The organism is Streptomyces coacervatus (assembly GCF_029223485.1).
GTDB classification, from domain to species: domain Bacteria; phylum Actinomycetota; class Actinomycetes; order Streptomycetales; family Streptomycetaceae; genus Streptomyces; species Streptomyces coacervatus.
Map to the genome: position 1 here is coordinate 172151 of NZ_JARHTP010000020.1, position 82800 is coordinate 254950.

The 82800-nt window shown below is 70.4% G+C and carries 73 protein-coding genes; 37 read left to right on the forward strand and 36 right to left on the reverse strand.

Features of this window, described 5'->3' with window-relative positions; genetic code table 11:
* The first annotated feature begins 80 nt into the window (after window positions 1-80).
* The 3 genes from pdhA to P2Q00_RS39400 are packed head-to-tail and all read left to right on the forward strand — an operon-like array spanning window position 81 to window position 3665.
* Entirely contained in the window at window positions 81-1268 is a 1188-nt protein-coding gene (pdhA, locus tag P2Q00_RS39390) for a pyruvate dehydrogenase (acetyl-transferring) E1 component subunit alpha (protein ID WP_275779177.1), read from the forward strand.
* A 2-nt stretch (window positions 1269-1270) separates the two neighbouring features.
* Window positions 1271-2251: an alpha-ketoacid dehydrogenase subunit beta gene (locus P2Q00_RS39395; RefSeq protein ID WP_275779179.1), complete on the forward strand. Its 981-nt coding sequence runs from the start codon at window positions 1271-1273 to the stop codon at window positions 2249-2251.
* 10 nt (window positions 2252-2261) lie between these two features.
* Window positions 2262-3665, forward strand: coding sequence for a dihydrolipoamide acetyltransferase family protein (locus P2Q00_RS39400; RefSeq protein ID WP_275779181.1), 1404 nt, complete (start codon window positions 2262-2264; stop codon window positions 3663-3665).
* A gap of 137 nt (window positions 3666-3802) precedes the next feature.
* Here the strand turns inward: P2Q00_RS39400 and P2Q00_RS39405 are convergent, their stop codons facing one another.
* Complete coding sequence (locus P2Q00_RS39405; protein WP_275779182.1) at window positions 3803-4471, reverse strand: class I SAM-dependent DNA methyltransferase; 669 nt, start codon at window positions 4469-4471, stop codon at window positions 3803-3805.
* A gap of 86 nt (window positions 4472-4557) precedes the next feature.
* The gene (locus tag P2Q00_RS39410) at window positions 4558-5460 is read right to left on the reverse strand and encodes a D-alanyl-D-alanine carboxypeptidase family protein (protein ID WP_275779183.1); all 903 of its coding nucleotides are present in this window, start codon (window positions 5458-5460) and stop codon (window positions 4558-4560) included.
* 209 nt (window positions 5461-5669) lie between these two features.
* Here P2Q00_RS39410 and P2Q00_RS39415 point away from each other — a divergent pair, with 209 nt between their 5' ends.
* The 3 genes from P2Q00_RS39415 (at window position 5670) to P2Q00_RS39425 (ending at window position 8279) form a co-directional block, all read left to right on the forward strand.
* The gene (locus tag P2Q00_RS39415) at window positions 5670-6344 is read left to right on the forward strand and encodes a GntR family transcriptional regulator (protein ID WP_275779186.1); all 675 of its coding nucleotides are present in this window, start codon (window positions 5670-5672) and stop codon (window positions 6342-6344) included.
* Window positions 6345-6358: 14 nt separating this feature from the next.
* Window positions 6359-7648: an MFS transporter gene (locus tag P2Q00_RS39420; protein WP_275779188.1), complete on the forward strand. Its 1290-nt coding sequence runs from the start codon at window positions 6359-6361 to the stop codon at window positions 7646-7648.
* Window positions 7649-7826: 178 nt separating this feature from the next.
* Window positions 7827-8279 (forward strand): hypothetical protein, encoded by a 453-nt coding sequence (locus tag P2Q00_RS39425; protein WP_275779190.1) that lies wholly within the window; start codon window positions 7827-7829, stop codon window positions 8277-8279.
* Between the two features lie 59 nt (window positions 8280-8338).
* Here P2Q00_RS39425 and P2Q00_RS39430 read toward each other — a convergent pair whose 3' ends face one another.
* Window positions 8339-9163 carry a maleylpyruvate isomerase family mycothiol-dependent enzyme gene (locus P2Q00_RS39430; protein ID WP_275779192.1) on the reverse strand — a complete coding sequence of 275 codons (825 nt, stop codon included), beginning with the start codon at window positions 9161-9163 and terminating at the stop codon, window positions 8339-8341.
* A gap of 182 nt (window positions 9164-9345) precedes the next feature.
* Here P2Q00_RS39430 and P2Q00_RS39435 point away from each other — a divergent pair, with 182 nt between their 5' ends.
* Complete coding sequence (locus P2Q00_RS39435; RefSeq protein WP_275779194.1) at window positions 9346-10164, forward strand: carbon-nitrogen family hydrolase; 819 nt, start codon at window positions 9346-9348, stop codon at window positions 10162-10164.
* Here the strand turns inward: P2Q00_RS39435 and P2Q00_RS39440 are convergent.
* Window positions 10161-10655 carry an LURP-one-related/scramblase family protein gene (locus P2Q00_RS39440; protein ID WP_275779195.1) on the reverse strand — a complete coding sequence of 165 codons (495 nt, stop codon included), beginning with the start codon at window positions 10653-10655 and terminating at the stop codon, window positions 10161-10163. The genes P2Q00_RS39435 and P2Q00_RS39440 overlap by 4 nt on opposite strands.
* Window positions 10652-11668, reverse strand: a complete 1017-nt coding sequence (locus P2Q00_RS39445) for a helix-turn-helix domain-containing protein (RefSeq protein ID WP_275779197.1) — start codon at window positions 11666-11668, stop codon at window positions 10652-10654. The genes P2Q00_RS39440 and P2Q00_RS39445 overlap by 4 nt, the downstream gene beginning before the upstream one ends.
* A 52-nt stretch (window positions 11669-11720) precedes the next feature.
* On the opposite strand from P2Q00_RS39445, the gene P2Q00_RS39450 reads away from it, so the two are divergent.
* The 3 genes from P2Q00_RS39450 to P2Q00_RS39460 all read left to right on the forward strand — a co-directional run bounded on the left by P2Q00_RS39450 (window position 11721) and on the right by P2Q00_RS39460 (window position 15037).
* Window positions 11721-12113, forward strand: a complete 393-nt coding sequence (locus tag P2Q00_RS39450; RefSeq protein ID WP_275779198.1) for a cupin domain-containing protein — start codon at window positions 11721-11723, stop codon at window positions 12111-12113.
* Window positions 12114-12260: 147 nt separating this feature from the next.
* Window positions 12261-13121: a calcium-binding protein gene (locus tag P2Q00_RS39455; protein WP_275779199.1), complete on the forward strand. Its 861-nt coding sequence runs from the start codon at window positions 12261-12263 to the stop codon at window positions 13119-13121.
* A 92-nt stretch (window positions 13122-13213) separates the two neighbouring features.
* Window positions 13214-15037 carry an NHL domain-containing thioredoxin family protein gene (locus P2Q00_RS39460; protein ID WP_275779200.1) on the forward strand — a complete coding sequence of 608 codons (1824 nt, stop codon included), beginning with the start codon at window positions 13214-13216 and terminating at the stop codon, window positions 15035-15037.
* Window positions 15038-15093: 56 nt separating this feature from the next.
* Here P2Q00_RS39460 and P2Q00_RS39465 read toward each other — a convergent pair whose 3' ends face one another.
* From P2Q00_RS39465 to P2Q00_RS39475, 3 genes are all read right to left on the reverse strand, one after another.
* A complete protein-coding gene (locus P2Q00_RS39465) occupies window positions 15094-16728 on the reverse strand; it encodes a hypothetical protein (protein ID WP_275779201.1) in 1635 nt (544 codons plus the stop codon).
* Between the two features lie 75 nt (window positions 16729-16803).
* Window positions 16804-18096: a M18 family aminopeptidase gene (locus P2Q00_RS39470; RefSeq protein WP_275779202.1), complete on the reverse strand. Its 1293-nt coding sequence runs from the start codon at window positions 18094-18096 to the stop codon at window positions 16804-16806.
* Between the two features lie 120 nt (window positions 18097-18216).
* Window positions 18217-20043 (reverse strand): acyl-CoA dehydrogenase, encoded by a 1827-nt coding sequence (locus P2Q00_RS39475; RefSeq protein ID WP_275779203.1) that lies wholly within the window; start codon window positions 20041-20043, stop codon window positions 18217-18219.
* A 144-nt stretch (window positions 20044-20187) separates the two neighbouring features.
* Between P2Q00_RS39475 and P2Q00_RS39480 the strand changes: the two genes are divergently transcribed.
* The 4 genes from P2Q00_RS39480 to P2Q00_RS39495 all read left to right on the forward strand — a co-directional run bounded on the left by P2Q00_RS39480 (window position 20188) and on the right by P2Q00_RS39495 (window position 23794).
* Window positions 20188-20655 (forward strand): SseB family protein, encoded by a 468-nt coding sequence (locus tag P2Q00_RS39480; RefSeq protein WP_275779204.1) that lies wholly within the window; start codon window positions 20188-20190, stop codon window positions 20653-20655.
* Between the two features lie 105 nt (window positions 20656-20760).
* Window positions 20761-21732, forward strand: coding sequence for a pirin family protein (locus P2Q00_RS39485; protein WP_275779205.1), 972 nt, complete (start codon window positions 20761-20763; stop codon window positions 21730-21732).
* Window positions 21733-21824: 92 nt separating this feature from the next.
* A complete protein-coding gene (locus P2Q00_RS39490) occupies window positions 21825-22541 on the forward strand; it encodes a hypothetical protein (protein ID WP_275779206.1) in 717 nt (238 codons plus the stop codon).
* A gap of 200 nt (window positions 22542-22741) precedes the next feature.
* Entirely contained in the window at window positions 22742-23794 is a 1053-nt protein-coding gene (locus tag P2Q00_RS39495) for an AI-2E family transporter (protein ID WP_275779207.1), read from the forward strand.
* Here P2Q00_RS39495 and P2Q00_RS39500 read toward each other — a convergent pair.
* On the reverse strand, window positions 23758-25911 hold the full coding sequence (locus tag P2Q00_RS39500; protein WP_275779208.1) for a SpoIIE family protein phosphatase: 2154 nt from the start codon (window positions 25909-25911) through the stop codon (window positions 23758-23760). The genes P2Q00_RS39495 and P2Q00_RS39500 overlap by 37 nt on opposite strands.
* 156 nt (window positions 25912-26067) lie before the next feature.
* Here P2Q00_RS39500 and aspS point away from each other — a divergent pair, with 156 nt between their 5' ends.
* The 5 genes from aspS to P2Q00_RS39525 all read left to right on the forward strand — a co-directional run bounded on the left by aspS (window position 26068) and on the right by P2Q00_RS39525 (window position 31960).
* Window positions 26068-27831, forward strand: coding sequence for an aspartate--tRNA ligase (gene aspS, locus P2Q00_RS39505; RefSeq protein WP_275779209.1), 1764 nt, complete (start codon window positions 26068-26070; stop codon window positions 27829-27831).
* A 121-nt stretch (window positions 27832-27952) separates the two neighbouring features.
* A complete protein-coding gene (locus P2Q00_RS39510; protein ID WP_275779210.1) occupies window positions 27953-28828 on the forward strand; it encodes an intradiol ring-cleavage dioxygenase in 876 nt (291 codons plus the stop codon).
* A gap of 150 nt (window positions 28829-28978) precedes the next feature.
* Complete coding sequence (locus tag P2Q00_RS39515) at window positions 28979-29422, forward strand: hypothetical protein (RefSeq protein WP_275779211.1); 444 nt, start codon at window positions 28979-28981, stop codon at window positions 29420-29422.
* Between the two features lie 65 nt (window positions 29423-29487).
* Entirely contained in the window at window positions 29488-30450 is a 963-nt protein-coding gene (locus P2Q00_RS39520; protein ID WP_275779212.1) for a dioxygenase family protein, read from the forward strand.
* 160 nt (window positions 30451-30610) lie between these two features.
* Complete coding sequence (locus P2Q00_RS39525; protein ID WP_275779213.1) at window positions 30611-31960, forward strand: pectate lyase family protein; 1350 nt, start codon at window positions 30611-30613, stop codon at window positions 31958-31960.
* 3 nt (window positions 31961-31963) lie between these two features.
* Here the strand turns inward: P2Q00_RS39525 and P2Q00_RS39530 are convergent, their stop codons facing one another.
* The 4 genes from P2Q00_RS39530 to P2Q00_RS39545 all read right to left on the reverse strand — a co-directional run bounded on the left by P2Q00_RS39530 (window position 31964) and on the right by P2Q00_RS39545 (window position 36943).
* The gene (locus tag P2Q00_RS39530) at window positions 31964-32440 is read right to left on the reverse strand and encodes a hypothetical protein (RefSeq protein ID WP_275779214.1); all 477 of its coding nucleotides are present in this window, start codon (window positions 32438-32440) and stop codon (window positions 31964-31966) included.
* Between the two features lie 73 nt (window positions 32441-32513).
* Window positions 32514-34229 (reverse strand): methionine--tRNA ligase, encoded by a 1716-nt coding sequence (gene metG / locus P2Q00_RS39535; RefSeq protein ID WP_275779215.1) that lies wholly within the window; start codon window positions 34227-34229, stop codon window positions 32514-32516.
* A 133-nt stretch (window positions 34230-34362) separates the two neighbouring features.
* Window positions 34363-35886, reverse strand: coding sequence for a VWA domain-containing protein (locus P2Q00_RS39540; protein ID WP_275779216.1), 1524 nt, complete (start codon window positions 35884-35886; stop codon window positions 34363-34365).
* Window positions 35887-36004: 118 nt separating this feature from the next.
* On the reverse strand, window positions 36005-36943 hold the full coding sequence (locus tag P2Q00_RS39545) for a LysR family transcriptional regulator (RefSeq protein WP_275779217.1): 939 nt from the start codon (window positions 36941-36943) through the stop codon (window positions 36005-36007).
* Between the two features lie 197 nt (window positions 36944-37140).
* Between P2Q00_RS39545 and snpA the strand changes: the two genes are divergently transcribed.
* The gene (gene snpA, locus P2Q00_RS39550) at window positions 37141-37842 is read left to right on the forward strand and encodes a snapalysin (protein WP_425579539.1); all 702 of its coding nucleotides are present in this window, start codon (window positions 37141-37143) and stop codon (window positions 37840-37842) included.
* A gap of 106 nt (window positions 37843-37948) precedes the next feature.
* Here the strand turns inward: snpA and P2Q00_RS39555 are convergent, their stop codons facing one another.
* Window positions 37949-38836 (reverse strand): endonuclease/exonuclease/phosphatase family protein, encoded by an 888-nt coding sequence (locus P2Q00_RS39555; protein WP_275779288.1) that lies wholly within the window; start codon window positions 38834-38836, stop codon window positions 37949-37951.
* Between the two features lie 169 nt (window positions 38837-39005).
* On the reverse strand, window positions 39006-39761 hold the full coding sequence (locus tag P2Q00_RS39560) for an alpha/beta fold hydrolase (protein WP_275779219.1): 756 nt from the start codon (window positions 39759-39761) through the stop codon (window positions 39006-39008).
* A gap of 99 nt (window positions 39762-39860) precedes the next feature.
* Here P2Q00_RS39560 and P2Q00_RS39565 point away from each other — a divergent pair, with 99 nt between their 5' ends.
* On the forward strand, window positions 39861-41198 hold the full coding sequence (locus tag P2Q00_RS39565) for an aminotransferase-like domain-containing protein (RefSeq protein ID WP_275779220.1): 1338 nt from the start codon (window positions 39861-39863) through the stop codon (window positions 41196-41198).
* Here P2Q00_RS39565 and P2Q00_RS39570 read toward each other — a convergent pair.
* The gene (locus tag P2Q00_RS39570; RefSeq protein ID WP_275779222.1) at window positions 41181-42149 is read right to left on the reverse strand and encodes a hypothetical protein; all 969 of its coding nucleotides are present in this window, start codon (window positions 42147-42149) and stop codon (window positions 41181-41183) included. The two genes, P2Q00_RS39565 and P2Q00_RS39570, sit on opposite strands and share 18 nt — an antisense overlap.
* A 78-nt stretch (window positions 42150-42227) precedes the next feature.
* The gene (locus P2Q00_RS39575) at window positions 42228-42695 is read right to left on the reverse strand and encodes a hypothetical protein (protein ID WP_275779223.1); all 468 of its coding nucleotides are present in this window, start codon (window positions 42693-42695) and stop codon (window positions 42228-42230) included.
* A 270-nt stretch (window positions 42696-42965) separates the two neighbouring features.
* Between P2Q00_RS39575 and P2Q00_RS39580 the strand changes: the two genes are divergently transcribed.
* The 4 genes from P2Q00_RS39580 to P2Q00_RS39595 all read left to right on the forward strand — a co-directional run bounded on the left by P2Q00_RS39580 (window position 42966) and on the right by P2Q00_RS39595 (window position 46083).
* Entirely contained in the window at window positions 42966-43292 is a 327-nt protein-coding gene (locus P2Q00_RS39580) for a hypothetical protein (RefSeq protein WP_275779225.1), read from the forward strand.
* On the forward strand, window positions 43289-44245 hold the full coding sequence (locus P2Q00_RS39585) for a WXG100 family type VII secretion target (protein ID WP_275779226.1): 957 nt from the start codon (window positions 43289-43291) through the stop codon (window positions 44243-44245). Before P2Q00_RS39580 ends, P2Q00_RS39585 begins: the two co-directional genes overlap by 4 nt.
* Complete coding sequence (locus P2Q00_RS39590) at window positions 44245-44835, forward strand: hypothetical protein (protein WP_275779227.1); 591 nt, start codon at window positions 44245-44247, stop codon at window positions 44833-44835. Before P2Q00_RS39585 ends, P2Q00_RS39590 begins: the two co-directional genes overlap by 1 nt.
* Window positions 44836-44904: 69 nt before the next feature.
* Entirely contained in the window at window positions 44905-46083 is a 1179-nt protein-coding gene (locus tag P2Q00_RS39595; protein ID WP_275779229.1) for a hypothetical protein, read from the forward strand.
* Between the two features lie 10 nt (window positions 46084-46093).
* Here the strand turns inward: P2Q00_RS39595 and P2Q00_RS39600 are convergent, their stop codons facing one another.
* From P2Q00_RS39600 to P2Q00_RS39615, 4 genes are all read right to left on the reverse strand, one after another.
* Window positions 46094-47329, reverse strand: a complete 1236-nt coding sequence (locus P2Q00_RS39600) for an amidohydrolase (protein ID WP_275779230.1) — start codon at window positions 47327-47329, stop codon at window positions 46094-46096.
* 64 nt (window positions 47330-47393) lie between these two features.
* Window positions 47394-48293, reverse strand: a complete 900-nt coding sequence (locus P2Q00_RS39605; protein ID WP_275779232.1) for a ribosome-inactivating family protein — start codon at window positions 48291-48293, stop codon at window positions 47394-47396.
* Between the two features lie 269 nt (window positions 48294-48562).
* On the reverse strand, window positions 48563-49339 hold the full coding sequence (locus P2Q00_RS39610; RefSeq protein ID WP_275779234.1) for an NPP1 family protein: 777 nt from the start codon (window positions 49337-49339) through the stop codon (window positions 48563-48565).
* Between the two features lie 87 nt (window positions 49340-49426).
* Window positions 49427-49657 carry a hypothetical protein gene (locus P2Q00_RS39615; RefSeq protein WP_275779235.1) on the reverse strand — a complete coding sequence of 77 codons (231 nt, stop codon included), beginning with the start codon at window positions 49655-49657 and terminating at the stop codon, window positions 49427-49429.
* A gap of 221 nt (window positions 49658-49878) precedes the next feature.
* Between P2Q00_RS39615 and P2Q00_RS39620 the strand changes: the two genes are divergently transcribed.
* The 7 genes from P2Q00_RS39620 (at window position 49879) to P2Q00_RS39650 (ending at window position 59094) form a co-directional block, all read left to right on the forward strand.
* Entirely contained in the window at window positions 49879-53670 is a 3792-nt protein-coding gene (locus P2Q00_RS39620) for an nSTAND1 domain-containing NTPase (RefSeq protein WP_275779237.1), read from the forward strand.
* Window positions 53671-53767: 97 nt separating this feature from the next.
* Window positions 53768-54430 carry a hypothetical protein gene (locus tag P2Q00_RS39625; protein ID WP_275779239.1) on the forward strand — a complete coding sequence of 221 codons (663 nt, stop codon included), beginning with the start codon at window positions 53768-53770 and terminating at the stop codon, window positions 54428-54430.
* Between the two features lie 270 nt (window positions 54431-54700).
* A complete protein-coding gene (locus tag P2Q00_RS39630; protein WP_275779241.1) occupies window positions 54701-56044 on the forward strand; it encodes a helix-turn-helix domain-containing protein in 1344 nt (447 codons plus the stop codon).
* A gap of 181 nt (window positions 56045-56225) precedes the next feature.
* The gene (locus tag P2Q00_RS39635) at window positions 56226-57209 is read left to right on the forward strand and encodes a permease (RefSeq protein WP_275779242.1); all 984 of its coding nucleotides are present in this window, start codon (window positions 56226-56228) and stop codon (window positions 57207-57209) included.
* A complete protein-coding gene (locus P2Q00_RS39640; protein WP_275779243.1) occupies window positions 57206-57931 on the forward strand; it encodes a TIGR03943 family putative permease subunit in 726 nt (241 codons plus the stop codon). Before P2Q00_RS39635 ends, P2Q00_RS39640 begins: the two co-directional genes overlap by 4 nt.
* 117 nt (window positions 57932-58048) lie before the next feature.
* A complete protein-coding gene (locus P2Q00_RS39645; RefSeq protein ID WP_275779245.1) occupies window positions 58049-58753 on the forward strand; it encodes a GAF and ANTAR domain-containing protein in 705 nt (234 codons plus the stop codon).
* Window positions 58754-58806: 53 nt separating this feature from the next.
* Window positions 58807-59094, forward strand: a complete 288-nt coding sequence (locus P2Q00_RS39650) for a ribosomal protein L7/L12 (RefSeq protein ID WP_275779247.1) — start codon at window positions 58807-58809, stop codon at window positions 59092-59094.
* Between the two features lie 16 nt (window positions 59095-59110).
* On the opposite strand, the gene P2Q00_RS39655 is transcribed toward P2Q00_RS39650, so the two are convergent.
* The 3 genes from P2Q00_RS39655 to P2Q00_RS39665 all read right to left on the reverse strand — a co-directional run bounded on the left by P2Q00_RS39655 (window position 59111) and on the right by P2Q00_RS39665 (window position 61375).
* Window positions 59111-59914 carry a hypothetical protein gene (locus tag P2Q00_RS39655; RefSeq protein ID WP_275779248.1) on the reverse strand — a complete coding sequence of 268 codons (804 nt, stop codon included), beginning with the start codon at window positions 59912-59914 and terminating at the stop codon, window positions 59111-59113.
* 87 nt (window positions 59915-60001) lie between these two features.
* Complete coding sequence (locus P2Q00_RS39660; protein WP_275779250.1) at window positions 60002-60826, reverse strand: M23 family metallopeptidase; 825 nt, start codon at window positions 60824-60826, stop codon at window positions 60002-60004.
* A gap of 30 nt (window positions 60827-60856) precedes the next feature.
* Complete coding sequence (locus P2Q00_RS39665) at window positions 60857-61375, reverse strand: ArsR/SmtB family transcription factor (protein WP_275779251.1); 519 nt, start codon at window positions 61373-61375, stop codon at window positions 60857-60859.
* Between the two features lie 267 nt (window positions 61376-61642).
* Here P2Q00_RS39665 and thrS point away from each other — a divergent pair, with 267 nt between their 5' ends.
* On the forward strand, window positions 61643-62863 hold the full coding sequence (gene thrS, locus P2Q00_RS39670; protein WP_275779290.1) for a threonine--tRNA ligase: 1221 nt from the start codon (window positions 61643-61645) through the stop codon (window positions 62861-62863).
* 108 nt (window positions 62864-62971) lie between these two features.
* A complete protein-coding gene (locus P2Q00_RS39675; RefSeq protein ID WP_275779253.1) occupies window positions 62972-63934 on the forward strand; it encodes a nucleoside hydrolase in 963 nt (320 codons plus the stop codon).
* Window positions 63935-63973: 39 nt separating this feature from the next.
* On the opposite strand, the gene P2Q00_RS39680 is transcribed toward P2Q00_RS39675, so the two are convergent.
* Window positions 63974-64708 (reverse strand): DUF4142 domain-containing protein, encoded by a 735-nt coding sequence (locus tag P2Q00_RS39680; protein WP_275779292.1) that lies wholly within the window; start codon window positions 64706-64708, stop codon window positions 63974-63976.
* 245 nt (window positions 64709-64953) lie between these two features.
* On the opposite strand from P2Q00_RS39680, the gene P2Q00_RS39685 reads away from it, so the two are divergent.
* The gene (locus P2Q00_RS39685) at window positions 64954-65658 is read left to right on the forward strand and encodes a DUF6445 family protein (RefSeq protein ID WP_275779255.1); all 705 of its coding nucleotides are present in this window, start codon (window positions 64954-64956) and stop codon (window positions 65656-65658) included.
* A gap of 34 nt (window positions 65659-65692) precedes the next feature.
* Here P2Q00_RS39685 and P2Q00_RS39690 read toward each other — a convergent pair whose 3' ends face one another.
* From P2Q00_RS39690 to pstC, 8 genes are all read right to left on the reverse strand, one after another.
* The gene (locus P2Q00_RS39690; protein WP_275779256.1) at window positions 65693-66061 is read right to left on the reverse strand and encodes a DUF6479 family protein; all 369 of its coding nucleotides are present in this window, start codon (window positions 66059-66061) and stop codon (window positions 65693-65695) included.
* A gap of 87 nt (window positions 66062-66148) precedes the next feature.
* On the reverse strand, window positions 66149-66937 hold the full coding sequence (gene pstB / locus P2Q00_RS39695) for a phosphate ABC transporter ATP-binding protein PstB (RefSeq protein ID WP_275779294.1): 789 nt from the start codon (window positions 66935-66937) through the stop codon (window positions 66149-66151).
* A 68-nt stretch (window positions 66938-67005) separates the two neighbouring features.
* Window positions 67006-67896 (reverse strand): sortase, encoded by an 891-nt coding sequence (locus tag P2Q00_RS39700; protein ID WP_275779258.1) that lies wholly within the window; start codon window positions 67894-67896, stop codon window positions 67006-67008.
* Between the two features lie 69 nt (window positions 67897-67965).
* Window positions 67966-69960, reverse strand: coding sequence for an Ig-like domain repeat protein (locus P2Q00_RS39705; RefSeq protein ID WP_275779260.1), 1995 nt, complete (start codon window positions 69958-69960; stop codon window positions 67966-67968).
* 116 nt (window positions 69961-70076) lie between these two features.
* Window positions 70077-72683, reverse strand: coding sequence for a hypothetical protein (locus P2Q00_RS39710; RefSeq protein ID WP_275779262.1), 2607 nt, complete (start codon window positions 72681-72683; stop codon window positions 70077-70079).
* Entirely contained in the window at window positions 72680-74350 is a 1671-nt protein-coding gene (locus P2Q00_RS39715) for a substrate-binding domain-containing protein (protein ID WP_275779263.1), read from the reverse strand. Before P2Q00_RS39715 ends, P2Q00_RS39710 begins: the two co-directional genes overlap by 4 nt.
* The gene (pstA, locus tag P2Q00_RS39720) at window positions 74350-75570 is read right to left on the reverse strand and encodes a phosphate ABC transporter permease PstA (protein ID WP_275779264.1); all 1221 of its coding nucleotides are present in this window, start codon (window positions 75568-75570) and stop codon (window positions 74350-74352) included. The genes P2Q00_RS39715 and pstA overlap by 1 nt, the downstream gene beginning before the upstream one ends.
* Before the next feature lies 1 nt (window position 75571).
* On the reverse strand, window positions 75572-76543 hold the full coding sequence (gene pstC, locus P2Q00_RS39725) for a phosphate ABC transporter permease subunit PstC (RefSeq protein ID WP_275779265.1): 972 nt from the start codon (window positions 76541-76543) through the stop codon (window positions 75572-75574).
* Window positions 76544-76839: 296 nt separating this feature from the next.
* Between pstC and P2Q00_RS39730 the strand changes: the two genes are divergently transcribed.
* Both P2Q00_RS39730 and P2Q00_RS39735 read left to right on the forward strand, forming a co-directional pair.
* Window positions 76840-77244 (forward strand): luciferase domain-containing protein, encoded by a 405-nt coding sequence (locus P2Q00_RS39730; RefSeq protein ID WP_275779266.1) that lies wholly within the window; start codon window positions 76840-76842, stop codon window positions 77242-77244.
* A gap of 187 nt (window positions 77245-77431) precedes the next feature.
* Window positions 77432-79411 (forward strand): YncE family protein, encoded by a 1980-nt coding sequence (locus P2Q00_RS39735; RefSeq protein WP_275779267.1) that lies wholly within the window; start codon window positions 77432-77434, stop codon window positions 79409-79411.
* Window positions 79412-79538: 127 nt separating this feature from the next.
* Here the strand turns inward: P2Q00_RS39735 and P2Q00_RS39740 are convergent, their stop codons facing one another.
* From P2Q00_RS39740 to P2Q00_RS39750, 3 genes are all read right to left on the reverse strand, one after another.
* Entirely contained in the window at window positions 79539-80711 is a 1173-nt protein-coding gene (locus P2Q00_RS39740; protein ID WP_275779269.1) for a N(5)-(carboxyethyl)ornithine synthase, read from the reverse strand.
* A gap of 263 nt (window positions 80712-80974) precedes the next feature.
* The gene (locus P2Q00_RS39745) at window positions 80975-82120 is read right to left on the reverse strand and encodes an acyltransferase family protein (RefSeq protein ID WP_275779271.1); all 1146 of its coding nucleotides are present in this window, start codon (window positions 82118-82120) and stop codon (window positions 80975-80977) included.
* A gap of 106 nt (window positions 82121-82226) precedes the next feature.
* On the reverse strand, window positions 82227-82658 hold the full coding sequence (locus P2Q00_RS39750) for a hypothetical protein (RefSeq protein ID WP_275779273.1): 432 nt from the start codon (window positions 82656-82658) through the stop codon (window positions 82227-82229).
* Between the last annotated feature and the right edge of the window lie 142 nt (window positions 82659-82800).

Below are 82800 nucleotides of genomic sequence, written 5' to 3' on the forward strand. Positions count from 1 at the left end.
CCCTGTGCGTCCGTAGGGCTGCAGGTGAGCCGCACTGGCGCCCGGCGAACCCGGGTAGCCGGACCGACGGAGGAGCACACGTGACCGTGGAGAGCACTGCCCCGCGCAAGCCGCGACGCAGCGCCGGAACCAAGAGCACGGCCGGCAAGCGCACGACCGCAAGGAACACGCCGGGCGCCGAGCCCGAGCTGGTACAGCTGCTGACGCCCGAGGGCGAGCGCGTGAAGAACGCAGAGAACGCCGTGTACGACAAGTACGTCGCCGGCATCACCCCCGAAGAGCTCCGCGGCCTGTACCGCGACATGGTGCTCACCCGCCGCTTCGACGCCGAGGCCACCTCTCTGCAGCGCCAGGGCGAGCTGGGCCTGTGGGCCTCGCTGCTCGGCCAGGAGGCCGCCCAGATCGGCTCCGGGCGGGCCACCCGTGAGGACGACTACGTCTTCCCGACCTACCGCGAGCACGGCGTCGCCTGGTGCCGCGGGGTCGATCCGACCAATCTGCTGGGCATGTTCCGCGGCGTGAACAACGGCGGCTGGGACCCCAACAGCAACAACTTCCACCTGTACACCATCGTCATCGGCTCCCAGACGCTGCACGCCACGGGCTATGCGATGGGCGTGGCCAAGGACGGCGCGGACAGCGCGGTGATCGCCTACTTCGGCGACGGCGCGTCCAGTCAGGGCGACGTCGCGGAGTCCTTCACCTTCTCCGCGGTCTACAACGCTCCCGTGGTGTTCTTCTGCCAGAACAACCAATGGGCGATCTCCGAGCCGACCGAGAAGCAGACCCGCGTGCCGCTCTACCAGCGCGCACAGGGCTACGGCTTCCCGGGCGTCCGCGTCGACGGCAACGACGTGCTGGCCGTCCTGGCCGTCACCAAGTGGGCGCTGGAGCGGGCCCGCAACGGCGAGGGCCCCACCCTCGTCGAGGCGTACACCTACCGCATGGGCGCCCACACCACCTCCGACGACCCGAGCAAGTACCGGGCCGACGAGGAGCGCGAGGCCTGGGAGGCGAAGGACCCGATCCTGCGGCTTCGCCGGTACCTGGAGGCTTCAAACCACGCGGACGAGGGATTCTTCGCGGAACTCGAGGCCGAGAGCGAGGCGTTGGGCAAACGAGTGCGTGAGGCGGTCCGCGCCATGCCGGACCCGGACCACTTCGCCATCTTCGAGCACGCCTACGCGGACGGGCATGCGCTCGTCGACGAGGAGCGAGCCCAGTTCGCCGCCTACCAGGCATCGTTCGCAGAGGAAGAGGGGGTCTGATCATGGCAACCGAAAAGCTGGCCCTGGCCAAGGCGATCAACGAATCGCTGCGCCGTGCCCTGGACTCCGACCCCAAGGTCCTCATCATGGGCGAGGACGTGGGCAAGCTCGGTGGCGTGTTCCGCGTGACGGACGGCCTCCAGAAGGACTTCGGCGAGAGCCGCGTCATCGACACCCCCCTCGCCGAGTCGGGCATCGTCGGCACCGCGATCGGTCTGGCCCTGCGCGGCTACCGCCCGGTCGTGGAGATCCAGTTCGACGGCTTCGTCTTCCCCGCCTACGACCAGATCGTCACGCAGCTCGCGAAGATGCACGCCCGCTCGCTGGGCAAGGTCAAGCTCCCGGTCGTCGTGCGCATCCCCTACGGCGGCGGCATCGGCGCGGTCGAGCACCACTCCGAGTCCCCCGAGGCCCTCTTCGCGCACGTGGCGGGCCTGAAGATCGTCAGCCCCTCCAACGCGTCGGACGCGTACTGGATGATGCAGCAGGCCATCCAGAGCGACGACCCGGTGATCTTCTTCGAGCCCAAGCGGCGCTACTGGGACAAGGGCGAGGTCAACACCGAGGCGATCCCCGGCCCGCTGCACAGGGCGCAGGTGGTCCGCGAGGGCACCGACCTCACGCTCGTCGCCTACGGCCCGATGGTGAAGCTCTGCCAGGAGGTCGCCGACGCGGCCGCCGAGGAGGGCAAGAACCTGGAGGTCCTCGATCTGCGCTCGGTGTCCCCGCTGGACTTCGACGCCATCCAGACGTCGGTGGAGAAGACCCGCCGCCTGGTGGTGGTCCACGAGGCCCCGGTGTTCTTCGGCTCGGGCGCGGAGATCGCCGCCCGCATCACGGAGCGCTGCTTCTACCACCTGGAGGCACCGGTCCTCAGGGTCGGCGGCTACCACGCCCCGTACCCGCCGGCCCGCCTGGAGGAGGAGTACCTGCCGGGCCTGGACCGGGTGCTCGACGCCGTCGACCGCGCCCTGGCGTACTGAGGAGAGGGTCGTGACGACGATGACGGAAGCGTCCGTACGCGAGTTCAAGATGCCGGACGTCGGCGAGGGCCTCACCGAGGCCGAGATCCTCAAGTGGTACGTCCAGCCCGGCGACAAGGTCACCGACGGCCAGGTGGTGTGCGAGGTCGAGACCGCGAAGGCGGCGGTGGAACTGCCCATCCCGTACGACGGGGTGGTCCGCGACCTGCACTTCCCCGAGGGCACCACGGTGGACGTGGGCACGTCGATCATCGCGGTGGACGTGTCGGGCGGCGCTGCCGCTCCCGTGGAGGCGCCGGCTCAGGCCGCTGCTCCCGCAGAGGAGAAGAAGCCCGAGGGCTCCGGCCGCCAGCCGGTGCTGGTCGGCTACGGCGTCGCCGCGTCCTCCACCAAGCGCCGCCCGCGCAAGGGCCCCGAGGTCACGGTCCCCCAGGCGTCGACGGCGATCCAGAAGGAGCTCAACGGCCACGGACCGGCTCCGGCCGCACCTGCACCGGCCGAGAAGCCCCGCCCGCTCGCCAAGCCGCCGGTGCGCAAGCTGGCCAAGGACCTGGGCGTCGATCTTGCCACGGTGGTTCCGTCCGGCCCGGACGGCATCATCACGCGCGAGGACGTGCACGCGGCGGTAGCGCCGCCGGCCGCGGAGCCGGTGACGGCTGTGACGGCTCCGGCTGTTTCCGTGCCCCCGGCCCCGGTCGCGACGTACGACACGGCCCGTGAGACCCGTATCCCGGTCAAGGGTGTCCGCAAGGCCACGGCGGCGGCGATGATCGGCTCGGCGTTCACGGCGCCGCACGTCACGGAGTTCGTGACGATCGACGTGACCCGCACGATGAAGTTGGTCGAGGAGCTCAAGCAGGACAAGGAGTTCGCGGGACTGCGCGTGAACCCCTTGCTGCTGATCACCAAGGCGCTGCTGGTCGCCATCAAGCGAAACCCGGACATCAACGCGTCCTGGGACGAGGCCAACCAGGAGATCGTGCTCAAGCACTACGTCAACCTGGGCATCGCCGCGGCCACCCCGCGCGGTCTGATCGTCCCGAACATCAAGGACGCGCACGCCAAGACGCTTCCCCAACTGGCCGAATCCCTGGGCGAGTTGGTGTCGACGGCTCGGGAGGGAAAGACGTCCCCGGCGGCCATGCAGGGCGGCACTGTGACCATCACCAACGTCGGCGTCTTCGGCGTCGACACGGGCACGCCGATCCTCAACCCCGGCGAGTCCGCGATCCTCGCCATCGGCGCGATCAAGCTCCAGCCGTGGGTCCACAAGGGCAAGGTGAAGCCCCGCCAGGTGACGACGCTGGCGCTGAGCTTCGATCACCGGCTGGTGGACGGGGAGTTGGGGTCGAAGGTGCTGGCGGATGTGGCGGCGATTCTGGAGCAGCCGAAGAGGTTGATCAGCTGGGCGTGAGGCCTTCTGATGCAGAGATGGCGAGACAGTGACTTCCAGTCACTGTCTCGCCATGGGATCAGCTCTGGTTGAGCACGTACACCGGCGCTCCGCCCGTCCGTGCCCGCACTGCCAATTCGTCATCGCGCCTTACCACTTCAGACCGCCTTCCGCGCCATCAGCGTCGCGAACCTCCGCTTTCTCCCCTCCTCCGGCTCCTGCACCACCCTCGCCGTCACTACCAGCCCTGCCTGCTCCAGCAGTTCCACAAGCCGTTCCACCGGCAGCAGATGGGACTCGTACGACACCGGATGCCCGCCGTACGCCTGCGTCGGCCGGAGATGCTCGCCGTCGCCCACATGGCCGGCCAGCATCAGCCGGCCGCCGGGCCCCAGCGTCCGGTGGAACTCGGCGAACACCACCGGCAGTACCTCCGGCGGCGTGTGGTGGACGGAGTAGAAGGCGAGGATGCCGCCGAGCGTCCCGTCGGCGATCTCCAGTCCGGTCATCGACCCCACGGTGAAGGTCAGCCCGGGATGGGTCCGTCGGGCGATCTCGACCATCCTCGGTGAGATGTCCACACCGAAGGCGGGCACGCCCAGATCCGCCAGGTGCGCGGTCACGAACCCCGGGCCGCACCCCAGGTCCGCGACCGGCCGCCCCTCCTCGTCCTCCCGCACGGCCTCCGCGAACGCGGCCAGCAACGCGCGTGACAACGGGTCCAGTTCCGCAGGCCTCTTGACCTGCTCGGCATAGTCGGCGGCGACGGTGTCGTACGACTCCCGGATCGCAGTGAGAATCGCAGTGAGATACGAGGGCTCGGTCACCCCGTGACTCTAAACACCGAGGGGCCCACCGCCCACAGGCGGCAGACCCCTCCAGTCAGGTGCTCACGCACTCACCTACGCCGGCGTCAGCCGAGCTGCGCGAACCCGTAGTTCAGGAGCTTCTTCGCGTCCGCCTCGCGCTGGGCGATGGAGGTGGAGGCGAGGACGGTGCCGTAGACCGTCTTGCCGTTGCGGGTGGCGGCGAAGACGAGGCAGTACTGGGCCTCGGGGCCGGAGCCCGTCTTCACGCCGATCGTGCCGCTGTAGCTGCTGAGCAGACCGTTCGTGTTGACCCACGGCTGCATCGTGCGGGTGCTGCCCGTCTTGGTGATGGTCTTCGCGGTGTACGACTTCGTCTTCACGACCGTGCGGAACGTGGAGTTCTTCATCGCACTGCTGGCGATCTTCGTCAGGTCGCGCGGCGTCGAGTAGTTGTTGCCACTCCCTATGCCGTCGAACGAGTCGAAGTGCGTGTTCGTCAGCCCCAGGCTCTTCGCGGCGGTGTTCATCTTGCCGATGAACGACTTCACGCGAGCGGCCCGCGTCGAGCCCGCACCGAACTTGTCGGCGAGCGCGTAGGCGGCGTCGCAGCCCGACGGCAGCATCAGGCCGTAGAGCAGCTGGCGGACGGTCACCTTGTCGCCGACGATCAGGTGGGCCTGGGAGGCGTTGTTGGCGACGACGTAGTCGCTATACGCCTTCTGGATCGTGACCTTGGCGTCGAGGTTCAGGTTCGCCGACGCGAGCACGACCTTCGCGGTCATGATCTTGGTGGTGGAGCCGGTGGAGCGCCTGGTGTCCGCTGCCTTCGTGTACAGCGTCTTGCCGTTCGCGTTGTTCATCACGTAGCCGCCCTTGGCGACGATCGTGGGCGCGGTGACGGCCTGCGCGGGCGCAGCGGTGAGGGCACCGGTCGCGAGCATGGCGCCCGCCGTCACGGCGACGGCGGTGGCTCTGCGGACACGGCTGCCCGGAATGCCGGTAATCAAGTGATTTACCCCGATGTATGTCGAATGCCCCTGGCGTGCGGCCGAGTTGAGCGTCCAGAGAAGATGGGGCCGCACGTGTGTGACACGTAACTAGCACAGATGGTTGTGTTGCTGCTGAGGCGGGGTCCTCTGGACAGCAACCGGACAGCATGTATTCCGCATGCTGGACGGGCATCCTCATGCGCACATGTTGTATCTATGCTGTTCGCATGAGCAGCCCGGGGACCCTGACCGACAAGCAGACCACCAAGCAACCACCCGCCGCCGAACGCGTCTACGCCCACGTCAAGCAGGGTGTCCTGGAGCGCCGCTACGAGGGCGGGATCCTCCTCACCGAGGGCGAGCTCGCCGAGGCCGTCGGGGTCTCCCGCACCCCCGTTCGTGAAGCGCTGCTGCGCCTTGAGGTGGAAGGGCTGATCAAGCTCTACCCGAAGAAGGGAGCCCTGGTCCTGCCCGTGTCCGCGCAGGAGATCGCGGACGTGGTGGAGACCAGACTGCTGGTCGAGGAGCATGCGGCCCGCAAGGCCGTGCCCGCACCCGCCGGGCTCGTCGAGCGGCTCGAGGAACTCCTCGCCAAGCAGAAGGAACAGGCCGCCGCCGGCGACCTCGCCTCAGCCGCCGTCACCGACCGCTGCTTCCACGCCGAGATCGTCCGCAGCGGGGGCAACGAGATCCTCTCCCGGCTCTACGACCAACTCCGCGACCGCCAGCTGCGGATGGGCGTCGCCGTACTGCACTCCCACCCCGACCGGATCGCCAAGACCCTTGCCGAGCACGAGGAGATCCTTGAGGCGCTGCGCTCCGGGGACGCGGAGGAGGCAGTGGGGGTGGTCCACCGGCATGTCAGCTGGTTCTCGCATCTGGCGCGGGGTGAGGTCCGATGAGGTCGTCGTCCGCCATGACCACTCTGCCGGGTGACCCGCCGGGCGGTCGTCGCGCGATGGCCGTCTGGGGCATCGGCGTCTCCGTCTACTTCGTCGCCGTCATCTTCCGTACCTCCCTCGGGGTCGCCGGCCTCGACGCCGCCGACCGATTCCATGTGAACGCCTCGGCGCTGTCGACCTTCTCGATCCTGCAACTCCTCGTCTACGCAGGGATGCAGATACCCGTCGGCCTGCTGGTGGACCGGCTCGGCACCAAGAAGGTGCTGACCATCGGGGTCGTTCTCTTCACGGCCGGGCAGCTCGGGTTCGCCTTCTCGCCCTCGTACGGCACGGCCCTCGCCTCCCGTGCGCTGCTCGGGTGCGGTGACGCGATGACGTTCATCAGCGTGCTGCGACTGGGCACCCGCTGGTTCCCGGCGCGGCGCGGGCCGCTGGTCGCGCAGCTCGCGGGGCTCGTCGGCATGGCCGGCAACCTGGTCTCCACGCTGGTGCTGGCCCGGCTGCTGCACGGCGTCGGCTGGACCGCGGCGTTCGGGGGCAGTGCGCTCGCGGGTGTCGTGGTCCTCGTCCTGATGCTGCTGTTCCTCAAGGACCACCCGGAGGGCCACGAGCCCGAGCCCTTCCCGCACCAGGGTGCCGCCTATGTCCGGCGGCAGATCGCGGCCTCCTGGCGGGAGCCGGGGACGCGGCTCGGGCTGTGGGTGCACTTCACGACCCAGTTCCCGGCGATGGTGTTCCTGCTGCTGTGGGGGCTGCCGTTCCTGGTCCAGGCGCAGGGGCTGTCCCGTGCCACGGCCGGTGAACTCCTCACCCTGGTCGTCCTGTCGAACATGGTCGTGGGCCTCGTCTACGGCCAGATCATCGCCCGGCACCACGCGGCGCGGCTGCCGCTGGCGCTCGGAACCGTGGGCGCGACGGCGGTGGTGTGGGCGGCGACGCTGGCCTACCCGGCCGACCGGGCGCCGATGTGGCTGCTGATCGTGCTGTGCACGGTGCTCGGTTCATGCGGGCCTGCCTCGATGATCGGGTTCGACTTCGCCCGTCCGGCCAACCCCGCGGAGCGGCAGGGGACGGCTTCCGGGATCACCAACATGGGCGGGTTCGTCGCGTCGATGACCACCCTGTTCGCCATCGGGGTGCTGCTGGACGCCACGGGCGACAACTACACCGTCGCGTTCTCCGTGGTGTTCGTGCTCCAGGCGCTCGGGGTCAGCCAGATTCTGCGGCTGCGGGGGCGGGTTGCCCGGCGGGAGCGGGAGCGGCTGGTGGCCAGCCGGGTGGAGACGGTGCACGTGCCCGCGTGAGGCGGGCCGCTGGTTTGAACGGGCTTCCACGGATGATGTGTTGCTTCTGTCATGGGCCTGTGACGGCGGTGTCGTGAAGCGAGGACGGGCGTGACATGACGGTCCGGTGGGACCTCATAGTCGTCGAGCGCAACGAATGTGCTCGCACGCAGTCCTCGCTCCCCGAAGGGAACCCCTGGTGAACCGCCAGCTCCGCAAGGCCACCCTCGTCACCGCCGCGATCACGGCAGGCCTGCTGATGACGGCTTGTCAGCACGGCTCGACGAGCCATTCCAAGAGTCATGGCTCCCGGCACAAGTCGGTGTACAAGACCTCGGGGACGTCCCACGGCTCCCGGTCGTCCCGTACGTCCGCCGGAAAGACGTCGAGCGGGACGATCGCCGGCGGCACGGTCACCTACCTCGCCCCGGGCAAGTACCTCGTCTCCAAGACGGGCCGGGCCGACCAGGCCTTCTTCGTCGCCGACGACACCCGGGTCTACGGCGCCGGCAGGATCTGCGGCGCCACGGGCTCCAAGGCCCTCACCCACTGCACGCTCGACCAGCTGGAGACGGCCACCAAGAAGGCGGCCGTCCCTGCCGACGTCGTCCTCAGGAAGGGCGTCGCCGGCACGATCACCGAGGTCCGCTGAACCGACGGACGTACCGAACGGACGGAAGGACGGACGGACGTACCGAACCGACTCAGGCGCTACGACGTCACCGTGAAGTTCCGCAGGATCGCGCCCGTCAGCTCCGGGTCCCCCTCCGCCTTCACCCTGTCCGCCACGGCCTCCGGCGTCACCCGGCCGCAGGCCAGGCGTACATAGGTCTCCCAGTCGAGGGTGAGGGTGGCGGCGGGGCCGAGGGCGGGGGCGGTTTCGAGGGTGCCGCGGCCCTGGATGTCGACGCGGATGGTGCGCAGGAACTCGACCGGGCCGTGCACGTCGAAGACGACCGCCGAACTGCGCGGCGCGTCCGCCTTTTCGGCCACGACTGCGGGCAGCTCGGCGAGGAGCACGTCACGGGCGATGTGCGCGCCGGGGGAGTCGAGGTTGCCGGGGCGGCCGAGGGCTGCACGGAGGTCCTGTTCGTGCACCCACACGTTGAACGCATGGGCGCGCATGGACGCTTCGAGGGTGAGCTCGGTGCTGAGGGGGCCGCGGACCTTGGTGCCCGGGTCGCGCGACTCGTTCCGCAGCTGGCGGTTCCGCCGGATGATGACGTACTCCAGCTCGGAGGTCATCTCCGGCGCCGTGTGGTGGCGGCGGACGTCGACCTGCATCTCCATGTAGCGCTGGCTGTCGTTGGTGACGTGGTAGAGGTCGCGCGGCAGTGTGTGGATGGGGCGCGGGTCGCCCAACATCTCGCAGTCCAGTCCGATGACATGGGAGACCACGTCACGGACCGACCAGCCCGGGCACGGCGTCCGCCGGTTCCACTCTCCCTCCACAAGCGGCCCCACCAGCTCGGATATCGCTTCGATCGAATGGGTCCAGGCGTCGGCGTAGGGCTGGAGGGTGGGATGCAGACTCACGGAACGGGACCCCTCGGCGGTCGGTACACGGGCGGTTGGTGGCAGCGTTGCCAGCGGGAGGTGGCTGCACTCGGCGGGTGTCTTGAGACGCTAAGTTACGCTGCTGTGAGGCACCCCGGCAGTGCTTTCGTGTGACGATCGTAGGCCCGTATGGACGGCTCGAATGCCAGGACGGTGGTAGTGTGCGCGCCTCTCTCATCCAGATCGCCGTAGACGAGGGCGAATCGGTCGAATCGCGTCGGCGGCGGGTGGCCTCGCTGGTACGGGAGCAGGCGGGAGCTGATCTCGTCGTCCTCCCCGAGCTGTGGACCACGGGCGCTTTCGCGTACGAGGAGTTCGGCAGCGAGGCCGAGCCGCTCGAGGGGCCGACGTACGAGGCGATGGCGAAGGCCGCGAGCGACGCGGGCGTGTGGCTGCATGCCGGCTCCATTCCCGAACGTACGACATCCGACAGCGGCTCCGCCGCGGGTGCCGGCGCCCTGTACAACACCTCCCTCGTCTTCTCTCCCACCGGTGATCTGGCCGCCTCCTACCGCAAGATCCACCGCTTCGGCTTCGACAAGGGCGAGGCCGTGCTGATGGGCGCGGGGCGGGAACTGGTGACGGTCCCTCTGCCCGACACCACCCTCGGTGTGGCCACCTGCTACGACCTCCGATTCCCCGAACTCTTCCGCGGTCTCGTCGACGCCGGTGCAGAGACCCTGGTCATTCCGGCGGGCTGGCCGGAGCGCCGCCGGGCGCACTGGACGCTGCTGGCCCAGGCGCGGGCGGTCGAGAACCAGGCGTTCGTGCTTGCCTGTGGAACAGCCGGGACCCATGCGGGAGTTCCGCAGGCGGGTCACTCGATCGTGGTGGATCCATGGGGCGAGGTGCTGGCGGAGGCGGGCGCGGACGAGGAGATCCTCACCGTGGAGTTCGATCCGGCGAAGGTCGCCACGACGCGTGAGGTGTTCCCGGCGCTGAAGGACCGCGTACTGGGACTGCAGCCACCCCGAAGCTAATCGTCCTCCCGCTCCTTCTCCGCCAGGTGGATCACGCACACCGCCACCGCGATCAGCAGCGCCGGGTCCGCGTCATCGCGGACGACGTCGACGCCGTAGGTCTCCCGGATGTGCAGCCAGCGGCGGGAGATGACGGCGAGCAGTTCGCCGTCGTACTCGACGGCGAACTCGCGGTCGAGGATCTTGCCGCTGACGTCGAGGTCGGTGCCGTCGACCAGGGAGACCCGGTAGTGGTTGCGCAGCAGGGACAGGCGTTTGCGCCTGATGCGGGCGAGGGTGTCGCCGTCCCGTTCGATCACCATCGTGTCGCGCAGCGCGAACATCTTCTGGTGGATGTCGATCAGGACGCGCCCGTGCGTGTCCTTCAGCTCGAAGGTGTCCCGCAGGCGCATGGCCTTGCCGTCGACGAGGAACACCTTGTTGCCGTGCTCGTCCTCGATCCAGTAGTCGTCACCGATGCCGAGGATCCGGTCGCGTACGAGGAATCTCATGCCGTTACCGGTTCCCCGGCGGCCGGTCCGAAACGCCGCCGGTAGGCCGTCGGGCTGAGTCCGGTCTCGCGCCGCACGCGCGCGCGTAGGTTGGCCGCGGTCCCCAGGCCGCTCCTCGCCGCCACCACGTCAAGCCGCTCCTCCCCCCGCTCGATCAGCCGGCAGGCGAGCGCCACCCGCTCCCCCGTCAGCCAGGCCAGCGGAGTCGTGCCGAGCTGCGCCCGGAAGCGCCGGTGGAGCGTGGCGGGGGAGACGGCCGCTCGGGCGGCCAGGTCGGCCACCGTCAGGGACTCCCCCAGCCGTTCCTGCGCCCACGCCAGCAAGGGCCCGAGCGACTCGTCCGGCACCTCGGGCACCGGCCGCTCCACGAACTGCCGCTGCCCGCCGTCCCGGTGGGAGGCGAAGACCAGCCGCCGGGAGACGGCGTTCGCGCGCTCCGCCCCGTGGTCCCGGCGCCAGATGTGCAGCCCGAGGTCGAGCGCCGCGGCGCTGCCCGACGCCGTGAGCAGATCGCCCTCGTCGACGAACAGCACGTCCGGCTCCAGCAGGACCTTGGGGTGCAGCCTGCGGAAGAGATCGGCCCAGCGCCAGTGCGTGGTGGCCCGCCGCCCGTCGAGCAGCCCGGCCTCGGCGAGCGCGAAGCTGCCGGTGCAGAAGCTCAGTACGCGGGCGCCACGCGCGTGCGTGCGGCGGATCGCGTCCAGTACGGCGGCAGCGCGCGGGACGACGTTGTCGGGACGACCCGGAACGACGAGAGTGTCCGCGTCGTCCACGGCGTCCAGGCCCGGCACCCCGGTCAGCGTGAAGAAGCCGTGGTTCATGCGCACCTCGGGGGTGGGCGCGCACAGCGTCACCTCGTACAGCGGCCCGGGCAGGCCGAGTTCCGGCCGCGGCAGCCCGAACAGCTCCGTCGCCACCCCGACCTCGAAGGGGTTCGTGCCTTCGTCGACGATCACGGCGACCTGGTGCGGGTGGTGGCGATGCGGGCGGTACTGAGAGGATCCTTGCGGCATATGCGATTCCTAGCACTCGTACGGCGTACTCGGCACCCCGCACGATGAAGTCATGCCGAACGAACCCATCGCCCTCGCCCAGGCCCTCGCCTCCTTCACCGACCACTGGAGCCCCCGCATCGTCACGACCGTCAACGACTACGACGTACGCGTGGCGAAGGTCGAGGGCGAGCACGTGTGGCACGTCCACGACCACACCGACGAGTTCTTCCTGGTCCTGGACGGCGAGCTGCACATCGCCCTGCGCGAGGCGGACGGCGAACGCACGGTCGTCCTCCCCAAGGGCTCGGTTTTCACCGTCCCGCGCGGCACCGAACACAGGCCCCACGCGCCCGTGCCCGCCCAGATCCTGCTGCTCGAACCCACCGGCACTCTCACGGTCGGCGACCGGCACGACCAGGTGCCCGAGCACGTGGACGCGACGACCGGGCACGCCCTTGCCTGACCGGTCCCCGGAATTCACCGGGCCGTGAGGTGTCCCAGAGGTGAACTTCGCGCGCGTGCAGCGAAGTTGACCAACCAAACGGACGGCCTCCGAGTCGGATCATGCACAGGGCGCACAGCGCCGCACATTCCTCTCGGAGGTCCCACCATGCTCTCTCGTCCCGTCCGCCGCCGGGTGATACGCACCGTCTCGGCGGCGACGCTGGTCCTCGGTACCGCCCTGACCGCCCCGCTCACCCTGGCCGGCACCGCCGGCGCGGCGACTCCGTCGGCCAGTGCCGCGGTCAATGCGAACGACTGGCAGCTCACCTACAAGGCCGCCGCCGGCCAGACCAACAAGGCCACCGTCACCGTGTCGTACACCGCCGACAGGACGGGCTTCACCTACCTGATCGACGACGTCGTCCCGATCACCGCGGGCCACGACTGCACCTACCCCGTGAGCTCGGACCACACGAAGGTCTCCTGCACGGTCACCTCCGTGGACAGCCAGGACCCGTACCCCGGCCTGGTCATGGACCTCGGCGACCTCGACGACACCCTCGCGTACGCCAACAACACCGACCAGATCTACACCTACGCCGAGATCTCCCTGGGCGCCGGCAACGACAGGTCCACCGACTCGGGCCGCCTCGACGGCGCCTATGTCTCGGGCGGTGCGGGCAACGACACCATCACCGTGGGCGCGGAGGGCCTGGCCTGGGGCGGTGACGGCAGCGACACGATCACCGCGAGCGGCGGCGACAACATCGTCCAGGGCGGCGCGGGCAACGACACGCTGCACGGCGGCTCCGGCGCCCAGTACCTGTCCGGCGACGACGGCAACGACACGATCACCGGCGGGACGAACGACGACACCCTGTACGGCGGCAAGGGCAACGATGTCCTGTACGGGAACAGCGGCAACGACAAGCTGTACGGCAACAGCGGGAACGACAAGCTGTACGGCGGCCCGGGCACCGACACCCTCTCCGGCGGCCCCGGCACCGACGTGATCCGCCAGGGCTGAGACCCAGGGCCGAACAGGGCTGAGACCCGGGCCGAAACGGCCTGGTGGCGGGCGCCGGGCCGGTTGTCAGTGGCGGGTGGCACTCTTGATCCATGACCGACTCCACTCCCCGACGCGTCCGCGTCCGCGCTCCCGAACTGGTCGGCAAGGGCGGCTGGCTGAACACGGGCGACCAGCAGTACACCCTCGCCGACCTGCGGGGACGCATCGTCGTGCTCGATTTCTGGACGTTCTGCTGTGTGAACTGTCTGCATGTCCTGGACGAGCTGCGGGAGCTGGAGAGAAAGCACTCGGACACCGTCGTGGTCATCGGCGTGCACTCGCCCAAGTTCGTGCACGAGGCGGAGCACACGGCGGTGGTCGACGCCGTCGAGCGGTACGGGGTGGAGCACCCGGTCCTCGACGACCCGGAGCTCGCCACCTGGAAGCAGTACGCCGTGCGCGCGTGGCCGACGCTCGTCGTGATCGACCCCGAGGGTTACGTCGTCGCCCAGCACGCCGGTGAGGGGCATGTGCACGCGATCGAGCGCCTGGTGACGGAGCTGGAGGCCGAGCACGAGGCGAAGGGGACGCTGCGGCGCGGGGACGGCCCGTATGTGGCTCCGGAGCCGGAGCCGACGACCTTGCGTTTCCCGGGCAAGGCTCTTCTGCTGCCGTCCGGGCACTTCCTGGTCAGCGACACCACCCGGCATCAGCTCGTGGAGCTGGCGGCGGACGGGGAGAGCGTCGTGCGGCGGATCGGGTCCGGTGCGCGCGGGCTCGAGGACGGTTCGGCGGACACGGCCGGCTTCAGCGAGCCGCAGGGGCTGGCCCTGCTCGACGAGGGCTCGGTCGTCGTGGCCGACACCGTGAACCACGCCCTGCGGCGGCTCGACCTAGCAACCGGTGAGGTCACCACCCTGGCGGGCACGGGCAGACAGTGGTGGCAGGGCTCGCCCACCGCCGGGCCCGCCCGCGAGATCGACCTGTCCTCCCCGTGGGACGTGGCACTCTTCGGCGGCAAGGTCTGGATCGCCATGGCGGGCGTTCATCAGCTTTGGGCTTACGACCCCGCGGACAAAACGGTCGCCGTCACCGCCGGCACCACCAACGAGGGGCTCGTCGACGGCCCCGGCGCCGAGGCCTGGTTCGCGCAGCCCTCCGGGCTCGCTGCCACCGCCGACCGGCTCTGGCTCGCCGACTCCGAGACATCCGCCCTGCGCTGGGTCGACCTCGACGGCGTCGTCCGCACCGCCGTAGGGACCGGACTCTTCGACTTCGGCCACCGCGACGGAGCCGCCGAACAGGCCCTGTTCCAGCACCCGTTGGGCGTCACCGCCCTCCCGGACGGCTCGGTGGCCGTCAGCGACACCTACAACCACGCCCTGCGCCGGTACGACCCGGCGACCGGCGAAATCACCACCCTGGCCACGGACTTGCGCGAGCCGAGCGATGCCGTCCTCGTCGGCGAGGACATCGTCGTCGTCGAGTCGGCCCGGCACCGCCTGACCCGGCTGCGCCTGCCGGAAGAGGCCGTGAAGGTGGACTCGGTCGCCCATCGCACCCAGCGCGCCGCCACCGAAGTCGCCCCCGGGAAGCTGCAGTTGGACGTGATCTTCCAGGCCCCGGCCGGTCAGAAGCTCGACACCCGGTACGGCCCCTCGACCCGTCTCCTGGTCTCCTCCACCCCGCCCGAGCTGCTGCTCGCCGGAGAGGGCGCGGACACGGACCTGTCCCGCACGCTGGAGCTCAACTCCGAGATCGAGGAAGGCGTCCTGCACGTATCGGCGATGGCCGCCTCCTGCGACGACGATCCGGCCAACGAGTACCCGGCCTGTCACGTACATCAACAGGACTGGGGAGTCCCGGTCCGCCTCATACAGGCAGGAGTGGACCGACTCCCACTGGTTCTCGCCGGCATGGACCAGCCCACCTGAGGGGCGCGGGGAACTGCGCGACCAGCCCCCACACGCTCACGTCGCAGCGACCCCCGTCACGTCACGTCGACGTAGTCCTCCCGGCCGGAACTCACCAGGTGGGTGCCGGCCGGGTAGAGCAGCACCGCGACCCAAGTGCCGTCCTTCGAGGCCGTGAAACCCTTGCTGAAGGTGCCGTCGGAGTGCGTGTAGGTGTTGCCCATGTCGTACCAGCTGCTGGAGCCCTTGGGGCGGAAGAGGATCTTCACCTTCTGGCCGCCGTAGGCCTTCCAGGCGCCCGAGGTGTAGTGCTGCAGCTTGCCCTTGTAGGTGATCGTGCGGCCCTTGCGGACGGGCTCCGGCGAGGCGTTGCCGTCGATGATGCGGGTCGGCGTGCGCTGGGCGTGGACGACGGAGCTGTAGGACTCCTGGAAGTTGCTGTTGCCCTTGAAGTGTGCCCGGTAGTAGCCCTTGTAGGGCGCGTCGAACGTGCCCTTGAAGGGCATGCCGGTGTCGGTCTCGCCGCCGCTCGGAGTGACCGTCTTCATCGTCTGCCAGCCGGTCCTGCCGTCGGCCGAGTACTGGAGTTCGACCTTGTTGACCGCGTCCGAGGGCAGCTGCCTGCCGGTGATCAGCAGGCCCTTGGCGGTGAGTTCGGAGTATTTGTTCAAGGTCGCCGTGAAGGAGGTGAGGGACGTCTTGTTCGCGACGTAGACGTTGACCGTCTGATACCCGCTGTACTTCAGGTACGTCCCGGTGCGGACCTGCACATCGACCCGTCCGGTCCTCGGCACGGTCATGCTTCCGGTGAAGCGGCCGTCGGCGCCCGTGACGGGCCGTGCGGCGACGCCCGGGCCTCCGTCGCCGTCGTCCCACACCTCGTCGACGACGGCTCCGGCCAGCGGCTTCCATGCCCCGCCGACGTACACCTCGGCCGTGCCGGAGACGGCGGCCGGCTGACCGGCCTTCACATACACGTCGGTGGAGTCCAGGGTCACGCGCGTCTGCGACTGCACGGCCCGGACCTCGACGCTCTCGTTGGCCCTGGACTGGTACCAGGGCTCGGCCGGCCGCAGCCAGGCGTTGACGGTGTCGCTGTACGGGTCGTCCACGGTGTAGACGGCGGTGAAACGGCCGTCGGTGCCGGTCGTGGTCGTCCGGTCGTGGTTGGGGATCTCCAGGTCCACCTCGGTGCCCGCGGCCGGCGTCGTCCCGCCGGTGCGCGGGTCGGTGACCGTGAAGCCGCCGGAGACGGTGACGTCCTGGTGCTCGTAGTCCGGGTTCTGCGGCGTGGCCTGTAGATCCGTCAGATTCGCCTCGAGCTCGTACTGGTACGTGCCCTCGGCCGTGGTGGTGTCCCCGTCGGCGTCGGTGAGGTCGACCTTGACGCGATAGGTGCCGAGGTCGGCCAGGCGCAGCGGGGCGGTGGTGCGCCACGTGTTCGCGAAGCCGGTGCTGGAGTCCGGCGTGAAGTCGCTGACCTCGGTGACCTCCTGGGCGTCGGCGGCGGAGCCCGGCGCGTAGAGGTGCGCGGTGATCGAGGTGAGGGCGGTGTCGGAGGAGGCGGACACCCACACCAGGCCCTCGCCCGGGTGGTCACCGCTGCCGACTCCGTACAGCACCGGCGCCACCGCCGCATGCGCCGCCGGGACCGGGCCGAGCAGCAGGCCGGCCGCGACAGAAGCGCAGGCCAGCACCGACTTTCTTCGCATGTGTAGTCCCCCCACGAGACTGAAGATCGTTCAAGAGTGAGCGAATCCTACGCAGGGGGACCGGCGCCCGGGGAGCTACCCCTCCAGGAACGCCACCAGGGCGTTCGCCAGCAGATACGGGTCGTCCGTGCCGCACAGCTCCCGGGCGCTGTGCATCGACAGGATCGCGACGCCGATGTCGACCGTCTTGATGCCGTGCCGGGCCGCGGTGATCGGCCCGATCGTCGTGCCGCACGGCATGGAGTTGTTGGAGACGAAGGACTGGAAGGGGACGTTCGCCTTCTCGCAGGCGGCGGCGAAGACCGCGCGGCCCGAACCGTCCGTCGCATAGCGGTTGTTGACGTTGACCTTGAGGATCGGGCCGCCGTTGACGCGCGGGTGGTGCGTCGGGTCGTGGCGCTCCGCGTAGTTGGGGTGGACCGCGTGGCCCGTGTCCGAGGACAGGCAGACCGTCCCCGCGAACGCTCTCGCCCGGTCCTCGAAGGAGCCCCCGCGCGCGAACACCGAACGCTCCAGCACACTGCCGAGCAGCGGCCCGTCCGCACCCGTGTCCGACTGCGAGCCGTTCTCCTCGTGGTCGAAGGCGGCCAGTACGGGGATGTAGGGCGGCTTGCCCACGGCCACCGCCGTCAGCGCGGCCACGCCCGCGTGCACGGACAACAGGTTGTCCATGCGCGGTCCGGCGAGCAGCTCCTTGTCGCGGCCCAGGTACGCCGGCGGCTCCACCGAGTGCGTCATCAGGTCCCAGCCGGTGACCTCACCGGTCGGCAGTCCCGCGCTCTCCTCCAGGAAGGCGATCAGGTCGCCGTCCCGCACATCGTTGCCCAGACCCCAAATGGGCGTCAGATGGCGCTGCTTGTCGAGCTTGAGACCCTCCGCCGACACCGAACGGTCCAGATGGATGGCGAGCTGCGGGACGCGCAGCAGCGGCCGGTCCACGTTCACCAGGCGTGTCGAACCGTCCCTCAGGGTCAGCCGGCCGGCCAGGCCCAGGTCCCGGTCGAGCCAGGAGTTGAGCAGCGGCCCGCCGTAGATCTCCACCGCCACCTGGCGCCAGCCGTGCGCCCCGGTGTCGGGCAGCGGCTTCACCCGGAGGTTCGGGGAGTCGGTGTGCGCGCCGACGATGCGGAACGGCGTGTGGGGCGCCGCGCCCTCGGGGACGTACCAGGCCACGATCGCGCCGCCGCGCAGCACATACCTGCCGCCGGTCGTCCCGTCCCAGGCGTCCGTCTCCGCGACCTGCCTGAACCCTGCCTTCTCCAGCCGCTCGGCGGCGCTCGCCACCGCGTGGTACGGCGACGGGCTCGCCGCCAGGAAGGACATGAGGTCGTCGGTGTGGCCGCGGTCGAAGCGGGGGGGTTCGCTCATGGGTTCACCTTAACGACGTACGAGGGCCCACTCCTCGTGATGGGGAGCGGGCCCTCGTGAGGGCGATGTGGAGTTTTGGCTACCCAGAACCAAGGGGCCTGGAACCCGGAACCGGGGCGGCTAGAAGGCCGCCTCGTCCAGCTCCATCAGGTCCAGCTCGACGTTCTCGGCGAGCTTGCGGGCGCCGGTGACGCCCGGCAGGACGTTGGCCGCGAAGAACTTCGCCGCCGCGATCTTGCCCGTGTAGAACGCCTTGTCCTTCGCGGACGCCGTCTCCAGCTTGTCGGCGGCCACCGCCGCGCCCTTGAGCAGCAGGTATCCGACGACCACGTCACCGGAGGCGAGCAGCAGCCGGGAGGTGTTCAGGCCCACCTTGTAGATGTTCTTGACGTCCTGCTCGGTGGCCGCGAGGTCGGTCAGCATCAGGCCGACGATGGCCTCCAGCTCGACGGCGGCCTTCGAGAGGTGCTCGCGGGCGCCGGCCAGCTCCGCGCCGCCCTCGCCGAGCGCCAGGAACTTCTTGATGTCCTCGGCGAGCGAGTTCAGGGCCGCGCCCTGGTTGCGGACGATCTTCCGGAAGAAGTAGTCCTGGCCCTGGATCGCGGTGGTGCCCTCGTACAGGGTGTCGATCTTGGCGTCGCGGATGTACTGCTCGATCGGGTACTCCTGCAGGAAGCCGGAGCCGCCGAAGGTCTGCAGCGACTGCGCGAGCTGCTCGTAGCCCTTCTCGGAGCCGTAGCCCTTGACGATCGGCAGGAGCAGGTCGTTCAGCGCCTCCAGCGCCTTGACGTCCTCGCCCGCGGCCTCCTTGACCTGGATCTCGTCCTGGATGGAGGCCGTGTACAGCACCAGGGCGCGCATGCCCTCCGCGTACGCCTTCTGCGTCATCAGCGAGCGGCGCACGTCCGGGTGGTGCGTGATGGTGACCTTGGGCGCGGACTTGTCCATGAAGTTGGCGAGGTCGGGGCCCTGGACGCGCTCCTTGGCGTACTCCAGCGCGTTCAGGTAGCCCGTCGACAGCGTGGAGATCGCCTTCGTGCCGACCATCATGCGGGCGAACTCGATGATGCGGAACATCTGGCGGATGCCGTCGTGCTTGTCGCCGATCAGCCAGCCCTTGGCGGGGTGCTGGTCACCGAAGGTCATCTCGCAGGTGTTGGAGGCCTTCAGGCCCATCTTGTGCTCGACGTTCGTCGCGTACACGCCGTTGCGCTCGCCCAGCTCGCCGGTCTCGAAGTCGAAGAGGTACTTCGGGACGAGGAAGAGGGACAGGCCCTTGGTGCCGGGGCCGTGGCCCTCGGGGCGGGCGAGGACGTAGTGGAGGATGTTCTCCTCCATGTCGTGCTCACCGGACGTGATGAAGCGCTTCACGCCCTCGATGTGCCAGGAGCCGTCCTCCTGCTGGATCGCCTTGGTACGGCCTGCGCCGACGTCCGAACCCGCGTCGGGCTCGGTGAGCACCATGGTGGAGCCCCAGGTCTTCTCCACGGCGATCTTCGCTATGTGCTTCTGGACATCGTTGCCCTCGTCGAAGAGGATGCCGGCGAACGCCGGGCCGGAGGCGTACATCCACACGGCCGGGTTCGAGCCGAGCAGCAGCTCCGCGTAGGCCCAGATCAGGGAGCGCGGGGAGGTGGTGCCGCCGATCTCCTCGGGCAGGCCCAGGCGCCAGTACTCCGAGTCCATGAAGGCCTTGTAGCTCTTCTTGAAGGACGCCGGGACCGGGGCGGTGTTCGTCTCCGGGTCGAAGACCGGCGGGTTGCGGTCGGCGTCCGCGAAGGACTCCGCAAGCTCGTTCTCCGCGAGGCGGCTCAGCTCCTCGAGGATGCTCTTGGCGGTCTCGGCGTCCATCTCCTCGAACGGGCCGGTGCCGTACAGCTTGTCGCGCCCGAGTACTTCGAAGAGGTTGAACTCGATGTCGCGGAGATTCGACTTGTAGTGCCCCATGGCGACTGCTCCGTTTAGAGAGATCGGCGAGGCACTGGATCCTCGCGCTAGTTCACGTACCAACAAGTAGCTACGATGATGCTACCCGCCGGTAATAAGAAGCAACCCCGAATGGGTCATCTGTGACTCAGTACTCTTGCGCTCATGTACGGCTACGACCAGAACGTGGGTGCGGGTGCTCAGCAGCAGTACGCCCAGCCGCAGCAGGGCCCCGGCGGTTACGGGCAGCAGCCACCGCTGTATCCCGAGCCGTCCCCGCCGTCCCTCGCGGACGCGGTACGGGCCTTCACCACCGGCCAGCTGTCCGCGGAGGACTTCCAGCAGGTCTTCGCGACCTCGAAGGTCTACTGCCCGCGCGGCGACAACCCCGGTTTCCTCGCCCTGCACAACACCCAGCAGCCGGTGATCCCGATGTTCACCTCGCTCAAGGAACTGCGCCGGTACGCGGGCAAGGAGTCCAAGTACTTCGTGATCACGGGCGCCGAGGTCATCGATCTGCTGCCCACCGGCTACGGCTTCGTCCTCGACATGGAGGGCGAGCACCGCATGGTCTTCGACGCGAAGGCCGTGGAGCAGATGGTCGAGTTCGCGATGCGCCGGATGTACGGCTGACACCTGCCTACGAGAGCCCGGAGGGAATGCCCTCCGGGCTTTCTCTGTTACGGGTGGCAGAAAGTTCAATGCTCAACTAAACTGGCCGCACAAGGAGGTACCGACATGCCTGCAGTGACCGTCGAGAACCCGCTGACCCTGCCCCGCGTGGCCGCACCGGCCGACGCCGTGGCGCGTCCCGTGCTCGCTGTCACAACCGCGCCGAGCGGTTTCGAGGGCGAGGGCTTCCCGGTGCGCCGGGCGTTCGCCGGGATCAACTACAAGTACCTCGACCCGTTCATCATGATGGACCAGATGGGCGAGGTGGAGTACGCGCCGGGCGAGCCCAAGGGCACCCCCTGGCACCCGCACCGTGGCTTCGAGACCGTGACGTACATCATCGACGGGATCTTCGACCACCAGGACTCCAACGGCGGTGGCGGCACCATCACCAACGGCGACACCCAGTGGATGACCGCGGGCTCGGGCCTGCTGCACATCGAGGCCCCGCCGGAGTCCCTCGTCATGTCCGGCGGCCTCTTCCACGGCCTGCAGCTGTGGGTGAACCTGCCGGCCAGGGACAAGATGATGGCCCCGCGCTACCAGGACATCCGCGGCGGCAATGTGCAGCTGCTGACGACCCCGGACGGCGGCGCGCTGCTGCGTGTCATCGCCGGTGAGCTCGACGGCCACCAGGGCCCCGGCATCACGCACACGCCGATCACGATGATCCACGCCACGCTGGCGCCGGGTGCGGAGATCACCCTGCCGTGGCGCGAGGACTTCAACGGCCTCGCGTACGTCCTCGCCGGCCGGGGCGCGGTCGGTGCCGAGCGCCGTCCGATCGAGCTGGGCCAGACCGCCGTGTTCGGTGCGGGCTCCGCGCTGACCGTCCGCGCGGACGAGAAGCAGGACTCCCACACGCCGGACCTGGAGGTCGTGCTCCTGGGCGGGCAGCCCATCCGTGAGCCCATGGCCCACTACGGCCCCTTCGTCATGAACACCCGCGAGGAGCTCCAGCAGGCCTTCGAGGACTTCCAGAAGGGACGGCTGGGGACCATTCCCGCCGTGCACGGGATGACCGAGGGCGGGCTCTGAGCCCGGAATGTAAACAGGGGATAAGAGGGGCAGAATAGGAAAAGAGTCCTGAATCGGGACCCTCGCGGGAGGTTCGTCGCGAGGAGGCCGAGATGACGAAGCGAATGTACTGGCCCGCTGCCGCCGGGGTGGGGTCCGGGGTGATGATGCTCACCGGAGTGATCATCCTGAACAGCAACATCCCGGACGACAGCGGTTCGAGGGGCCTGGCGAAGACCCTCACCTTCTACCTCAAGAGCAGCAACCTCGACCTGCTCGAGGCCACCACCCTGCTGCTGCTCGCCTCGTCCATGCTGTTCCTGTTCTTCCTGGGCGCCCTCACCGGCATCGCAGGGAAGCGGTCGCAGCTGGTCCTCGCGGGCGGCATCGCCTTCGCCGTGCTCATGATGGCCGCGGCGCTGATCTCCGGGATCTTCGCGATCTCGGCCAAGTACGACGACACGTTCCTGGTGGTCGCGGGGACGGCGCTGCTGGCCATGCTGCTGATCGACCTGGCCTACGGCGCGTTCATCGGCGCCATGGCCGCGGCGGCCGTCCTGCTGTTCGCGATGTGGCGGGTGTCCCGGACGACCGACGCCCTGCCGCAGTGGCTGGGCTGGCCGGCGCTCGTCATCGCGCTGGGGTCCCTGGCGGGCCCGTTCACCGCCTGGATCACCACATTGCTCATGGGGGTGTGGATCCTGGCGGCGGGCGTGCTGCTGACACTGCGCCCACCGGCCGCAGCGGCGGAGCGGCCGACCACGGCCCCCGCCGAGCCGTCGGTGGCACCGACCGAGCCGCCGAAGGTGCCCTCGGGGCCGCTCACATGAGACGGGAGCCTGGTCACTCAGGTTTGCCTCGCGGTGTCCGCGCCGGTCACGCCGGCCGGCCTGCTTTTCTGCTGGGGGTCCGGGGGCCCGCGGCGAAGCCGCTGATGTCACAGCCCCCGGGAAAATGCAGCCTGACGTTCCGTCACCCGGGCGGCCCGTCCGCGCAGGACAGGCGTGGCCGCCCGTGATCGCCTTGAGCCGTGCAGCTCCTCCCCGACGCCGTCCGCCGCCTGGCCGGCTGGTGCGCCGTCGTCCTGCTGGTTGCCGGGGTCGTCTACGTCGGGGTCCGGCTGTGCTCGGAGTTCCGGACCGCCGTGACACCGGTGCTGCTCGCCCTGCTCGGCACCGCGCTGCTCGGGCCCCTGCACCGGCGGCTCGTCAGGGCGAAGGTCAACCGGTCGATCGCCGCCGGGCTGACGTGTGTTGCGGTGGTCGCCGTCGTCGGCGGGGCCGTGTACATCGTCGTCGCCGCGCTCATCGACACCGGGGACCAGATCGTCGCCTCGCTGAAGGACGCGGCTCAGGGCGTCGCCGACCACTTCGGGGCCGCGGGGACCTCCTTGGACGACCTCGCCACGAACGCGAAGGACCTGCTCACCAAGTTCGGCGGGACGGCCGCGTCCAACGTCATCAGCGGGGTGAGCATCGTCGGCGAGAGCATCGCCATGGCCGTGCTGGCGCTGTTCCTCGTATTCTTCTTCCTGCGGGACTCGCACAAGGCCGCCGACCTGATCCGGGGCCTCGCTCCCGGGGAGAGCGGCGAAACGCTCGAAGCCATGGCCCGGCGGGCCTTCGAGGCCGTCGAGGGGTTCATGCGCGGAACCACCCTCATCGCGCTCATCGACGCCGTCTGCATCACCGTGGGGCTGCTGGTGCTGGATGTGCCCGGTGCCGTCGGGCTCGGCGCGCTCGTCTTCGTCGGCGCCTACGTCCCCTACCTCGGCGCCTTCCTCTCCGGCGCCGTCGCCGTGCTGGTCGCGCTCGCCGACCGGGGGTTCGTGATCGCGCTGTGGGTGCTCGGGGTGGTGCTGGCGGTCCAGGTGCTGGAGGGGCATGTGCTGCAGCCCATGATCCAGAGCCGTACCGTGCAGATGCATCCGGCGGTGGTGATGGTCGCGATCACGGCGGGGGCGTCCGTCGCCGGGGTTCTCGGCATGCTGCTGGCGGTGCCGCTGACCGCGGCCGCCTTCGGGGTCGTACACGAGCTGCGGACGCGCTACCCGGAGCCGGAGGCCGAGCCGTCGGACTCGTAGAGCTCGAACCAGATGCTCTTGCCCTCGCCCTGCGGGTCGACGCCCCATGCGTCCGCGAGCAGCTCGATGAGCATCAACCCGCGCCCGGAGGAGGCCAGTTCACCGGGGCGGCGCTTGTGCGGCAGGGCGTCGCTGTTGTCGGTGACGCCGATACGCATCCGGCGGCCGCCCAGCTCGCCCTGCACCTCGGCCAGCAGCAGGGCGTCGGCGTCGGTGTGCACGAGGACGTTGGTGAGCATCTCGGACACCAGCAGCACCGCCGAGTCGACCTGGTCCGTCGAGGGCCAGTCGTGCAGCAGCTCCCGCAGCTGCTGGCGGGCCACCGCCACCCGCTCCGGCTCGGCCTGGGCGACGGACAGCATGGTGCGGCGCACCGGCGGCGGCACGAACAGCGCTTCGCCGTGACCCTCCCCCGGCCGGGACAGCAGCAGTACGGCTATGTCGTCCTCGCGCCGGTCGGCGAGCGGGCCGGTGGTGTGGTGGGAGGAGGGGCCGTGCACGCCCTGCACCAGGGCGTCGGCCAGCTCCTCCAGGTCGTCGCCCTTGTGGTCCTCCAGGATCGTGCGGATCCGCTGCCAGCCGCTCTCCAGATCGTGGCCGCCGGTCTCGATCAGACCGTCGGTGCAGATCAGCATGGTCTCGCCGGGTTCGAGGGTGATCCGGGTGGTCGGGTAGTCGGCGTCCGGATCGATGCCGAGCGGCAGACCCCCTGCGGTCGGCCGGGCCAGCACCGTCCCGTCCGCCATCCGGATCGCCGGGTCGGGATGCCCGGCGCGGGCGATGTCGAGGGTCCCCGTCGCCGGGTCGGCCTCGACGTACAGACAGGTGGCGAAGCGCAGGTCCAAGGCGCCGTCCTCGTCCGGGGCGCCGTCCGACATGCCGTGCAGGAAGCGGGAGGCGCGGGAGAGCACCGCGTCGGGACGGTGGCCCTCGGAGGCGTATGCGCGCAGGGCGATACGGAGCTGGCCCATCAGGCCGGCCGCCCGCACGTCATGGCCCTGCACGTCACCGATGACCAGGGCGATCCGTCCTCCCCCAGAGGGGGTGCCCCCAGGCAGCGGGATCATGTCGTACCAGTCGCCGCCGACCTGGAGGCCGCCGCCGGTGGGGACGTAGCGGGCGGCGACGCTCATGCCCGGTATCTGCGGGCCGAGGGTCGGCAGCATCGAGCGCTGCAGGCCGTCGGTCAGCGCACGCTCGGTCTCGGCGGTCCCGGCCCGGGACAGCGCCTGGGCGAGCATGCGGGCCACCGTCGTCAGCACGGACCGCTCGTCGGGATTGAACGTGACGGGGTAGGCGAAGGCCGCCATCCAGGCGCCCATCGTGCGACCGGCCACGGTCAGCGGCAGAAACGCCCAGGAACTGCGGCCGAAGGACGAGGCGAGCGGCCAGGTGACCGGGTAGCGGGACTTGTACTGCTGGGGCGTGGAGAGATAGACGGCACGGCCCGTGCGGACCACCTCGGCGGCCGGGTAGTCGGTCTCCAGCGACATATGGGAGAAGGGGCCGTCGCTGGGCTGGTGGCCGTGGTGGCCGATGATGGTCAGCCGGTCGCCCTGCACGCTGAACACGGCCAGCCCGTCCGGCGAGAACCCCGGCATCGACAGGCCCGCCGCGACCCGCAGCACCTCCTCCGTGGACCGCGCCTCGGCCAGCGCCCGGCCCGCGTCCAGCAGGAACGCCTCCCGCGAGCGCCGCCAGTCGCCGGTGACGGCGCTGCGTCCGGCCGGTGTGCCCGGGGTCGGCTCGGTGACCTCCTGGAGCGTGCCGATCAGCTGGAAGGACTTCTTCTCGGGGTCGAACGAGGGCTTGGAGCGGGAGCGGACGACACGGATGATCCGGCCGTGCTCATCCATGATCCGGATCCGCACCTCGGCCAGCGTGCCCTCGGCGACGGCCAGCCCGACGACGGCGATGATCTCGTTCCAGTCGACCGGATGGAGCCGGGCCCGGGCCTTGGCCTCCGTGAGCGTGGTCTGCTCGGCGGGCAGTCCGAGCAGCCGAGCCGCTTCGGCGTCGACCGTGACGAGTTCGGTGGCGGTGTCCCAGTGCCACAGGCCGGTCGCGAGGGCGGCGAGAACCTCCCCCACGGCGGGCAGAGGCTCACCAGTGCGCATTGCCCCACTTTATGGAGAGGTGATCGGGGAGTGCCACCGATTGGCCACTCTTAATGGTGGGGAGCCGATCTTGGGGTGCCCGGTACCCTGGGGGTGTTTCACGTGAAACACCCTGAGTGACACAGACCCCGATCCGCGAAGACTGGATGAACGACGATGCATCGGTACAGGTCCCACACCTGCGGCGAGCTCCGCTCCTCTGACGTCGGCACCGACGTCCGGCTGAGTGGCTGGCTGCACAATCGGCGCGACCTGGGCGGCATCCTCTTCATCGATCTGCGCGACCACTACGGCATCACGCAGCTCGTCGCCCGTCCGGGCACCCCGGCGTACGAGGCCCTCGACAAGCTGACCAAGGAGTCGACGGTCCGCGTCGACGGCAAGGTCGTCTCCCGGGGCACCGAGAACGTCAACCCGGACCTGCCGACCGGCGAGATCGAGGTCGAGGTCGGCGAGGTCGAGCTGCTCGGCGCTGCCGCCCCGCTCCCCTTCACGATCAACGCCGAGGACGGGGTGAACGAGGAGCGGCGCCTGGAGTACCGCTTCCTGGACCTGCGCCGCGAGCGCATGCACCGCAACATCCTGCTGCGTACGTCGGTCATCTCGGCCATCCGGCACAAGATGACGGCGCTGGGCTTCAACGAGATGGCGACGCCGATCCTGTCCGCCACCTCCCCCGAGGGCGCCCGCGACTTCGTGGTGCCGTCCCGTCTGAACCCGGGCAAGTTCTACGCGCTGCCGCAGGCCCCGCAGCAGTTCAAGCAGCTGCTGATGATCTCCGGCTTCGACCGCTACTTCCAGATCGCGCCCTGCTTCCGTGACGAGGACGCGCGCGCGGACCGTTCGCCGGGCGAGTTCTACCAGCTCGACGTCGAGATGAGCTTTGTCGAGCAGGAGGACGTCTTCCGGCCGATCGAGCAGCTGATGACCGAGCTCTTCGAGGAGTTCGGCGGCGGCCGCCATGTCACCTCCCCCTTCCCGCGGATCCCGTTCCGCGAGGCGATGCTGAAGTACGGCTCCGACAAGCCGGACCTGCGCGCCCAGCTGGAGCTCGTCGACATCACCGACATCTTCGAGGGCTCGGAGTTCAAGGCCTTCGCGGGCAAGCACGTGCGTGCGCTGCCGGTGCCGGACGTCTCCGCGCAGCCCCGGAAGTTCTTCGACCAGCTCGGCGACTTCGCGGTCTCGCAGGGCGCCAAGGGCCTGGCCTGGGTGCGCGTGGCCGAGGACGGTTCGCTGTCCGGCCCGATCGCGAAGTTCCTCACCGAGGAGAACGTCGCCGAGCTGACCAAGCGGCTCCAACTGGCCGCCGGTCACGCCGTGTTCTTCGGCGCGGGCGAGTTCGACGAGGTCTCGAAGATCATGGGCGCGGTCCGCGTCGAGGCCGCCAAGCGCGCCGGGCACTTCGAGGAGGGCGTCTTCCGGTTCTGCTGGATCGTCGACTTCCCGATGTACGAGAAGGACGAGGACACCGGCGCGATCGACTTCTCGCACAACCCCTTCTCCATGCCGCAGGGCGGCCTGGAGGCCCTTCAGACGCAGGACCCGCTGGACATCCTGGGCTGGCAGTACGACATCGTCTGCAACGGCGTCGAGCTGTCCTCCGGCGCGATCCGGAACCACGAGCCGGAGATCATGCTCAAGGCCTTCGAGATCGCGGGCTACGACCGTGAGACCGTCGAGGACAAGTTCGCCGGCATGCTGCGCGCCTTCCGCTTCGGCGCCCCGCCGCACGGCGGCATCGCCCCCGGCGTCGACCGCATCGTGATGCTGCTGGCCGACGAGCCGAACATCCGCGAGACCATCGCCTTCCCGCTCAACGGCAACGCCCAGGACCTGATGATGGGCGCGCCGACGGAGCTGGAGGAGGCGCGGCTGAGGGAGCTGCACCTGTCGGTGCGCAAGCCGCAGCCGAAGTAACCGCAAGCGGTCGTGAAGGGCTCGAAACCGGCGTCGGTTTCGAGCCCTTTCGCTTGCGCCCCCTGATTCACAGGTTCTTCCGATGTTCCTGCCAGGTTCCCCACGCCTAGCGTCCATCGCCATGACAGACACTCAAACACCCGAAGAAAGACGGGAGTTGGCCCGCCGTACGGTCCTCGCGGCCGGTGGTGTGGCCGTGACCGCGGTGGGAGTCGGCGGTGCCTTCGCGGCCAGTGCGCAGGCCTCCGATCAGGAGGACGCCTGCTACACGCTGACCTCCGAGCTGGTCGAGGGCCCGTACTACATCGACGCCGACAAGATCCGCCAGGACATCACGGAGGACCAGCAGGGCATCCCGCTCCACCTCCGCCTCAAGGTGATCGACGCGGAGACCTGCCGGCCGGTCCGGAACGCGGCCGTGGACATCTGGCACTGCAATGCGAGCGGTGTGTACTCCGGGTACGAGGCGATGGGCAGCGGCGGCGGTGGCCCCGCCCCGACCGGCGCACCGCCGTCGGGCACCCCGACCGACACGCCCACCGGAACCCCGACCGGCGGCCCTCCCCCGGGCGGTGGCGGCGGCCACCAGGATCCGACCGACGACAAGCGGTACCTGCGCGGCACCTGGCGTACGGACCGGCACGGCTACGTCACCTTCCGGACCGTCTTCCCCGGCTGGTACCGGGGCCGCTGCGTGCACATCCACGTGAAGGTCCATGTGGACGGCACCTGGACGGACGCCGGTTACGAGGGCGGCCACAGCTGCCACACGGGCCAGCTGTTCTTCGACGAGAAGTCGGTGCTGCGGACGTACGAGGTGGAGCCGTACGCCAGTAACACCACGACCCGCACCACGCTCGACGAGGACACCATCTACCCGGACAACGGCCACGAGGGCGGCCTGCTGTACCTCAAGTACGACCGCAGGCACATCGCCAGGGGCGTCCAGGGCCATCTGACGCTCGGCGTCGCGCCGGACGAGACGCACGACGGCTGACAGGTCGCCGCCTCCCGCACCCTCCAGGGGCTTGGAAACCTCACCGGAGGCACACAGGAATCCCGAGGGAGCAGCACAGAAGCCTGTCGTGTCATAGGGGGAGACATCGCAGGTGCGGGCCTTCCGGGCCGCCGGGCCGAGGAGGAAGCCATGGGGTACGCGATCGCGCTCTCGGCGCTGTTGATCGCCGGGACGGTGGGCGCGGTCGTCGCACTGCGGCGGACGCAGGCGGCGCCGGGCGCGACCGAGCTGGACGCGGAGGCCGAGGCCAACCGCTGGCTGATACGGCTGGGCGGCAGCCTGATGCCGCCCGGTGCCAGTGGCTGGGCGAGCAACGGCAAGGCGGCCGGGCGGGCGCTGACCGACGCCGCGGAGTGCCATCGCGCCGCCCGGTCCCTGCTGGCCGAGGCCCGTACGGCGGCGGAGTACGAGCGGGTGACGCTGACGGCGCAGCAAGGGCTGCGGCACGTCGACGCGGCACGTGAGGCGCTGGGGCTGGCGGCGGACCCGGCGGCGGCCGCCGCCACCGAACCGGCACCGCAGGCACCGCAGGCAAGGCAGACGCTTCAAGAACCGATTCCGGCCCGGATTTAAGGATTCATGGGTTCCACAGTGCTTTCCCACGCTCCTGACAGGCGGCCCTCCTAGCTTCGCGGACCATGACGGGAAAGCAGACGGCCGAAGAGCCGAAACACAAGAAGGACCTGACGCGCCGCAAGGTGGTCGTCGTGGGCGCGGGCGCCGTGGCCGCTGTCGGCGTGGGCGGCGGCCTGGCCATGACCGCCTCCGCGGACCAGTCGGCCACGGGAGCGTCGGCGAGCGCGTCGAGCACGGCGGACACGTGCTACACGCTCACCTCGGAGACCACCGAGGGGCCGTACTACATCGACGCCGACAAGATCCGCCAGGACATCACCGAGGACCAGGACGGCATCCCCCTGACCCTCACCCTCAAGGTGATCGACGCCGAGACCTGCAAGCCGGTGAAGAACGCGGCCGTCGACATCTGGCACTGCACCGCGCTGGGCGTCTACTCCGGTTACGAGGCGATGGGCAGCGGAGGCGCGGGCGGCACCCCGTCCGGCACGCCCACCGACACACCCTCCGGTACGCCTTCCGGCACCCCGACGGGCGAGCCTCCGTCCGGCGCCCCCTCCAGCGGCACCGGCGGCGGCCACTCCGAGCCGACCGACGACGAGCGCTATCTGCGCGGCACCTGGAAGACGGACAAGCACGGTTACGTCACCTTCAAGACCGTCTTCCCGGGCTGGTACCAGGGCCGCTGCGTCCACATCCACGTCAAGGTGCACGTGGACGGCACCTGGACGGACGCCGGTTACGAGGGCGGCCACACCTGTCACACGGGCCAGCTGTTCTTCGACGAGAAGTCGGTGCTGGCCTCGGCGAAGGTCGCCCCGTACGCCACGAACACCACGACCCGCACCACCCTCGACGAGGACACGATCTACCCGGACAACGGGCACGAGGGCGGCCTGCTCTACCTCAAATACGACAAGAAGCACATCGCCAAGGGCGTACGCGCCCACCTGACCATGGGCGTCGCGCCCGACGAGACGCACGACAGCACGGACACCCAGCCGAGCGCGTCGGCATCGTCGTAGCGCTCAGGGAGTCGTAGTCCTCACGCGGTGCGGGGCGGTCGGAGAAATTTCCGGCCGCCCCGCGGCAACTCCCTTGAATCCGGCGGCCACTTAGGGACGGAAGCTCCTTCACCGGGGCTTCACGAGCAGCACATGTCCCACAACCGCGTAAGGAATCCCCGTGGCTTCTGCCTCTCACCGCCGCTCCCTCCGCCGTCGCCGCACCCTCGTCGTCTCCGCCGCCGTCGTGGCCGCCGGTGTCGGTGCCGGTGTTCTCGTGATGAACGCGAACGCCGGGACGACGACCGTCGACCTGTACCACCGGACGCTCGCCGCCAAGGACGGCTGGGCGTCCTCCGGTTCCGGCACGACCGGTGGTGCGAAGGCCGACTCCGCACACACCTTCACCGTCTCCACGCGCGCGCAGCTGGTGAAGGCGCTCGGGTCGGTGTCGGACACCACCCCGCGGATCATCAGGATCAAGGGCACCATCGACGCCAACACCGACGACAGCGGCAAGAAGCTGACCTGCGCGAACTACGCGTCGGGCACGGGCTACTCGCTCTCCTCGTACCTCAAGGCGTACGACCCCGCCACCTACGGCCGCTCCAAGCTGCCGTCGGGCAGCCAGGAGACGGCGCGGGCCGCCGCGCAGAAGAAGCAGGCGGCGAACATCGTCTTCAAGGTGCCGGCCAACACCAGCATCGTGGGCGTACCCGGCACCAAGGCGGGCATCACCGGCGGCATGCTGCAGATCCAGAAGGTGGACAACGTCATCGTCCGCAATCTGACCTTCTCCGCGACCCAGGACTGCTTCCCGCAGTGGGACCCGACCGACGGCGACAAGGGCAACTGGAACTCGCAGTACGACGCGGTCACCCTGCGCGGGGCGACCCATGTCTGGGCCGACCACAACACGTTCACGGACGCGCCGGGCCTCGACACCGCCGACCCGACGTACTACGGGCGCCAGTTCCAGATCCACGACGGCGAACTCGACATCACCAAGGGCTCGGACCTGGTCACCGTCGAGCGCAACCAGTTCACCAACCACGACAAGACCATGCTGATCGGCAGCAGCGACACCGACAGCACCGGCAAGCTGCGCGTCTCCATCCACCACAACGTGTGGAAGGGCATTGTGCAGCGCGCACCGCTGGCCCGGCTCGGCCAGATCCACATCTACAACAACTTCTACGACGTCACGGCCCTCAACGGCTACGACCTGCAGTACAGCATCAACTCCCGCGCCAAGGCCCAGGTCGTGGCCCAGAACAACTTCTGGAAGACCTCCGCCTCCCAGAAGCTCTCCAAGCTGTTCAGCGGCGACGGCACGGGGTCGATCGCCGACAGCGGCAACCTCGTCAACGGGACGGCCACCGACCTCGACGCCGCGTGCAACGCCGCCTCGTCGAAGAAGATCAGGACGACGGTGAACTGGACGCCGACGCTGACGGCGGGTCTGGAGACATCGGCGAAGAACCTGCCGACCGAGTTGGCGTCGACGACCGGTGCCGGGGTTCTCTCCTGACCCCTAGGTGTCGTACGAACCGTCCCAGGGCGAGGTGAAGAACAGGCGGTCCGGGTAGAGCTCAGCCCAGCTGCCCTCCTCGTCCTGGCCGGTCACCAGGCCGAACAGCACACCGTCGACCGTGACTTGGAACGGTCGTATCGCGATGTCCGTGTACGAGCGGCGGGGCAGGCTGCGCAGGAGTTTCGCCAGGTGGATGCGGGCGCGCTGCAGGACCGAGCCGTCACCGTCAGGGTTGCGCAGCTGTTCGGCCCAGGTGCCGGCACACCAGATCTCCGAGTCGCGGTAGTTCCCCTCGGAGTCGAAGGTGTGCAGCACGGTGTAGAGACGTTTGTGCTCTTCCCAGCCGTGGTCGAGGTGGAATCCCTCGGGGAAGGCATACGTGATCGATGCCAGGAACTGGCCTTCGGCGTACCGGCCGATGGACTCGGTCCGGTTCCGGGGCACATAGGCGATCGGGACGACTTCGGGCACTGCCATGGCCGAAATATACGGGGCTCGGAAAGCCGTTCGGCTTTCCGAGCCCCGTCCCTCACGGTTCCTACGCGTGTTTCTACTCCGGAGCGCCGCCGAAGCGCTCCTTGTAGGTCTCCAGGTCCTCGTCCGTGAGCTTGGCGAACAGGACCGGCGGGACGGTGAAGGGGGTGCCGGCGGGGACGGAGGTGAGGGCGCGGGCTTCGTCGGCCGTGACCCACTTCGCCGTGTCGGCGGTGAGCGTGAAGGCCTGGCGCATGGCGGCCGACGTCGTCGGGATGAACGGTTCCGAGACCACCGAGTAGAGGTGGATCAGGTTCATTGCCGTGCGCAGGGTCAGGGCCGCGCCGTCCTTGTCGGTCTTGATCTCCAGCCAGGGGGCCTTCTCCTCCAGGTAGGAGTTGCCCGCGGACCACAGGGCGCGGAGTGCTGCCGCGGCCTTGCGGAACTGGAGGGTCTCCATGTGGCCCTCGTACTCGGCGAGGAGCTCGGCGATCTGCTCGCCCAGCCTGGTCTCCGCCTCGCCCGGCTCGCCGCCCGCGGGGACGTCGTCGCCGAAGCGCTTCCTGGAGAAGGACAGGACGCGGTTGACGAAGTTGCCGAGGGTGTCGGCGAGGTCCTTGTTCACCGTCGCCGTGAAGTGCTCCCAGGTGAAGGACGAGTCGTCCGACTCGGGGGCGTTGGCGATCAGGAAGTAGCGCCAGTAGTCCGCCGGGAGGATGTCCAGGGCCTGGTCGGTGAAGACGCCCCGCTTCTGGGACGTGGAGAACTTACCGCCGTAGTACGTCAGCCAGTTGAAGGCCTTGACGAAGTCGACCTTCTTCCACGGCTCACGGACGCCGAGCTCGGTGGCCGGGAACATCACGGTGTGGAAGGGGACGTTGTCCTTCGCCATGAACTCCGTGTAGCGGACGTCGGTGTCGACGTCGTACCACCACGACTTCCAGTCCCGGTTCTCCGGGTCCAGGTCCGACCACTCCTTCGTCGCGCCGATGTACTCGATCGGGGCGTCGAACCAGACGTAGAAGACCTTGCCCTCGGCCGCCAGCTCCGGCCAGGTGTCGGCCGGGACGGGGACGCCCCAGTCCAGGTCGCGGGTGATGGCGCGGTCGTGCAGGCCCTCGGTCAGCCACTTGTGGGCGATGGAGGACGCCAGCTGCGGCCAGTCCTTGTCGTGCCGGGCGACCCACTCGCGGACCTCGCTCTCCAGCTTCGACTGGAGGAGGAAGAGGTGCTTCGTCTCACGGACCTCCAGGTCCGTGGAGCCGGAGATCGCCGAGCGCGGGTTGATCAGGTCGGTCGGGTCCAGTACGCGGGTGCAGTTCTCGCACTGGTCGCCGCGGGCCTTGTCGTAGCCGCAGTGCGGGCAGGTGCCCTCGACATAGCGGTCCGGGAGGAAACGGCCGTCGGTGGGGCTGTACACCTGGCGGATCGCCCGCTCCTCGATGAAGCCGTTCTCGTGCAGCTTGCGGGCGAAGTGCTGGGTGATCTCGCGGTTCTGTGGGGAGGAGCTGCGGCCGAAGTAGTCGAAGGCGAGCGCGAAGCCGTCGTAGACCGCCTTCTGCGCGTCGTGTGCCTGGGCACAGAACTCGTCCACGGGGAGGCCCTGCTCCTTCGCCGCCAGCTCGGCGGGGGTGCCGTGCTCGTCCGTCGCGCAGATGTACAGGACGTCGTGGCCGCGCTGGCGGAGGTAGCGGGAGTACACGTCCGCCGGGAGCATGGACCCCACCATGTTGCCCAGGTGCTTGATTCCGTTGATGTACGGAAGGGCGCTGGTGATGAGGTGTCGAGCCATCGGGGGCTGCTCCCAGGTCGGTGGTTCTTGCTGCTTTGCGAACCTTGAAATCGTAGCCGACATGGGTGGGCCGCCCGCTTCCCGTTTTACGGGGTGGGAAGGGGGCGGCCTCGGTGATCTACAGGGGTGAGAGTCAGGGGCGCCAGTCGATCAGTACGCCGTCGTAGAGCTCCGCGTCCGTGAGCTCCAGGGGGGTCGGGCCCGCGTGGAAGAAGGCCGTGTTGTCGGTCTTCAGTTTGCGGAGGTAGTCGAAGGCCTTGTTGTCGTGGTCGCCGAACGCGACGAACGAGAAGAACACCGAGGGGTGGGACTTCGCGGCCTCGGTGAGGGACTGGGTGGCCGGGGTCTTGGCGTCCGGGGCGCCGTCGGTCTGGAAGACGACGAGGGCGGGGGCGTCGGGGGCGGCGGCCGTCTTGTCGTAGTGGGCGAGGACGGCTTCCACGGCGGCGTGGTAGCTGGTACGGCCCATCCGGCCGAGGCCGGCGTGCGCGTCGTCGATGGCGGTCTCGGGGGAGGCCGGGGTGAGGTCGGTGGTGCCGTCGACCTCGGTGGAGAAGAAGACGACGTGCACGGAGGCGTTCTCGCTGCCGTCGGGGTCCAGGTGCTCGGCGAGGGCGAGGGTCTGGTCGGCGAGGGCCTGGGCGGAGCCGTCCTTGTAGTACGGGCGCATGCTCGCGGAGCGGTCGAGGACCAGGTAGACCTTGGCGCGGGCGGTGGTTAGGCCGGCTTTTGCGAGGGCGGTGGCCGGGGCGTCCGGCTCCGCCTCGGCCGCGGGTTCCGCCTCCGCCTCGGCTTCGCCTTCGGCGGGATTGTTCCCACCCGCACCACCCGTACCACTTTCGTCGTCGGCTGCGGGTGGCCCCTGCGGGGCTTCCTCGCCGTCGGCGGCTGCGGGCTCGTGCGCCTCGGGCGCGGCGGCCACGGGCTCGGGGGTCTGCTGCGGCTCCTCGGCCTCTGCGACCGGCTCGGGCTCAGCCTCCGCGATCGGCGTGGGCTCTTGCTCGGAGGTGGTCTCGATCACGGGCTCGGGGGCAGCCTCTGCCTCCGGCTCGGGGGTGGCCTCCGGCTCCGCTTCCGCGATCGGCTCCGCGGTCTCCTCCGGTGCCGTGGTGGGCTCCGGTTCCTCGGCGGCCACCGGCTCAGGGCCCTGCTCCGGCTCCTCAGGCTCGGGCTCGGCCTCCGCGACCGGTGTGGGCTCCGGCTCGGGGGTGGTCTCGATCACGGACTCGGGCTCCGGCTTGGGCTCCGGCTCGGGGGCGACCTCCGCCTCCGGCGCAGCCTCCGCGATCGGTTCCGCGGCAGCCTCCGGCTCCGGGGCGGCCTCAGTGGCCGGTTCCGGCTGCTTCGCCGGTTCCGGCTCGGCCTTCGCCGACGGCTCCTCGGTCTCTGTGGTCACCTGGTCCACCGGCTCCGACGGCCTCGGCACCGTGACGTTGTCGAAGGCTGCCGATACGAGGTCGTGCTCGTCCTGATCCGGCGTGGACGACGAGCGCGGCTCCGGGACCTGCGCAGATGCCGTCGGCTGCGGCTCGGCGGACGGTGCGGGGACCGTCGGTTCCGGAGCGTGCGAAGAGGTGAGGTCCGCACCCTCTGCATCGGCGGCACGCCCCTTGCGTGACCTGCCGAACGCGTTCCGCAGGAGAGTGAGAATGCCCATGTGCGCAACCCTTCGCGTGAGTTGATCCCCGTCAATCCCTGGCCAGGACGGACACGTAAGGTTAGCGGCCCCAGATGGTGATCTTGGGCAGGGGCAAGGGACAGTACGGCCACTTGTGTCAACCACGCGTCAACGCAGGATGCTCTCCCTCGCGTTCCAGCCATTCCCGGTACGCCGGTGCCCGTCGCGCCGACTCCCAGTACGCCTCCTCCAGCGCGGGCAGCGCGCCGTCCAGGTCCGTCTCCGTGCGGGCCGCAAGGAGCAGGCGTACGCCGAGCGGGTCGCCCTGGAGGCGGCGTACCGCCATGTCGGGGTGAGAGACGGCGGTCGGCTGGCAGACGGTGACCACCTCGCCGGTTGCGACCAGGGCGGCCGCCGTGTGGTAGTCGCCGTGCAGGACGTGCGGGTTGATGCCCGCCGTGCGGAACATGCGCTGGACCGCGTCCCATTCGCCGTCGACCGTGGGGTCGATCATCCAGCGGTCGTCGGCCAGTTCGGGGAGGCCGACCACGGGGTGCGCGGTCGCCGGGTGGTCGGCCGACAGGGACACGAACTGCGGTTCGCGTTCGATCAGGGTGCGCAGGCGCAGGCCCTCGGGGATGCGCAGCGGGCTGCCCTCGACCTCGTGCACGAAGGCGACGTCCAGCTGGCCGTCGGCGACCATGCGCAGCAGGGCGTTCGGCGAGACGTTCATGTGCAGGGTGGGGTCCTGGCCGCGGGCGCGCAGCCGGCGCAGCCAGCCCGCCAGGGCCTTGCTGGCGGTGGAGCCGACGCGCAGTTCGGGGCCGCCGGTGGCCGCGGCTCTCGCCTCGCTCACCAGGGAGCGCATTTCGGCCACCAGGGGGCGGGCCCGGCTCAGCACCAGGCTGCCCAGCGGGGTGGGGCGGCAGCCGGTGCGGGCGCGGACGAACAGCGTGCCGCCCAGCTCCTGCTCGATACGGCGCAGCTGGGTGCTCAACGACGGCTGGGCGACGCCCAGTTGGCGGGCGGCACGGTGCAGACTGCCGGTGTCGGCTATGGCGCACAGCGCGCGGAGGTGTCTCACCTCGAGGTCCATGCCCTCGGAGCGTAAAGCGGAATCAAAGCTTTCACCAGCCTCACAAATCCCACCCGACGCACGCGAATTGGGTGGTTGTGCCGGTGGTCGGGAAGATTGGCGATAGGGCTGTGCTATCGCCGGTTGCCATCATCACAGCGGTCCCGCACGCGCCGACACTCGGCAACGACGACTCACCCCCCACCTAGGAGTCATCGATGCGCAAGCGCACCACTGTGTCTGTCATGCCCGCGTCCAGCCGGGCGGCTGCGGCCGTCGGCCTCAGCCTCGCGGTCTTCGGCCTGGGTACGGCGGTTCCGGCCGCCGCGGCCCCGGCTCCCGCCCCGTCGTACGCCGGCTACAACGGTTCGTCCGCCGAGGCCAAGGCCAACAAGGCGTTCTTCCAGGCGGTCCTCAGGTCGGTCGCCGAGAAGCGGGCGGCCCACCCGAACAGCGCGGCCGCCGTCACGGTCACCTACGACGCCTCCGCGGCGCCCACCTTCAGCGCCGAGATAGCCCGCAGCGCCTCCATATGGAACAGCTCGGTGTCGAACGTGAAGCTCCAGGCCGGGTCGTCGGGCGCCGACTTCTCCTACCGGGAGGGCAACGACCCCCAGGGCTCGTACGCCTCGACCGACGGCCACGGCGGCGGCTTTGTCTTCCTCGACTACGCACAGAACAAGGAGTACGACTCCACCCGCGTGACCGCCCATGAGACGGGCCATGTGCTCGGCCTCCCCGACCACTACGAGGGCCCGTGCAGCGAGCTGATGTCGGGCGGCGGCCCCGGCCCGTCCTGCACGAACCCCAACCCCGACGCCAATGAACGCGCCAAGGTCGACCAGCTGTGGGCCAACGGCTTCAAGGCGGCCCTGAACAAGGCCCTGAGCGACAAGTCCCTGCACAAGAGCACGCGTTAACCACCACCCCCCACAAGGTGCGGCCGCCCTCCTGCACGGGGCGGCCGCACCCACCTGTGTTCGGGGGCGGCTCAGTATGTCCGCGAGCCGGTCGTCCTTGTCCGGATCATCCGCGCCGGTGCAGCGTGATGTCCACGAGCAGTGCGCGGTGGTCGGTGTCGGGCAGGTTCAGGAAGCGGGTGCTGTTCGCCGAGAAGTCCCGGGAGACGAGTACGTGGTCGATCTGGGCGCCGAACGGCGGGGCCGTGCGGGAGGGCCAGCTGGGAGTGCGGTCGTGGTCCGTGAGGCGGGCGGTGTCGCGCATGCCGGTGTCGAGGGTGCGGCGGAAGGCGGCGTGGTCCTGGGAGGCGTTGAAGTCGCCGGCCAGGATCATGGGTGTGCGGGTCGCGGCGGCGACGTCGCGCAGGCGGCCGAGTTCGCGGCGCCATACGTCGACCTGGCCGGGCAGGGGCGGCACGGGGTGTGCCAGTTGGAGCCGTACGGCGTGCCCGTGCACATCGGCGACTGCGCCGGGCATGCCCATGGTCCCGGCCACGCCCTCCGTGCCCTTGAGCGGGAAACGGCTGAGGATGATCGACCCCGCGGAGCCCTCGGCCGCCACGGCCTGCCGGTAGGGGTAGTCGGCGCCGAACTCCTGCTTCAGCCGCGCCTGGCAGGTGTACTCGCACTCCTCGACGAACACCATGTCCGGCTTGTGGCGCCGGATCTCGGGGACGAGGGAGCCCGTCCCGCGCCCGAACTCGACGTTCGAGGTCAGCACCTTGAACTCGGCGACGGGGGTGCCGCCGGGCTCGTCCGTCTTCCCGTACGGCTCGATGAACCACGCCAGCAGGCCGAGGACGACGAGCGACCACACCATCCCGACCCGCCACCGGGCGAGCAGCGCGAGCAGCAGGGCCAGCCCGGTGGGCGCCAGCAGCCAGGGGAGGAAGGCGAGGACCTGAGGGACGGGGGTGATGCCGTCGCTGTCGGCGACCCGGCAGCCGACGACCATGCTCACTGCTGCGCAGAGCAGAGCGGCGGAGCAGGCGCCGAGCCGCTGCCAGGCTGACCTGCGCCGCAGCGGACCCTGCTGGGGGCTGCCGCCCCCAGACCCCCGCTTCGGCCCTGAAGGGGCCTCGTCCTCAAACGCCGGACGGGCTGAGTGAGTCACACTCCCGAGGTTACGAGTGGGCGTCGATCCGTGCCAGGAAACGCTCCAGGACCCCGTTGAACTCCCTCGGCCGCTCCAGGTTCGGCATATGGGCCGCACCTTCGACGACGTGCAGTGCCGAGTCCGGAAGCGCCGCGTGCATCACCTCGGCGTCCGACACTGGCGTGTATGTGTCGTCGGCTCCCACGACCACCAGAGCCGGCACCGTCACCTGCGTCAGCAGCTCGCGGTAGTCCGGCCGGGCGGCGCGGGCGCGCAGGGCCGCGGCGGCGGACTCGGGGCGGGTGGCCGTCATCATGCGGTGGACGTGGGCCTTGACCGCTCCATCAGCGGTCGGAGCGACCATCTTCTCCAGGACCTCGTCGGCGTATCCGCGCATGCCCTCCCGGAGCAGGCGGTCCGCCATGGCGTGGCGCACCTCGACGCCCTCGGGCGTCTCCGCCGCCGGGAAGGTGTCGGCGAGGACCAGGCCGCTGATGCGGTGCGGGAACTGCCGGTAGCAGTCCATCGCGATCTGTCCGCCCATGGAGAGGCCGGCGAGGACGCACCTGTCCACCTCCCGCTCGTCCAGCAGCGCCGCGATGTCCTGCGCGAACTGCTCGAAGCGCGTGACCTGCGGCGACGAGGGCGAGGCGCCGTAGCCTCGCAGGTCGGGGGCAATCACCCGGCGGGAGGCGGAGAACGCCTCCAGCTGCGGGTTCCACATCGTGTGGTCGAAGGGGTGGCCGTGGATGAGGACGAGGGTGATCGGTGCTGGTACCGGCATGGGTTCGACCCTAGGGCGGCCCGACTTCTCGGTGCAATAAGATCTTTGCCTTCGGTGCAATGGCAAGCAGGGTGAGCAGGGTAAGCAGGGGGACGATCCATGGACGCGTACCGGCGTATCGCCGACCGCATAGCCGCCGACATCACCAGCGGGCGGCTCCGGCCAGGTGAACGGCTGCCTCCGCAGCGGCAGTTCGCGCGGCGGCACGGGATCGCCGCCTCGACGGCCGAGCGGGCGTACGGCGAACTCGTGCGGCGGGGGCTGGTGGTGGGGGAGGTCGGGCGGGGGACCTTCGTGCGGGCGGCGGATGCGGCTCCTGCCGGGCGTTCGCTCGTCGAGGCGGTCGGCACGGCTCCGGCGAAGGTGAATCTGGAGCTCAACTACCCTTCTGCGCCGGGCCAGTCGGAGCTGCTCGGCCCCGCCCTCGCCCCGCTGCTGCGCCCCGACGTCCTCACCGACGCCCTGCGCTCCGCTCCCGCCGACGGCACCGGCGCGGCCCGCGAGGCGACGGCCGGTCTCCTCGCCACCCGGGGCTGGCGGCCCTCCCCCGACCAGTTGCTCTTCACCGGCAACGCCCGCCAGGCCATCGCCGCCGCCCTCGCCTCCCTGGTACGGCCGGGCGGCCGGGTCGGGGTCGAGGCGCTGACGTATCCGCTGGTCAAGGAGATCGCGGGCAGGCTGGGCGTCCGGCTGGTCCCGCTGGACACGGATGACGGGGGCCTGTGTGCGGAGGCACTCGCGGCCGCCCACCGGGCCGCTCCCCTGTCCGCCCTCTACCTCCAGCCGACCCTGCACAACCCCACGTCCGTGACGACGGGGCAGGCGCGCAGACGCCAACTCGCCGAAGTCGTGGCCGACTTGAACCTGCCCGTCGTGGAGGACCGCATCTGGTCCTTCCTCGACGAGGCGGGCGGCGACCCCTTCGCCGTCCTCGCGCCCGAGCTCACCCATGTCGTCGACGGCCTCTCCAAGCGGGTCGCGCCCGGGCTCACCGTCGGGTTTCTCGTCGTACCGCCGCATCGGGTGGAGGCGGTGGCGGCGGCCGTGCGGTCCGGGGGGTGGAGTGCCGGGCGGTTTGCGCTGGAGGCGGGGGTGCGGTGGATCGGGGACGGGACGGTGGGGCGGCTGGTGGCGGCGAAGCGGGAGGATGCGGCGCGGCGGCAGCAGCTGGTCGCCGAGCATCTCGGGGGGTTTCGGGTGCGGTGCGATCCGCGGGCCTATTTCGCCTGGTGGGAGCTGCCCGCCCGGTGGCGTGCGGACACCTTCACGGCCGCGGCCGCCGCGCACGGGATCGCCGTCACGCCGGGGACCGCCTTCGCCGTCGACCCCAGACGCACCCCGGACGCCGTCAGGCTCGGGCTCGCGTCGGCTGCTCCGCCTGATCTGGAGCGGGCGCTGCGGGCGCTTGCCAGCGTGGCACTAAGGGCTCCGCTGTAGGTCCGAGGATTCGTCTGCAGGTGCGTTGTGGCTGGTCGCGCCCCGCGGCGGAGCCGCAGATCGGCGCTGTCCCGTGCCCCTTTGGGGCGCGGCCGAGCTGCTCCGGAAGCGTCCCGTGAGCCAGGCGGCCAGTGCGACCGAGAGGCCGAGGGCGACCAAGATCCAGGACGCCTGGCGCAGGGTTGCGGTGAGGGCGTCGTAGACGGCGCCCGCGGCCGGCCGGCGGGTGTCCTCGGGCAGGTCGGCGAGGGTGAGGCGGCGGCCGATCGTGACGGCGAGGGCGAGCAGTGCGCCGCCCAGCGCCGTGCCGAGCGCGGTCGCGGTGACCGCGCGACGCCGGCAGGTGGCGACGGCGATTCCGGTGACCGCAAAGACGACGGCCCCGACGGGCAGCCAGAAACCGGCGACTTCCAGCACCTGGAATCCTTTCCGGAGCCGGTCCAGTTCCTGGGCCGGGAGGACCGACACCTCGGTGTGCTCGACCGGGATACGGTTCGCCAACGGGACGTTGTCCACGGCGAGTTGACGCTTGACCTGGGCGGTGACGGGCGCGAGGTCGACGGTGACGTCACGTTCGCTGTTGTCGTGCAGGGCGCGCAGCACGGCGTCGTGGACGGTCCGGTTCGCGGAGTCCCAGGCCAGCCGGAAGGCCTCGGTACGGGTGAAGGAATGCACCGCGTCGTGCACGAAGGGGCGCACCGCGCCCGGCAGCGGCCGGTCGTCCTCCCCGCCGTCGACCTGGTCCATGATTCCGTCGCCGACGGTGTCCGCGACCGCGTTCCGTACGGCGGGATCCGTGGCCAGCGGCGCCATCGTCGTCACATAGCGGCTCGTGTCGGCGAGGTCGTACGCCGCCCAGGCCGCGAGCACGCCGCACGGCGCGAGCAGACAGGCGAGGGCGATCAGTGCCGCCGACAGGGCGCTGCGCAGACGCGCAGGACTTGGGGCCACCGTTCCAGGCAACGGCCCGGGGGCGGGGTGCGCGAGCGGTACGACTCCATATGGGTGTGCGTCGGACCCTCGTGGAGGTCAGCGGATGCGGTGCCCTTCGGCGTCCTCCCGCGTGTAGTAGCGGTAGAAGAACACCAGGAAGATGCCTGCCGTGACGACCGCGCCGAGGGCCACGGCCCGGTAGATCGACTCGCCCGTCTGGGCGTAGAGGAAGCCCACCGCGGCGCCCGCGAAGGCGGACTTCACCAGTGAGTGCAGTTCGCGCTTGAGCAGCGGCGCGAACGTCGCCACGGCGATGCACAGCACGATGAACACGGCCGCCGTGACGAAGCCGAACAGGATGTTCCAGCCGGTGATCTCACCGCCGCCGCGCCGGTTGGCCGCAGCCCAGAAGCCGTAGACGAGCCCCAGGACGACGGGGATGCCGTACCGCGCCATGGTGTGGACGCGCTCGTCGAAGAGGTCGGGTGTGCGGGTGGGCCGAGCCGCGCGGTTCAGCCTGACCTTGCCCATCATTCCGCCGGACGTGGGTGCCGCTTGAGCCATGAGAGCACTCCTCTCTCTCCTCGCCCCCGCCTACCAGAGCACACCTGGGGGGAGGGCCTGGCAAGTCGGCGGACAGGTGCAGATCTGGAGTGGGTTCGGTGGGCGGAGAGGGAGCACATGACATTTTTGCGTGATCTTGACTTGCATTGGACCTCCCTTTTCCACGGTTTGGCGGGGCCGCTACCGGGGGTTCCTAGACTCCTCCGAATGCGCGCTTCCGTCCGTTGGGCGGCGCACGCAACAAACGCGCACGCAACACATGGGGGACTCATGGGAGACGGCTTCCACGCCGACCCGGACGCGCTTCTCAAGTACGCAGCACACGCCGAGCAGCACCTCGACGACATTCCGCGGGTGGCCTCCGCGCTCGCCCACATCACCGTGCCGGCCGGTGCGTTCGGCAAGCTTCCGGACTCCGACGAGCTGCACTCCGCCTACCAGGAGCACGCCGGCGCCGCCGAACACAATGTCCAGGACCTCGTCTCCGTCCTGGCTGATGTGGCCAAGGGCCTTCGGGACGTCGGCGGCGAGTATCTCCGCAACGAGTACGACCTGGGCCAGGGGCTGGACGGCATCGGGGGCTCGATCGGCGTATGAGCGACACAGCAGCCGCCTACGCCTGGACGAAGAAGGAACCCGCGCCGCTCCCGCCGCTGGAGGACGTGGGGCCCAGCCAGGAACACGGCCTGGACGGCGCCATCGACGACCTCGTCCGGGGTGTCCTGGACGCGACCGGCATGCTGGACAAGCTGGAGCAGGTCACCGGCATGCCGGCGCAGCTGCATGCCGCCGCGCAGAGCTGGCACGACCAGGCCAAGGCACTCCAGTCGCTGGCCGACACCCTGCGCCTGGGTGCCGCGAAGCTCCCCGAGCACTGGGAGGGGGACGCTTCGGAGTCCTTCGGCCGCGGCATGGGAGCGTTTGTCGACGCCATCGACCAGACCGCCGAGGACATGGGCCGGACCGCGGAGATCCTGGGCAGCGCCGCGAAGGAGTGCAAGCTCGCCGAGGACACCGTCGTCGCCATCATCCGCGAGGCGATCGAGATGATCGCCATGACGGTGGCCGCGGGACTCATCACCGACCTGCTGACGGCCGGCCTGGCCACGGCCGTGGACGCGCTGGCCGTGGACGCCGAGGTCGCCATCTACGTCGAGCGGGTGGAGCAGGTCTCGTCCAAGCTCGGTACGGCGCTTCGGGACCTGATGAAGGCCGTGAAGGACATGCGGGCCGGGGAGGCGAAGTTCAAGGACGTGGTCAAGGCCGCCAAGGGTGTCCGCAAGATGTCCGGCTGGCGCGGCATGGGCGGTGAGGGGACGCACAAGGGCCTTGTGTGGGCCGCCCACCACGAAGGGATGAAGCAGCTCAAGGAGCATGTCTTCAAGCCCCTCTTCGGGGAGGTCCCCGGGCTCACCGGAGACCCGGCGGGGCCCGTCAAGGAGGCACTCCACAGCGACACCGTGAAGGAGGCCTGGGCGCGGGACCAGCAGCTCGCCGACGATCAGCCCTACCGGGTGAACAAGCGCAGTATTGAAGAGGACTTCGGCTGATGAGGACGGAACGAGCGGAACGGGACGTGCGCCGTCAGGAGTACGCCGCCCGGTGCCTGGCGAGCGGTGAGCAGCTTTACGGTGCCTTCTCGGCCGGGCTGGATCCGCTGGCGCCGGAGCGGGCTCCGCGGCGCTGTCGTCCGCGGCGCGGCGGGATTGCCGTGGTGGGTGTGCTGGTGGCCCCGGTGCAGGAACTGGCCTACAAGCTGGAGGACTGGTTCTGGCGCGGCTTCGGCATCCGGCGGCTGATCCGCGGCCGGGTGTGGCAGGGCGGTTGGGAGAGCGACGCGGGGCGCTTTGTGATCGCTGTGCGGGCGGGGGACCGACGCGGTGAGTATGAGAACAACAGGTTCCTGCTGACGTTCACCGACCGCCGAGTGCTGCTGCTCAGCTCCCCGCTGTCGCCGGAGCGCGAGACCCCCGAGCTCTTCGGGGAGTATCCGCGGCATGTGATCCGCCTGCGCAGTGAGCCGCATCCCGCTCGCCACCGCAACCGCGTGGACCTCGCCTTCCCGGACGGCTCCTGGGTCGCGGTCGCGATCGGCAGGCGGGACGAAGTGGGCGACGTACGGCGGTATCTGGCGTCCTGACACCCACCTTTGCAGCCGCAGCGGTTACGGTGCTGCGGTAAGTGATCGACGGGGGATGGGGAGGGAACGATGCCCGGAACCGTGCTGTTGCTCGCCGCATCCCCGGCGGGCAAGGGCTGCTTGGTGGACGCGGCGTCCGTGCTCCCCGTCCTCGCGGCGGTCCCGCCCGCCGTCCTGTCCGGCACGGACACGGCGAACGTCGTCGAGCTCGCCGACCCGCTGGAGCCGCAGGCCGTGCTCACCCGGCTGCGGGCGGCCGCCGGGGCCCCGGGGCCGCTCACCGTGTTCGTCACCGGGCAGCTGCAGCTCGACCGGCGCCAGCGGCTGCCGCATCTGGCACTAGCCCGTACTACGCCCGCGACGGTGCGGTACACCGGGCTGCCCTGGCACTGGATACGGGAGGAACTGCGGCTGCGGGCGGCCGGTTCCACCACGCTGTTCCTGGACCTGCATGCGGATGTTGAGGCCTGGGAGTGGTTGCGGGGCGCTGCGCTCGACTGCGGGCGTAACAACGCGGTCTACGGTCGTGTTGCGCCGCCGCCGTCCCGTCGGGCGGTTGCCGTGCCGACGTATATGAAGGCCGTGGCGACGATTCTGCGCAGTGGCGGGCGGCCTGCGCCGGCGGAGCTGCATCAGCTGGCGCTGGGCCGGGTCGGCGTCGACGGGCATGCGGACCTGGTGCTGGCGGCGCCGGGTGTTGGGGGTTCCGTCCCTGGGGGCTTCGCCCCCAGACCCCCGTATCGGCCTGAAGGGCCTCGTCCTCAAACGCCGGACGGGCTGGGTATTGCTGACCGGCAGCAGAGCCGTGAGGCCGACAACAGTGGGGCCGACCCGCACTCCCTCATCTCCGCCGCCGTCCAGTCCGGCCGTCACCCCGACGCCGACGCCCTCGCCGCCCACCAAGAGCAACTCGCCGTGCGCGCACATGGGCCCGGGTCCGAAGCGGCGTTCCACTGGGCCGAAGTGCGGGCGGATCTGGCGATGTTCGCCGGGGATCCCGTGCGCAGCTGCCGGACCTGGCTGGGGGTGGCCGGGGCGCGGCTGGCGGCGGGGCAGGCGGCGGACGCGGTGGCCGTCGAGGCTGCCGTGGACCGGGCGCATCACCAGTGGGGGCAGGTCCGGGACGCGGTGGCGGCGCGCGAACTCGGGGCGTCGCTGGCCGAGTTGCGTTCGCGGGTGCCGGGGCGCCGGCAGGGTGCGCTGGATCATGTGCAGCGGCAGTTGCGGCAGTTGCAGACCCAGGGGTGACCGGCAGGCCCTAGGTGAGGTACGCGAGGGCGGCCGAGACCAGTGTCCGTACGCCCGGTGCGACCGTCGACAGGTCGGGGGCGAAGTGCGGGCTGTGGTTGCTCGGGACCGCCAGGAACTTCTCCATCAGGTCGGTGCCGGGCGCCGCGTCCCACACAGCGGCCGGGGTGGTCGTGACGAACCAGTAGGAGTACGGGATCCCGCCCTGCGCCAGGTGCGGGAAGTCCTCGCTGCCCATCACCGGGCCGAAGTCCAGCACCGTCCCCGCCCCGAGCACCTCCTCGTGCACCGCGGCGGTCCGGCGGTCGGTGTCGGCGTCGTTCAGGGTCACCGGGAAGGTCGCGCCCACCGTGACCTCCGGCTCCCGCGGGCAGCCGGCGGCAAGGGCCTCGCCGGCCGCGATGCGCCGGATCGCGGCGATCATCCGCTCGCGCACCTCGTCGGACTGGGTGCGCAGGTTGAGGGAGATGTGCGCCTCGGACGGGATGATGTTGTGCCGGGTGCCCGCCTCGATCCGGCCGACGGTCAGTACGGCGGACTCGCGGGCGGCGATCTCCCGGGAGACGACCGTCTGCAGCCGGGTGACGAGGTAGGCGGCCGTGACGACCGGGTCGACGGTCGTCTCGGGGCGGGAGCCGTGCCCGCCGCGCCCGTGGACGACGATGTCGACGTCCGTCGACGCCGACATGATCAGGCCCGGCGAGTGGGCGTAGAAGCCGACGGGGCCGGGGGCGGCGTGCTGGCCGAGGAGTACGTCCGGGCGCGGGAAGCGCTCGTACAGGCCGTCCGTGATCATTCTCTGCGCGCCCTGGCCGGTCTCCTCGGCGGGCTGCCCGACGATCAGCAGGGTGCCGTTCCAGGTCTCCCGCCCGGCGGCCAGCGCCTCCGCCGCGCCTGCCAGCCAGGTCACGTGCAGATCGTGCCCGCAGGCGTGCATCACCCCGGGTGCCGAGGAGGCGTACGGCAGTCCGGTTTCCTCCTGCACCGGCAGCGCGTCCATGTCGGCGCGCAGGAGGACGGTCGGGCCGTCGCCGTTGCGCAGCACGCCTGCGACTCCGGTGCCGCCGATGCCTTCGGCGGTCTCGTAACCGGCCTTGGTGAGGCGCTCGGTGAGCTTCGCGGCCGTGCGGTGTTCCTGGAGGGACAGCTCGGGGTGGCGGTGCAGGTCCCGGTAGAAGTCCTCCAGGTCGGCGAGCGGGAGGTCGGCGGTCAGGTCCAGCGCGGTGCGGGCGGCGGGAGACGGCATGGGGGCAGCGTAAGCGGCGCCCGGTCCGCACGGGGCCGGGCGCCGCCTGTTGCCACGACCGCCGCTATACCCCCTTGGCGACCTGCAGGTAGTAGATGGCATACAGGGCCGCGCTGACCAGGCTCGTCTGGATCCACTGCCGCGTGTTCTTGTCGAACCGCCAGATCTTGTAGGCGCTGTCAGGAGAGTCGCTGTGCTGCCCGCTCAGCATTTGGTTGTACCGCTTGCTGCCCTGGCCCCAGGTGTTCTGCATGTCCACGTAGTGGGGGTCCAGACCGGTGGGGTGCAGGTCGTCGGCGTTCAGGAGGCCGAAGTAGTTCATGATGGGGCGGAACCGGGTCGCCTCCGAGACGGCCTGGGCCATCGTCAGCACCGCGTGCGCCCTGTCTCGGCGGTTGCCACCCCTGATCAGGGTGTACACCGCCTGGTCGAAGTTGTGCGGGTTGTACTGCATGTTGTAGCGCGTGACCCCGGCCGCCTGCTCGAGGTCGTTGTAGTTCTCGCCGAAGCCCGCGGACTCGCTGTTGCTCGGCATGTCCTGGTCGCGGTCCAGGTAGTAGTAGCGCTCGTGGCCGCGATCACCGCCCCACCAGCCCATGACGTACAGGTCCGAGGCGCGCAGCCGCAGTGTCACGAAGCGCTGGTTGTGCTGGATTTCGACGTCGACGTTGATGTACCTGCGATTGGCGCCCGCGTCCGTGTGCATGATGCGGTAGCCGGTGCCGGGCACGGATTCGTGGTGGCCGCTGTTCACGGCCCAGCGGATGGCGCCGATGAAGTTGAGGTAGCTGTTCCTGTCCCCGATCTTCCATCTGGGGTTGCCCGCCGCGTCCGCGCTCTGCACCGCGCCGAGCGGCCCGAGCAGCGTGGCGACGACGGACAGCAGGACGGCGGCGACGATCGATCCGACGGTGATCCTGCGGGTGCGGTGCCGGGGCGTCGGCAACAGGTCTGTGTGGGACATGCGCTGTTCTCCAAGGGTGCGGAGTGCCGGTAGCCGGCCTTGCCCCATCGACGTTCGCAACCGGAATGTTGATTGGCATGTCCCTTTTGCCAGGTGAATCAACCGGCTTGCCAGGTACGTCGACCGTCGGCGAACGCGGAGCGGCCGCCGACGCGACAGGGGGGAGTGTGCGTCGGCGGCCGCGGTTGGGGGGTGGCGCGTGCAAGAGCCTGGCAGGCGGGGAGTTGATCGGCACCCCCGTTCATCGGGGCAATCAATCAGGCGATCAATCAGGCGTACGGGTCGAACGTGATGTCGCTCGGCTTGGCCTTGTTCAGGTGGTCGGCGAACTTCGAGTCCTGGAGCGGGAAGTTCGCGCTGCCCCAGTCGGAGGCGTTCATGATGTCCCGCAGATTGGACGCCATGTCGGACCAGCTGATCAGGTTCTCCTGGTGCCAGGCACCGGTGTCGTTCTCCGGCGTCTCGCCCCACTTGGCGAAGCGGAAGGCGTGGGTGGACGCGCCGTCCTTGTGGTAGACGGCCTCGACGCGCTGGCCGTCCATCGGGACGTCGGCGATCGGGTGGGTGCTGAAGCCGCCGTGCGCGGAGGCGGACAGGTACGCCGGGGTGGACGCGCCGTCCTTGACCCAGACGACCATGCACTCCCAGTCGTGGCGGTGGCCGATGCCCGGGGAGGCCTCGTCCTTCTCGAAGTAGCTGGCGTAGATGATCCCGCACCAGCCGTTGTTGCACTTGGACCGCGAGTAGGTGTTGGCGTGGCCGAGGTGGCCGGAGCGGCACTCGCCGGTGATCGAACCGGTCGGCTTCAGGCCGCCGTTGAGGTTGCCGCTCGGGTCGATCGCGGCGGCCGGGTAGCAGCTGTCCGAGTCGTAGTCGTAGACCGGCTCGAAGTTCTTCTCGAACGAGGTCGCGTTCTCGGGCAGGTTCTGCAGTACGCCGGCCGAGGCGCTGCCCGGCAGCGCGAGGGCGAGAACGGCGGCGCTGCCGGCCACGGCGGCGGCCCTGGCGAGGCGGTGGGGCCTGGTGCTGCTGACTGCTGGGGGCATGGGGGGCTCCAGTCGACGGTCCACTCGTAACTCGTTCCGGACATGACATCCGGGTGCTCGGGACGAAGACTGGTGCAAGCCGAGAGATCAATGGAAGGGCTTTCCATCAAACTGGAGGCGGATTTTCGCCGAACTGATCAACGCCGGACAGGGTGTGGTCGCCGACGGAACGGGAGGTTCCGGACGAAGCCGTACGACGGGCGAGTCGGCGGCCGGGGCGGTGGCCGGGGAGGACAGCGCGGACGCCGCGATCGCTGCGACCAGGGCGGACGAGACGAACGCCGACAGGGCGAGATGGCGAAGGACGCTGGCGTACACGGGGTGCTGTTCTCCTCGGTTGCGACATCACGGTGGTGACATCACGACCGAGGTTCGCAACCGGAACGTTGATTGGCACGTCGCTTTTGTCACAGCAATCAATTCCCCTGAACCGGTTCCGCGTTATTTGTCCGGACGTTAGGTTGTCGTCACTCCGGCTGCATACGAAGGCGTACGAAAGCCGCGAGTAGCACAGCAAGTGGTACAGAGGGGAGCGCGCAGTGGGCCGACCCGAAAGACCTGTGGATCCCGAGGCCGGTCCCGTACAGCGCCTCGCCCATCAACTGCGCGAGCTGCGCAAGGCCGCCGGCAGCCCCTCGTACCGGGCGATGGCCGAGACCGCCGGGTTCTCCGCGACAACGCTGTCCCAGGCCGCGGCCGGAGAGCGCTTGCCCTCGCTCGCCGTCCTGCGCGGGTACGCGTGCGCGTGCGGGGCGGATCCCGGGGAGTGGGAGGCCCGCTGGAAGGAGGCCGAGGCCGAGGCGGCGGGCACGGCGCGCGAGGAGGAAGAGGACGTGCCGCCGCCGTACCGGGGCCTCAACCGGTTCGAGCCGGACGACCGGCAGCTCTTCTTCGGCCGGGACCGGCTGGTCGAGAAGCTGAACCGGCTGGTGTGCGACCACCGGTTCGCGGTGCTGTTCGGCGCTTCGGGCAGCGGTAAGTCGTCGCTGCTCAGGGCCGGGCTCATCCCGCGGCTCAGGGACGAGATCGCGACCCGCGGCCGGCCGGCGGTGCTGCGCGTCCTCACCCCGGGAGACCGGCCCGCGGACCGGTACGGCCATCTGCTCACGCCCGCCGAGGGGGAGCCGGAGAGCTGGGTGGTGGTCGACCAGTTCGAGGAGGTCTTCACCCTCTGCCGGGACCGCGCCGAGCGGGCCCGCTTCCTCGACCTGCTGCTCGCCGCCCGCGACCCGGACCGCCGGCTGAAGGTCCTCATCGCCGTACGGGCCGATTTCTACGCCCGCTGCGCCGAGCACCGCGACCTGGCGGACGCCCTGCACGGCGCCGGGCTCCTGGTCGGCCCGATGACCGCCGACGAGCTGCGGGACGCGGTGGTCAGACCGGCCCAGGCGGTCGGGCACCTGGTGGAGCGGGAGCTGACCGGGAAGATCGTCGAGGAGGTCCTCGACCAGCCCGGCGGCCTGCCGATGCTCTCGCACGCCCTGCTGGAGACCTGGCGCCGGCGCAAGGGCCGGATGCTGACGCTGGCCGCGTACGAGGCGGCGGGCGGGGTGCGCGGCGCGATCGCGGCGAGCGCCGAGGAGGTGTACGGGCAGCTGACCGCAGTGCAGCGGGGCGCCGCCCGCCGGCTGCTGCTGCGCATGATCGAGCCCGGCCGGGGCACCGCCGACACCCGCCGCCCCCTCACCCGCGCCGAACTGGACGAGTGGGCCGACCCCGAGGTCCCGGCGGTGGTGGAGCGGCTGGCCGGCGCCCGGCTGCTGACCGCCGACGAGGAGGGCGTCCACCTCGCCCACGAGGCGCTGATCACCTGCTGGCCGCGGCTGCAGGAGTGGATCGAGCAGGACCGCGAGCGGCTGCGCGGGCACCGGGCCCTGACCGAGGCCGCCCGCACCTGGCTGGAGCACGACCGCGACCCCGGCGCCCTGTACCGGGGCACCCGGCTCGACCGTGCCGAGGAGCACTTCCCGGACCATGAACGGGACCCGGCGCTGACGGCGACGGAGCGGAGGTTCCTGATCTCCGCGTTCGCGGCCCGCGACGCGGAACACCGGGCTGCCGCCCGTTCCACGCGCCGGGCCCGGACCGCGGTCGGCGTGCTGGCAGCCGTCCTCGTGGTGGCGCTGGTCGCCGGCCTGGCCGCCTGGACGCAGCGCCGGGACAACCAGCGCCGGAGCACCGAGGACGCGGCCCGGCGTATCGCCGCCGTGGCGGACGGCCTGCGGACGACCGATCCGCGCACCGCCCAGCTGCTCGGCGTCGCCGCCTGGCGCACGGCCCGGCTGCCGGAGACCCGCGGCGCACTGCTGGGCTCCCTCGCCCAGCCGGAACTCGACACCTTCAGCGACCCGGCACCGGGCGAGGACCCCGCGCGCTACCTGACCGATTCCGGCCGTACGTTGCTCAGCGCCGACGGCCGCGACTGGCGCACCTGGGATGTGACCCGTCACCGGCGCACCGCCTCCGGGCGGCTGCCGGCGGGCAGCCGGGTGGAGGGGGCGAGCCCCGACGGGCGGCTGCTCGCGGTCCGCCGGAACGGCGTGCTGCAGCTGTGGGACACGGCCGCCCGGCGGTGGCGCGGCGACCGTATGCCCGCGACGACCGTCGTCGACTTCACCGGCAGCAGCTACCTCGTGAGCGCCACGGACGGCAGCACGGTGCAGCTGCGCTCCGACGCGGACGACCGGCTGCTGTTCACCGTCCGGGCGGGCAGCTCGGCGGAGGTCGCGCCGAGCACGGACGGCCGGCTGCTGGCCTACTGCCCCGAGGGCGGCGACGCGGCACAGGTCAGGGACCTGCGCACAGGGCGCACACTGCACGGCCGCTGGGAACGGGACCCCGCCATCTGCGGCCAGGAGCAGTCGCTGCTCGTGCTCGGCGACGGCGAGCGAAGCGAGATGGGGGTCCCCCCGGCCGAAGGCTGGGGGAGGCTCGCCGCCCAGACCCCGACCGGCGTGCATGTCTGGGACGTCCGCTCGGGCGAGCAGGCGGCCGAGCTTCCGGACGCGGGCGTGAAGTACATCGCCCTCAGCCGCGACGGCAGGCTCCTGGCGACCGCCGACGCGGCGGAGATCCGGATCTGGCGGCCTGGCATCCCGGCCCCCGTTTTCCGGCACTCCCTCAACAACCAGCACCTGTACGGCGGTCTCGTTTGGGACGACAGGCACCCCCTGCTGCGCTATCTGGAAGGCGGCACCGTGCACACCCTCGACGTCTCGGCCGCCGTGACGCGCAGTTGGCAGGACCAGCCGATGGACGCCGTGCGCCTCAGCCCCGACGGCCGCACCCTCGCCACCGTCCGCCGCACCGGCGACCACTACCGCGCAGAACTCCGCGCCACCGGCGACGGCCGGCTCCTGCGCACCCTCCCCGCCCCGCAGCTCCCCACCTCCACCGACCCCTCCTCACCGGTGTTCGCACCGGACACCACCGCGCTGCTGGCGTTCACCCCCGACGGCAAGGCACTCGTCTACGGCATCTCGGCCCCCAGCAGCGACACGTCCCGGCAGCCCTTCACGGTCTGGGACCTCGCCCGCAGCCGCGTCCGCGCGACCCCGGACCTGGCCACGAAGAACTCGACCGCAGCGATCGGGGCGATCGCTTCCGCCCCCGACGCCCGCACCCTCTACGCCACCCGCTCCTCCCTCAGCGGCAAGCCGGCCACCGAGGTCTGGGACCCGGCACGCGACCGCAGAACGGGGATCCTCGCCTCCCTGTCCAGCATCCACCTGGCGGTGAGCCCCGACGGCAGCGTCCTGGCGGGCGACAACCGGACCACGGCCCTGCCGGCCGGCCAGGTCACCGCCCGCGACCTGGTCCAGGGCGACGAGATCGGCGCCCTCGCCTTCGCCGCGGACGGCTCGCTGTTCGCCGCGGGCGACCAGACCGGCCGGGTCGCGCTGTGGGACGGCAAGCTGAAGGAACGCACCGGCATACTGCGCAGCGTCTTCGCCGCCCTCCCGGACGGCGTCGGAGACGCGGTCTTCGGCGACACCTCCGAAGCGGTCAGCGCCCTCGCGATCAGCCCCGACGGAAAGACCCTCGCGGTCGGCGGCGAGTCGGGCAGCCTCCAGCTGTGGGACATCGCCACGCAGCAACCGCTCGGCTCACCCCTCACGACATCCGGCGAGCAGATCGACACGGTCGCCTTCAGCGCCGACGGCACCACGGTGTACGCGGGCAGCGACCACGTCCCGCTCCAGCGGTACGGGATCGATCCGACGCGGGCGGTGCAGACGGTGTGCGCACGGGCGGGCGGGGCGGGTCTGACGCGGGCGCAGTGGAAGACGTATCTGCCGGGGGTGCCGTACCGGAAGGTGTGCGGGGGTTGATTCGGGTTGATTGCCCTGATGGGAGGGGTGTCCGAACAACTCCCCGGCTTCGACGATCGTCCCGTCGCTGCGTTCCTTCCGACGGGAGACCACACCCATGAAGCTCAAGCAGCCCGGCCGCCGCAGACTGGCCCTTCTGGCACCCGCCCTCGCCCTGCTGACGATCCCCTTCTCCGCGGGGTCGGCCAGCGCGTACAGCCCCGGCTGGGACCCCAACACCCACCCGGACCCGATCGGCGCCTGCAACGGCCGGGGCCCCAGCATCAACCTGTGCCAGTACCACGAGGTGAACGCGTGGACGGCGCTGGGCAAGCGGCACCAGGCCAGCAACGTGTCCAACAACTGCGCGGGCACGGACCCCCAGACGTACCAGGTCAACTGGAAGTACACGACCAACAGCTCGTACTCCTACGCGAACACGCAGAGCCTGGAGGTCAGCTTCGGCTTCTCCAAGGACCTGGAGGAGGGCATGAAGGCCAGCACGTCGAGCACCGAGACCTGGACGGTGGGCGACCAGCGCGAGGCCGGCTCGGTCATCACCAACACCATCCGTCCCGGATACGCGGGCGCCTACTGGTTCGCCCCGTACGTCCGGCACTCCCAGGGCTGGGTGGAGGTCCACTACAACAAGAAGCAGTTCGGCCACTGGGACTGGTTCTACCCGTACAGGGGGTCCAACCAGGTCCACATCGACACGCCCGTCGCCTGGTCGGACGGCTCGATCAAGGGGCAGCTGTACTGGGCCACCTGGAAGTGCTGACCGCTAACCCGCGTGGTGGTGAACCTGCTGTACCTGGCCGACCGGGCCCGGGGCGTCCGCCGCCCTCGCCGGGCCCGCGTTGGCTGCCAGTACCAGTGCGGCCACTGCGACGAGGGCTGCGCCGAACCCTCGGGCGTAACGCTCGGAGATGTGTCGGAGCACGGCAACCTCTCAACAGCGTCTCAACAGTGTTGTATTAAACGCGCTTAAGACGCCGTTTAACGTAGGGGTCGGCAGGGCCCAACGGCAAGAGGTGCAGGGGGAGTTGTCGTGTCCGACCGTGACGATCCGGTGACCATCGGTCGCAGAGTCCAGCAATTGCGGTCCGAACGCGGGCTCACCCAACGACAGTTGGCGGAGCCCGCCTACACCCCCGCGTACATCTCCACCCTGGAGGCCGGCCGGGTCCGCCCCTCCGACGAGGCGTTACGGCACATCGCCGAGCGCCTGGGGATCGCGTACGAGGAGCTGGTCACCGGACGTCCGGCCCGCCTCGCCACCGACCTGCGCCTCAGGCTGACCGAGGCCCAGCGCACCCTCGCGAGCGGCGAGGCCGAGCAGGCGGCGGAGCAGTACACCGCATTGCTCGCCGAGGCCGAGGGCCATGAACTCCTCGACGTCCAGGCCGTAGCCCTCCTCGGACTCGGCGACTGCGCCCTGGACACGGGGGAGTTGGAGGCCGCCCGCCAGTACTTCGAGCGCACCGAGCAGGCCCTCGCCGACGTACCCCTGCCCGCCCGCGTCCCCGCCCTGCGCGGTCGTGCCGTCTCCCACTACCTCGCCGGTGAACTCCGCTACGCCGTCTACCTGTTGGAGTCCACCCTCGACGAGCTGAACCGCGGCGGACTGCACGACCCGGACGCCCTGCTCCTGCTCTACGCCAGCATCATCGGGCCCTACATGGACATGGGCGCCCACGCCCGCGCCGCCCAGGCCGCCGAGTTCGCGCTCGCCCTCGCCCCGCAGTCCGGCGACCCCGCACTCGTCGCCCGTATGCACCGCTCGGTGGCCCGCACCCTGCTCGCCGAGGGCCGCCTCGCCGAGGCCGACGCCTCCCTGGCCAAGGCCGCCGAGCTCTACCGCACCCTCCAGCTGCGCACCGAACTCGCCAACTGCCACTGGATGCGCGGCTATGTCTACGCCCAGAACGGCGAACTGGACCTGGCCGAAGGCGAGTTGAGGCAGGCGCTCACCATGCTCTCCGAGGGGCGCGCCGCCCTCTACAGCAGCCAGGTCGCCGTCGAGTTCGCCGACGTACTGCACCGGCGCGGCAAGTCCGACGAGGCCGCGGCGCTGCTCCACGGCGTGCTCAGCGACATCGGCCCCGAACGGGGCGCCCTGCACTCCGCCGCCGCCCATCGCCTCCTCGGCATCATCGCCGAGGACGCGGGCGACACGGAGGATGCGGAGGAGCACTATGTGCGTGCGCTGAGTCTGTTGGAGCGGGCGGGGGCAGCCGGTGACCTGGCCGACCTGTGCCGCCTGCTCGGCGATCTGCTGCGCCGCACCGGCCGGGTGGAGGCGGCCCTGGACGCGTATCGGACGGGGCTTGGCCACCGTACGGCCCCCGGTACGACGACCTTGGGGCCGGCCCCGGCGCAGCCGCCGCTGTGACGCCAGCCCAATAGGGGCGGATTCGCCGTTGGCGGGTGCGGGTTCGTCGTGGCTGGTCGCGCAGTTCCCCGCGCCCCTTTGGGGGTGGCTGCCCACAGGCTCTTCTGGGGCCGTTCCGGAGTTGCCCACAGGTCCGGGCGGTTGGCTTTCCGGGGTGTCAGCAGGGCGAGTGGGACGGGCGGTGGGCGACGGGCTTCGGCTGGCCGGGCGTGGGCTTGTGTATGCCGTTCTCGGCGGGGTCGCGCTGATCGCCATCGCGACCGTCGTGTCCGTCCTCGGGCCCATGGTTGCGCTCGACCTCTACACGCCGCCGGTGGCCGCCTGGTGGACCGTGTTCACGGCGATCGCCGTGCAGGGGATTCCGTTTCTGCTGCTCGGTACGGTCGTTTCGGCGGCCATCGGGGCCTTTGTGCCGGAGAGGGTGTTCCGCCGGCTTCTCCCCCGGAACCCGGCCCTTGCAGTGCCGGTGGCGGGGGTGGCGGGAGCCGTGCTGCCCGGGTGCGAGTGCGCGTCCGTGCCGGTGGCCGGGAGCCTGATGCGGCGCGGGGTCGCGCCCGCGGCCGCCCTTGCGTTTCTGCTGTCGGCTCCCGCGATCAACCCCGTGGTGCTGGTGGCCACTTCGATCGCCTTTCCCGGCCGGCCGGAGATGGTGCTCGGGCGGCTCGTCGCCTCCCTCGCGACGGCGGTGGTGATGGGCTGGCTGTGGGCGAGGTTCGGGCGGGACGAGTGGCTGCGGCTGCCCGAGCGGCATGCGCCCGCGGCTTTTGGGCTGCGCGCCTTCGGCGCCGGGCTCCAGCACGACTTCCTGCATGCCGGCGGCTTCCTCGTGCTCGGCGCGGCGGCCGCGGCGACCTTCAACATCGTCGTCCCGCGGTCCGTGCTGGACGTCTTCACCGGTTCGGCGTGGCTGTCGGTGCTGCTGCTCGCCGTCCTCGCCGTCGTGCTGTGCGTGTGCAGCGAGGCCGACGCGTTCGTCGCGGCGTCGCTCAGCGGCTTCCCGCCGACCGCGCGGCTGGCGTTCATGGTGGTGGGGCCGATGGTGGACCTGAAGCTGATCGCCTTGCAGGCGGGGACGTTCGGGCGGTCCTTCGCCGTGCGGTTCACCTCCGTGACCTGGGTGGTGGCCGTGGTGAGCAGCGTGCTGGCGGGGTGGTGGCTGCTGTGAGGCGGTACGGCCCTGCCGCGCTGCTCCTGCTGACGGGCGGCGCGGTGCTGCGCATCACGCTCTTCGGCGACCTGTACCTGAGGTATGTGCAGCCGGCCCTGCGGCCGTATCTGATCGTCTCCGGTGCGGCACTGATGCTGCTGGGCCTGACGACGGGCCTGACGACAGCCGCCCACCATGATGGTCATGGTCATGGTCATGGTCATGGTCATGGCGTCGGCGGTCCCCGCGTCGCCTGGCTGCTCACCCTCCCCGCCCTCGCCCTGCTGCTCTTCCCGCCGCCCGCCCTGGGCTCCTACAGCGCCGGGCGGGACGCGGCGCAGCGGGCCGCGCAGGGCGTCGGAGCCTTCCCCGCGCTGCCGGCCGGGAATCCGGTCGAGCTGACCCTCGGCGAGTTCAGCTCCCGGGCGATGTACGACAGCGGACGGTCGCTGAAGGGCCGTACCGTCCGCATGACGGGCTTTGTGACGCACGGCGACGACGGCACCTGGTACCTCACCCGCCTCCAGGTCTCCTGCTGCGCCGCCGACGCCGGCACCGGCAAGGTGGAGATCCGCGGCACCGCAGCCGACGGGCCCTGGCCCGCCGACACCTGGCTGACCGTCACCGGCACCTGGCACCCCAAGGGCAGGCTGGGCACGGACGCGGCCTGGCCGCCGGTCCTCGACGCCACGTCGGCGAAGCAGGTGAAGCAGCCCGCGGATCCGTACGAGAAGCGGTAGTTCTTCTCGGCAGCCGGACCGGTCCCGGCCGCCGGACGGCGTTTCGGCCCCGAGGGCAGGGGTAGTCGGGCAGCGCCCCAGATGCAGGCCCCGCTGCGATCGGAGGAGGCGGTGGCCGTGGATGCCGTCAAGGCCATCGACGTGATCGCCGAGGTGGTGCGCGATGCCCGGCCCGGGGAGATTCCCGCCCGGTTGTGCGCGGTGGCGGTGAAGCTGCTCCCGGTGGTCGGCGCGAGCGTGTCGCTGCGCTGCAACGGGATACCCGTCCGGCTCGGCGCGAGCAGCGCGGAGGCCTCGTATCTCGCGGAGGTCCAGGCCACCCTCGGTGACGGGCCGTGGCGGTACGCCTCCCGGGCCGGCACCCCCGTGCTCGCCTGCGACCTGACGTCCGGCCGGGACGTGTACCGCTGGCCGATGTTCGCGCACCAGGTGACGGCCGCCGGAGTACAGGCCGTGTACTCGATGCCGCTGGGCGACGACTCGGTGACCGTGGGCACGCTCGACCTCTACCGCGACACGCCGGGCGAGCTGACCGAGCCGGAACTGCGCCGGGCACTGCTGGTGGCCGCCGTCATGACGCTGGCCCTCACGGCCCTGCCGCGGGAGGAGAACGGCAGCGGCGGTCGGGAGCCCTGGCTGGGCGGGCTGGCCACCGAACACGACGAGGTCTACCAGGCCATCGGCATGATCATGGCGCAGCTCGGCATCGACGCCGACGAGGCGGTGGCCCGCCTGCGCGCCCGCGCCTTCGCACAGGACCGCACCGCCCTGGAGGTGGCGCACGACGTGGTCTCACGCCGGGAGAGGCTGGACGTCGGCTGAACCACCCACGGATCCCCGTGATCTTCATGATCAGGGATCCCTATGATCGTGGCATGGACATACTGGGCTTTACCGTGGTCACCCTGGCCGTGCTCCTCGGCATCGGCAGCATCGAGAGCCGAATCTCCCGCGCGGAGAAGCGAACGGCCCGGGTCGAGCACAAACTCGACCTGATTCTGGACCACTTGGGGCTGCGCGAGCCGGAACCGTGGTCGGACGAGGTGGACGCACTGCTGCGGGACGGCAAGAAGATCCAGGCGATCAAGGCGTACCGGGAGGCTACGGGGGCGGGCCTGAGGGAGGCCAAGGAGGCCGTGGACAAGCTGGAGAAGCTCGGTTAGACGCCGGTCACGCCGATCAGACCCGCACCCGCGCCTGCTTCCGCACATCGGTCAACCGCTGCACACCCGCCTGTACGCACGCCTTCGTCGCGTTGGCGGACACGTCGCCCGGGCCGCCCTGGGTGAGGGCGATCGTGTCGTCGCCGACCCGGACCACGGCGACGTCGAGGGTGAGCACGGTCTGCTCGACGCCCGCCGTCGTGGTGGTGAACGTGACCCGCAGCCCCTGCCGGGCGTCCCCGGCGACCGGCAGCTCGGCCTCGCCGACCCGGACCCCCTGAACGGTGCCGCGCCCGGTCACCGCCGTGAACTTGCCGCACGTCTGCGGCAGCGTCTTCATCCACGTCAGCGTCCGGTCCACGTCCGCGGGCTTCAGCGACAGCACCTGATAACGCAACTGCGTCTGGTCCATGGCGTCGTCGAGCCCGGTCACCACCCGAGTCCCGGTTTCCGCGCCGAACAGGTCGTCGGCGTACAGCGCGTCGAGGAGCTTGCGGCATTCGGGCAGGTCGGCATGGGCCTTGAGCACCCCGTCCCGCCAGGTCGCGGCCCCCTGCGTCGGCGCCCACGGCGCCCCCAGATCCCCCTGGGTCAGCAGCGCGGCCTGGGCCTGCGCCTCGGTGAGAGGAGGGGGCGGGGCAGGGGTGGTCGCCGAAGGCTTCGCACTGCGCGCGGCTTTGTGCCCAGCGCTGTGCTCGGCAGTGCGCGAAGCCTTCGCCGCCTGCCCCTGCAGAGGCGCACCGACACACGCACTGACGCTCACCAGGGCTCCCGCGGACATCGCGGCGGCGACGAGGGCACGGGACGGGGTGCGGGTCATCGGGATCCTCCTGGCCACCTCAAGACCGGTTACGTCTCCAAGGGACCACCGCACACGACACCCCACCAGCGCGCCGGGCCGTCCGGGTTACGCCGACACCGCCGTCCCCGCCGCCTCGAACGTCCTGCCGTTGCACGGGACGCCGACGCCCAGCCAGGTGAAGGGCGTGCCGTGCGCGGTGTTCGGGTCGGCGGCGTCCATGAGCTGGAAGTGGACATGGGGCTCGGTGCTGTTGCCGGAGTTGCCGCACCGGCCGAGGAGCTGCCCGGTATGCACCTGGTCACCCGGGCGGACGGCGAGCGAACCACGCTTCAGATGGGCGTAGAGCGCATACGTACCGTCGCCCAGGTCGAGGATCACATGGTTGCCGATCACCCGCCGGGCACCGCCCAGCGAGCGGACGACGCTCTCGACGAGGAAGAAGTAGAGCAGCGCGAGCCAGGACGTGCGGCTGAGGTGGTCGCGCTGACGGTCCTCCGCAACGACGACGGTGGCATCGGCGACGGCGAGCACCTCCGCACCGAAGGCCGGGAAGGCCTCGCAGCGCCGGGCCAGGGGCCACCAGCCGAAACCCGGCCGGGTGCCATCGGCCGGTTCCGCCACGATGTCGATGGCGTACTTCTGACCGTAGGCCCGCGTGCCATGGCTGGGGACCTTGCTCGCCGGGCTGTTCAACGCCTTCCACCGGCCGGTGACCGGCACGGCGACCTCCACGGCTGCGGCCTCGGAGCCGGTCACCGGGTGCTCCTCGGCGTCGGCCGCCCGGCGGTTCACGCCGAAGCCGATCAGCACCCACAGGCCGAGCGGGATCCACGTCCACACGTACGGGAAGTCGACGAAGTAGCTCGCGACGAGCATCACCAGGTAGACCAACAGGCTTACCCGGGCAGCCAAGTTGAAGAATTTGTGCATGTCGTTCCCCCTTGAGTCGGCCGGGCGGGGTCAGCGCCCGGCGGCAGTCAGCATCACCAGCAGCGGTACGACGCGGTCGGCCGGCACCTCGTAGCGCCCGCGGGCGGCCGTGTGCAGCCAGCCGGCGGCGGTCAGCTGCCGCAGATGGTGGTAGATCTGGCCGGTGGTGCCCGTGCCGTCGAGCTCGGTGAGCTCGGCGGCGGTGCAGCGGCCACCGAGGACCTCGCGCAGCAGCCGTAGCCGTACGGGCTGGCCGAGCGCCGCGAACGACTCGGCCGCGTCCGCCCAGTCACCGTCCAGCACGGTGTCCGTGACCAGGCCGTACTGCCATTCGTAGCGCTTCCCGGTCGGCGTCCTGACGGCACCGGTGAACAGCACCCCGCCGTTGTCGGCACCCAGCTCGGCGAGCTGGTCCTTGAGGCCGTGCAGGGCCCACAGGTCGTCGCCGGGCTCCCGCTCCGGCGCGGGCGCGGGACGCGGTCGGTCGGCTGCCTGTTCCAGCGCGGCCAGCCGACGCTCCAGATCGACGACGCGCTGTTCGAGATCCATGCTCAGAGATTACGTAGTTACGTATTTTCTGGCAAGAGGGCGGCGAGGAGGCCGCCGTAAAACCCGTCGCACCCATCCCCACCCCCGCGCTACCGTCCCCCCATGCAGCGCGCCCACTCGTTCCTCACGACGACGCCGGAGAGTGTCCCGGCGCGCTGATCCATGGACTGGATGTCCGAAGCCCCGGGGCGAGTGCCCCGGGGCTTTGTCGTTCCCGATCGGGTCGCTCGCCCGTCACCGCGAGGAGAGAGACCGATGAACGAGACCATGCACGACCACCGTCGGCTCGGCCGTGAGCTGGAGTTGTTCGACACCGATCCGCTGATGGGGGCAGGGCTGCCGTACTGGCTGCCCGACGGTGCGATCGTGCGGCACGCCCTGGAGGAGTACGTCCGGGAGCAGGAACGCGCGGCCGGCTACCGGCATGTGTACTCGCCCGTCCTCGGCAAGCGTGAGCTGTACGAGATCTCGGGCCACTGGTCCCACTACAGCGACGACATGTTCCCGCCGATGGAGCTGGGCGGCGAACAGGTCGTCATGCGGCCCAGTCTCTGTCCCCATCACGCCCTCATCTACCGGTCCCGGTCGCACAGCTACCGCGAACTACCGCTCCGTATCGCCGAGTTGGGCGGCATGTACCGGTCCGAGCCGTCGGGGGTGCTGGGCGGGCTGACCCGCGTACGGTCCATCCAGCTCAACGATGCCCATATCTTCTGCACCCTGGAACAGGCGGTGGACGAGGCACGCAGCGCGCTCGAACTGATCGGCCGCGCCTACGCCGACCTCGGCATCCGCGCGGCCCGTCACCGCCTGTCCCTGCCTGGGGAGGGCGGCAAGTACGTCGCCGACCCGGAGCTGTGGGAGCGGGCCACCGGGCTGCTGGAGGAGGTGCTGGCGGGGGCCGGTGTCGAGTACGACGCCGTGCCGGGCGAGGCCGCCTTCTACGGGCCCAAGATCGACGTCCAGGTCGTCGACCCGGCCGGCCGCGAAGCCACCCTCTCCACCGTCCAGATCGACTTCCACCAGCCCGAACGCTTCGACCTGCACTACATCGGCGCCGACGGGGCGAAACACCGGCCGGTCATGGTCCACCGCAGCATCATCGGCAGCGTGGAGCGGGCGGTGGCGCAGCTGATCGAGGAGCACGGCGGCGCCTTCCCGGCGTGGCTCGCGCCCGTCCAGCTCGTCGTGCTGCCGGTGTCGGGGGCCCAGGAGGAGCAGGCGTACGACGTCGTACGGCGGGCCGTGGCACGCGGGCTGCGCGCGGAGGTCGCCGGTGCCGGGCAGGGCAGCCTCGGCGCCCGCATCCGGGCGGCGCGCCTGGTGCCGTACCAGGCGGTGATCGGCGAACGGGAGGCCGAGGGCGGCCTCGCGGCCGTACGGCTGCGGGACGGGCGCCGCCCGGAACCCGTACCGACCGCGGAGCTGCTCGACCGCATCGCGGGCCGGGTCGCGGCACGTGGCCCTGAACTCTGGGCGGATGCGTGACGCCACGGCCGGGATCCGGACGGCCGCGCGGCCCGGGCGAGGTACGTGCCGCCGAAGCCTGCGCTGCTGCGTAAGGTCACTCCTGAACAGCCGTGAAAGGAGCCCGCCATGACCGGTCAGCCCATCCCCGTGATCATCGACTGCGACACGGGTGTCGACGACGCCCTGGCGCTGCTGTTCGCCGTACGGCACCCGGGGCTGGACCTGCGGGCGGTGACGTGCGTGGCCGGGAACACGGACGTCGACGGCGTCGTCCGCAACACCCTGACCGTGCTGGAGGCGGCGGGCGCCGGGGACATCCCGGTCGGCCGGGGAGCCGAGCGCCCGCTGATCGAACCGGCGCGCTCGGCGCGGCATGTGCACGGCTTGGACGGCATGGGCGACCTCGGTCTGCCCGCACCCAACCGCAACCCCGCCGACGTGGACGCGGTCACCCTGCTGCGCCGCGAGATCCTCGCCTCCCCGCGCCCGGTCACCCTGATCCCCACCGCGCCCCTGACGAACATCGCCCTGCTGCTGCGCACCCACCCCGAAGTCACCCGCAACATCGAGCGGATCGTCTTCATGGGCGGAGCGGTGGCCACCGGGAACGCCACGCCCGTCGCCGAGTTCAACGTCTGGCACGACCCGGAGGCGGCCGCGGTCCTGCTCACCGCAGGAGTGCCGATCACGATGTACGGCCTCGACGTGTTCCAGCGGGTCGTCGTGCCGGGAGCGGACGTACGACGGCTGCAGGCGAGCGCGGAACCGGGCGCCCGGCTCGCCGGCCGGCTGCTCGCCCACCGTCCGGCCGCGCCCGACCCCGACGGCGACGACCCGGCCGGCGGCCTCGGCGACGCGGGCGCGGTCTGCGCGGTGGCCGACCCGGCGGGCCTGACCACCCAACGCCTCCCCGTCGAGGTATCCCTGGCCCCCGGCCCCTCCCGCGGCCAGACCATCGTCGACCGCCGCCCCCGCCCGGGCGAGTCCGAGATCCACGAAGGCGCACGCGAACAGGCCCTGGTGGACGTGGGGTTGGACGTGGACGTGGAGCGCTACGTGAAGCTGTGGCTGGCGACGGTCGAGGGCTAGGCAGTCGGCCGTACCGTCGCCCGCCGCGCCGTCAGGCTCTCACCGCACCGTCGGGCTCGGGCTGGCGTTCTGGCCGGTCGACGACTCGCCCGGCAGGACCGGCGGCTGGGTGGTGCTGTCCACCGGCGGGGTGAGTACCACCTGCGGCTGGCCCGCGACCGGCGGCGGCGGGGTCAGGTCGGACTTCGGCAGCTTCGGCGGGGTCGTCTCCTGGAAGAGGACCTGGTCGAAGTTGACCAGTCCGGTCTGTTCCATGACCGTGATGTGGTCAAGGACCGTCGCGTTCGCCTGGTCGGCCAGGGCCCGCACCACGGTGTTCTTGGTCGTCGAGCGGATGCTCGCGATCACATTGAAGATCGAACCGTGCGTCACGCGCAGGATGTTGGCGAAGTCCGAGTCGAACTGCTTGCCGCTGTCCGCGTTGAGTGTGTTGATGAAGCCCTGCTGCTGGGGGCTGGGCTGGTTGGGGATGGCGATGTTGAGCATCGTCGAGATCTTGCGGCAGCTGGCGTCCAGCGCCGCGTGCCCGTCGATCAGGTGCTTGCTCGCGATGAGGACCGCCTTGCTCTGCCCCTTCTTCAGGCCCATCTGCCCGACGGGGTACTCCCACAGCCCCGCCGCGCGCACCTTCACCACGAAGTCCCGGTCCGCCTCCGTCAGCGGCCCCCACTGGGTCTGCGCGACGAGACGCGACCCCGAGCTCGACACGGTGTTGACTCCGAGCATCGCGGGATAGGCGAGCGCGGCCAGGGTCAGACTGAGCGCCCCGCCCACGAAGAGAGTTCCCGTCGCATTCCGCGAAAAACGCACCGTGCCTCCTGCCCGGTCGAGTGTCCCGCCGGCGGACGGCGGGGGGTCGGACGGAGGGGAGTACGGATCAGGTTGGCGCGCGGAACCTTTTGGTTTGGTAAAAAGCGGGTGGTGTGAGGCAGGTAACGGGCGATGAGCCCCGCGCGGTTGACGGAATGTTGACCATTTCACGGGAGAGCCGAGACGAAACCCCGACCTAGATTCGACCCATGCCCCCACAGCCCCGGAACCCCTCACCGCAGCCCCGGAACGTCCCGACGGCCCTTCCCGTCCTCCCCTACCGCAAGCCCACCAAGGGCCGCGACTACTGGGTCCTGGACGACGTCCTGCCCGACGTGGACGCCGTACGGGAGCGCTGTCTCGCCAAGGACGACTGGGTCAAGGGGTACCCGTACACCTCGGAGACCTGGCCGGGCCTGCGCACCATGCCCGGCCTGGAGCCCGCCGAACTCGCCCGCGTCGAACGCCTGGTGAAGAAGTCCACCGGCGCGAAGGAACTGTGGGTACAGCAGGCCCCCGGCGGCGGCACCCTCAACCACAACTGCATCCAGGTCGTCGGCGAGGGCGAGAGCGAGCCGCGCCCGCACACCGACTCGCGTGCGCTGTGCCGTTACGCGGCGGTGCTGTATCTCAACCCCGACGTCTCCAAGGAGTGCGGAACCGCCTTCTACCGCCAGTCGCTCCCCGGCGGCCGGCTCGGCGGCAACATCGTGCAGGCCCCGCACAACAACCTGGTCGAGGCCCTCGGTACCCGGTTCGTCCCGGGGGACCACTTCGAGGAGGACGTACGGGTCCCGCACAAGTACAACCGCCTGCTCCTCTACAACGCCAACCTCGTGCACAGTGCGACGGGCTACACCGGCAAGACGCTGGAGGAGAAGCGGATGACGGCGGTGTTCTTCTGGATGGCCTGAGGTCCTGGCACGTCTGACGTACGTCCTGCGTGCGTCAGTGGTGCCCTACGCCCCCGCCGCCGAAGGAGCCGCTGGAACCGGGCAGCCAACGCCGGCGGTGCTGGTCCTTTCCTGTCCTGGTCGAGGACTTGTGGAGCTCGTACGGCATGAGCCGTTCCTTGCCCACCGCGTGCGGTACCTCGTCCGGTTCCCGTATCTCGCGCGACTCCCGGACGGCGCCACCGTCGGGGAGGTGGGGCTGTTCGTCCGGGCGGGGCCGCGGCAGTTCGCGGTCCCGGACCTTCATGCCGAACTGCACGGCCCAGATCAGTGCACCAGCGATGATCAGGCCACCGACAAAGGCGGCGAGCACGTTGAGTACCTCACTCGACGTGGCCGCAACAACAAACGTCGCAGTACTCATGCCCCCAATTATCACCGAAAGGGAGAGAATGGGGAGCCTTCGGTATTTCCGCAGGTCAGGGGCGCTCCCCAGGCTGCACAGGGGACGTCAGCCGAAGCGGCCGGCCACGTAGTCCGCCGTGCGCCCGTCCTGGGGGGTGTTGAAGATGTCGTTCGTCGCGCCCGCCTCGACGATGCCGCCGGGGGTGCCCTGCTCGGCGAGGAAGAAGGCGCACTGCTGGGAGACGCGGGCCGCCTGCTGCATGTTGTGGGTGACGATGACGACCGTGACCTGGCCGGCGAGTTCCCCGATGGTCTCCTCGACGCGGCGGGTGGAGGTGGGGTCCAGGGCCGAGCACGGTTCGTCCATGAGCAGGACCCGGGGTCGTACCGCCAACGCCCTTGCGATGCAGAGGCGTTGCTGCTGTCCGCCGGAGAGCGCGCCGCCGGGCTGGCGGAGGCGGTCGCGGACCTCCTTCCACAGACCGGCCCGGGACAGGGATTCCTCGACCAGCTCGTCCTTCTCGCGGCGGCTCGCGCGCGTTCCCGTCAGGCGCAGGCCGGCCACCACGTTGTCGTAGATCGACATCGCGGGGAACGGGTTGGGCTTCTGGAAGACCATGCCGATACGACGGCGGGCGTCCGTCAGGCGCCAGGAGGCGTCGTAGATGTCCTCGCCCTCGAACAGCACCTCGCCCCCGAACCGCGCCGCCGGGATCAGCTCGTGCATGCGGTTGAGCGTGCGCAGGAACGTCGACTTGCCGCAGCCGGACGGCCCGATCAGCGCGGTGACCTGGCCCGCGGGCATCGTCAGCGACACCCGGCTGAGCACCTGGTGGCTGCCGAACCAGGCCGATACGGAGCGGGCGTCGAGGCTCGCGGGGACGGTGGTCGCCACGACGGGCGGCAGGACGACCGTGTCGGCGGTCAGGGAGTCGGTCACGTCGGACACCTCACGGGATGCGGTCACAGCAGGTTGGGCAGGAGTTCGGTGGTGCGGGTGGCGACCTGGAGGCCCAGGACCGCGACGACCGGGGCGAAGACGATCCAGGTCTGGTGGCGGCCCCAGCGGTGCCAGGCCCAGACGGCGGCCACCGCGGCCAGCAGCAGCGCCTGCAGCCACATGACCAGGGGCCACGGCACTCCGCCGGGACGGGCCAGCGGCTCCTCGGAGCCCGGGAGCGTGCCGGAGCGGATGACCGCCGACGGGGTCTGGAACGGCGCCGACACCAGGTCGGCGTCCACCCGCAGGACGCCGGCCGGCATGAAGCGCGCCCCGGTGGCGGTGACCAGGACCAGGCGGCCCTTGCCGGCGGCCACGGCGGCGGGCGCCGGATCACCGGCCCGCCGTACGTCGAGGACCTGGTAGGCCGCCCGGCCCTGGCCGGTGGTCACGGTGAACCGGTCGCCCTCGGCCAGCGAGCCGAGCGTCCGGAAGGGGCCGCCGTAGGCCGCGGCGCGGCCCATCAGCACGCTGGTGCCGGCCTGGCCGGGCATCGGGGTGTCCCGGCGGTGCCCGGGACCGTCGGTCAGGACCGAGGAGTCGGTGCCCTCCAGGACGACCTGGCTCATCCCCAGCCTGGGGATGTCGATGAGCGCGACCGGCGTACCGGGCGCCAGCAGTTCGCCCTGCTGGTCGGTCTGGGCCACCGGGGCGGTGCCCAGGGCGAGCTGCTTGCGCAGTTCGTCGAACGCGGCGTGCTGCGCGGAGTGCTCCTGGGCGCCGCTGACCAGCAGCAGCTGCACGGTGACGCCGAGCAGCAGGGCGGCGAGGCTCAGCAGCCCGCCGCGCGCGAGGTGGCGGACGACGGTGACGCTGCGGACGCGCGCGAGCGTGAGGGGTACGGCGACCGTCACGGCGGCCCGCCTCCTTCGCAGGTCGGGGTGGCCGGGGACCGTCACCGTGACGGTCCCCGGCCACCGGGGTCAGGTGGACTTGATGGTGAAGTTCGCGCCGGTCTTGGCGCTCACCGTCGACGAGCCCGCGTAGTAGGCGTGCAGAGTGTGCGTGCCGCGGCTCAGCGTGGGCAGGGTGATGGTCACCGTGCCGCGGCTCAGCGTGCCGGTGGCGATCACACGGGTGCCCTCGTAGATGCGCACGGTGCCGCCCGGCGTGGTGCCGGTCGCGGTGACCTTCACGGTGACCTTGGCGTGCGCGGTGTGGCTGACCGAGGTCGGCGCGCCGGTGCTGACGGACGGCGTCGCCTTGGTGACCTTCAGGGAGGCGGTCGCCGAGGACGAGTACAGCTTGCTCGTGCCCGGGTAGGAGACGGTCAGCGTGTGCGTGGCGACCTTGAGGTGGTTCGACAGGGCGACGGTGACCTTGCCGGAGCCGTCCAGGGTGCCGGTGCCGAGGACCGTGGCGCCCTCCTTCACCGTGACCTTGCCGGTCGGGACGACACCGTGGCTGTCGGTGACGGTGACGGCGACCTTCGGGACCTTGCCGTACGGGGTCGTGGCGACGGTGGCGGCCGTGGTGCTCTTGTACTTGACCGTGCCGGTCCAAGTGGCCGCGGCACCGGCGCCGTTGAGGTTGTTGCCGGTGACCGTGGCGGTGTAATTGCCGATGGCCAGTCCGGTGAAGCTGTACGACGTCGTGCTCGCCGGCAGGTCCTTCGCCGCGACGACGGCGCCGTCCGAGCCGGTCAGGGTGACGCGGTAGTCGGTGAGCGGCAGAGCCGTGGCGGCCGGGGCGGTCCAGCTCAGCTTCACGCTCTTGTCGCCGGGCGTGGCCTTCAGGGCGGGCGCGGCGGGCGTGGCGGTGTCGACGGTCGACGACTCCAGACCGCCCTGCTTGGCGTGCCTGGCCAGGTTGACCGAGCCGTTGTACGGCTCGTTCAGGAAGCCGAAGTCGGCGATGACCTTCTCGGAGTCGTCGGTGGCCAGGGCGGCGCCGTGGGCGCCGCTGGTGACGAAGACGTCGTACAGGTCCTTGTCGAAGAAGATGCTCGTCGGGTCGATCGCCCGGGTCGGGACGACGTTGTAGACGTCGCGGCCGAAGGTGGAGTTCTCGTAGTAGCCGGAGACCGGGGCGAGCTTGCCGTTGACCGTGGTGACCGGGCTGGTGGCGCCGGTGTCGCCGGGCAGCTGCACCGTGGCCAGGTGGGCGCCGGCGGCGGCCGCGTCCTTGCTGTAGTCCGGGGCGGTGCCGTTGTTCTGCGCGATCCAGCTGCCGACGGAGAACGGCACGATGTCGCCGTCCTCGGTGAGCGCGGCGTTGCCCTGGTTCTCCTGGACGACCGGGATGTCCTTGTTGATCGTGCTGTTGTCGAGGCCGATCGCCGCGAGGAAGAACTTGCGGGTGCCGGAGTCGGTCTGCGGGATCTTCGGGTGCACGGCCACGCCGTTCACCGTCGGGTTGGCGGTGGAGTAGATGTCGTGCAGCTGGTCCTTCGTCAGGCCTTCCAGGCCCGAGCCGCGGACCGCGACACCGAGCGCGTCGCGGGCGAACGGGACGTAGGTGAGCGCGGTGCCGGAGACGGTCGGGCCGCTGGAGGAGCGCGCGAAGTCGACCTGGCCCTTGATGGCGACACCGTCGGCGTTCGGGAACTTGTCCCCGGTCAGCGAGTCGGTCAGGGCGAGGCGGCCCTTGCCGGAGCCGTTCGGGCGCAGGAAGGACGGGCCGCCGGAGCGGGTCTGGATGTTCGAGGCGGTGGAGCCGGTGCCGGGCTCGATCGCGTCGTAGGAGGCGACGCCCGCGCCGGCCGCCGACTTCACGGCGGTCGTGGCGTAGCTCTTGCCGTTGACGGTGTCGCCGGCGAGGGCGTTGAGCACGTCCTGGGTGGTGTCGGAGCCCACGCCGACCAGCTGGCGGAAGGTCCCCGCGGGGGTGGGATCGGCGTACGCCGGGCTCGAAAGAGCCATGCCGCCGGCCACCACGGCGGCGGCGACCAGCGCCGCCGTAGAGCGCGTTCTGCGCATCGAGAGTCTCCGTGACTGTGCGAAGGGGTGGATCTGGCAGGGTGGTACGGGCCGTCCGCCCCGACTGCCTTTCGGGGCGGGCGGCCGTCTGTGGGAGTGCCTAAGGCACTCGGCCGTCAGGACCGCGGTGGCAGCAGCCTCCGCAGTCGCTCGGACAGCTCCGGTACGACCGTCACCGTGCGACCGCCCGGCAACGGCACCCGCAGGGGCAGCCGCAGTCGGCTGCCGCCCGCGAAGGGGGCGCCCGCGCCGGCCGCGGCGCCGAGGGCGGCTCCGACGGGGACGGCGTAGCGCAGGGGGTTGGCGGGGTCGGCCGGTGTGGCTCCCGTCGCGGTGGTCTGTACGGCCTTTCCGCCGTCGTACGAGGGCGCGCTGCTCGGCGTGGCGCTCGCGCTCGCGGCCCCGGCGCCCCCGTCCGCCGCAGTGCCCCCGGAGGATCCGGCGCCGACCGAACCACCCGTGTCCGAACCGCCGTTCCCGCCGGTCGAGCTCCCGGAAGACCCCGAACCGCCCCCGGAGGAACCCCCCTTGAACCGCAGGAGGGCCTCGGCGGCACGGGTCGTCCGCTCGCGCAGCTTCCGCGGCAGCGGGGCGTACCCGACGGGCAGCCGGCCCGGGTCGGCGCCGCTGATCTGCCCGCTGCCGCCTGCGTACCGCAGCAGGGCCGCGTAGTCCTTGCGGGCGGCGGCGTCCAGCCCGGCGGGGCGGACGACCGCGTAGACCAGCTGGGCCAGCGGGTATGCGGCCCTCGCCTTGGCGGCGGCCGGGGTGATCTCCGCGACCCCCTTGCCGGAGGCGCTCCCCGCGGCGGCGGTCAGGGCGGCGGTCGTCGGCGCCACGAACCTGCCGGCCGCGTTGCGCAGCCGGGCCGTCTGGAGGCCGTAGCGGGCGGCGGAGGCCGCGTCGGTGACCGTGATGACGAACCGGGAGCCGACGGTCTGCGGGCCCGGGCTCTTGAAGGCGGGCGGGCTGGCCAGCGCGTCCCAGGTCGACTTCCACAGGGTGTCGGCCCGGCGGGTGTGCAGGGCGCCGGAGTGCATGTCCTCGACATACGGATGGAAGTCGATCATGCACTGCTTCTGGGTGGCGCCCGTGCCCGGCGGGATCGTGCACCAGGGGTCGCTCTTCGGGAAGTCGTCCGTGCGGGTCGGGTCGAAGGCGGCACCGATCGGGTTCAGATCGGCGTTGGTGCTGTAGTACGGGTTGACCCGCATGCCCCAGTCGTCGGAGACCCCGGAGAGGAACTGCCGGGCCTCCTTGTCGGCCAGGATCCACTGCCACACCGCGCGGGCCGAGTCACTGTGCCCGAGCGCCGTCATCAGGTCGGTGTCGGTGGCCGGGGTCTCGGCGACCGACAGATTCGCGAACTCCGGGTTGAGAGCGACGAATTCGGGGTCGCTCGCCAAGCCCGCGGGATTGTTCTTCACCCAGCCGTAGCCCTTGGCGGCCGTCCCGCGGAGCACCGATCCCCAGGTGGAGTTCCCGTACGACTCGGTGAGCAGCTTGGCGACCAGACGCGGGGTGAGGTTCACCGACTCGACCTTCGTGCCGGCCAGCTTCGCCTCCGACTCGGGGGCTCCCGCCTTCGGTCTGCGCTCGATGGTGAAGCCGATGACGGCTCCGGAGAGCGCGACCGGTGCGTACGAGGTCGTGCCGGGCGGCGCCGTGGTCCCCTCGTCGGCGCCCAACGCGCGGGTGGTGAAGGCCAGTCCGGAGGTGCCGTCGGCGCCGAGCCGGGCGCGGGCGTCGGGCTCGCCGAGTTCCGTGTAGCCGTAGACCCGGCCCGCCGGGCACAGGGCCGCCTGCCAGCTGGTCATCGCGTCCGCCGCCAACTCGCTGCCCGTCGTGGGCCGTTCGCTCGCGCCGAGGGCGCAGTTGGTGCCGACCGTGTTGAAGTGCAGCGGGATCGCGACTCGGTTCTTCCAGTTGGTGGCGGAGACCGGGGAGCCCGCGTTGACCTGGCTGTGGTCCGCGTACGGCTTGCCGTCGAGGTCGAGGTGGCCCTGCGGGACGATCACCAGCCAGCAGGAGCGCGGCTTCGTCACTCCGTTCGTCCGCACCGGGGCGCCGCAGCCGAGGTGCGGGGCCTCGTTGGCGGTCTGCACCTCGAAGTACTCCTTGCCGGTGCCGCCGGCACCGGTGCGGGCGAAGTCGACCTCGTTGGTGGTGTTGCGGTTGAAGTACGGGTTGTTCTGGGTGTTGGTGGTGACGGTGGCGCCGCTGACCGGCTTGAAGGGGACCTCGCCCGGCGCGTTGGGGTTGGTGGCCCCGTAGCGGTCGTCCTGGCCGTAGTTGGTGGGGTCGGCGCTGTAGAAGACCTTGCGGGTGTCGTCGTAGTCGTTGCCGGGCCAGTTGCCCCGGTCGGTGGTCGGGGAGGCCCCGTACTGGCACTGGGTGCGCGGCGGGCCGGGATTGCCCGGCACCGTTCCGTCGTCGTCGCCCCAGCACTGCATGATCTGCACGAAGTCGGTGTCGAACAGCGTGCCCGCGAACGTGGTCGGGGTGCCGCCGCTCCAGGAGACGGTGACGGCCTGGCTGCTGAGGTGGGTGGTCTGGTCGACCGTGAACCTCATGTCCTTGAACTCGCCGCGCCCCGGGACGGTGACCGCGGAGGAGACGGCCGCCGACGCGGGCGGCGCCGACTGGGCGACCGCGAACCCGGCGAGCGCGCCTACGGTCGCCCCGGCGACGCCGCGCAGCAGCAGACGGCGTATGCGCTTCATCGCGAACCCCCGTCCGAGGAACGGTTGTTGTGGCCGTCGATCAGCCGGGAGACGACCGAGGGCAGCAGGACCAGCCCGAGGACCAGGAACGCGGCGAGCACCATCAGCGTCTGTGTGCTCGTCCAGCCGCTGCGCCCGGCGATCGCGACCGGCTGGGCGAGGGCGACGGTGCCGCCCGCGGTCGTGGAGCCGTTGCTGCTGCCGTCCGGGGAGAGGGTCTGCCCGGTGTCGGGGTCGACGGACGGCTGGGCGCTGCCTCCGGTTCCGCCGCCCGCGGCCGTACCGCCTCCGGTGTTCCCGCCGCTCGCCGCACCGCCGGAGGACCCGCCCGCCGAGGAACCGCCCGAACTCCCGCCGCCGCTCCCGGACTTGGCGCCACCGCTGCCTGTCGTGCAGGGCGCGGCGCCCTGCTTGTCGCAGGCCGCCGGGTAAGGAGCCGTCTCGGCCAGCTTGTTGCGCCCGCTGGCGGTGAAGGTCGGGTTGTTGCAGTTCTTGATGTTGATGTTCTGGGCCTGCACGCCCGGGATCCGGCGGATCTGGTCGAAGCCCGCCTTCACCAGGTTGATCGGCAGCGGCGAGTAGCCGAGCTCGGGCGCCTGCTGCTGGCCCTGGCACATGAAGTAGTAGGAGAACGCGCCGAGCGTCTTGCCCTTGGCCTTGGTGAAGGTGCCCTGCACCTTGAGCGGCAGGATCATGTACGAGTAGCTGGACAGCGGGTAGTTGCGGCGGTCGCTGTCGTTGTAGACGCCGTCGAGCTGCTGGGTGAGGTAGTCCGGGGAGCTCTTGTTGGTGTTGATCTTCGCCTTGAGCAGCGAGACGGCGACGTTCTGCGGGGTCGGCTCGGTGTAGTAGCCGGCGTGGTTGAGGACCTTGGCGACCGGGAAGTGCGCATTGAGGGCGTAGGAGTAGTTGACGTAGCCGATCGCGCCCTCGCCGTAGTTCTGGGCGACGTAGCCCGCCACGCCCAGGTCGCCGGACTGGGCGATCATGCCGGAGACGGGCGGGTAGTACGAGGTCTGCCCGCACGCCCCCGAGCGGTGGACCCGCGCGCAGTACGCCTGCCACAGCGCCTTGTGCTGGTTGGCCATCCACATCGTGAACTGGGCGGTGGAGCCGGAGCCGTCGGAGCGGACGACGGGCACGATGGTGCGGTGGGGGAGCTGGAGGCCGGGGTTGTCGGCCTTGATGACCGGGTCGTCCCAGGTCTTCACGACCCCCGTGAAGATCTTGGTGACGACGTCCCCGGACAGCCGCAGGTTGGTGACCCGCTTCCCGTTGACGGTCAGGTGGTACATGAAGACGGTGCCGCCCGCCACGATCGGCATGTAGGCGTACGACCCCGCCCCCGGCCGCTCGGCGGCGCTGCCGTCGGTCGGGTGGGTCTGGAACGGGATGTCCGACACCGCGAAGTCGACGGTGCCGCTGAGGAATTGACGGCGGCCGTCGGAGGAGCCCATGCCGGCGTAGGAGATGCGCATGCCGTACTGGTTGACGGCCCGGCGCCACTCGTCGACGGCGTTCTCGGCCCAGGTGGAGCCGGCGCCGGCGACGGGGGTGTAGCTGTCGGCGGCGGCTGGAGTGACCTGCACTCCGCTGAGCAGGGCGATCAGCGCGCCGAGGATCCCGAGCGCCCGCAGCAGAGGCGGACGTATGAGGTGGCTGGACATCAGTCGTTCTCTCCGGTGACGGGTTCAGGGGCGAGCAGCGACAGCGTGGGGGCGTGCAGTTCCTCGAAGCGGGCCGCGTCCCGGCGCGAGGCGCGCGCCGTGCGCCGGGCCTGGCGGCGGGTCTGGTGGCCCGGGCCGCGGCCGCCGATGACGCGGGCGATGGCGAACAGCACCAGGACCAGGGCCATCAGCACCGCCGCCGCACCGAAGCCGCGCGCGATCATCGTCGGCTCCGGCGACTTGACGAAGTTGAAGACGGCGAGCGGCAGCGACACCATCGGGCCGTTCGTGGGGTCGGCGTTGAGCGCGGCCGTGAACCCGGCGGTGAGCAGCACGGGCGAGGTCTCGCCGATGCCGCGCGCGGTGCCGAGGATGACGGCGGTGGCCAGCCCGGAGCGGGCGGTGGGCAGGACCACGTGCCAGACGGTCCGCCAGCGCGGAGCGCCCAGCGCCTCCGCCGCCTCGGTCAGGTTGCCCGGGACCAGCCGCAGCACCACGTCCGCCGCCCGGATGACGATCGGCAGCATCATCACGCTGATCGCGAACCCGGCCGCAAGACCCGACTTCTGCATGCCGAGCCCGAGGATCCAGGTCGCGTACACCATCAGACCGGCGACGATCGACGGCAGCGCGGTCATCGCCTCGACGATCGTCCGCACGAACCGCGAGAACCGGCCGGGGATCTGGTTCAGATAGACCGCGCAGGCCAGCCCCAGCGGGACCGTGATCGCCAGCGCGATCGCGATCATGATCAGCGTGCCGAGCATCGCGTGCGCGATCCCGCCGTGGGTCAGCGGGTCCAGCGGGCCCGCCGCCTGCATGTCCTGGGTGAAGAAGTTGCCGTGCGGCAGCGCCTCCCGCCCGCGCCAGGCCGTGAAGCCGACGACCAGGGCGAGCGCGGAGAACAGCAGCCCGGCCGCCGTCCACAGCACGACCGTCATCACCCGGTCCCGTACGGCCTGACCGTCCTCCTCCAGACCGGTCAGCACGGCGTAGACCGCGAGGAAGGCGACGTACGCCGTGACCCAGAAGCCCAACACACCCGAGAACGGCGCCAGTTCACCGAACAGCAGCACCGCCGTGCACAGCCCGGAGGCCGCCGCCCCGAAGAGCGACAGCACACCGGAGCGGGTGGGACCACCGATGCGGCGCGGCTGGTCGGGGAGTTCGGCGGGAGCGGCCACTTCTGGAGCGGCCGTGATCTCTTCTACGACGGTCATCTCATCCCTCGCTCTGTGCGCCGGACCGGGAGCGAGCCACGACGGAGGAGGCGGTGAAGTTGACCGCCAGGGTGAGCAGGAACAGCGCCAGGCCCGCCGCCATCAGCGCCGACATACCGAAGTCGGAGGCGTCGCCGTAGTGCAGGGCGATGAGCGAGGAGACCGAGTTCGAGCCGGTCTGCAGGATGTGCGGCTGGATGACGAAGACCGGCGAGATGATCAGGTAGACGGCGATGGTCTCGCCCATCGCCCGCCCGAGCCCGAGCATCGTGCCGCCGATGATGCCGCCCGTGCCGTACGGCAGGACGACCGCGCGGATCATCCCCCAGCGGGTGGCGCCCAGCGCGTATGCGCCCTCGCGCTCGCCGGCCGGCGCCTGCGCGAACACCTCGCGCATCACCGAGCACTGGATCGGCGCGACCATCAGCGCGACGACGAGTCCGGCGACGAAGGTGGACGCCGTGTACACGCTGTCGGAGGCCAGCGGCTGGCCCGGCTGGGTGCCGTCCACCTTGAACAGCGGGATCCAGCCGAACCAGTCCGACAGCCACCGCGACAGCCCGATGACGTGCTGCTGGAGGAAGAACAGCCCCCACAGCCCGTACACCACCGACGGGACGGCGGCCATCAGGTCGACCATCGTGACGAGGGTGCGGCGCAGCCCGCGCGGCGCCACGTCGGAGATGAACAGTGCGGTCCCGACGGCCAGCGGCACCGAGATCGTCACCGCGACGGCGGCGACCAGCAGGGTGCCGGTGAGCACGGCCGCGATGCCGAAGTTGTGGACGTCCGGCTGCCACTCGGCGGTGGTGAGGAAGGCGAAGCCCCGGGCGCGCAGCGCCTGACCCGCCCTCAGCAGAAGGAACAGTCCGACGGCCGCCATGATGCCGAGGACGACGACCCCGGTGGCCGTCAACTGGTACCGGAAGACCCGGTCCCCGAACCCGCGGGCCGTCTGCGGCCGGCGGGGCACGGGTCGGGGTCTGTCGGACTCCGGTCTGCCGGAGTCCGCCTGAACGGACAGCACGTGCGCCCCCCAAAGGAAACGATTCGCCCCCGACGGCCCCCCTCCGGTGCCGCGCGGGGAGAGTCAATGGCCGGATCCTGTCGGTGCGAGGCTTGAGATATGACTGATGCATGAATGACTCATGTCATTTCAGTGGGACAGCTGTGTAGAACGCCCGTTCGCATGTATCCCGCTACATCTCCCGCGAGTTACGGATCCCTCAATCTCTGGTGTCCGCGCGGTGAGCACCGCACTATGGGCACATGACACCGGCCCAGAGAGCCATGAACCAGCTGGCCGCCTGGCCCGACCTCACTCCGTGCGAGGCCGGCTGCGGCACGGGCCGGGCGCTGCGTTCCGCCCGTGACGAGATAGTGCACTTCCACTCCGAACGGGACGTGGACCTCCATCTCACCGCCCGCGCGATCCAGCGCCTGCACTACGACTTCGCGGAGTCGACCGCCATCCGCCTGGTGCCGGGCTCGCGCTGGGTCACCGTCCATCTCGACTGCGACGCCGATGTCGACCTGCTGCTCAGCCTGGTCAGCGTGGCCCTCAAGGCCCACGCCCACCAGGGCGGGCCGCCGCACGCCGATCGCCTGCCGGCGGCCGTGTGCAACTTCCACCGGGTGACGGTGCTGCCGCGGGACGAGCACGGCGAGGGTTGATCCGCTCGTTCACGGAACCTCCGCACGCACCATATTCACTCCTCAACTGTCACAGGCATGACATACGCTGCTGACAGCAGCCGCGCCCCGTACGGCACCGCGATCGAGCGGTCGTGTCCGGGTGACGCGCGGCGCTTTCGGACACACCCGGTCACAGGCCGGGTTTTCTCGTGGGGGTATCAGTACTGTGCGCAGGCGCAGCATCTCGACCGCGACGGCACTCGCGGTCCTCTTCGGCTCGGCGGCGCTCGCCGTCGGCGCGGCGGGACCGGCCTCGGCCGACTCCGCCAGGATCCTGCCGGTGAAGTCGGTCGGCGACATGGTCGTGGACGGCGTCCACCAGCTGGTCTACGTCTCCGATCCGACCAGCGGCAACATCGTCGTCACCGACTACTCGGGCACCGTCAGGACGACCCTCGCCAACGAGCCCGGGGTGACCGGCCTGGCGCTGTCGGCGGACTCCAACTGGCTGTACGCGGCGGTCAAGAACGACGACCGGATCGTCGCGATCGACACGCAGACGGCCACGCCGACCACGAGCTACCCGCTGGGCAACGACGTCGCTCCGAGCGACCTGGAGGTCGTGGACGGCCGGATCTGGTTCTCCTACGGCGACGACTTCGGCTCGCTCGACATCTCCGGCGCCGAGCCCGTGACCCACCTCGACCAGCGCGGCGACGCCGGGTTCACCGGCTCCGGGACCGTCCTCGCGTCCGACCCGTCCGTGCCGGGAGTCCTGGTGGCAGGCGACGGCGGCAGACTCGCCGTGTACGACGTCACGGCCGACGGGGCCACCCTGCGGACCAAGGGCTCCAGGGACTCCTTCGCCAAGCAGATCGACCTGACGCCCGACGGCAAGCAGGTCCTCACCTCCTGGGCCGAGGGCGGCGGCTACGGCGTCGGCGCCTACTCGGCCACCGACCTCACCCAGCAGCCGAACTACCCGACCGACCCGTACCCGAACGCCGTACGGATCGCGCCGGACGGCTCCGTCGCGGGCGGCAGCTCCTCCTCCTACTGGCCCGACGTCCACATCTTCCGGCCCGGCGACCCCAAGCCGGTGCGGGAGTTCGACTTCCCCAACACCGACAACAGCAGCGGCGGCGACACCCTCGTCGACGGCGCGCTGGCCTGGGCCCCGGACAGCAGCCGGGTGTTCGCCGTCTCCATGAACGACGACGCCGTCTTCACCCTGCGCGCGCTGACCGACCCCACCAAGGAACTGCCCACCCTCAAGGTGTCGGCCCCCGCGACGGCCGAGCGGGCCAAGAAGCTCACCGTCACCGGCAAGCTCACCTCGACGAAGACGACGCCCCCGGCCGGCACGAGCCTCTCCGTGACCCGCACGGACCTCGACTCGCCGAACGGCAAGCCCCTGCCCGCCGTCAAGACCAAGGCGGACGGCAGCTTCTCCTTCACGGACACCCCGCCGGCCGGCGGCAAGGTCACCTACAAGGTGTCCTTCGCGGGCGACGCGACCCACACGGCGGCCTCCGGCTCGGGCGCGGTGGAGGTCTCCCGGGCCTCGACGGCCCTGACCCTGAACAACAACGGCAAGCTGTACTCGTACGGCGCCGACGTGAAGTTCACCGCGCACCTCGGCACGACGTACAAGAACCGCACGGTCGAGATCTGGGCCAACCCCTTCGGCGGCGACAAGCCCAACAAGCTGATCAGGACCGGCACGGTCAACGCCGGCGGCAACATCTCCGCGACGGTCGACATGACCCGCGACACCGACGTCACGGCGGTCTTCAAGGGCGACGCCCGCTACAAGCCGAAGACGGTCAAGGTCACGGCCTACGCCAAGGTGAAGGTCTCCACCGCCGTCACCAAGAACTACAAGAAGGCCGCGATCGGCGGCCACACCTACTACTGGTTCCACAAGAACACGTCGCCGGTCGTCACCACGACCATGACCTACTACCCGGGCCGCAAGCAGAGCCTGGAGCTGGAGGTCTACTACGCCGGCAAGTGGTACGAGGTCGACGGCAGCCCCGCGTACTTCGCCCTCGCCACCAACGGCAAGTCGGCAGTGAGCCTGGGCGCCGCGGGCGAGTCCGGGATCAAGGCCCGGGTTCGGGCGGCGTACATCAACGGTTCGTCGGGTGACACGGTCAACTCGACGACGTACAGCGACTGGAAGTACATCTACTTCTCCAACTAGCCGCCCGTCTCAGTACGCCTCGTCAGCGCATACGTCCGCCTGGAACGCGCTCCAGGCGGACGGCGCGAACCGGAGTATCGGCCCGTCGCCGGGCCAGGAGTCGCTCCCGAAACCATCCGTCCGTGTACTAGACCTCTGAGCTCAGCGGAGTCGCCGGGACTTCGGGAACGTGGGGGTAGGCGGCTGACCGGTGCTGGAAGGAAAGGATCTTCGGGTTCTGGACGACGCCGTCGCGGATCTCGATGGCTTTTCTGATCGTGACGTCGGTGTCCCATGCCGCGGGGCCGCTCATGACCTTGCGCAGGTAGGGAAGGAGCGCCTCGCTGATTTCCCAGGTGGCGGAGTTCCACAGGTGGGACGGGCTGTGATCCACCGCGTAGTAGTGGCAGCCCGATCCCACCGAGGGCATGGGCTCGCCGAAGGTGGTCGGGTGGGCCCATGCGAAGCCCATGCCCTCGTCGCAGGCGACGTCGATCAAGAAGGTTCCCGGCCGGAAGAGGGCGAGTTCCTCGGCGGTGACGAACATGAGCGGCGCGTCGGTGTCCTGCAGGACGCAGTTGACGATGATGTCGAACCCGGCCAGGTACTCCGCCAGCGGCTCGGAACCGGCCGCGGTGACTGCCCGCAGGCGCGAGGGATCGTCCTCCCGCTCCTCGAAGTGGCCCATCACGACCGAGGGCATCGGTGACGCCACCGCTGCCGCGGCGCGTTGGGTGAGCACGGTGACGTCGGTGACCCCCATGGCGCCCAGGCCCGTGACCGCTCCGCGCGCCGTGGCGCCGAAGCTGATGACCACCGCCCGCAGGCGGCGCCCGTAGCTGCCGGTCAGCCCGCCGAGCTGCAGGGCGTGCAGCACCGAGCAGTAGCCGGCGAGCTCGTTGTTCTTGTGGAACACATGGACGCTGAAGGCGCCCGTGGAGGTCCAGTGGTTCATGGCTTCCCAGGCGATCAGGGTCAGCCGTCGGTCGATGCCGATCTGGGTCATCTTCTCGTCCTGCACGCAGTGCGGCCATCCCCACAGCACCTGGCCCTCGTGCAGCGCGGCGATGTCGTCGTGCATCGGTTTGGGCAGCAGCACGACGTCGCACTCGGCGAGGAGTCGCTCGCGCGAGCGCAGGCCGGCCACGAGGGGGCGCAGCGCGTCGTCGGCGACGCCGAACCGTCGGCCGTAGCCCTGTTCGAGGAAGATCCTCTCGCGCAGCTCCGGGGCGATCCGTTCGAGGTGGCTGGGGTGCAGGGGCAGCCGGAACTCGTTCTCCTTGTGAGAGGAGGCAAGCACTCCGAGACTCAACAGGCTCATGTGGGGCGGCTCATTTCCGACCGGACGCGATGTGCTCCGGCCTTGCCGTTCCCCGAGGGCGACGCCGAAATGGATGACGGCGTGCGAGGTGCGCTCGGTACCGCCACCGTACTCCGGTGCCGGCCGCTCAGCGCCCGCCGCTCGTTTGAGCTCGAAGGATCCACAGGTCCAGGTCTGGAGGACGTCTGAAAGACCTGTCAGCGGGCTGGTCCTGCGAGGCGGCGCACGAGGAGCATGGCCTCACCGCTTGACCGCCAAGCCAGTCACGGACTGTCTACAGACTCACGTGCACGTCCTGCCGAGAGCATCGACTTCCAGGACCGGTTCCGCTTGAAGGGCAGCTCGAAGATTTCGGCGAACAGCCATGCCGCCAGGACCGAAGCGGGCAGTCCCAGCACCAACGTGAAACAGAATCTGGGCAGTCCGGCCGATACGTAATGCGGGGCGATTTTCCGTACGACGACCATGATGATCGGCAGGTGAATGAGGTAGAGGCTGTACGAGAAGTTGCCGAGGCTGCGCATGGGGCGTGTGGCCAGGAGCCGGGTCAGAAATACGGGGCGCCCGGTGGCGACCGCCGCGATGAACATCGTCATGGCGGGCGCGATGGCGAGATCCACCCAGAAGTAGTGGTGCACCGTCCAGGCCGAACCCTTGACGGCAATGACCGACAGGACCGGTATGACGGCCAGGGCGGCGAGCCAATGCCACGGCAGGCGACGGATCTTCTCCCGGGCGACAAGGATGCCCGCGCCGACCAGGCCGGCGACGAATACGGGGGCGAGATTCGGGGCCAGCCAGTTGTTGCCCTCGACCGGGGAGGCGTTCTGCGCCAACAGGCCGCGTGCGACCGCGAGCAGGGCCACGCCCGCGACGAGGATCACCGCCCCCCACCGCCGTCGGACGTAGAGCAGGACCGGGAAGAGCAGATAGAGCTCCGCCTCCACTGCGATCGACCAGAACGCACCATTTGGCGTGGGGGCGGTGAAAACATCCTGGAGTACGAGGCCGTACACGAGAATTGTTCTGCCGTTCGGCGGCCCATGATGCGAGGCCGGCACCAGGAAGAATGCGACCAGCAGGCTCAGTGCGAGTGCCGCCCAGTACGGCGGAAGGATGCGCCAGGCCCGCCGCCGTAGGAACCGCGAAACGCTGCCCTGCTGCCAGCCCTTGCGTGCCGGAGAGATGGCCAGCGAGAAACCGGACAGCACGAGGAAGAAGACGACGGCGAGGCGTCCGTACATCAGCCAGCCCAGCCAGGAGGGGCCCGAGTTCTCGGGAAAACCTGGGAAGGTCAGCAGCCAGCAGTGAAAGAGGACGACGTACAGCGCAGCCAGGCCGCGGAGCCCGTCAAGGCCCTGCAGGTGACTGGCGCCGTTCGCTTCAGCAGTCCTGTCCGCCTGCTGCACCAGGACGGCCGCCTCGGGACCGTTGCTGTCGGTGCGACTCGACGTCAATAAAATTGCTCGGCCCTGCCTCTCGTGGTCCGAGTGGCACATCACCACCCACAGTGACTCATACGTCGCCTGCAGCAAGGAGGTTCAAGGGGCGGGCAGGACGGAGTCCTCGGCGCAGTGGAAGTGCGGTGAGCATGACGAAGATGGCGAAGACGGTGATGGGCAGCAGCCCGACGGGACGTAGATAAGCCATCGGATGCGCCAGGACGGCATTCCATGTGACGTCCCAGTTGGCGGCCAGGTCCGTGAGCATGACCGCGGCAGCGAGCAGTGTGCTGTCCGGGCGGGCCCGGATGATCAGCAGGGCGACGAGCGGATCCAACAGCAACAGTGCGTGGAATATCAGCTGGATGGGCATCGGCGCGTAGCTGTAGGCATGCAGCCCGCCCGTCGCCAGGAAGTACGCGTGCGCTCCCATTCCTTCCAGGAAGCCGATGACGTACGCCCCCGCCACACACCGGACCCATACCGGACGATCCCCCCATCGCATGGCGATCACCCTAGCTGTTCTGTCCACGGAGGTTGGTGACACAGGTCTCGGCTGAGGGATCTTGAATTGAGTGAGGGCCTTCTGGCCTGGTGTGGATTGCGACATCTGCACCGGCGACCAGAGAGGCCCTCTTGCCCCACCG

What these genes read in the sequence shown, in the direction of transcription:
- P2Q00_RS39420 (WP_275779188.1), top strand. Translation starts at nt 6,359, where the DNA reads ATGACCACTCTGCCGGGTGACCCGCCGGGCGGTCGTCGCGCGATGGCC.
- P2Q00_RS39595 (WP_275779229.1), top strand. Translation starts at nt 44,905, where the DNA reads ATGCCCGGAACCGTGCTGTTGCTCGCCGCATCCCCGGCGGGCAAGGGC.
- P2Q00_RS39555 (WP_275779288.1), bottom strand. Translation starts at nt 38,836, where the DNA reads ATGGTCGTCGGCTGCCGGGTCGCCGACAGCGACGGCATCACCCCCGTC.
- P2Q00_RS39675 (WP_275779253.1), top strand. Translation starts at nt 62,972, where the DNA reads ATGACCGGTCAGCCCATCCCCGTGATCATCGACTGCGACACGGGTGTC.
- P2Q00_RS39665 (WP_275779251.1), bottom strand. Translation starts at nt 61,375, where the DNA reads ATGGATCTCGAACAGCGCGTCGTCGATCTGGAGCGTCGGCTGGCCGCG.
- P2Q00_RS39750 (WP_275779273.1), bottom strand. Translation starts at nt 82,658, where the DNA reads ATGCGATGGGGGGATCGTCCGGTATGGGTCCGGTGTGTGGCGGGGGCG.
- P2Q00_RS39530 (WP_275779214.1), bottom strand. Translation starts at nt 32,440, where the DNA reads ATGGCAGTGCCCGAAGTCGTCCCGATCGCCTATGTGCCCCGGAACCGG.
- P2Q00_RS39715 (WP_275779263.1), bottom strand. Translation starts at nt 74,350, where the DNA reads ATGTCCAGCCACCTCATACGTCCGCCTCTGCTGCGGGCGCTCGGGATC.
- metG (WP_275779215.1), bottom strand. Translation starts at nt 34,229, where the DNA reads ATGGCTCGACACCTCATCACCAGCGCCCTTCCGTACATCAACGGAATC.
- P2Q00_RS39705 (WP_275779260.1), bottom strand. Translation starts at nt 69,960, where the DNA reads ATGCGCAGAACGCGCTCTACGGCGGCGCTGGTCGCCGCCGCCGTGGTG.
- P2Q00_RS39395 (WP_275779179.1), top strand. Translation starts at nt 1,271, where the DNA reads ATGGCAACCGAAAAGCTGGCCCTGGCCAAGGCGATCAACGAATCGCTG.
- P2Q00_RS39605 (WP_275779232.1), bottom strand. Translation starts at nt 48,293, where the DNA reads ATGTCCCACACAGACCTGTTGCCGACGCCCCGGCACCGCACCCGCAGG.
- P2Q00_RS39740 (WP_275779269.1), bottom strand. Translation starts at nt 80,711, where the DNA reads ATGAGCCTGTTGAGTCTCGGAGTGCTTGCCTCCTCTCACAAGGAGAAC.
- P2Q00_RS39460 (WP_275779200.1), top strand. Translation starts at nt 13,214, where the DNA reads ATGACCGACTCCACTCCCCGACGCGTCCGCGTCCGCGCTCCCGAACTG.
- P2Q00_RS39510 (WP_275779210.1), top strand. Translation starts at nt 27,953, where the DNA reads ATGACAGACACTCAAACACCCGAAGAAAGACGGGAGTTGGCCCGCCGT.
- P2Q00_RS39685 (WP_275779255.1), top strand. Translation starts at nt 64,954, where the DNA reads ATGCCCCCACAGCCCCGGAACCCCTCACCGCAGCCCCGGAACGTCCCG.
- P2Q00_RS39600 (WP_275779230.1), bottom strand. Translation starts at nt 47,329, where the DNA reads ATGCCGTCTCCCGCCGCCCGCACCGCGCTGGACCTGACCGCCGACCTC.
- P2Q00_RS39710 (WP_275779262.1), bottom strand. Translation starts at nt 72,683, where the DNA reads ATGAAGCGCATACGCCGTCTGCTGCTGCGCGGCGTCGCCGGGGCGACC.
- P2Q00_RS39500 (WP_275779208.1), bottom strand. Translation starts at nt 25,911, where the DNA reads ATGCGCACTGGTGAGCCTCTGCCCGCCGTGGGGGAGGTTCTCGCCGCC.
- P2Q00_RS39650 (WP_275779247.1), top strand. Translation starts at nt 58,807, where the DNA reads ATGGACATACTGGGCTTTACCGTGGTCACCCTGGCCGTGCTCCTCGGC.
- P2Q00_RS39415 (WP_275779186.1), top strand. Translation starts at nt 5,670, where the DNA reads ATGAGCAGCCCGGGGACCCTGACCGACAAGCAGACCACCAAGCAACCA.
- P2Q00_RS39625 (WP_275779239.1), top strand. Translation starts at nt 53,768, where the DNA reads ATGAAGCTCAAGCAGCCCGGCCGCCGCAGACTGGCCCTTCTGGCACCC.
- P2Q00_RS39565 (WP_275779220.1), top strand. Translation starts at nt 39,861, where the DNA reads ATGGACGCGTACCGGCGTATCGCCGACCGCATAGCCGCCGACATCACC.
- P2Q00_RS39560 (WP_275779219.1), bottom strand. Translation starts at nt 39,761, where the DNA reads ATGCCGGTACCAGCACCGATCACCCTCGTCCTCATCCACGGCCACCCC.
- P2Q00_RS39585 (WP_275779226.1), top strand. Translation starts at nt 43,289, where the DNA reads ATGAGCGACACAGCAGCCGCCTACGCCTGGACGAAGAAGGAACCCGCG.
- P2Q00_RS39465 (WP_275779201.1), bottom strand. Translation starts at nt 16,728, where the DNA reads ATGCGAAGAAAGTCGGTGCTGGCCTGCGCTTCTGTCGCGGCCGGCCTG.
- P2Q00_RS39520 (WP_275779212.1), top strand. Translation starts at nt 29,488, where the DNA reads ATGACGGGAAAGCAGACGGCCGAAGAGCCGAAACACAAGAAGGACCTG.
- thrS (WP_275779290.1), top strand. Translation starts at nt 61,643, where the DNA reads ATGCACGACCACCGTCGGCTCGGCCGTGAGCTGGAGTTGTTCGACACC.
- P2Q00_RS39480 (WP_275779204.1), top strand. Translation starts at nt 20,188, where the DNA reads ATGTACGGCTACGACCAGAACGTGGGTGCGGGTGCTCAGCAGCAGTAC.
- P2Q00_RS39440 (WP_275779195.1), bottom strand. Translation starts at nt 10,655, where the DNA reads ATGAGATTCCTCGTACGCGACCGGATCCTCGGCATCGGTGACGACTAC.
- P2Q00_RS39445 (WP_275779197.1), bottom strand. Translation starts at nt 11,668, where the DNA reads ATGCCGCAAGGATCCTCTCAGTACCGCCCGCATCGCCACCACCCGCAC.
- P2Q00_RS39590 (WP_275779227.1), top strand. Translation starts at nt 44,245, where the DNA reads ATGAGGACGGAACGAGCGGAACGGGACGTGCGCCGTCAGGAGTACGCC.
- P2Q00_RS39730 (WP_275779266.1), top strand. Translation starts at nt 76,840, where the DNA reads ATGACACCGGCCCAGAGAGCCATGAACCAGCTGGCCGCCTGGCCCGAC.
- P2Q00_RS39545 (WP_275779217.1), bottom strand. Translation starts at nt 36,943, where the DNA reads ATGGACCTCGAGGTGAGACACCTCCGCGCGCTGTGCGCCATAGCCGAC.
- P2Q00_RS39455 (WP_275779199.1), top strand. Translation starts at nt 12,261, where the DNA reads ATGCTCTCTCGTCCCGTCCGCCGCCGGGTGATACGCACCGTCTCGGCG.
- P2Q00_RS39655 (WP_275779248.1), bottom strand. Translation starts at nt 59,914, where the DNA reads ATGACCCGCACCCCGTCCCGTGCCCTCGTCGCCGCCGCGATGTCCGCG.
- P2Q00_RS39660 (WP_275779250.1), bottom strand. Translation starts at nt 60,826, where the DNA reads ATGCACAAATTCTTCAACTTGGCTGCCCGGGTAAGCCTGTTGGTCTAC.
- P2Q00_RS39540 (WP_275779216.1), bottom strand. Translation starts at nt 35,886, where the DNA reads ATGGGCATTCTCACTCTCCTGCGGAACGCGTTCGGCAGGTCACGCAAG.
- P2Q00_RS39485 (WP_275779205.1), top strand. Translation starts at nt 20,761, where the DNA reads ATGCCTGCAGTGACCGTCGAGAACCCGCTGACCCTGCCCCGCGTGGCC.
- P2Q00_RS39580 (WP_275779225.1), top strand. Translation starts at nt 42,966, where the DNA reads ATGGGAGACGGCTTCCACGCCGACCCGGACGCGCTTCTCAAGTACGCA.
- P2Q00_RS39610 (WP_275779234.1), bottom strand. Translation starts at nt 49,339, where the DNA reads ATGCCCCCAGCAGTCAGCAGCACCAGGCCCCACCGCCTCGCCAGGGCC.
- P2Q00_RS39490 (WP_275779206.1), top strand. Translation starts at nt 21,825, where the DNA reads ATGACGAAGCGAATGTACTGGCCCGCTGCCGCCGGGGTGGGGTCCGGG.
- P2Q00_RS39575 (WP_275779223.1), bottom strand. Translation starts at nt 42,695, where the DNA reads ATGGCTCAAGCGGCACCCACGTCCGGCGGAATGATGGGCAAGGTCAGG.
- P2Q00_RS39450 (WP_275779198.1), top strand. Translation starts at nt 11,721, where the DNA reads ATGCCGAACGAACCCATCGCCCTCGCCCAGGCCCTCGCCTCCTTCACC.
- P2Q00_RS39515 (WP_275779211.1), top strand. Translation starts at nt 28,979, where the DNA reads ATGGGGTACGCGATCGCGCTCTCGGCGCTGTTGATCGCCGGGACGGTG.
- pstA (WP_275779264.1), bottom strand. Translation starts at nt 75,570, where the DNA reads ATGACCGTCGTAGAAGAGATCACGGCCGCTCCAGAAGTGGCCGCTCCC.
- P2Q00_RS39470 (WP_275779202.1), bottom strand. Translation starts at nt 18,096, where the DNA reads ATGAGCGAACCCCCCCGCTTCGACCGCGGCCACACCGACGACCTCATG.
- snpA (WP_425579539.1), top strand. Translation starts at nt 37,141, where the DNA reads ATGCGCAAGCGCACCACTGTGTCTGTCATGCCCGCGTCCAGCCGGGCG.
- aspS (WP_275779209.1), top strand. Translation starts at nt 26,068, where the DNA reads ATGCATCGGTACAGGTCCCACACCTGCGGCGAGCTCCGCTCCTCTGAC.
- P2Q00_RS39475 (WP_275779203.1), bottom strand. Translation starts at nt 20,043, where the DNA reads ATGGGGCACTACAAGTCGAATCTCCGCGACATCGAGTTCAACCTCTTC.
- P2Q00_RS39690 (WP_275779256.1), bottom strand. Translation starts at nt 66,061, where the DNA reads ATGAGTACTGCGACGTTTGTTGTTGCGGCCACGTCGAGTGAGGTACTC.